This window comes from Sporosarcina saromensis (assembly GCF_054901285.1).
Map to the genome: position 1 here is coordinate 1,783,186 of NZ_CM142738.1, position 115,343 is coordinate 1,898,528.

The 115,343-nt window shown below is 42.0% G+C and carries 107 protein-coding genes, 4 pseudogenes and 2 riboswitches (2 of these 113 only partly in view); of the genes and pseudogenes, 79 read left to right on the plus strand and 32 right to left on the minus strand.

Going from position 1 to position 115,343, the window contains the following annotated elements; translation table 11 throughout:
• A protein-coding gene (locus ACVHUV_RS08835) for a general stress protein (RefSeq protein ID WP_462086781.1) crosses the window boundary here: on the minus strand, window positions 1–19 show its 5' end (the start). It extends 419 nt beyond the left edge of the window; the window shows 19 of its 438 coding nt (coding positions 1–19); the start codon lies at window positions 17–19; its stop codon lies beyond the left edge, outside the window.
• A 283-nt stretch (window positions 20–302) separates the two neighbouring features.
• Here ACVHUV_RS08835 and ACVHUV_RS08840 point away from each other — a divergent pair, with 283 nt between their 5' ends.
• Window positions 303–1,250 carry an AEC family transporter gene (locus ACVHUV_RS08840; protein ID WP_462086782.1) on the plus strand — a complete coding sequence of 316 codons (948 nt, stop codon included), beginning with the start codon at window positions 303–305 and terminating at the stop codon, window positions 1,248–1,250.
• Here ACVHUV_RS08840 and ACVHUV_RS08845 read toward each other — a convergent pair.
• Complete coding sequence (locus ACVHUV_RS08845) at window positions 1,247–1,891, minus strand: hypothetical protein (protein ID WP_462086783.1); 645 nt, start codon at window positions 1,889–1,891, stop codon at window positions 1,247–1,249. The two genes, ACVHUV_RS08840 and ACVHUV_RS08845, sit on opposite strands and share 4 nt — an antisense overlap.
• 216 nt (window positions 1,892–2,107) lie before the next feature.
• Here ACVHUV_RS08845 and ACVHUV_RS08850 point away from each other — a divergent pair, with 216 nt between their 5' ends.
• Window positions 2,108–2,374 carry a hypothetical protein gene (locus tag ACVHUV_RS08850; protein WP_317943842.1) on the plus strand — a complete coding sequence of 89 codons (267 nt, stop codon included), beginning with the start codon at window positions 2,108–2,110 and terminating at the stop codon, window positions 2,372–2,374.
• A gap of 893 nt (window positions 2,375–3,267) precedes the next feature.
• Window positions 3,268–3,792: a CueP family metal-binding protein gene (locus ACVHUV_RS08855; protein ID WP_462086784.1), complete on the plus strand. Its 525-nt coding sequence runs from the start codon at window positions 3,268–3,270 to the stop codon at window positions 3,790–3,792.
• 159 nt (window positions 3,793–3,951) lie between these two features.
• Here ACVHUV_RS08855 and ACVHUV_RS08860 read toward each other — a convergent pair whose 3' ends face one another.
• From ACVHUV_RS08860 to ACVHUV_RS08880, 5 genes are read right to left on the minus strand one after another with little or no spacing between them, the layout of a single operon-like run.
• On the minus strand, window positions 3,952–5,232 hold the full coding sequence (locus tag ACVHUV_RS08860; RefSeq protein ID WP_462086785.1) for an amidohydrolase: 1,281 nt from the start codon (window positions 5,230–5,232) through the stop codon (window positions 3,952–3,954).
• Between the two features lie 43 nt (window positions 5,233–5,275).
• A complete protein-coding gene (locus tag ACVHUV_RS08865) occupies window positions 5,276–6,793 on the minus strand; it encodes an AbgT family transporter (protein ID WP_462086786.1) in 1,518 nt (505 codons plus the stop codon).
• 9 nt (window positions 6,794–6,802) lie between these two features.
• Window positions 6,803–8,248: a M20 family metallopeptidase gene (locus ACVHUV_RS08870; protein WP_462086787.1), complete on the minus strand. Its 1,446-nt coding sequence runs from the start codon at window positions 8,246–8,248 to the stop codon at window positions 6,803–6,805.
• A 20-nt stretch (window positions 8,249–8,268) separates the two neighbouring features.
• A complete protein-coding gene (locus ACVHUV_RS08875; RefSeq protein WP_462086788.1) occupies window positions 8,269–9,531 on the minus strand; it encodes a Zn-dependent hydrolase in 1,263 nt (420 codons plus the stop codon).
• 3 nt (window positions 9,532–9,534) lie between these two features.
• On the minus strand, window positions 9,535–10,860 hold the full coding sequence (locus ACVHUV_RS08880; RefSeq protein WP_462086789.1) for a helix-turn-helix domain-containing protein: 1,326 nt from the start codon (window positions 10,858–10,860) through the stop codon (window positions 9,535–9,537).
• A 300-nt stretch (window positions 10,861–11,160) separates the two neighbouring features.
• Between ACVHUV_RS08880 and ACVHUV_RS08885 the strand changes: the two genes are divergently transcribed.
• The 4 genes from ACVHUV_RS08885 (at window position 11,161) to ACVHUV_RS08900 (ending at window position 14,860) form a co-directional block, all read left to right on the plus strand.
• Entirely contained in the window at window positions 11,161–12,633 is a 1,473-nt protein-coding gene (locus ACVHUV_RS08885) for a BCCT family transporter (protein ID WP_462086790.1), read from the plus strand.
• Window positions 12,634–12,671: 38 nt separating this feature from the next.
• Complete coding sequence (locus tag ACVHUV_RS08890; protein WP_317943856.1) at window positions 12,672–13,331, plus strand: hypothetical protein; 660 nt, start codon at window positions 12,672–12,674, stop codon at window positions 13,329–13,331.
• Between the two features lie 221 nt (window positions 13,332–13,552).
• Entirely contained in the window at window positions 13,553–14,140 is a 588-nt protein-coding gene (locus ACVHUV_RS08895) for a hypothetical protein (protein ID WP_462086791.1), read from the plus strand.
• 150 nt (window positions 14,141–14,290) lie between these two features.
• The gene (locus ACVHUV_RS08900; RefSeq protein WP_462086792.1) at window positions 14,291–14,860 is read left to right on the plus strand and encodes a cupin domain-containing protein; all 570 of its coding nucleotides are present in this window, start codon (window positions 14,291–14,293) and stop codon (window positions 14,858–14,860) included.
• 117 nt (window positions 14,861–14,977) lie between these two features.
• On the opposite strand, the gene ACVHUV_RS08905 is transcribed toward ACVHUV_RS08900, so the two are convergent.
• The gene (locus tag ACVHUV_RS08905) at window positions 14,978–16,492 is read right to left on the minus strand and encodes a Na+/H+ antiporter NhaC family protein (protein ID WP_462086793.1); all 1,515 of its coding nucleotides are present in this window, start codon (window positions 16,490–16,492) and stop codon (window positions 14,978–14,980) included.
• 664 nt (window positions 16,493–17,156) lie between these two features.
• Between ACVHUV_RS08905 and ACVHUV_RS08910 the strand changes: the two genes are divergently transcribed.
• The 6 genes and pseudogenes from ACVHUV_RS08910 (at window position 17,157) to ACVHUV_RS08935 (ending at window position 23,865) form a co-directional block, all read left to right on the plus strand.
• On the plus strand, window positions 17,157–18,347 hold the full coding sequence (locus ACVHUV_RS08910) for a M20 family metallopeptidase (protein WP_462086794.1): 1,191 nt from the start codon (window positions 17,157–17,159) through the stop codon (window positions 18,345–18,347).
• Window positions 18,348–18,360: 13 nt separating this feature from the next.
• Window positions 18,361–19,914: an ABC transporter substrate-binding protein gene (locus ACVHUV_RS08915; RefSeq protein WP_462086795.1), complete on the plus strand. Its 1,554-nt coding sequence runs from the start codon at window positions 18,361–18,363 to the stop codon at window positions 19,912–19,914.
• Window positions 19,915–19,984: 70 nt separating this feature from the next.
• Window positions 19,985–20,902, plus strand: coding sequence for an ABC transporter permease (locus ACVHUV_RS08920; RefSeq protein ID WP_317943865.1), 918 nt, complete (start codon window positions 19,985–19,987; stop codon window positions 20,900–20,902).
• Window positions 20,903–20,918: 16 nt separating this feature from the next.
• The gene (locus ACVHUV_RS08925; RefSeq protein ID WP_462086796.1) at window positions 20,919–21,854 is read left to right on the plus strand and encodes an ABC transporter permease; all 936 of its coding nucleotides are present in this window, start codon (window positions 20,919–20,921) and stop codon (window positions 21,852–21,854) included.
• A gap of 17 nt (window positions 21,855–21,871) precedes the next feature.
• A complete protein-coding gene (locus ACVHUV_RS08930; RefSeq protein WP_462086797.1) occupies window positions 21,872–22,852 on the plus strand; it encodes an ABC transporter ATP-binding protein in 981 nt (326 codons plus the stop codon).
• A 6-nt stretch (window positions 22,853–22,858) separates the two neighbouring features.
• Window positions 22,859–23,865: pseudogene (locus tag ACVHUV_RS08935) on the plus strand (ABC transporter ATP-binding protein).
• Here the strand turns inward: ACVHUV_RS08935 and ACVHUV_RS08940 are convergent.
• Window positions 23,856–24,758 (minus strand): LysR family transcriptional regulator, encoded by a 903-nt coding sequence (locus ACVHUV_RS08940; RefSeq protein ID WP_462086798.1) that lies wholly within the window; start codon window positions 24,756–24,758, stop codon window positions 23,856–23,858. The pseudogene ACVHUV_RS08935 and the gene ACVHUV_RS08940 overlap by 10 nt on opposite strands.
• 347 nt (window positions 24,759–25,105) lie before the next feature.
• On the opposite strand from ACVHUV_RS08940, the gene ACVHUV_RS08945 reads away from it, so the two are divergent.
• The gene (locus ACVHUV_RS08945) at window positions 25,106–25,942 is read left to right on the plus strand and encodes an FAD-dependent oxidoreductase (RefSeq protein WP_462086799.1); all 837 of its coding nucleotides are present in this window, start codon (window positions 25,106–25,108) and stop codon (window positions 25,940–25,942) included.
• 485 nt (window positions 25,943–26,427) lie between these two features.
• Here the strand turns inward: ACVHUV_RS08945 and ACVHUV_RS08950 are convergent, their stop codons facing one another.
• The gene (locus tag ACVHUV_RS08950; RefSeq protein ID WP_462086800.1) at window positions 26,428–27,405 is read right to left on the minus strand and encodes a tRNA dihydrouridine synthase; all 978 of its coding nucleotides are present in this window, start codon (window positions 27,403–27,405) and stop codon (window positions 26,428–26,430) included.
• Between the two features lie 987 nt (window positions 27,406–28,392).
• On the opposite strand from ACVHUV_RS08950, the gene ACVHUV_RS08955 reads away from it, so the two are divergent.
• The 4 genes from ACVHUV_RS08955 to ACVHUV_RS08970 all read left to right on the plus strand — a co-directional run bounded on the left by ACVHUV_RS08955 (window position 28,393) and on the right by ACVHUV_RS08970 (window position 30,938).
• Window positions 28,393–28,584, plus strand: coding sequence for a DUF4177 domain-containing protein (locus ACVHUV_RS08955; RefSeq protein ID WP_462086801.1), 192 nt, complete (start codon window positions 28,393–28,395; stop codon window positions 28,582–28,584).
• A gap of 16 nt (window positions 28,585–28,600) precedes the next feature.
• The gene (locus tag ACVHUV_RS08960) at window positions 28,601–29,107 is read left to right on the plus strand and encodes a DUF2165 family protein (protein WP_317943881.1); all 507 of its coding nucleotides are present in this window, start codon (window positions 28,601–28,603) and stop codon (window positions 29,105–29,107) included.
• Window positions 29,108–29,294: 187 nt separating this feature from the next.
• Window positions 29,295–30,008, plus strand: a complete 714-nt coding sequence (locus ACVHUV_RS08965) for a ZIP family metal transporter (RefSeq protein ID WP_462086886.1) — start codon at window positions 29,295–29,297, stop codon at window positions 30,006–30,008.
• Window positions 30,009–30,122: 114 nt separating this feature from the next.
• A complete protein-coding gene (locus ACVHUV_RS08970; RefSeq protein ID WP_462086802.1) occupies window positions 30,123–30,938 on the plus strand; it encodes a ZIP family metal transporter in 816 nt (271 codons plus the stop codon).
• 378 nt (window positions 30,939–31,316) lie between these two features.
• Here the strand turns inward: ACVHUV_RS08970 and ACVHUV_RS08975 are convergent, their stop codons facing one another.
• On the minus strand, window positions 31,317–32,156 hold the full coding sequence (locus ACVHUV_RS08975; protein WP_371390275.1) for a TetR/AcrR family transcriptional regulator: 840 nt from the start codon (window positions 32,154–32,156) through the stop codon (window positions 31,317–31,319).
• A gap of 90 nt (window positions 32,157–32,246) precedes the next feature.
• Between ACVHUV_RS08975 and ACVHUV_RS08980 the strand changes: the two genes are divergently transcribed.
• Window positions 32,247–35,330 (plus strand): efflux RND transporter permease subunit, encoded by a 3,084-nt coding sequence (locus tag ACVHUV_RS08980; RefSeq protein ID WP_462086803.1) that lies wholly within the window; start codon window positions 32,247–32,249, stop codon window positions 35,328–35,330.
• A gap of 818 nt (window positions 35,331–36,148) precedes the next feature.
• Here ACVHUV_RS08980 and ACVHUV_RS08985 read toward each other — a convergent pair.
• The gene (locus tag ACVHUV_RS08985; protein ID WP_462085818.1) at window positions 36,149–37,327 is read right to left on the minus strand and encodes an IS256 family transposase; all 1,179 of its coding nucleotides are present in this window, start codon (window positions 37,325–37,327) and stop codon (window positions 36,149–36,151) included.
• A 388-nt stretch (window positions 37,328–37,715) separates the two neighbouring features.
• Window positions 37,716–38,246 carry a hypothetical protein gene (locus ACVHUV_RS08990; protein WP_462086804.1) on the minus strand — a complete coding sequence of 177 codons (531 nt, stop codon included), beginning with the start codon at window positions 38,244–38,246 and terminating at the stop codon, window positions 37,716–37,718.
• A gap of 126 nt (window positions 38,247–38,372) precedes the next feature.
• Between ACVHUV_RS08990 and ACVHUV_RS08995 the strand changes: the two genes are divergently transcribed.
• The 3 genes from ACVHUV_RS08995 to hutH all read left to right on the plus strand — a co-directional run bounded on the left by ACVHUV_RS08995 (window position 38,373) and on the right by hutH (window position 41,869).
• Window positions 38,373–38,903: a sigma-70 family RNA polymerase sigma factor gene (locus ACVHUV_RS08995; RefSeq protein WP_371390289.1), complete on the plus strand. Its 531-nt coding sequence runs from the start codon at window positions 38,373–38,375 to the stop codon at window positions 38,901–38,903.
• Entirely contained in the window at window positions 38,896–40,221 is a 1,326-nt protein-coding gene (locus ACVHUV_RS09000) for a DUF4179 domain-containing protein (protein WP_462086805.1), read from the plus strand. The genes ACVHUV_RS08995 and ACVHUV_RS09000 overlap by 8 nt, the downstream gene beginning before the upstream one ends.
• Before the next feature lie 169 nt (window positions 40,222–40,390).
• Complete coding sequence (gene hutH / locus ACVHUV_RS09005) at window positions 40,391–41,869, plus strand: histidine ammonia-lyase (protein WP_462086806.1); 1,479 nt, start codon at window positions 40,391–40,393, stop codon at window positions 41,867–41,869.
• 144 nt (window positions 41,870–42,013) lie between these two features.
• On the opposite strand, the gene ACVHUV_RS09010 is transcribed toward hutH, so the two are convergent.
• Entirely contained in the window at window positions 42,014–43,249 is a 1,236-nt protein-coding gene (locus tag ACVHUV_RS09010) for an NAD(P)/FAD-dependent oxidoreductase (RefSeq protein ID WP_462086807.1), read from the minus strand.
• Window positions 43,250–43,335: 86 nt separating this feature from the next.
• Between ACVHUV_RS09010 and ACVHUV_RS09015 the strand changes: the two genes are divergently transcribed.
• Window positions 43,336–44,238, plus strand: coding sequence for a 5'-3' exonuclease (locus ACVHUV_RS09015; RefSeq protein WP_317943894.1), 903 nt, complete (start codon window positions 43,336–43,338; stop codon window positions 44,236–44,238).
• A 4-nt stretch (window positions 44,239–44,242) separates the two neighbouring features.
• Here ACVHUV_RS09015 and ACVHUV_RS09020 read toward each other — a convergent pair whose 3' ends face one another.
• From ACVHUV_RS09020 to ACVHUV_RS09030, 3 genes are all read right to left on the minus strand, one after another.
• The gene (locus tag ACVHUV_RS09020; RefSeq protein WP_371390294.1) at window positions 44,243–44,749 is read right to left on the minus strand and encodes a hypothetical protein; all 507 of its coding nucleotides are present in this window, start codon (window positions 44,747–44,749) and stop codon (window positions 44,243–44,245) included.
• Between the two features lie 92 nt (window positions 44,750–44,841).
• Entirely contained in the window at window positions 44,842–45,303 is a 462-nt protein-coding gene (locus ACVHUV_RS09025; RefSeq protein ID WP_371390295.1) for an STAS domain-containing protein, read from the minus strand.
• Window positions 45,304–45,531: 228 nt separating this feature from the next.
• Window positions 45,532–45,861 carry a thioredoxin family protein gene (locus ACVHUV_RS09030; RefSeq protein ID WP_317943899.1) on the minus strand — a complete coding sequence of 110 codons (330 nt, stop codon included), beginning with the start codon at window positions 45,859–45,861 and terminating at the stop codon, window positions 45,532–45,534.
• A gap of 277 nt (window positions 45,862–46,138) precedes the next feature.
• Between ACVHUV_RS09030 and ACVHUV_RS09035 the strand changes: the two genes are divergently transcribed.
• The 37 genes and pseudogenes from ACVHUV_RS09035 (at window position 46,139) to ACVHUV_RS09215 (ending at window position 83,834) form a co-directional block, all read left to right on the plus strand.
• Window positions 46,139–48,523 (plus strand): 3-hydroxyacyl-CoA dehydrogenase/enoyl-CoA hydratase family protein, encoded by a 2,385-nt coding sequence (locus tag ACVHUV_RS09035; RefSeq protein ID WP_462086808.1) that lies wholly within the window; start codon window positions 46,139–46,141, stop codon window positions 48,521–48,523.
• Window positions 48,524–48,551: 28 nt separating this feature from the next.
• Window positions 48,552–49,727 (plus strand): acetyl-CoA C-acetyltransferase, encoded by a 1,176-nt coding sequence (locus tag ACVHUV_RS09040; RefSeq protein ID WP_462086809.1) that lies wholly within the window; start codon window positions 48,552–48,554, stop codon window positions 49,725–49,727.
• A 165-nt stretch (window positions 49,728–49,892) separates the two neighbouring features.
• Window positions 49,893–51,680: an acyl-CoA dehydrogenase FadE gene (locus ACVHUV_RS09045; protein WP_462086810.1), complete on the plus strand. Its 1,788-nt coding sequence runs from the start codon at window positions 49,893–49,895 to the stop codon at window positions 51,678–51,680.
• Window positions 51,681–51,754: 74 nt separating this feature from the next.
• A complete protein-coding gene (locus ACVHUV_RS09050; protein ID WP_462086811.1) occupies window positions 51,755–52,114 on the plus strand; it encodes an arsenate reductase family protein in 360 nt (119 codons plus the stop codon).
• 80 nt (window positions 52,115–52,194) lie between these two features.
• A complete protein-coding gene (gcvH, locus tag ACVHUV_RS09055) occupies window positions 52,195–52,578 on the plus strand; it encodes a glycine cleavage system protein GcvH (RefSeq protein WP_317943908.1) in 384 nt (127 codons plus the stop codon).
• A gap of 60 nt (window positions 52,579–52,638) precedes the next feature.
• Window positions 52,639–52,980: a toprim domain-containing protein gene (locus tag ACVHUV_RS09060; protein WP_462086812.1), complete on the plus strand. Its 342-nt coding sequence runs from the start codon at window positions 52,639–52,641 to the stop codon at window positions 52,978–52,980.
• A gap of 2 nt (window positions 52,981–52,982) precedes the next feature.
• Window positions 52,983–53,306: a thioredoxin family protein gene (locus ACVHUV_RS09065; protein ID WP_462086887.1), complete on the plus strand. Its 324-nt coding sequence runs from the start codon at window positions 52,983–52,985 to the stop codon at window positions 53,304–53,306.
• 57 nt (window positions 53,307–53,363) lie between these two features.
• A riboswitch (SAM riboswitch) is annotated at window positions 53,364–53,468 on the plus strand.
• Window positions 53,469–53,568: 100 nt separating this feature from the next.
• Window positions 53,569–54,594 carry a methionine ABC transporter ATP-binding protein gene (locus ACVHUV_RS09070; RefSeq protein WP_462086813.1) on the plus strand — a complete coding sequence of 342 codons (1,026 nt, stop codon included), beginning with the start codon at window positions 53,569–53,571 and terminating at the stop codon, window positions 54,592–54,594.
• Window positions 54,587–55,255: a methionine ABC transporter permease gene (locus tag ACVHUV_RS09075; RefSeq protein ID WP_371390305.1), complete on the plus strand. Its 669-nt coding sequence runs from the start codon at window positions 54,587–54,589 to the stop codon at window positions 55,253–55,255. The genes ACVHUV_RS09070 and ACVHUV_RS09075 overlap by 8 nt, the downstream gene beginning before the upstream one ends.
• Before the next feature lie 59 nt (window positions 55,256–55,314).
• On the plus strand, window positions 55,315–56,148 hold the full coding sequence (locus ACVHUV_RS09080; protein ID WP_462086814.1) for a MetQ/NlpA family ABC transporter substrate-binding protein: 834 nt from the start codon (window positions 55,315–55,317) through the stop codon (window positions 56,146–56,148).
• A gap of 160 nt (window positions 56,149–56,308) precedes the next feature.
• On the plus strand, window positions 56,309–57,490 hold the full coding sequence (locus tag ACVHUV_RS09085; protein WP_317943920.1) for a dicarboxylate/amino acid:cation symporter: 1,182 nt from the start codon (window positions 56,309–56,311) through the stop codon (window positions 57,488–57,490).
• A gap of 263 nt (window positions 57,491–57,753) precedes the next feature.
• Window positions 57,754–58,533, plus strand: a complete 780-nt coding sequence (sufC, locus tag ACVHUV_RS09090; RefSeq protein WP_462086815.1) for a Fe-S cluster assembly ATPase SufC — start codon at window positions 57,754–57,756, stop codon at window positions 58,531–58,533.
• Window positions 58,534–58,551: 18 nt separating this feature from the next.
• On the plus strand, window positions 58,552–59,856 hold the full coding sequence (sufD, locus tag ACVHUV_RS09095) for a Fe-S cluster assembly protein SufD (RefSeq protein ID WP_462086816.1): 1,305 nt from the start codon (window positions 58,552–58,554) through the stop codon (window positions 59,854–59,856).
• Window positions 59,856–61,076 carry a cysteine desulfurase gene (locus ACVHUV_RS09100; RefSeq protein ID WP_462086817.1) on the plus strand — a complete coding sequence of 407 codons (1,221 nt, stop codon included), beginning with the start codon at window positions 59,856–59,858 and terminating at the stop codon, window positions 61,074–61,076. The genes sufD and ACVHUV_RS09100 overlap by 1 nt, the downstream gene beginning before the upstream one ends.
• Window positions 61,076–61,516, plus strand: a complete 441-nt coding sequence (sufU, locus tag ACVHUV_RS09105) for a Fe-S cluster assembly sulfur transfer protein SufU (protein ID WP_371390308.1) — start codon at window positions 61,076–61,078, stop codon at window positions 61,514–61,516. The genes ACVHUV_RS09100 and sufU overlap by 1 nt, the downstream gene beginning before the upstream one ends.
• Before the next feature lie 94 nt (window positions 61,517–61,610).
• Window positions 61,611–63,008: a Fe-S cluster assembly protein SufB gene (gene sufB / locus ACVHUV_RS09110; protein ID WP_317943929.1), complete on the plus strand. Its 1,398-nt coding sequence runs from the start codon at window positions 61,611–61,613 to the stop codon at window positions 63,006–63,008.
• A gap of 306 nt (window positions 63,009–63,314) precedes the next feature.
• Entirely contained in the window at window positions 63,315–63,857 is a 543-nt protein-coding gene (locus ACVHUV_RS09115; RefSeq protein ID WP_462086818.1) for a 5' nucleotidase, NT5C type, read from the plus strand.
• 118 nt (window positions 63,858–63,975) lie between these two features.
• Entirely contained in the window at window positions 63,976–64,872 is an 897-nt protein-coding gene (locus ACVHUV_RS09120) for a MurR/RpiR family transcriptional regulator (RefSeq protein ID WP_317943932.1), read from the plus strand.
• On the plus strand, window positions 64,869–65,621 hold the full coding sequence (locus ACVHUV_RS09125; RefSeq protein ID WP_462086819.1) for an MBL fold metallo-hydrolase: 753 nt from the start codon (window positions 64,869–64,871) through the stop codon (window positions 65,619–65,621). The genes ACVHUV_RS09120 and ACVHUV_RS09125 overlap by 4 nt, the downstream gene beginning before the upstream one ends.
• Window positions 65,611–67,164 (plus strand): ABC transporter substrate-binding protein, encoded by a 1,554-nt coding sequence (locus ACVHUV_RS09130; protein ID WP_462086820.1) that lies wholly within the window; start codon window positions 65,611–65,613, stop codon window positions 67,162–67,164. The genes ACVHUV_RS09125 and ACVHUV_RS09130 overlap by 11 nt, the downstream gene beginning before the upstream one ends.
• Before the next feature lie 12 nt (window positions 67,165–67,176).
• Complete coding sequence (locus ACVHUV_RS09135) at window positions 67,177–68,121, plus strand: ABC transporter permease (RefSeq protein WP_371391843.1); 945 nt, start codon at window positions 67,177–67,179, stop codon at window positions 68,119–68,121.
• Window positions 68,122–68,928, plus strand: a complete 807-nt coding sequence (locus ACVHUV_RS09140; protein ID WP_462086821.1) for an ABC transporter permease — start codon at window positions 68,122–68,124, stop codon at window positions 68,926–68,928.
• Window positions 68,929–68,941: 13 nt separating this feature from the next.
• On the plus strand, window positions 68,942–69,952 hold the full coding sequence (locus ACVHUV_RS09145) for an ABC transporter ATP-binding protein (RefSeq protein WP_462086822.1): 1,011 nt from the start codon (window positions 68,942–68,944) through the stop codon (window positions 69,950–69,952).
• Window positions 69,912–70,390 (plus strand): annotated as a pseudogene (locus ACVHUV_RS09150) (ATP-binding cassette domain-containing protein); the annotation flags it as partial. The gene ACVHUV_RS09145 and the pseudogene ACVHUV_RS09150, both read left to right, overlap by 41 nt.
• Window positions 70,391–70,588: 198 nt before the next feature.
• Window positions 70,589–70,891 carry an oligopeptide/dipeptide ABC transporter ATP-binding protein gene (locus ACVHUV_RS09155; RefSeq protein WP_462086888.1) on the plus strand — a complete coding sequence of 101 codons (303 nt, stop codon included), beginning with the start codon at window positions 70,589–70,591 and terminating at the stop codon, window positions 70,889–70,891.
• The gene (locus ACVHUV_RS09160) at window positions 70,888–71,727 is read left to right on the plus strand and encodes a putative phosphoesterase (protein WP_462086823.1); all 840 of its coding nucleotides are present in this window, start codon (window positions 70,888–70,890) and stop codon (window positions 71,725–71,727) included. The genes ACVHUV_RS09155 and ACVHUV_RS09160 overlap by 4 nt, the downstream gene beginning before the upstream one ends.
• A 766-nt stretch (window positions 71,728–72,493) precedes the next feature.
• Window positions 72,494–73,354, plus strand: a complete 861-nt coding sequence (locus ACVHUV_RS09165) for a DUF72 domain-containing protein (RefSeq protein WP_462086824.1) — start codon at window positions 72,494–72,496, stop codon at window positions 73,352–73,354.
• A 3-nt stretch (window positions 73,355–73,357) separates the two neighbouring features.
• Window positions 73,358–74,182, plus strand: coding sequence for a sulfite exporter TauE/SafE family protein (locus tag ACVHUV_RS09170; protein ID WP_317943949.1), 825 nt, complete (start codon window positions 73,358–73,360; stop codon window positions 74,180–74,182).
• Window positions 74,183–74,185: 3 nt separating this feature from the next.
• Window positions 74,186–75,589 carry a bifunctional metallophosphatase/5'-nucleotidase gene (locus ACVHUV_RS09175; protein WP_371391838.1) on the plus strand — a complete coding sequence of 468 codons (1,404 nt, stop codon included), beginning with the start codon at window positions 74,186–74,188 and terminating at the stop codon, window positions 75,587–75,589.
• A gap of 57 nt (window positions 75,590–75,646) precedes the next feature.
• Window positions 75,647–76,474 carry a sporulation protein YunB gene (gene yunB / locus ACVHUV_RS09180; protein WP_371391837.1) on the plus strand — a complete coding sequence of 276 codons (828 nt, stop codon included), beginning with the start codon at window positions 75,647–75,649 and terminating at the stop codon, window positions 76,472–76,474.
• 55 nt (window positions 76,475–76,529) lie between these two features.
• Window positions 76,530–76,709, plus strand: a riboswitch (Lysine riboswitch).
• A 145-nt stretch (window positions 76,710–76,854) separates the two neighbouring features.
• Window positions 76,855–78,435: a Na+/H+ antiporter NhaC family protein gene (locus ACVHUV_RS09185; RefSeq protein ID WP_462086825.1), complete on the plus strand. Its 1,581-nt coding sequence runs from the start codon at window positions 76,855–76,857 to the stop codon at window positions 78,433–78,435.
• A 907-nt stretch (window positions 78,436–79,342) separates the two neighbouring features.
• Entirely contained in the window at window positions 79,343–80,884 is a 1,542-nt protein-coding gene (locus ACVHUV_RS09190) for a sodium-dependent transporter (protein WP_462086826.1), read from the plus strand.
• A gap of 12 nt (window positions 80,885–80,896) precedes the next feature.
• Window positions 80,897–81,004, plus strand: a complete 108-nt coding sequence (locus ACVHUV_RS09195; RefSeq protein ID WP_317943959.1) for a methionine/alanine import family NSS transporter small subunit — start codon at window positions 80,897–80,899, stop codon at window positions 81,002–81,004.
• 222 nt (window positions 81,005–81,226) lie between these two features.
• Window positions 81,227–82,186, plus strand: coding sequence for a lipoyl synthase (lipA, locus tag ACVHUV_RS09200; RefSeq protein ID WP_317943960.1), 960 nt, complete (start codon window positions 81,227–81,229; stop codon window positions 82,184–82,186).
• A 1-nt stretch (window position 82,187) separates the two neighbouring features.
• Complete coding sequence (locus ACVHUV_RS09205) at window positions 82,188–82,505, plus strand: YutD family protein (RefSeq protein ID WP_317943961.1); 318 nt, start codon at window positions 82,188–82,190, stop codon at window positions 82,503–82,505.
• Window positions 82,506–82,611: 106 nt separating this feature from the next.
• On the plus strand, window positions 82,612–83,058 hold the full coding sequence (locus tag ACVHUV_RS09210; protein ID WP_317943963.1) for a DUF86 domain-containing protein: 447 nt from the start codon (window positions 82,612–82,614) through the stop codon (window positions 83,056–83,058).
• Between the two features lie 2 nt (window positions 83,059–83,060).
• Entirely contained in the window at window positions 83,061–83,834 is a 774-nt protein-coding gene (locus ACVHUV_RS09215) for a TIGR01457 family HAD-type hydrolase (protein ID WP_462086827.1), read from the plus strand.
• Window positions 83,835–83,910: 76 nt separating this feature from the next.
• Here ACVHUV_RS09215 and ACVHUV_RS09220 read toward each other — a convergent pair whose 3' ends face one another.
• Window positions 83,911–84,147 (minus strand): YuzB family protein, encoded by a 237-nt coding sequence (locus tag ACVHUV_RS09220; protein ID WP_317943966.1) that lies wholly within the window; start codon window positions 84,145–84,147, stop codon window positions 83,911–83,913.
• A gap of 139 nt (window positions 84,148–84,286) precedes the next feature.
• Between ACVHUV_RS09220 and ACVHUV_RS09225 the strand changes: the two genes are divergently transcribed.
• Window positions 84,287–85,351: an NAD(P)/FAD-dependent oxidoreductase gene (locus ACVHUV_RS09225; RefSeq protein WP_317943967.1), complete on the plus strand. Its 1,065-nt coding sequence runs from the start codon at window positions 84,287–84,289 to the stop codon at window positions 85,349–85,351.
• Window positions 85,352–85,427: 76 nt separating this feature from the next.
• Here the strand turns inward: ACVHUV_RS09225 and ACVHUV_RS09230 are convergent, their stop codons facing one another.
• A complete protein-coding gene (locus tag ACVHUV_RS09230) occupies window positions 85,428–85,757 on the minus strand; it encodes a YuzD family protein (RefSeq protein WP_371391830.1) in 330 nt (109 codons plus the stop codon).
• On the opposite strand from ACVHUV_RS09230, the pseudogene ACVHUV_RS09235 reads away from it, so the two are divergent.
• Together ACVHUV_RS09235 and ACVHUV_RS09240 are read left to right on the plus strand one after the other, a co-directional pair.
• Window positions 85,744–86,078, plus strand: a pseudogene (locus ACVHUV_RS09235) (NifU family protein). The gene ACVHUV_RS09230 and the pseudogene ACVHUV_RS09235 sit on opposite strands and share 14 nt — an antisense overlap.
• A gap of 122 nt (window positions 86,079–86,200) precedes the next feature.
• A protein-coding gene (locus ACVHUV_RS09240) for an IS3 family transposase (RefSeq protein ID WP_462086828.1) occupies window positions 86,201–87,366 on the plus strand; the annotation gives its coding sequence in 2 pieces (ribosomal slippage) (window positions 86,201–86,477 and window positions 86,477–87,366; 1,167 coding nt in all).
• 76 nt (window positions 87,367–87,442) lie between these two features.
• On the opposite strand, the gene ACVHUV_RS09245 is transcribed toward ACVHUV_RS09240, so the two are convergent.
• Window positions 87,443–88,132: a DUF2225 domain-containing protein gene (locus ACVHUV_RS09245; protein WP_317943970.1), complete on the minus strand. Its 690-nt coding sequence runs from the start codon at window positions 88,130–88,132 to the stop codon at window positions 87,443–87,445.
• Window positions 88,133–88,254: 122 nt separating this feature from the next.
• Between ACVHUV_RS09245 and ACVHUV_RS09250 the strand changes: the two genes are divergently transcribed.
• The 4 genes from ACVHUV_RS09250 (at window position 88,255) to ACVHUV_RS09265 (ending at window position 91,128) form a co-directional block, all read left to right on the plus strand.
• A complete protein-coding gene (locus ACVHUV_RS09250) occupies window positions 88,255–88,620 on the plus strand; it encodes a HesB/IscA family protein (RefSeq protein ID WP_317944035.1) in 366 nt (121 codons plus the stop codon).
• Window positions 88,621–88,868: 248 nt separating this feature from the next.
• Window positions 88,869–90,086 (plus strand): NAD(P)/FAD-dependent oxidoreductase, encoded by a 1,218-nt coding sequence (locus tag ACVHUV_RS09255; protein WP_371391728.1) that lies wholly within the window; start codon window positions 88,869–88,871, stop codon window positions 90,084–90,086.
• 111 nt (window positions 90,087–90,197) lie between these two features.
• Complete coding sequence (locus ACVHUV_RS09260) at window positions 90,198–90,695, plus strand: NUDIX domain-containing protein (protein WP_317943974.1); 498 nt, start codon at window positions 90,198–90,200, stop codon at window positions 90,693–90,695.
• Window positions 90,696–90,801: 106 nt separating this feature from the next.
• Window positions 90,802–91,128 carry a YuiB family protein gene (locus ACVHUV_RS09265; RefSeq protein ID WP_462086829.1) on the plus strand — a complete coding sequence of 109 codons (327 nt, stop codon included), beginning with the start codon at window positions 90,802–90,804 and terminating at the stop codon, window positions 91,126–91,128.
• Window positions 91,129–91,371: 243 nt separating this feature from the next.
• Here ACVHUV_RS09265 and ACVHUV_RS09270 read toward each other — a convergent pair whose 3' ends face one another.
• Window positions 91,372–91,851, minus strand: coding sequence for a divergent PAP2 family protein (locus ACVHUV_RS09270; protein ID WP_317943978.1), 480 nt, complete (start codon window positions 91,849–91,851; stop codon window positions 91,372–91,374).
• Between the two features lie 154 nt (window positions 91,852–92,005).
• Between ACVHUV_RS09270 and ACVHUV_RS09275 the strand changes: the two genes are divergently transcribed.
• On the plus strand, window positions 92,006–93,511 hold the full coding sequence (locus ACVHUV_RS09275; RefSeq protein WP_462086830.1) for a leucyl aminopeptidase: 1,506 nt from the start codon (window positions 92,006–92,008) through the stop codon (window positions 93,509–93,511).
• A 118-nt stretch (window positions 93,512–93,629) separates the two neighbouring features.
• A complete protein-coding gene (locus ACVHUV_RS09280; RefSeq protein ID WP_317943982.1) occupies window positions 93,630–93,878 on the plus strand; it encodes a hypothetical protein in 249 nt (82 codons plus the stop codon).
• 39 nt (window positions 93,879–93,917) lie between these two features.
• On the opposite strand, the gene mnhG is transcribed toward ACVHUV_RS09280, so the two are convergent.
• The 7 genes and pseudogenes from mnhG to ACVHUV_RS09315 form a co-directional block, all read right to left on the minus strand.
• Entirely contained in the window at window positions 93,918–94,295 is a 378-nt protein-coding gene (mnhG, locus tag ACVHUV_RS09285; RefSeq protein WP_317943984.1) for a monovalent cation/H(+) antiporter subunit G, read from the minus strand.
• A complete protein-coding gene (locus ACVHUV_RS09290; RefSeq protein WP_317943986.1) occupies window positions 94,279–94,560 on the minus strand; it encodes a Na(+)/H(+) antiporter subunit F1 in 282 nt (93 codons plus the stop codon). The genes mnhG and ACVHUV_RS09290 overlap by 17 nt, the downstream gene beginning before the upstream one ends.
• Window positions 94,557–95,036 (minus strand): Na+/H+ antiporter subunit E, encoded by a 480-nt coding sequence (locus ACVHUV_RS09295; protein WP_317943988.1) that lies wholly within the window; start codon window positions 95,034–95,036, stop codon window positions 94,557–94,559. The genes ACVHUV_RS09290 and ACVHUV_RS09295 overlap by 4 nt, the downstream gene beginning before the upstream one ends.
• A gap of 13 nt (window positions 95,037–95,049) precedes the next feature.
• Window positions 95,050–96,533: pseudogene (locus ACVHUV_RS09300) on the minus strand (Na+/H+ antiporter subunit D).
• Complete coding sequence (locus ACVHUV_RS09305) at window positions 96,526–96,867, minus strand: Na(+)/H(+) antiporter subunit C (RefSeq protein ID WP_317943992.1); 342 nt, start codon at window positions 96,865–96,867, stop codon at window positions 96,526–96,528. The pseudogene ACVHUV_RS09300 and the gene ACVHUV_RS09305 overlap by 8 nt, the downstream one beginning before the upstream one ends.
• A complete protein-coding gene (locus ACVHUV_RS09310) occupies window positions 96,867–97,289 on the minus strand; it encodes a Na(+)/H(+) antiporter subunit B (RefSeq protein ID WP_317943993.1) in 423 nt (140 codons plus the stop codon). Before ACVHUV_RS09310 ends, ACVHUV_RS09305 begins: the two co-directional genes overlap by 1 nt.
• Entirely contained in the window at window positions 97,276–99,684 is a 2,409-nt protein-coding gene (locus ACVHUV_RS09315; protein ID WP_462086831.1) for a Na+/H+ antiporter subunit A, read from the minus strand. The genes ACVHUV_RS09310 and ACVHUV_RS09315 overlap by 14 nt, the downstream gene beginning before the upstream one ends.
• A gap of 162 nt (window positions 99,685–99,846) precedes the next feature.
• Here ACVHUV_RS09315 and ACVHUV_RS09320 point away from each other — a divergent pair, with 162 nt between their 5' ends.
• Window positions 99,847–100,407 (plus strand): DUF5366 family protein, encoded by a 561-nt coding sequence (locus tag ACVHUV_RS09320; protein ID WP_462086832.1) that lies wholly within the window; start codon window positions 99,847–99,849, stop codon window positions 100,405–100,407.
• Window positions 100,408–100,461: 54 nt separating this feature from the next.
• Here ACVHUV_RS09320 and ACVHUV_RS09325 read toward each other — a convergent pair whose 3' ends face one another.
• Both ACVHUV_RS09325 and ACVHUV_RS09330 read right to left on the minus strand, forming a co-directional pair.
• Window positions 100,462–102,324, minus strand: a complete 1,863-nt coding sequence (locus tag ACVHUV_RS09325; RefSeq protein ID WP_462086833.1) for a transglycosylase domain-containing protein — start codon at window positions 102,322–102,324, stop codon at window positions 100,462–100,464.
• 59 nt (window positions 102,325–102,383) lie between these two features.
• A complete protein-coding gene (locus tag ACVHUV_RS09330; RefSeq protein ID WP_462086834.1) occupies window positions 102,384–103,616 on the minus strand; it encodes an MFS transporter in 1,233 nt (410 codons plus the stop codon).
• Window positions 103,617–103,815: 199 nt separating this feature from the next.
• Here ACVHUV_RS09330 and ACVHUV_RS09335 point away from each other — a divergent pair, with 199 nt between their 5' ends.
• Together ACVHUV_RS09335 and ACVHUV_RS09340 are read left to right on the plus strand one after the other, a co-directional pair.
• Complete coding sequence (locus ACVHUV_RS09335) at window positions 103,816–104,559, plus strand: peptidylprolyl isomerase (protein WP_317944001.1); 744 nt, start codon at window positions 103,816–103,818, stop codon at window positions 104,557–104,559.
• Between the two features lie 26 nt (window positions 104,560–104,585).
• Window positions 104,586–104,807, plus strand: a complete 222-nt coding sequence (locus ACVHUV_RS09340) for a hypothetical protein (RefSeq protein WP_371391719.1) — start codon at window positions 104,586–104,588, stop codon at window positions 104,805–104,807.
• Between the two features lie 352 nt (window positions 104,808–105,159).
• Here the strand turns inward: ACVHUV_RS09340 and ACVHUV_RS09345 are convergent, their stop codons facing one another.
• Window positions 105,160–106,335 carry a MalY/PatB family protein gene (locus ACVHUV_RS09345; RefSeq protein ID WP_462086835.1) on the minus strand — a complete coding sequence of 392 codons (1,176 nt, stop codon included), beginning with the start codon at window positions 106,333–106,335 and terminating at the stop codon, window positions 105,160–105,162.
• Window positions 106,336–106,428: 93 nt separating this feature from the next.
• Here ACVHUV_RS09345 and ACVHUV_RS09350 point away from each other — a divergent pair, with 93 nt between their 5' ends.
• The 5 genes from ACVHUV_RS09350 to yugI all read left to right on the plus strand — a co-directional run bounded on the left by ACVHUV_RS09350 (window position 106,429) and on the right by yugI (window position 111,854).
• On the plus strand, window positions 106,429–106,680 hold the full coding sequence (locus ACVHUV_RS09350; protein WP_371391751.1) for a DUF1871 family protein: 252 nt from the start codon (window positions 106,429–106,431) through the stop codon (window positions 106,678–106,680).
• A gap of 158 nt (window positions 106,681–106,838) precedes the next feature.
• The gene (locus tag ACVHUV_RS09355) at window positions 106,839–107,393 is read left to right on the plus strand and encodes an RNA polymerase sigma factor (RefSeq protein WP_371391717.1); all 555 of its coding nucleotides are present in this window, start codon (window positions 106,839–106,841) and stop codon (window positions 107,391–107,393) included.
• Window positions 107,383–109,566, plus strand: coding sequence for a hypothetical protein (locus ACVHUV_RS09360; protein WP_462084433.1), 2,184 nt, complete (start codon window positions 107,383–107,385; stop codon window positions 109,564–109,566). The genes ACVHUV_RS09355 and ACVHUV_RS09360 overlap by 11 nt, the downstream gene beginning before the upstream one ends.
• 88 nt (window positions 109,567–109,654) lie before the next feature.
• Complete coding sequence (locus tag ACVHUV_RS09365; RefSeq protein WP_462084434.1) at window positions 109,655–111,370, plus strand: sigma factor-like helix-turn-helix DNA-binding protein; 1,716 nt, start codon at window positions 109,655–109,657, stop codon at window positions 111,368–111,370.
• 109 nt (window positions 111,371–111,479) lie between these two features.
• Window positions 111,480–111,854: a S1 domain-containing post-transcriptional regulator GSP13 gene (yugI, locus tag ACVHUV_RS09370; protein WP_317944014.1), complete on the plus strand. Its 375-nt coding sequence runs from the start codon at window positions 111,480–111,482 to the stop codon at window positions 111,852–111,854.
• A gap of 15 nt (window positions 111,855–111,869) precedes the next feature.
• Here the strand turns inward: yugI and ACVHUV_RS09375 are convergent, their stop codons facing one another.
• A complete protein-coding gene (locus ACVHUV_RS09375; protein WP_462084435.1) occupies window positions 111,870–113,189 on the minus strand; it encodes an AAA-type ATPase lid domain-containing protein in 1,320 nt (439 codons plus the stop codon).
• A gap of 142 nt (window positions 113,190–113,331) precedes the next feature.
• Between ACVHUV_RS09375 and pruA the strand changes: the two genes are divergently transcribed.
• A complete protein-coding gene (gene pruA / locus ACVHUV_RS09380; RefSeq protein ID WP_462084436.1) occupies window positions 113,332–114,876 on the plus strand; it encodes an L-glutamate gamma-semialdehyde dehydrogenase in 1,545 nt (514 codons plus the stop codon).
• Window positions 114,877–114,938: 62 nt separating this feature from the next.
• On the plus strand, window positions 114,939–115,343 hold the 5' portion of the coding sequence (locus ACVHUV_RS09385) for an ornithine--oxo-acid transaminase (protein WP_462084437.1). Its footprint extends 789 nt past the window's final position; only the first 405 of its 1,194 coding nucleotides appear in the window; its start codon is at window positions 114,939–114,941; its stop codon lies off the right edge, out of view.

A 115,343-nucleotide genomic window follows, 5' to 3' on the forward strand; every position in this document is an offset into this window, starting at 1 on the left:
CAATTACTTGTTTTGTCATAACAAAATCCCTCCAGTTCACTTCTGCGGTGATGTATCCTCTTTACCCATCCTGAAAGAAATCTATACATCGTTCCTTGAAAATTATTATCGCAATAAAATGAAAAGGACGATAGCACTCATGAAAATTGGCTCTCAAAACAAAAATGCATGAGAGACAGTTTGCCCCCATGCATCTTTCATTTGGATATTAAAAACGAAGTATTTCGTTATGTTGATACCTTCTACGTACCTCTTTGCTAATTCATTCATACGCTACAACAATATGAAAAGGAGGGCTAAAGATGCTATCGATTGCCACGTTCATGCAAGTGTTACTCCCGTTGTATCTGATTGCAAGCGTCGGGTTTATCGCACGAAAAATAAACGTCTTCCATACGCAGACGAATCAAGTGATTACCCTACTACTCCTGAACATTACGTTACCGGCATTAATCATCTATTCATTGAACACGAAGCTTACAAAAGAACTGCTTATCTCTTTTGAATGGTTAGTGGCAATGTCCATTTTCATCCTCGGCAGTTCCGTCATTGTCGCGTTCATTCTACGGAAGAAAGCGCGTTTGCCTGAACAACAAAAAAGTGTCTTTGAAAGCCTCATTATTTTTGGCAATCAAGGATTCATTGGTTATGCAATCATTTTTATTCTTATGGCTGAAGAGGGAATCGTGTATTTAACGATTTTCAATAGTTGTTATTTGCTACTTATTTGGTCGTACGGTATTTATTTATTCACAAAGGGCGCACACAATGTGAACTGGAAAGGTTTGATCGTCAATCCAGGCATTGTATCAACCGTAATCGGGATTGTTATGATGGTCTTGCCTCTTTCTTGGCCAGAACCATTTGTAGCAACCGTTGAAAGCATTGGCAAGATGACGATACCATTATCGATGCTACTCATCGGTAGTCTGCTTGCGGATATCCGATGGCGAACATTCCGCCAATACAGCACAAACAGGTATCTATGGATAGCGGCTACTTTTCGTTTACTCGTGTTGCCAATTTGTTTACTGCTTTTCCTTTACGTCCATGTGCCTTTTCCATTGCTAGTTGTTGCTGTGCTGACATCGGCGATGCCGAGTGCTACAACGACTTCGGTCTATGCCCAGAAGTTTGGGGCGGATGCGTCTTTTGCTTCGTTTGGTGTCCTTTTGACAACGGTGCTATGCCTGTTTACATTGCCGTTATTATATAGCCTTTTGCATTGGTTGTATCCGTATTTTTACTAATTCATCGTAGGGAACGTAATGACCAATTGACCTTCATGATTCATCACTTCAATGAGTGCATCGTCAAAGAGGTAAGGCGTGTCATTCTGATCACGTGGTGTAACCTTTTCATAGCTATTTCTAGCCGTTAGCACAGGGAATGTGATTGGGATGAAACGTCCTTTATGTAAGACCCGCATATTGCCCATCAGGAATAACTCTTTGCTAGATGCGGCAAAGCTTAAGTGGCCGACTTTCTTATTTGTCGTACGGGAGATAAGTTTTACGTCTTGCAATAAAGCGATCATGCACAACATAATATCATTGATCACTTCAGGTGAAAGTTTATCGAATCCTTGTTCTACGAAAAAGGCATTGAGCTGGTTGCGGATTTCCTTAAAGGAGAACAAATTCTCGATTTTCTCTTTTTTTCCTTTGCCGAGGTTTTGAATGATTTCTTGGCAGTGGTCGAAATAGCTTTTAACGTACCCTGTCATCTGTTCACGTTGGACAAGGAATTGTCCGAGTTCGTTTAGTACTTTATTGGCTTGCGCATGTTTTTTGGCAAATAACAGAAATGCTAGCACGTCTTTTTCGTCAAATGACCGTTCAGCGAATTGTTTGTAATAATATGCAAAAAGTTGTTTTTCTTTATTGTCCATTGGTTTTCACTCCTTCACATCAGAATTTCATCATACCACGGATTGTTTTTCGAGATAATCGACACGTCTTATGTTGCACAGATTGAGAGTTGTTTGAATAAACTCAATTCATTTCATTTTTGATTTCACCGGTGAATGCATTTAAAATAGACTTCTGTAGTTCTACTCGGAGTAGATGTACGGAAGTAACGAATAATCGGATTGCTGGAGGTTACTATGAATTATCGAATTATGAACAAGCAAGTATTTGAACAAGCGCAAGTGCGTTCAGTCTCAGATGTAACGTTCACAGAGGAGGAACTTCAACACGGCATGAAAATTGCGGTGTCAAAAGTGGACAAGACACTCGAATTGTATTTAGTCGATGTAGATGGACAGAAGAAGTTTGAAGTCCGGTGGGATGACTCCACGGAAATTTTCACAGGCTGGAATTCCGCTTGGGAAAACTTCACTTGGTGTCTAAATATCGTTGGAAACGAATAATAGGGCCAGCCGCCCTTGAATAAAAGCATGTTTTGATTTTCATTTCAAAACATGCTTTTATTTTTTTGTTGATTGCTGGAAATTAATAAGATGATAAAGTTCAGAATTCATATGAAACTTTCTGCCGTAAGTGATCGTATTAACTAGTAGATACACGCCTACATTAAGTAAAATTGATAAATGATCATAACTTGTTGAGAGTTAACAGACGTATGGGAGAGAGAAAAATAACCATTGAAGGTGATGTTTTGAAGAATACAATATTAAGGGTTATTTGGATTGTGCCCAATGTATTCTGCTACATTATGCTGATTGGCTGCCTAATTTTTGTGGCTATTCATAAGAACGACATTGCTGAAATCGGTATGTTATCGTTATGGATTTTAATGCTCATAGCACTATTTATGGTAGCCCTATTTGGAAATTTACGTAGTAGATATTGGATAAAAACAGGGGAAATATAGTGGTAGTTTGTTCATCAACACAAAGCGCGGAAAGGGGATCGCACACTTGGATTTTGCTAGAAAGTCTATCTATTACCTGTTCAACATTGCATTTGCCATACTTTATTTTTACATCCTCAGTTTACTTTATAACTATTCGCCACTACATGTGGGGCATTCTCTATATCTTGGTCTTTTGAGTTTACTTGTAATTGTTTTTTCAATCCTCTTATCCGTTTTAACGGTCAATAAAATACGAAAAATATACATTGCTAAACTTTCGTGATCGAGTCAGTGATGTTTTTACATAATGTCATTGTCTACTGCGTTCATCATCCGACAGTGAAATCCTAAAATTGCCTGTGCTAGAATAGAGACACTAGCTGTTCACTTGAATGTGAACTTGATCACCTTCGATGAAACATATAACGAACAGGAGTGAAATGCATTATGAAAAAAAGATTGATTTTAGCAATCGGTTTACTAGTAAGTCTTCTCTTGGTTGCTTGTAGTAAGGAAGATTCGGGGAATAAAAGCGAAGTCGAAGATATTAAAGAAAAGGTACATGAATATAGCGTAGGAAATTTCCCAGACGATGTAACAGCGTCTATTACTTCACATGAACTCATTGTCACGGACAAAGGTCAAAAAACGACATTCGACTTGCCGAGTGATGAATTCTTTGTTTCAATTGCTCCCTTTGTTGAAACGACTCATTCTTGTGCAATCCACAGCTTAACTGGGTGCCAAGGGGAATTAGTTGGAGAGGAATTTGGCGTGCTCATTAAAGATGAAGAGGGCAATGTAGTAGTAGATGAAACGATGACATCACTAGAAAATGGATTTATTGACTTGTGGTTGCCACGCGATAAGAATTTGTCAGTGAAAATTACACAAGGTGATAAAACGGTTGAATCTACTATTTCAACATTTGAAGGCGATAATACTTGTATTACGACAATGCAACTGACTTAATGCTGTTACAGAGTTGCATTTGTAACAGATTTGATATGCCAAACAATTGTTGAGTATAGCGATAAGTTTTTAAAAACTACTCATTAAGACCCGTGTTTGGACATAAAAAAGGATGTTCCTGAAATCAATTTTCTGGAACATCCTTTTTAATTAAATAACTCACTCCGTACGGCTTAATTCCTTTGCAGCGGCAAATAAAATTTCAGCAGCGGGGAGTAGGGCGTCTTCGTTAATGTCGAAGCATTCGTGATGATGGCCAGCAGCAAGCTCTGTGCCGAAGATACAATACGTCGCTTGGCCGCCACGTTGTTGGACCGCTTCCAAAAAGTACGTTGCGTCTTCTGATCCTGCGTTCGCTTCACTCGTGACATCCACTTGATGGATGAACGCATGTTGCTTGGCAATGTTGGCTAAGCGTTTTGCCAAGTCGTCTGAGCATTTGCAGCTCACCGCTTCGCCAGCCGTTTCAATCGAATAGTCAATGCCGTACATTTGGGCTGCGCCTTTCACGATGTTTTCGACTTGTTCTTTCATGTAGTTGTTCACGTCACTCGTTTCACCACGTGTTTCGGCGACAAGTGTGGCATGGTTCGGGATGATGTTTCGTCCCGATCCAGCATGCAATTCACCTACGTTAATGCGCGAGTCACCGCCTGAATGTCGGCAGATGGCGTGCATATTCAATGCAGCACTAGCAGCGGCAAGCAAGGCGTTTTTTCCGGCTTCCGGTTCTCCGCCCGCGTGTGCAGCTTTCCCTGTAAACGAAATGTTGAGCTTCGTTGTCGCTAAAAAGCCATTGTTTGCAGCGACAAAATGGTGTTGCGGCACACCCGTACCGATATGAGAGGCGATGAAGTAATCTGTGTCGTCTACAACTCCGGCACGAGCCATTGCTTTTGCGCCTCGCGTTCCTTCTTCTGCTGGTTGGAAAATGAGCTTAATGACACCGTTCAGCTCTTCTTGCTTTTCTGCAAGTAGCGTAGCGAGTCCAAGACCTATTGACGTGTGTGCATCGTGCCCGCATGCATGCATCGATCCGTCAGCAGTTGACCGGAAACCGAATGAAGCAGGCGTATGATCCGCTGTATCTGCCTCTAAAATCGGCAGTGCATCCATGTCTACCCGGAACGTAACGGTCGGACCAGGGCGCTTTGTATCGAGCGTTGCAACGATGCCTGTGTACCCTTCCTCAAAATAAGGAAGGAAGCGTTCAACGGCACCGTTTTCAATTGCCCAAGCGACATGTGCTTTTGTTTTTGCTGCATCAGGTTTCCCCATGCATTCGTCTTCTTTCATCACTTCTTTACCGAGCTGTAATTCAAACCCTAACGGTTCTAAAATGCTTGCTACGATGGATGCCGTACGGATTTCTAGAAAACCTTGCTCGGGAAATCGGTGAAAATCACGTCTCCAGTCAATCATTTGTTCTTCTAGTTGCATACTAATGCCTCCTGAAATGACGAATTGTTGTTTGTATTATTGATTACATACGTGCTGGAATACCAGGTCCGAACGGAATGCCTGCATAGAAGAATACAAGAATTAAAATCATCCATGTAATTAAGAATACAAGGCTATATGGAATCATTAAGGACATATACGTTCCGATACTAGCTTTCTTATCATAGCGCTGCATGAACGCCAAAATAATGACCATGTAAGGGAACAACGGCGTAACGATATTTGTAGATGAATCCGCAATACGATAAGCAACTTGCGTGAATGCCGGATGATACCCAAGCTCCATAAACATCGGTACGAAAATTGGTGCTTCAATAGCCCATTTTGCTGAACCAGATGTAATGAGGAAGTTCATAAGTGATGTGAAAATAATATACCCGATGATAAGTGGCATTCCTGTAAAGTTGACGCTTTCTAGGAATTCCGCACCGTTGACAGCTACCCATGTTCCTAAGTTCGACCAGTTGAAGTACGCAGTGAATTGCGCGATTGCGAATACGAGTACGATATAGCTAGACAAGTCTTTGACGGATTCAGACATGTAGTGGCTAATATCTTTACTAGACTTAATTTTGCCGACAACCATACCGTAAGTTACCCCGATAATAATGAAGAAGAACAAGATAATCGGAATGATACCGCTTAAGAACGGAGATTTCGGAAGTAATTCGCCGTTTTCATTTGTTAATGGGCTGTTTGGTAAGTAAATCGTTACGACAATTAGAATGACATATAAAAGACCTGCAAGAACTGCTGATATGAACGCCTTCTTCGCCTTCGGGTGTTCTTCCGTCTCTTCGTCTACAACAGCATCTCCTTTGTAGACACCAAGACGTGGCTCAATGAATTTCGTTGTCAGCAAGCCCCCGACAATTGTTAAAACGATAACGGACGCGACATTGAAAAACCAGTTATCTACGGGTGACACGATGAATGTTTCATCCATGATCCGTGCAGCTTCTGTCGTAATACCCGCAAGCAATGCATCTGTTCCAGCAATGAACAAGTTTGCCGTGAAACCTGCACCTGCTCCTGCAAATCCTGCAGCTAGACCCGCTAAAGGATGACGGCCGACTTTATAGAAGACAAGTGCTGCAAGTGGTGGAATTAATACGACTGCAGCATCTGACGCCAAGTTCCCCATGATCCCAACGAATACAACTGTGTATGTCAGTAGGAAAGGGGGGGATTTCAAAATTGTTTTACGTACAGCATAGTCTAACATCCCAACTTTTTCAGCTAATCCAACACCAAGCATCATGACGACAACAAGGCCAAGCGGCGCAAAGCCCGTAAAGTTATCGAGCATCGATGTGAGGATGAACTGCAAACCTTCTGCAGAGATCAAGCTTTTAATCGGTAGGACTTCACCTTTACCTGGATGGACAACAGAAGCGTTAAACAAACTGAAAATCCAAGAAACAATAATCATTAATACTGCTAAACCGACAAATAGTGCGAATGGATCGGGTAATTTATTCCCTATCTTCTCAACAATGTCCAAAAACTTTTGGAAAAAACCTTTCTTCTCTTTCATCATTTCACCTCTTTAGTAGATTCTTTTTCCGCCAAGCGTAGATGGACTGACATCTTTCGGAATCGGCGGATTGTATGGGTTTTGGTGCTCAAATTGAGCATGTTCTTCTCTCACTTGTGCAAGTTTTTCACTTGAAGTGAGTAGATCAATACCAGTCAAAGCCATTGCAGAAGCAGCGCGGATCATGCCGCGATGCGCAAAATCTGAAAGCCCTTGGGCCGTCATTTGCCATGTATGAAGTGCCGTGCCAAGCGTACTTGTTGCAGCCGTAAGTTGGGCAGTAGGGAGCACCCAGCTGACATCCGCTACGTCTGTCGAGCCATAGAAAATTTCCTCAGATGGGACATAATCAGAAATTTGATCATTCAAATACTTGCCTTTGAATTCACTACCGTCTCCGATATAGCCGAATCCACTCATAACATCTAAGTAAAATTCTTGCTCATCAGATGAGAATGTCTCCCAAATCTGTTTTGCGTATGCCTCTTCTTCGGCGGACACTTCACCAGCTCCGACTTCTTTTAAGTTTTTGTGAAGGATTTGTTCCAAACTTCGATTTGGCACATAGTTGGAGCACGCTTTAATGAATTCAATCTCCACGTTCGTTTCAGTCATAAGTGCTGCGCCTTCAGCAATCTTGCAAATCCGTTTATAGATGCCCTCGACTTGATTGTTTTTCGGTGCACGGATCAAGTACAGCACTTCCGCTTGGGGTTGCACGACTGCAGGGGATAGACCGCCTGTATCGGTAACGGCATAGTGAACACGAGCATCTTGAATGATATGCTCACGTAAGTAATTGACACCGACGTTCATTAATTCGACCGCATCCAACGCACTTCGGCCAAGGTGAGGGGAGTTTGCTGCGTGTGCAGATATCCCTTTGAAACGGAAAGCGACTTGGTAGTTTGCTAGCGTCGGTCGGCTCATAATGGAATTACCCGGTGACGGATGCCATGTCAATGCGGCGTCAACGCCTTCAAACGCACCGTCTCGCACCATGAACGTTTTTCCCGATCCACCTTCTTCACCTGGGCAGCCGTAAAAGACGACCGTACCTGGCAAGTTGTTCGCTTCCAAATAGGCTTTCGTTGCACAAGCTGCAGCAAATGCGCCTGTACCGAGTAAATTATGTCCGCATCCATGTCCGAAATGAGGGGTTTCTTCAACAAGCTCCTTTTTAGCTGTTCCTGGCGTTTGGCTCAATTCGGGCAAAGCGTCATACTCACCTAAGAAAGCAATGACCGGCTTCCCTGAACCGTATGTTGCTTTAAACGCAGTAGGGATATTGGCAAGGTTACGATCGACCGTAAAACCTTGTTTTTCACATTGCTCTGCTAGAAACTTTGCAGATTCAAATTCTTCAAACCTTGTTTCTGGATGCTGGAAAATATAAGCGGATACCTCATTGAAGTAGTCTGCATTGTTATCCATATAGTCTTTGATGAATGTATACATGTAAAAATTCCTCCTAGTTTTCAGTCTAATGATGGGTCTTCATTGCTTGCTGCTCGTTTTAAATATTCGGCAAGCACTTTCGTTCCTTTCAATAGATCGTCACTATCGGCAAGTTCTGACGGATGATGGCTCACTCCGTTACGGCAAGGGATGAAAAGTAACCCGCACGGCCAGCGTTTTGCTAGATTCATCACGTCATGTCCCGCACCACTATTTAATTCCATCGATGACAATCCGATGTCGTTGCATAGTTGGGTAAGCGTTGCATGTATCGATGGGTCCAACTCAATCGGGTCATCGTCAACGAGTGTTTTGATCGAGACCGTCACCGCTCGTTTTGCTTCGATGGTCCTAACGAAATGATTAATCTTTTGGACCAGTTCGTTTTTTGCGGCAGCACTTGTACTTCGAATATCGACGCCTAACACGACTTCCCCCGGGATCATGCTCATCGCATTTGGGCTATTTTGGATTGTGCTCACCGTCGCGACAAGTGGAATATTTCGTCGATTTACCGCAAGCGTTTCCTGTTCGATGAAGCTGATAAGCGGTGCGATTGCAACGAGCGCATCTTGCCGTTCGTCCATCGGAGTGGAACCTGTATGATTTGTTTTGCCAATGGTAGTAATCCGAAGTCTCGTCGGTTGGGCAATCGCTCGGACAATCCCGATGTCTGTCCCTGTCTTTTCAAGTTGCGTCGCTTGTTCAATATGCAATTCGATAAATTGCTCAAGCTGTTCATCTTCTAGTCGAGCCTCATGAACGGTGTCCCAATCCAATCCACAATCTGTAAGCGCTTTCTTTAACGTGATGCCACTTGAGTCCTCAAACAAAGCAAGTTTGTCCTTATCTAACAATCCGGCAATCGCTTTACTACCGATCGTTGATACATTGAACCGCGCAGACTCTTCACAGGCAAAGGCAATCACTGCAATGTTCTTTGTCGGTTTAAAACAAGCATCTTTTAGTAGTTTGACCGCGGCAAGACTAGCGACGACTCCTGTTACACCATCGTATCCGCCGCCGTTGTAAACCGTATCGAGATGTGAGCCTGTAGCAATAAAACGCGCTGATTCGTCAACTTGCCATACCGCCCATTGGTTGCCTGCTGCATCTTGGAACGTTTGCAAGCCGAGCTCTTTCGCGATGGACCGGAATTGTTCCTGAGAGGCTTGTTCTTCTTTCGAATAACCGAGACGGGAAAACCCTTCAGGCTGGTCCATCGTTTTAACGAGGTTGACTTGTCGCAACTTCTCTTCAATCCAACTAGTGAGTTGTTCCATCACTTACTCCTCCTTCCCGAAGAGGAGTTCCTTGTCCGAAAAGCGGTACACATTGCTCGGTCGTCCTCTTTGTGTCGTTTGCGTTCGTTCATGAATTTCAATGACCCCGGCTTGTTGTAATTCCAATAAGATACGCCGCGCATTCCGTTTCGTTTGCGAAAACCATTGCGCCACATCGTCCGCGGTAAATGCTTGTCGGTTATAGCGTTGGCAATGAAAAGCTAATCGCAAAACGTCACGGGCGTTGCTGTCCGTCAACTGGAACCGGACTTGTAACGTGGCACGCATTTCAGTCGTGTTCAATTGATTGGCGTAATCGCTATGGATTTTTTGCGTAATGTCTTTCTTTGTTTTGACAATTAAAATGTACGGTTCTTCATCGGCTTGCAATTGATTGAGCCCATGTCGCACATGTTGTTCAGCTTCAAGAACGGTTTGTCCGTAACCAATCGTAAAACCGACATCCAATTGCTGATTCAATTTGAATGTTTCAATCATGTTCAGTAATGAAGCTTCAATGTCTTCGTCAATCTCACCTTTCGTCGTATAGATGGAATAAAGACCATCAGCATTCTCAACAAACGATCCGTTCAAATTTTGCGTTAATGTGAGCAAATCTTTTTTTACGAGCAAATCTTGGTGCTTCCATTCAAAAATGGATTGTTCGATGTTTTCATGTGCGTTCAACACTTGGCAGCCGAGAACAGCCATTTGCAAGTTTTCATAGTGTTTTGACTGAGCTTTTTCAATAAGTAGCTCAAGTGCTAACTTGATCGCAATGTACGAAGGAGTGAGCCGGTACACAGGGATGTTGACGGCTTGAAGGCGATCGAATACATCTTTTAACGCCGTAATGGCTACTTGCGTTTTCCCTTCTTTATACATTTTCTCATGCAAACTAGCGATCTGCTTACTGTCCCCGTTAAAAGAAGAAGGGATTGTACTAAAACGGAGATGGTCAAAATTATAAAAGGAGACGACTTTCTCCATTTCTTCATCCGTAATGTAATCAATGCTCACAGAGTGAATCATTCTTCCTTCTTTCTCTTGAATTTCAAGTAGTTTGACAAAAAAGCTGGAACCGTGTAAATAAGGGTAATTCGACTGTTCTTCCGATACCAGTTCATGTTGCAGTGCGTACATATGATTCATCATCCCGGAAAACAGCCACTGATCGACAATTGAACGACCTTGCTCAATAAGGGCAGGTAGTTCACTCACTTTTTCATAAATGAATGGAATGCACTTTGCATGTGGAAACTCTTCTGCAACGTATTGAATCTTTTCAACCGATTCAGCAGGTCCAATAACGCCAATGGTAACGAGCAATATGTAACCTCCTCTCCAGATAGTAAGTGTGATTTAAGGACAAATTCCTTTAAGTTTCCTTATACGTTACTATAAAGCGCTTTCACTGTCTATATGTTTTTCTTTGGAAATATTAGATTGTTCTTAAGAAACGTTGATATGGTAAAGTTTTTAGCTATGTAAACGAAAAAATAGAGTGAAAAAAGTTTAGTCTTGTTTTCAATGGGGAATACTTAAACGCTAACTAGATAACTTGTCGTGCTTTAATTAGTAGATGAAGACGTTGCATTTAAGAAGAATAAGTCGAAAGGAGAAGTTTTTTTGCATATTACTAGAGTATTTTGGTATGCAGTCGTTATTTGTATAGCGATTGTTTTATGGGGTTCACTTGCTCCCGCTCAATTAAACGATTCAACAAAGATAATAACAGCATTTATTTATGATCACTTTGGATGGTTTTATATTTTTGTTATTGTCGCCATGATCAGTTTCTGTTTTTACATGATGTTCTCGCGATTTGGTAAGGTGAAGTTAGGGAAAGAAAATGATGAACCGGATTTTAGCTTACTTGCATGGTTTGCAATGCTTTTCAGTGCAGGTATGGGGATTGGCCTTATGTTTTTTACGACAGCGGAAACGATCTCCCATGCATTTATCAGTTCACCAAATGCAACACCGGGATCCGACCAAGCAATTATTGAATCCCTTCAGTATGTCATGTTTCACTGGGGGCTTCACGGTTGGGGACTATATAGTATTGTGGCGCTCGTGTTAGCGTACTTCAAATTCAGAGTAGGTGCGCCAGGATTAATTAGTGCTACATTGGAACCGTTATTCGGCAAAAAAATAATGAGAGGCTCTGTCGGTCATATAGTGGATACACTTGCCATTTTCGCAACGGTTGTCGGAGTAGCTTCTACACTTGGATTTGGTTCAGCGCAAATAAACAGCGGATTGACTTATTTATTTGATGCACCGAAAACCTTTTGGTTCCAACTCATCATTCTTTTAGTAGCAACGGTTTTGTTTATACTCTCAGCATGGTCTGGAATTGGCAGAGGCATCAAATACTTAAGTACAGTCAATATTGTTGTCGCGTTCATCCTGCTCATTTTGTTATTCATCGTTGGACCGTCGATGTACATATTAAATCTGTTTACGACATCGATCGGGAAGTATGCGAGTAATTTTATTGAAATGAGTTTTGAGCTCCAACCGTTAAATGGCGACAAACGTCAATGGATTAACGATTGGACGATTTTCTACTGGGCTTGGTGGATCTCCTGGGCGCCATTTGTTGGAATGTTCATCGCGCGTGTGTCTAAAGGGCGTACAATTAAAGAGTTTGTTGCAGGTGTTTTGCTTGCTCCAACACTTGTAACCTTCATCTTCTTTGCAGTATTCGGTGGATCGGCATTATACTTGGAGCAAAATGGGATTGCCCAGCTGTCCTCATTAATCACAGAAACAGTGACATTCGGTATGTACGAACATTATCCGCTCGGTACGGTCTTGTCTTTCATCACTGTATTCGTGATTGCAATCTTTTTTATCACATCAGCCGATTCGGCAACGTTTGTTCTTGGTATGTTCAGTACAGGTGGTCAATTGAATCCGTCCAACGTCGTCAAAATCGTTTGGGGTCTCACGCTAGCTGCAATGGCGGCGATTGTCATGTACTCCGGTGGGATTAAAGGCTTCCAGAATATGCTTATCATTTCCGCATTGCCGCTTTCCCTTATCGTTATTTTAATGGTTGTTTCTTTTTACAAAATCATTCAGCAAAAAGAATAAGCCTTTAGCTACAAAAATTCTCAAGAGGTGTGATTTTAGTGAATTTATTAAACGTTCGAAAAGGACAATTTGTCTATTACAACAATAAGTTGCACAAAGTGTATTCCGTCAAACCGTTCTTTAAAAAGTCTGTGCACCTTATTCGCCTTGAAGACTTGGAACAGGAAATCGTTACTGCAAAAGAAATTACATTGTACAAACCAAAGCATTTGGATAGTTTCCTATTTAATTATGAACGCTATACGTTGCATAAAGAAGCAAAGGCGAGTGTGGGAGATTATATTTTAATCATTAATCCCAAACCAGACTCCTTGGATCATCACCATCTTCATGCAATTGAAATCGTTTCTTCTATTGAAGCAAATGGTGTTATCAGTAATAAATCCAACGGCATTAAACATAGTGAGTACTGGGTCATGGTACCGAGGCTGGAAGAAGGGGCGACGATCATTGACTTGGCACAACCCGATAGCCATGAATCGGCCGAACAGGCAAAGAGACAAGAACAGCATATACGTCAGACGTATACGCCTAAAATTGGCGATGTCTATCAGAAAAACAATACTGACCCTGTTTTACAAGCGATGGTCGTTGCCATTAAAGGTGACACAGCCTATTTAGGCGGTGATATCGAAGTACCCATTGAAAAGTTAATAAACAGCAAGACGTGGAGTTTACTTGCCCGGGTACCATTGTAAGGAATGCATACGTAAAAGCGAGTCAATCAGACAAGTTCTGGTTGGCTTTTTTCATCCGCCTTCCCCTCATCGTTCGTGTATTGAAATTTCTGATTTGTTTCTACGTGGGTGGATTGACTTTCAACTGGAAGGTGTTTACAGTTAAAGTGCTAGCGCGTGTTTCTTTAAATACATGGTGAATAATCGATCGATACTGAAAATCGGAGAGGGGGAAGCATTTCATGTACATTACAGTTATTACGGGTTTATGGGTATCCATACTTCTTTTCTTAACTATTCGATTCATTCGTATTCTTTTTAAGATGACACAGACGGTTGTTTTTCCATTGACAGAAGTTGAGTGGAATTCCATTCGAGTTCATCCGAATAAAACGGTTGGCAAGCCGGACCTCTCTCACCAAAAGATGGCTGTATGGGGAAATGGCCTAGTCATTTTTTTCATCACTGCGTGGATTGTAGTGGAAACATTGCTCTTAAAACGTCATTTTCCTGCCGCTATCGTGTTCGCTCCAATATTGTGGAACTTGCCTAAACTATGGAATCTATTCGCTTTTCTAAAACAAGGAATTGTTTGTGGTAACCGTTTTGTCCCGTGGAATCGGTTGCAGTCCTACCAGTCCATACCAATCGATAACCATCATCGCTATTATGGCTATTCACCTGAACTGAATGAAGGCTATGAGTTACTAATTCATACGAAATTTTCAGAAGTGAGCTGCCTTGTGACAACGGAATCGGTCAAGCAAAAGCTCATACTTCTATTGGAGGAGCAACTAAAAATCCATCAAACAAGACCGATAGGCATGTAGAACGAACAACACCGATCGATAGGGGATTTCTTTTAGGTGTACGGATGAAAGGTAATACAGCAGAAACGTAACGATAAATCCATAACTAAAGGACGTTTCAAAGACATTCGCATATGCTAGAAGAAAAGTTTGAAAGGAAGAGCGAGTCCTATGTATTATCCACCGTACGGCTATCCGGACCAACCGCGCAATTATTGGAATGGTTCAATGCAGCATTCAGCAGGTAATCCAACCTATCAACCTTGTCCTAATGGAGCGATGCAGGCCTATCCCTCTCAACACAATTATTTTCCGTATCAAACGGCTCCTACAGATTATGGACCGCAACCATTTGTCTTGAACATTGATGAGGCGACGAAACAAAACAATACTTTCCGTACTGCCATATGGACAGGAACTTATTTACAAGCGACATTAATGAGCCTTCAACCGGGAGAAAGTATCGGACTTGAAATACATCCTGATGTGGACCAGTTCATACGCATTGAACAAGGAGAAGGAATTACACAAATGGGGAAGCAAAAAGACCGGCTAGACTTTCAAGCTGCTGTAGCGGAAGACTCGGCAATCTTTATTCCTGCTGGTGCATGGCACAACCTCACGAATACAGGACGTATTCCGTTAAAGCTGTACTCGATTTATGCACCTCCTAATCACCCGTTTGGTACTATTCACCCGACAAAAGCAGCAGCAATGGCAGCGGAATATGGATCCGAGTAAGTGTCTCCATTCCAAATTTGCGTTGTAGAAAGCTTAAATAGTAAAAATGCCTGAAGGATCACTCCAATCAGGCATTTTTCTCTGTTCACTCAATTTGTCCACCTTGTAATCTTGTAGCTATGCTGAAATAACCTGTGTTTGTTTCCGTCGCGATAAGACGAGAGTCGTTACGACAAGTAGAAGTATTGCCAAGAGTAGTGTATAGGCACTTCCTGTCAAACCAGCAACAATGAACCCAACAAGCGCAATAGAGGCATTCAACAATGCATAAGGGAATTGCGTTTTCACATGATCCAGATGATCCGCGCCTGCTCCAGTTGAAGAAAGAATGGTCGTATCAGAGATTGGTGAGCAATGATCTCCAAAAATTCCTCCGGATAAAACTGCACCGATACAGACGAGTATATGCGCGTCCAACGAAATCGCCATCGGAATTGCAATCGGCAACATAATTGCAAATGTACCCCAAGACGTACCAGAAGCAAGCGCCATAACTGCACCGACAATGAAGAGAATGGCCGGGATAATAAATGCAGGTACATTCCCTTTCATGATTTCCACAATGAAAGCAGCAGTCCCCATCTCACCAATGACTTTACCAAGTGACCACGCAAGAACAAGTGTCGTCGCCACATACACCATCTTTTGCATGCCGCCTGTATAAATATCAAAGATCTCATTGAATTTCTTCACTTTATACACAATCATTAAAACAACAATTGTAATCGCCGCAAACAAGTAAGCCGTACTTAACGCCACACGGAATTCGCTTCCTGGAACAGGCGTTACCGGAAAACCTTTCGACACGAGCAATCCAAACAACGTTGCAAATAAAACGAGAAGCGGAAGCCATATGAGAATTGTACGGCTTCCCGTCGTATAGTCCTTCATTTCTTCGGCTTTTCGCAACGGTTTGGACTCTGGCCAATACAACTGGCCAGTTTGACGTACACGTTTTTCCGCTTTAGCCATCGGACCAAAATCCAATTTCGTAATGGCAATTAACGGCACAAGCAAAACTGTTAAAATCGCATAAAATTGAAAAGGGATAACTTGGATAAGTGTACTGAATTCTGAATCAGCAATATTCAACTTATCAAACTCCGCGCGAATTAATCCCATAATATAGACGCCCCACCCGATAAACGGTATTAGAACAGCTACTGGTGAGGCTGTGGAATCAATAATCCAAGCAAGTTTCTCCCTCGAAATTTTCACCTTATCAAAGATTTTTTCAAATACAGGTCCAACAATAAGCGGCGTACCTAAGTCAGAGAAGAATATGAGTATGCCACCGAACCAAGCTGCTAATTGCGCATTTGCTCGTGTTTTAATAAATTTCATGGATGCTGCAGCAAGGGCCGCTCCGCCCCCAGATTTCTCCATCAAAGCAACAAAGCCTCCGATGAAGAACAGCAATACAAGTACCGCTGCATTATAACTATCCGTCAGTTGGGGAAATAAGTATTCTCCAATGACGCCAGTCGTAGCTGACAGCGGATTCCCGCCAACAAGAATAAGCACACCGGCAAACACGCCGGAAAATAACGAAATCAGTACATTTTTCGTAACGATCGCTAAAATGACCGCAATAATTGGGGGAATTAACGATAACAGTCCCATATGTTCCATACAGTCCATTCCTTTCTAAGGTGATTTATTGCATAACTATACAATAATATCATTTTATATACAATATAAAAAAGAGAATTCGAATTTACATGCGTTGTTGAATTATCAATAATGCATAATGTTTAACACTATATTGTGAATTTTTCCTTGAGTTAAAAAGAAACTATACATAAATAATAGTACGCGTTTCTATTGTCAAGATGGCTATCATATTAAAAAGATTCAGTCCTATGTATGTTCCCTACTATTCATAACAAATGTAGAAATATTTCGTATTCTTATCAAAGTCCTGTCCAAGATGTAGATAGCTATAAGGGATGTAACTAAAGTATTTGTGGTTGAACTCTTCTTCTATTTCAGAAATATTCCAATAGCTTTTTTATGTTATTCTTGTTCATGTAATAGCTCAATTTACAAATCGGCTTTAAAGGATAGATTTAACTACTTCAATATAAATTGCTTTTTTAGATATTAGTTGCCGAGCAAAGAAACGAGCAAACTACATAATAAAAAAACTTTTATCATGAGCTATAAAACTTTTTTATTGGTTGTTTAAATTTTTTCAATTTCCTTTATCCGAATGACTCTTGTACGATTTGTTTACAGAGTATTCGCTCCTCGCATGTGAAAGCGATTACAACAGAGAAGGGCAGGAGAGCGATCTATGATGAGTAAGGAAGCATTGTTTACAAGAGTGAAGGATTTGGAACAAGAGTTGGTAGAGTTAAGTACATTCTTGCATGCAAATCCTGAATTGGGCAATGAAGAGTTTCAGGCAGTAAAGAGGATTACACACATTTTAGAAAGTAACGGATTTGTAGTTGAACGTAGTTTGGCTGGTTTGGATACTGCATTCCGCGCAAGCTATACGGTTGGTTCAGGGGGACCTGTGATCGGGCTGTTATGTGAGTATGATGCGCTAAAGGATTTAGGGCATGGTTGTGGGCATAATTTACAGTCTCCATCTGTAGTAGGTGCGGCGATTGCTTTGTCGCGTTTGGAAGATTTACCGCCTTGTACGATTGAAGTAATTGGAACACCAGCTGAAGAAACGACAAGTGGAAAGATTCCTATGGCGCAGCAAGGGTGCTTCGATCACTTAGACATCGCGCTCATGATGCATGGGGGTGACAGGACGACAGTGGATGGCCGCTCACTTGCCGTTGATAACTTCGAATTCGTGTTTGAAGGCAAGGCTTCTCATGCTGCGGTTGCTCCAGAAAAAGGCGTTAGTGCTTTAGATGGCGTCTTAATGACTTTTAATGGGATGGAGTATTTGAGGGAACATGTTCGTTCAGACGTTCGAATCCACGGGATCATAACAGACGGAGGAATCGCAGCCAATATTGTACCAGAAAGAGCTGCGGCGATGTTTTCCATACGAGCGATTAACCGTCCTTACTTGGATACAGTTGTCGAACGTGCATTAAATGTCGCAAGAGGAGCCGCTTTAGCTACCGGTACAAAAGTGCATATCCATCCTAAAAAATCGTTAGAAAGTAAGTTAAACGTGCAAGCGCTCAATGATGTTCTTTTGGAGAATGCAAAGTTAGTTGGAGCGAAAAACGTTACACCTCCACGTGAGAAAACGGGTTCTACAGATTTTAGTATTGTCACACACCGCGTGCCAGGTGCGTGCATTAGAGTTGCATTTGTTCCACAAGGCACACCGAATCATACAAAAGAGTGGGTAGAGGCTTCTAATAGCAAGGAAGGTAACGAGGCTATTATTACTGCAGCAAAGACATTGGGTGCTACGTGTATAGATGTACTTTCGTCTGCAACGTTATTAGATGCGATTAAAATGCAATTTAAGGAAGAAAAAGAGCTACAAGAAAACTTGGTTTTACAATAAAGGGGGAAAAATAATGAATAAGAAGTTTTTGTGTTTAATGTTGGCAACATTACTCGTCATGTTATCTGCATGTACGACGACAAGTAAGCCATCTAATGAAAGTGGTGGATCAGCAACAGGGGAGAAAGGAAGCAGTACGTTAACAATTTCATTAGGTTCTGATATGCTCACTTGGGACATACATAACCATACAACGACTGCTACGGAAGCTATTCATGTGAACGTTTTTGACTACTTGTTAATGAGAGACACGAAAGGTGACATCCAACCACACCTTGCAAAAGAATGGGAAATGGTGGACGACACAACGTATGAATTAAAATTAAATGAAGGTGTCAAGTTCCATAATGGTGACGAGCTCACAGCTGAAGATGTGAAATTCACATTGGAACGAGTGGCAAATGATGAGAAACTAAAAAGTCATGGTGACTTTAATACGATTAAAGAAGTGAAAGTGTTAGATCCTTATACGTTCCAAATCATTACAAAAGAGCCAGATCCGATGTTGATAAGCCGTATATCAAGGCAAGCGTCAGGAATCCTTCCAAAAGCGTATATCGAAGAAAAAGGAATGGATGAATTCTTGAATTCACCAATTGGCTCAGGCCCTTATAAGTTTAAAGAGTGGAAAAAGGATAACCAAGTTACATTAGTGAAGAACGACGATTATTTCGGCAAAAAAGGCGAGTGGGATCAAGTCGTATTTCGTGCAATTCCGGAAGATTCGACCCGTGTAGCTGAGCTATTGACGGACAGTGTAAATATTATTGCAAACGTTCCACCAAGTGATTGGAAACGTATCAATGAATCGGATAATAGTGAGATTGTAAACGGACCTTCTAATCGGACGTACATGTTATTCCTGCGAACACAAGAAGGTTGGCCAACAACAGACGTGAAAGTACGTCAAGCAATTGATTATGCAATCGATGACAAAGCACTCGTTGACAGTTTACTAGATGGGGGAGGAACTCCAACATTGACAAGGGTCAATCCTGGAAATGTTGGTTTTGAGGAAAGTCTCTTCGATCAATACAATTATGATGTCGATAAAGCAAAACAATTATTGGAAGAGGCGGGGTATAAGAATGGCTTGACGATTGAGCTAGCTGGTCCTACTGGAAGATACATTAAAGATCGTGAAGTGATGCAATTGATTGCAGGGATGCTAGAAGAAGTGGGCATTCATACAGAAATGAATTTGCTCAAATGGGGGAGCTTTGCTGAGCTCCGAGACCAGGAGAAACACAAAGATGGCTATTTAATTGCTCTTGGATCATCTTTCTTCGATGCAGGACAAGCATTGGATTACTACGGAACTGAACGTTCTGCTTCTATAAACGGCTATAGCAACAAGGAAATTGATGAGTTGTTACAGGAAGCGAATACATCGTTAGATCCATCTGTGAGAACGACAAAATACCAAGAAGTTCAAAAGATTGCTAGTGTGGAAATGCCGATCATTCCTTTATTCCAAATTGACCAGTTCTTTGGCGTAACGGATGGCATTGAATACACTCCACGTTTAGACGAATTGATTTACATTCCAGACGTTCATAAAAAATAAGGAAATGAAGGAAACGGCAGCGGACTGTTAAGCAACAGACCCTGCCGCCCTTCTTTCAAGGAGGATCAATATGTGGAGATACTTTCTTAGTAGATTTTTGCAAATACCAATCGTGCTTTTTATCATTTCTCTAATGATCTTCGTACTTGTTTATGTAGCAGGAGATCCGGTGGCGATGATGTTACCTGCAGAAGCAACACAGCAAGAAGTGCAGCAATTACGAGCCGCCTTAGGATTTGATCAACCTTTTTACATACAGTTTTGGACGTACATGGTGGATTTAGTGCAAGGCGATTTTGGTGAATCGTATAAATACGGCATATCTGCTCTAGGCCTTGTTTTGGAAAGACTGCCTGCGACATTGGAATTAGCTACGGCATCTATGATTATGGCTATTATTATAGCGGTGCCTCTAGGGATTATTTCGGCTATTAGACCAAATGGAATAATTGACTTATTTACAACGGGGTTGTCGGTTCTTGGGAAAGCGATTCCAAACTTTTGGTTAGGGATCATGTTAATTTTAGTCTTTGCGGTTAATTTAAAGATCATGCCTGTTTCTGGAACAGGGAGTTGGAAACATCTTATTTTACCTGCAATTACACTCGGTACAGCTGTATCAGCTGAAATTACTAGACTCGTCCGCTCCAATATGTTGGAAATCCTTCAGCAAGATTACATTCGAACAGCAAGGAGTAAAGGGCAGAAGAAAAGCGTTATTATTTTCCGTCATGCATTCCGAAATTCATTAGTCCCAGTCCTTACAATTACAATCCTACAAATGGCAAGTTTAGTAGGAGGCTCTTTGATAACGGAAATGATCTTTGCGTGGCCGGGAATCGGTCAATTGATCATCCAAGCGGTTTACGATAAGGACTTACCAATTATTCAAGCGGCTGTTTTTGTAACCGCAGTTCTTATTCTATTTATGAATCTGTTGACGGATGTTCTCTATCGTTTCTTAGATCCGCGCATCAAATATAGCTAAGAAAGGATTTGACAATATGAAATCAACGAGTCAAGTTGAACTTGCTTCTCCTCCTATAGATAAGAATGATAGGAGTATAAAATCGAAAAACAAATTTACAATCTTTTTTACAAAACTTTTAAGAAGTAAGACAGGAACAGTTGGACTAATAATTGTTCTAGCGTTATGTATGATGGCGATCTTTGCTCCATGGATTGCACCGTTCAATCCTGGGAAAATTGATACAACAAAAATGTTAGTCCCTCCATTTTGGGCGGAGGGCGGAAGTATGACTCATATTTTAGGTACTGACAATTTAGGGCGCGATATTTTGAGTCGCATTATTTACGGATCGCGTATTTCTTTAATTGTTGGAATATTATCTGTTTTGGTTGCGGGAGCAATAGGGGTTGTGTTTGGACTGATTTCGGGATATTACGGTGGACTGGTTGATAACGTAATTATGCGACTCGTGGATGCGTTTTTATCTGTTCCAACGATTCTCTTCTGTCTTGTATTTTTGACAGTACTGGATCCTGGTATCCCTACCTTAATCATTGTTATTGGTGTGACGAGCTGGGTCCTGTATGCGAGGATGATCCGAAGCGAAACGTTAAGCTTGCGAGAACGAGAGTATGTAAAGGCTGCAAGAACGATGGGGGTGTCCGATTTTCAAATTATGAAACGGCATATCCTTCCAAATGTCACATCTTCAATAATTGTCATCTCAACACTGAGTGTAGCGGGCACGATTATAACTGAATCTTCCCTTAGCTTTTTAGGGTTAGGAATTCAGCCACCTACTGTTTCGTGGGGAATTATGTTAAGTGAAGGAAAAGAATATGTGGCCACTAGCTGGTGGTTAGCAACGTTCCCAGGATTAGCTATTACACTGACTGTGTTAGGCATCATCTTCTTAGGAGAATGGTTGCGTGATTTGCTTGACCCGCGTTCACAAGGTACTAATTCGTAAAGAGAGGAGGCTTCTGTATGTCGACTTTGTTAGAAGTGAAAGATTTAAAGACTTATTTTTATACGACGAATGGCATCGTTCCATCTGTTGATGGTGTCTCATTCGCTCTAGAAGCTGGGCAAACGACTGCATTAGTAGGAGAGTCTGGGTGCGGGAAAAGTGTTACCTCTTTTTCAATAATGCAGCTAGTGAGCGCTCCAGGGAAAATCGTTGGTGGAGAAATCCTTTTTAAAGGCAAGGACTTAACCAGTTTAAGTGATCGGGAAATGCGTAAAATTAGAGGCAATGAAATTTCTATGATTTTTCAGGAGCCTCTTACATCTTTAAACCCAATCTTAAAGATTGGCGCTCAATTAGATGAAATTCTACTATTGCATCAAACGATAAGTAAAAAAGAAGCAAAGGTAAAAAGCATTGAGATGTTGAAAAAAGTAGGGATTCCACGTGCTGAACAAGTGTATGACATGCATCCCCATGAGTTAAGTGGAGGGATGCGACAACGTGTCATGATTGCTATGGCATTATCGTGTAACCCAAGTTTACTCATTGCGGATGAACCAACTACAGCATTGGACGTTACGATTCAAGCTCAAATTTTGCGGTTAATGAAAAACTTGAAGAACGAAATTGAGACATCCATCTTATTAATTACCCATGACTTAGGGGTTGTTGCGGAACTAGCTGACAAAGTCATTGTGATGTACGCGGGACAGGTTGTTGAAGAGGCGGATGTCATCTCTTTATATGCGGATCCTAAACACCCCTATACAATGGGGTTAATCCAAAGTACACCTAAAATTGACGCAGAAGTAGATACATTAAATTCAATTCAAGGGAATGTTCCGACGCCTAGCAATAAACCGTCTGGTTGTTACTTTCATCCGAGATGTCCGTTCGCAATGGAAAGATGTAAAAGTCAAATGCCCCAGTTGGAAACGAACGAACAGAACGGAAATAAAGTACGATGCTGGCTTCATGCAGAACAGAAGGAAGGGTGAGGAGTAATGGGTAATCTTACATCTGTTCAAACGGAAGAAATTCTTGTCGTAAAGAACTTGAAAAAACACTTTCTTGTAAATCAACAGCTCTTTAAAAAGGAAAAGGAATATTTAAAAGCAGTTGATGGTGTCGATTTGACGGTATACAAAGGAGAAACACTTGGGATCGTTGGAGAGTCAGGGTGTGGAAAGTCTACATTAGGGAATGTAATCATGGGATTATTGCAGCCAACTAAAGGTGAAATTTACTTTAATGGTGTCGATATATCGAAAATGAAAGAACGGGATTTGAAAAAATATCGCGTAGACTACCAAATGATTTTTCAAGACCCCTTCTCTTCATTAAACCCAAGAATGCGCGTTTTTGACTTAATCGCTGAGCCGTTAATTACACACCGTAAGTTCTCTAAAAAGGAATTAGAAGAGGAAGTTCATCGTTTGATGATAGATGTCGGTCTCGATCCTCTTATACTCATCGGTACCCACATGAGTTCAGTGGCGGGCAAAGGCAGCGTATAGGGATTGCACGCGCGCTTTCGTTAAAACCGAAGCTTATTATATGTGATGAGCCGGTTTCAGCATTAGACGTATCTATTCAAGCACAAATACTGAACTTGCTCGATGAACTCCAAAAGAAATATGATTTAACGTTCATCTTCATCTCTCATGGTTTGCCGGCTCTTCGTCACATCAGTGATCGGATCGGCGTCATGTATCTAGGGAACTTAGTCGAACTAGCAACAAAAGATGCACTTTTTAAAAAGCCAATGCATCCGTATACAAATGGATTACTAGCATCACTACCAATTTCTGACCCGCGATTGCGAAGAGCAGAAAAAGATGAGGTGCTATTGGAAGGGGATATGCCAAGCCCTGTACATCCCCCTAGTGGTTGTAAATTCCACACTCGTTGTCCATTTGCACAAGAAACATGTAAATTGGTCGTTCCCGAATTTGAAGAGAAAGAAGAAGGACACTTTGTTGCGTGCCATTTTCCGTTACATCAGGAATGAAATTCGTTTTGTTGCGCTTGGATGAAGTTGATAAATTGGGTCACTGTTAAAAGTTCCATATTCGATTTCCGATAGATGAGCCATGTTTTACGGTTTAAAGGCTTCCCTTTATCATTGATAAGATCATGTGTGTAAAATGAATCTTTGTCCGTCAAACATGATTTTGGAATAATTGAGTAGCCTAGGTTTTTGTTAACCATTTCTTTACACGTCTCTACTTTATCGAGTTCCATTCGTACTAATGGAGGGGCTGAAAAACGGTCTTGCCACCAATTTTCAATCATTTGCGCAAGAGGATTCGTTGCTTTTTCTCCAGGCCCCTTCTTTTTATTAGGCTGATAGGAAATAAGCGGGAGGAAAGGGATTTCCTCTAGATTGATTGGGGTTTTAGAGATGATGGTTAATGGATCTTCGGCTAGCAGAATTTTTTCGTCGAACCAATTGTAATTGCCAGTGATTATACCAATTTGAATTTCATTTTTGTTTAGCAACTGAATAATTTCTGAACTCCATCCGGTCGTTACATTCACCTGGATGGAGTGATAATTGTCTACAAATTGCTTAATGAGAGTGGGTAACTTATATAGGGCAAAGTTACTTGAGACGCCAATCCGAATTGTACCGGTAGCGTCTTTTTTTAATGTCTTTAAGTTTTCTTCTAATTTGTTTAAATCCAGAAGCATTTTTTTACAAAAGTCTACTAAATACTCACCTTCTGGAGTGAAAAATAACTTATTCCCTTCTCTTGTGTATAGTCTAATTTGATATTCTTCTTCTAGCTTTTGAAGACGATACGTTATAGCCGGTTGAGAGGTAAATAACTTTTCGGCGGCTTTCGTAAGGTTTTTTTCTTCGTAAACTGAAATAAGCATTAAGCAATCTTGCTTTTGCATCATACCCCTCCTTATTGTAAATGTATGTTAAAAATTTGTATTACGAGCATTCTTTTTGGTCATCTATTTGTAAAGATAGGGAAATAGCGGAATATACTAGCTTCTTATCTTGTTCAATACATCAGTTGTGGCGAAGAAGATAAATGAATGTCCTAATTATACTGTAATTTGTCGGTCAAACTATGTCAAAGAATGCTTGTGAGAAATTATTGGTTTTACAAAATATAGAAAATTTGACGCTACAGAAGTAATAGGAAAAGTCTTGTAAGTGAACAACTAACCTATGTTTGCTTTAGCTTCAAATAACTTAAAAGTGATAAACTACCATAAAATAAGGAGTGGTTATTGTGAAGAACGCACTTAGGAATGAGCGGGACGTATCTGCAGTCATTGTTGGCGCTTCACTTTCAGGTCTTATGACGGGTATTGCACTTGCACAAGAAGGTATACATATAACGATTATAGACAAGGTAAGGGAGATTCGGCATGGGGGATCAGGACTACGCGTAAACGGCGAGACCTTTGGTGAATCAAAGACTAAAAGGTTGCTTAAACAACTCGTTTCACGTGGGAAGAGCTCTGTTCAGCTTTGGTCTACGATTGAGTCCCGTTTACGTACTCAAGCTAAAAAAGAATCCCGAATTAACTTGCTCTATGATACGCGTGTATTATCGGTAGGACAAGATGAAGACACTGCTTGGGTAGTGACAGAATCGGGAGAGGAGATTTGCGGTGACCAATTAATAGGCGTGGATGGGCACAATAGCCGCGTGCGAAAGCATGTGGCTCCTCATAAGCCGAATGCTGTATACGCAGGTTATATAGGCTGGATTGCTTCCATGAGTGAGGATTACTTGCCAGACAACCTTCGTATTCGTCATTACGATGAGGGGCCAGCTGTCGAGATGTTTGATCATGACGATTGCTTTAAATTCGGTTCAATTATTGAAAGAGAAGAGGGCTCTGAAGTCGGGAGCAGAAGAATTGGCTGTACATGGTATGACAATAAACGAAGTGAGTTGCTGCGTCATCTGGATTGTGTTGAGGGAATGGTTGTCCGTCATTCATTGAATGGGCAGGATATACCAACATCTACGTTAGCGGAGCTGGCGCATCAGGCTCCAATTGGCCAGAACCATGGCGTTCTACAGCCCTTCATGCCATTGAAACACGCACACTCATAGGCATTCCCATCAAATAATATGTCCCGGATAATTTAGTGAGGGGAGGCATTGCACTCGTCGGTGATGCAGCACATGTACCAGTACCTATTCCAGCTAGTGGGTTCAATGAATCCCTCTAAGATGCGGTAACTTTAGTAAGATGTGCCTCAAAAGGCATACAAGGACAATTGGCAATCCAAGCTTTTACAAAATATGAATCTCTCCGTTTGAACATCGTCCCTCAAATGGTCCAATCCGGACAATTTTATAGCCAGTCGTTTGGTCGTCCGTAAAGAAGACTAGAAATAGCAACTTAAACTTACATATGTGATTGATCTGCATGAAGCGGAAGGTGAAGTTTTGGGAGTAGCAGTCATCATAACTTTGTGAGTATGTAGGAATTCACATAAAAAAGAGTGAAAGAAGGTTGTTAGCTTCTTAGCACTCTTTTCGTTTATTAAGCAAATGAAATGCTAGACGTTTTGAAATTGATTGGATTTTACTCCTCACTCCAACTCTTTATCCAACAAAGGAAGGATTAAAGCTCTTACCTCATCAGTTGATTTAGTATTCATCAACTCATTCCGTAATTCGCCCGCACCTCTAAATCCACGGATATAAATTTTGAAGAAACGGAGAAGCGGTTTGAACGAACGAGGTTCAGCTTCTGTTGAATACTGATCGTGCAAATCCAATTGCAAAAGCAATAAATTCAAATACTCTTTCACACTATGTTCTTTAGGTTCCTTTTCGAAGGCAAATGGATTTGTAAATACACCGCGACCAATCATGACGCCATCTACACCATATTGTTCCACTAATTTCATACCTGTTGCACGATCAGGAATATCTCCATTTATCGTTAACAACGTGTTTGGCGCAATCTCATCCCGTAATTTTTTGATTTCAGGAATCAGTTCCCAATGTGCATCGACTTTACTCATTTCTTTTTTAGTGCGGAGGTGAATGGAAAGGTTCGCAATATCTTGCTTCAACACATGTCCTAACCATTCGCGCCATTCATCGACTTCAACATAGCCTAAACGTGTTTTTACACTAACTGGCAATCCGCCTGCTTTCGCTGCTTGGATAAGCTCTGCAGCCACATCGGGTCTTCTAATCAACCCTGATCCTTTTCCTTTGGCAGCGACATTCGGTACAGGGCATCCCATGTTCAAGTCGATTCCGCGAAAACCAAGTTTCTTCATATCGATGCTCATTTGTTTAAAATACTCCGGTTTATCGCCCCAAATATGTGCCACGATCGGTTGCTCGTCTTTCGTAAACGTCAATCGTCCACGCACACTATCTCTACCATTTGGGTGACAATAGCTTTCCGTATTTGTAAACTCCGTAAAAAATACATCAGGTCGGCCTGCTTCTGCAATGACATGACGGAATACAACATCTGTAACATCTTCCATTGGTGCTAATATAAAAAACGGCTTCGGTAAATCGAGCCAGAAATTATCTTCATTACTCATTTCATATCCTCCTGAAGCAATCAATAAAACCAACTTTATTCATTGCGAATTCCTAATCCATTTTAGAGTTTATCATTTTTTGTAAAGGATGCACAGAGACAACTAAATCATTCCCATGAACTTTAACCTTGTTAGTAACAGAAAAACTGCCGAATTATGTAAACATCTACAAAATCTCTGTTCGTTATCAAGTTAAAACGCTGATTTCACATAAAACCGTTTCAAAAACTTCTCAAACGCGGCAAACATCTCTCAAACACCGCATAAACTCCTCAAACGCGGCAAACATCACTCAAATACCGCATAAACTCCTAAAACGCGGCAAACATCACTCAAACGCCGCATAAACTTCTCAAACGCCGCAAACATCACTCAAACGCCGCATAAACTCCTAAAACGCAGCAAACATTTCTCAAACGTCGCATAAACTTCTCAAACGCGGCAAACATCACTCAAACGCCGCATAAACTCCTCAAACACCGCAAACATCTCACAAACGCCGCATAAACTCCTCAAACGCCGCATACTCCTACAAAACAATCCACTCATCAAACAACCCCGTTAGCATGTCAAACCAATTAGGCGCGACGTGAGACATTTAGATACAAGCCATTTCTCGCGCTCGAAAATCTAGAAGTCGCTTAGGTTTTGTGTAAAAGCTCTTATTTTCTACAATTCTTCCATTATGCCAATGAAAAACTTCATATTTCCATAGACTCCAACAAACCCTTCACAAACCGACTGAAAACGGTATTTGGCAAGTAGCTTTCATGCTAATACAATGATTATTGCTGTCAACAGGGCATAAGGTCGTCATTCATCCTTACCTTCGCAGCACAAAACTATTTATGTAATTAATTCCATTTTATAGTTCTTTATATACATTTTACAAAATAGATGACACGCAACTTTAATCTTGACAAGGTGAATCGTTGAGGGTTTAATGGAATAGGATTAATGACCTGGATGAATAAGGAGGTATCTACGATGTACGAGTATACCGTGAAACGAATTGCTTTACTTCATGGTCGTGAGGGGATGTCCTTAGCTGAAGACTATGAGCAACACATTGCCGCGTATGCAAAACAAGGATGGCGGTTTGTACAACTTGTCGTTTTTTCTGAATTGGCACCTAACGAACGTCGCATCGATCTCCTATTTGAAAGGAAAATAGAATAGGAAAGGAGTGACTCTCATGAATACAGTTGCATTGCGTTTGTTGAAAATTGTTACGCTATTGCTTGCCGGCCTTTTCGGTTTCTTTGTATTTGCTGGGAATTTGTTGGACTATAACTCAAATTATCAATTCGTTCAACATGTTTTATCGATGGACACTACGTTTGAAGGGAATTCATTAATGTGGAGAGCAATTGAAAGCTCTACAGCGCACACAATTGCTTATTGGGCATTAATTATTGCAGAAGGAACGTTTAGTTTCTTAGCATTCATCGGTGTGTACAAAATGTTGAAAAATTTACGTGGGACAGGACGCCAATTTAACAAAGCGAAGTCATTTGGTTTTTATGCATTCATTTTAGGATTCGCGATTTGGTTCTTTGGTTTTATTGTCATCGGTAGCGAATGGTTTGCAATGTGGCAGTCGCAAATTTGGAACGGAAAAGAAACAGCGATGGATATTACATCTGTTTGGATCGGTTTCGCAATATTATTAGCATTAAAAGATGAAGATTTAGAGGCCTAATATTTTTATTTATTTTTATATTCCTTAAACGAAGCTTTACAAGAGATCGATTCTTGTAAAGTTTTTTTATTGGAAGTCACTACTTTGTTAATAGCTATACATTGCATGAATTTGACTGCGCATAATACTTGCTCTTTTTCCATATAACAGTAGAAACAATTAGCTAAAGGATGGTTCATTGGCACATATGTGGATTGTGGGTTTCGCTACAACATTCATTGGACTTGTAATTGGCGGTGGTTTGGCGGCAATTGTTAACCAAACTACACGAAGTATCGCGACAATCTTTGCACTTTGTGCGGGCCTTTTACTCGGATTGCTTAGTTTAGAAATTACACCTGAGGCAATCCATTTAGGGGGATGGCTGGTGTTTGGCGTAGGTTTTTTCGGAGGGGTTCTACTTTTTGTGATAACTCATAAGTGGCTGCATCGCTATCCGATTATTCGCAAAGATGCTCAGAAGACACAATGGATTCGCTCGGGCATTTTGTTGGCGGTTATCATTTTACTGCATAATTTGCCTATGGGCGTTGTTTTAGGAGCGAGTCATCATACAACGCTCAATCTCTCTTTATTACAAGCGCTTGCACTTCATACGATTCCTGAAGGGATGATTCTATTTACGCCACTACTCCTTGCTCGCGTTCGTGTAACGGTAATATTTCTATTGGCGATTATTGTGTCCATTCCTGTTGGCATAGGTGCATATATTGGCAATGAAATGGGGCAACAATTTGACATGCTATTGGGTCTGCTCATTAGTGTAACGGTAGGAACAATCTACATGATTACAATAAAGGAAATTCTGCCTGAAGCCATAAAACGATCTTCCAATCTCTCTAGTTTGTTCATAGTTTGTATCGGTTTCGGTGTGATGTGGGTGTACATGTTTATTGTTTGAAATAAATGACGACGGCGAGAATCAAAGAAGTATGGGAATAAGTATGAATAGCAGTGTGGTCTTACCGGGTAAGTCTGTCGCATATAAATAGCTTAAAAACTGAGGAGTAAATAGATGATTGAATTTTTTACAGCGCGAAGTCTAATAGAACAAGCAGTGCTTGCAACGCTTTTCACTTGGGGGATGACAGCTGTCGGCGCATCCTTCGTATTCACAACGAAAAAAGTGAACCAGAAATTCATGGATGGTATGTTAGGATTTGCGGGCGGTGTCATGGTAGCAGCTAGCTTTTGGTCGCTGCTTGCACCAGCAATTGCCATGGCTGAAAACGGTCCTTATCCATCTTGGTTTCCAGCTGCTGTTGGCTTTTTAGCAGGTGGGCTCTTTTTGTGGATTGCAGATAAAATCATTCCACATTTACATCCCGGCATGTCGCTGAAGCATGCGGAAGGAATCCGACCAACAAGGAAAAGAAGGAGTACGCTGCTTGTCCTGGCAATAACATTACATAATATCCCCGAAGGTCTTGCAATTGGCGTGGCGTTTGGCGCAGTGGCTGCTGGCTTACCATCAGCGACAATCGCGTCTGCTGTCGCGCTTGCAATAGGCATCGGTTTACAAAACCTACCTGAAGGAACAGCTGTTTCCTTGCCCCTTCGCAGAGAAGGATTATCCCGCAGAAAAAGCTTTTTCTATGGGCAATTCTCTGGTATGGTAGAACCTATTTCAGCAATAATCGGGGTACTTGCAGTCGTAGCATTACAACCCATTCTTCCTTTCGCGCTCAGTTTCGCTGCAGGCGCGATGCTGTTTGTCGTAGTGGAAGAAGTCATTCCAGGTTCACAAGAAAACGGCAATACCGATCTAGCGACGATGTGTTACTTAATTGGCTTCACAGTTATGATGATACTGGACGTCGCTTTTGGATGAATGCCCCGAATCATTCGTGTAGAAAGAACGCACATCTGATCGGAAGCAACCCATTAGTTTGTCAAAACCATTTAGCGCGATTTTGATTAACACACATCTTGAATCCTACCGCGCGCTCACCAACACGGCAAAACTCGCTAGAACGCCGCATAATCTTGATGAACGCGGCATACCCTCTCAGAACGCCGCAAACTTCTCTCAAACTCAGCAAACTCTCTCAGAACGCCGCAAACTTCTCTAAAACGCGGCATACTCTCTCAGAACGCCGCAAACTTCTCTCAAACTCAGCAAACTCTCTCAGAACGCCGCATACTTCTCAAAAACGCGGCAAACTTTCTCGTAACGCCGCAAACTGCTCGAACGCGGCATATCCCTCTATTAAAATCCAAAATGCTTCCTCAATAAATAAGCGACCCATTTACAATGTGGATGCAATTGAATATTCTCGAGTAAACCTTTAACAAGCGGACGGCTTAACGTCGGCTCTAGTAATTCCTGCTTCAGTAATTCCAACGAATCTTTCTCAATAGACGCATCAATGTCATGCAAGGTCCGTTCGATAACGTCAAGTAACTGATCTACTGACACTTCTTTGCAAATGCCGTGCTGAAACTGCTGAACAAGCTCATTTGTTATGAACGGAGTAATGATATGTTTAGCGAGTATCTCCGTCTTTTCCACGAGTGATCGAGCGAGTACGTCTACATCTAATGGCGTGTTATAGAAAATGAACAACTCCGAATACATTTTCATAAAACCTTTAATGCTGTATACAAGATCGTGTTTCGTGCGATCAACAGCATCGCCAAATAATCGTTCCACCATCAATAATATTGTCTGTTCCATCATTTGATCGTATGACCGCATCTTTAACATGAAGTCTTCGTTAAACGATTGCATTTGTTCTTTAATTAATATCTTAGCAAAGTCTGAATGTCTCTCAAACGAATCAAAAACAAAATAATAGAATTTATAAAGGAGTTCATCGTCATCTTTTGTAGTATTGACCAAGTAGTCAATATTTGACGTGAATTGCGTAGTGAAATGATCGATTAATGCTAAAATCAATTCATCTTTGGATTTGAAAGCTAAGTAGAATGCACCTTTCGATATTCCGCAGCGATCAGTAATTTGTTGTACAGAAGTTGCTTCAAAACCTTGTTCTGCAAAGAGTTCCAAAGCGTTTTCCATAATTAGTTGTTTCTTTGTCATGTGCATATTATCACTCCTCGTTTGTTGACAAGTGACCGAGTAGTCATTAGTATAAATAAATGAGTTCTCAAAGTCAATGTAGGGGAAGGTGTCATTGTGAAAGGCTTGGTCAATTTTGTATTAAAAAATAAACTAGCAGTATGGCTACTAACAATTATTATAGTTGTAACAGGTATTTATTCAGGGACACGGATGAAAACAGAAACGTTGCCTGATATTTCAATTCCATTTTTAATGGTTATGGACATCTATCCAGGAGCAACTCCTGAACAAGTCATGAAAGATGTTTCCGTTCCGTTAGAAAAAGCGATTGAAAACCTTGAAGATGTTAAAGGAGTTTATTCCAACTCGTATTCTAACATGTCCAGTATTCAAGTGGAATATGAATACGGAATAGATATGTATGAAGCGAAGCGTGCTTTAGTATCCGCTTTAGATGCGGCAACTTTACCGGAAGGTGCAGAGGCGCCGACAATAACAGCGATTAGTATGAACATGATGCCAGTCGTTGCGTTAAGTATAAGCAGTGAAACAGAAGACATTGTTGAGTTAACATCTACTGTAGAAGATATGCTCCTTCCAAAAATCGAGAAGATCGAAGGTGTTGCTTCAGCTACGATTACAGGGCAGCATATAGAAGAAGTAGAGTTAACATACAACGCTGAGAAAATGGCTGAACTGGGCATTGCGCCTGAAGACGTGAAACAGATGATTCAAGCTAGTGATCTAGCTGTCTCATTGGGGCTTTATGAGTTTGAAGAAGGGGAACAAGCAGTTTCAGTAGATGGGAAATTCATGACGGTGGATGAACTGAAGGGAATGCTGATTCCTGTCACACCATCTGAAGCGAACCCATCACCATTTGTGAAGCTTGGTGATATCGCGACAATTGAAATCGTCGGGAAAGTACAATCGGTATCCCGCACAAATGGTGAAGAAGCCATTGCCATTCAAGTTGTTAAAGGGCAACAAGCAAATACCGTTGAAGTTGTAAATGCGGTGAAGAAGCTCGTTAAGGAAGAAGAAAAAGCTGTAGAAGGTCTTGTAGTCGATATTTCACTTGACCAAGGCGCACCAATTGAAGAATCTGTTGCCACAATGATTGAAAAAGCATTGTTTGGTGGATTAATCGCTGTGCTCATCATTTTGTTGTTCCTTCGCGATGTAAAATCAACGATTATTTCCATCGTTTCCATTCCAGTATCGATCTTCATGGCTTTGTTGCTACTGAACTGGATGGATATCACGTTAAACATTATGACGCTTGGAGCAATTACCGTTGCCATCGGTCGTGTCATCGATGACTCTATTGTCGTTGTAGAGAACATCTATCGACGCTTGCATTTAAAAACAGAGAAATTGTCCGGTAGAGCACTTGTACGGGAAGCGACAATTGAAATGTTTAAGCCGATTATGTCTTCAACATTAGTAACCGTTGCAGTCTTCGCACCACTCATCTTCGTAGATGGTATGGTCGGCGAATTGTTCATGCCGTTCGCATTGACGATGACTTTTGCACTCGGAGCTTCCTTACTTGTTGCAATAACAATCGTTCCTGCTCTATCACACTTCTTATTTAAGAAAAAGTTATATAGTGAGAAAACTGATAGCCGCCACAAAGAGATTGGTAAGATGGCGACAAGCTACAAAGGGATTCTTCGTTGGACGTTGAATCACAAGTGGATTACCTCTATTGTTTCAATTGTTTTATTAGCAGGAAGTATCGCACTCACGCCACTGATTGGTTTTAGTTTCTTAGGTAGTGAAGAAGAAAAAGTCATGTATTTAACATACACGCCAGAAACGGGCGAGTTAATGGAAGATACGTTAGCGAATATTGAAGTTGTGGAACAAGAACTAATGAAACGTGATGATATTGATATTGTCCAGTTGTCTGTTACGGACGCGGGGGATCCGATGTCTGCGATGATGGGCGGCGGGTCAAATGGTGCGTTAATGTATCTCATTTTCGATCCAGATATGAAGGACTTCCCTGCGGCTCGTACGGAAGTTGAAGAGTATGTCTTCAATATTGGCCAGTCAGGTGAATGGAAGAGCCAAAACTTCGGAATGGCTATGCCGACAAATGAGATTAGCTACACATTCTATAGTGAAAATCTTGATCGATTAAATGAAGCAGTAAAAATGGTCGAAGGTGTTATGAATGAGAACGACCGACTGGAAGACGTATCATCAAGTGCGAAGGATGCATACGTCGAGTACAAATTCAAAGTTGAACAAGATGAATTGCTTCAGTACGGTCTAACGACAGGTCAAATCGTTATGATGCTGAACCCTTCGCGGACACATGATGTGCTAACGACGATTGAAAAAGACAGCAATACGTTGGAAGTAGTTGTTCAGCAAGAAGAGGCAATACAGCCAAAGTCGATTGATGAATTGCTAGCGACTGAGGTACAAACAGCACTTGGAACGACGATGAAATTGTCAGATCTAGTAACGCTTGAAAAAGGAACGACGCTAAATGAGCTTTCAAGAAGTAAGGGCGAATACTATGCAACCGTTTCAGGAACGATTAAAGATGAAGATATTTCAAAAGCGACAACAGAAGTTGATGAAGCTATCGATAAGTTAGAGTTACCTAAAGGCGTAACCATTGATGTGGCTGGGGTTGCTGCAGATATGACAGAAACATTTACTCAACTAATTGTTGCCATGTTAGCGGCAATTGCTATTGTCTACTTCATTCTAGTTGTTACATTCCGAGAAGGTGTCGCACCTTTTGCGATTTTGTTCTCGTTACCATTTACTGTTATTGGTTCATTTGTCGGTCTGTTGATTGCAGGTGAAACGATTTCTGTTTCGGTCATGATGGGACTGTTGATGTTAATTGGGATTGTCGTCACAAATGCCATTGTATTAGTGGATCGAATCGTTCGTATGGAACGTAGCGGGTTAAAAATGCGAGAAGCTGTACTTGAAGCTGGAGTCACTCGTTTGCGCCCGATCTTAATGACCGCAATTGCAACAATCGGTGCACTTGTTCCGTTAGCGCTCGGCACGGGCGGCGGTGGCGGATTAATTTCCAAAGGCCTTGCCATCACAGTTATTGGTGGGTTGATCAGTTCAACAGCATTGACATTGATTGTGGTACCGATTGTGTACGAGATTTTATCCAAGATGTTTAAGAAAAATCGTGTAGATTTAGAGGAAGAATAACATTCAATCTTCACAGCTACCTTATAAATGCATGGAGACTCATTCGTCTTCATGCGTTTTTAATAAATAGTATTTAATAAATCCTAGAAAAATTTATAGTAGGTTCAGTAGGTGAAGCAATCGCCAAACTCCGTATAATCCTCTCGAACAACGGCAAACTCCCGCCAATCGCCGCATAATCCTCTCAAACGCGGCAAACTCCCTTCAATCACCGCATAATCCTTTCGAACGGCGCAAACTGCCACCTAAACGCCGCATTTTCCAATGTACAACCCCTCTAGTTTGTCAAAACCCAATTGGCGCGAATAATAAAAACTGCAACTCAATCGAATCCGCGAATCCAACATTCACCAAACGACAGATCAGAGAAAAATAAACTCCTAAAAAATCACGATAACATCTCGACACGGCTTACCCCTCTCTTAACAACTCAAATTATCCTAAAACGGCACATAAAACGCCGAAACACGGCAAACTTCCGCCAAACTCCGCATAATCCTCTCGAACGCGGCAAACTCCCGCCAAACTCCGCATAATCCTCTCAAACGAGTCAAGTCCTAAATCTTGTGTAAATTCCTTACTAATGTTTTCAACATGTCTACTAAAGAAATCTAATTGAACAAATTTGTTAATCCTGTTGAGAAGGATACTTAGCACAACTGGAACAAGGCATACGATTATCTCTCTCACAACTTTACTTGGAGAGGCGGGCATGATAGGCTTGTCGGAAAAGCCAGCATCTACATAAGCTGGCTTTCCTGGCTTAAGAGTCATGCCCGTAGAGGCTCCTAGTCAAGTTGTTAACGGCTTTTTAAGTCTTACGACTTCTTTGTGGTAAATAGTTTTCTGTTCCAGTTTTCATTTGCATCTACATAGCTAATTAATACTGCACCAATTAATCTAAAAGCTGATTGTGTATTCGGGAATATGTTGATGACTCTTTCGCGCCTACGGACTTCTAGGTTTAAGCGTTCTAAACTATTGGTGCTTCGTATGGACTTTCGATGTGAAATAGGATAGTTCATGTATTGAATTGCATCATCAAAACCTTCATCTAGGATCTTTAGTGCCTTTTGGTATTTCAAATCATTCTCATACTTCTCAAAGAATAAATCTTTTAATTTCCTTACTGTCTCTAGCTCTTCAGCCGCAAAGATACTCTTCAGTAAACTGGTTGCTTCTTGACGATCTTTCTTAGGAAGAACCTCTACAATATTGCGTTTAAAATGGACGGTGCAGCGTTGCCAAGAAGTTCCGATGAATTCTTGCCGAATCGCCTTTTTTAAACCTTCGTGTGCATCCGAAATGACCAATTTAGGTGATTGAAGTCCTCTTGAAATAAGGTGCTTGAAGAATCCAGACCAGCTAGTATAGCTTTCATTATGATCCACGCTCATACCAAGTATTTCTCTACGTCCCTCTTCATTAATTCCCATGGCAATGTAAACAGCTTTGGAGACCACTTTACTGTGTTCTCTAACTTTAATGTACATGGCATCGACGAAAAGATACGGATAATAAGCCGTGTTTAGTGGTCGATTTGCCCACTCGTTTACAATTGGATCGAGTTTAGAAGTTAACGAAGAAACAAACGATTTCGATACACTACTCCCACATAACTGTTCAACCACTTTGGTTACTTTCCGCGTAGAAACGCCGTTAACTACCATCTCAAGCATAGAGAGGATAAGTGCTTGTTCACATCTTGCATAACGTTCAAACACAGATGGAGCAAAATCACCTTGTCGAGTACGAGGTACCTTCAACTTGATCTTGCCTAGACTAACAGTGTAGTCGCGTTCGTAATAGCCGTTACGGTAATCCCTACGGCTGTCAGTCCGCTCATAAGCAGATGCCTGTAAATGTTCGTCACGCTCTTTCTCCATGAATTCATTCAGTACAAGCACAATTGTAGATTTTACAACCGCATCAATATTCGAATTCATCACAGAGTCTTTCAAAATATCCATATTTAAGTTAAAATTAAGTTGAGCCATTTTCTATTCCTCCTAAATGTTTATCGTGGTTGAAAACATTTTAACATAAGGAATAGAAATGGCTTTTCCTTTTTACACAATTATATGGACATGGCCCTCAAACGCGGCAAACTCCCGCCAAACTCCTCATAATCCTCTCGAACGCGGCAAACTCTCACCAAACTCCGCATAATCCACTCAAACTCCGCATAACTCAACCCCAATCACCGCATAACCAACAAAAAAAGGAATCCTATCATCTAGGATTCCCCTCCCAACTCAATAGCACGTAAACTGATCGATTCGGTCTAAATCCATCCCGAAGTATTCCCAACGACGACGATTCGGTCTCCAGCGATAGCCCGCAATCGACGTGCGCCCGACAAAAGTTGGATAGAACCAGAACCCTCTATTTCGAGACGTCCAAATGTACGTATAGCGGTACAAGCAACCTCTTATGCCGCCTGGATCGACGCGGTACAATTGAGCGCTCGGATAACTCGGTGTATAACTCGGTGGCGCAGCAGTAGGCGCTTGTGATCCGCCTTGGCCTGGCCCGCCGGAACCCCCTTGCCCCGGTCGATCCTGGAAAACCGCCACCCGGAAATCCTGGGAATCCGCCCCCTGGGAAACCACCTGGTCCGCCTTGCCCTGGTGGAAATCCAGGCATTCCTCCTGGTCCACCTTGCCCTGGTGGAAAACCTGGTGGTCCAAATGGAGGAAACTGTCCGCCTGGCCCCCAATGATTCATCTCATAATTTTGCATGCCCATCCCCGACATCCAATCGTCCATTCCATAATTCGGCATGCCGCTTCCTGGCATCCATCCGCCCATTCCGTTATTATTCATTCTCTCTGCCTCCCCAGTATATCCTTCAGGTAATTTCGGGTACCATTGCTCCTGTCCTTGACCTTGATTCGTAGAATTTACGTCATTCATTGGTTCTCTCCTCTCAAGCGCTTCTCTTCATTCTATGTAACAATAAAAGAATTGGGTTGGACTCTTGGGGAAGAAAAAACTTTTTTCGTACATGACAGTCTAATAGATAGAAGGTGCTCACAGGGGGTGGGGAAATTGACAGAAATAGAGCTAGCACGGAAAGCGATCCGTGGAGACGACGATGCCTTTTTACAACTGATGTTTATCCATAAAGAGGCTCTTTATCGAACCGCTCTTGCTTATTTGAAAAATGAACAAGACGCACTCGAAGCCTTGCAAGAAGTAACAGTACGTGCCTATGAGAAAATGAAATCATTACGGAATCCTCAATATGTAAAAACGTGGCTAATCCGTATTATGATGAACCATTGTCACGACTTACTGAGAAATCAAAAACGTGTTGTGCTTAATGAAGAACTCATTATTACAAATAAAGTGAGTGATGATTTTACGTACCTTGAAGTCGAAGAAGCGCTCAGCCATCTTGCTGAAGAAGATCGAGACTTAGTCCACTTAAAATATTTACATGATCTCAAAATTAAGGACATCGCCGCAATGACAGCAACACCAGAAGGAACTGTGAAAACGAGGTTGTATAAAGCGATCAAATCATTACGCGCATTTTTTGAAGAGAAAGGAGAAATTCGCCGTGTTTGATGAAGAAAAGGACTTGAAGAAATGGAAAGAGGAAATTGAGAAGAAAGAAGTCCAGGACGTTCAACTAGAAACCGCCATTTTAGAAGGCTTTCGACAGGCAAAAGAGAAAAAAGTGAAGAAACAACGTCGGTTTATGAAAAGAAGCATATGGACGACAGTCGCTGCTGCCATTTTGCTCCTCACATTCATCACATCAATCCGCGTGTCTCCCGCTTTTGCCAATGCCGTAGCTTCCATTCCGGGAATGGCTCGTTTTGTCGAAACGATTCAAAGCGACAAAGGACTACAGCTAGCCATTGAAAATGAACACTTTCAACAGATTGGCGTATCAAAAGAAACGGAAAATATGAAAGTGACGCTTGAAGGATTCATTACCGATGAAACAACGATGGTTGCATTTCTTACCATTGATGAGAAGAGGTTTTCTCCTGAGTCCCGTCCGGAATTTCGTATACTCAATCTTGAAGGTGACGTAGTTAGTAAATCAAGATCTATCGGAGCAAGTTTCGAATATACAGATAGACAAAGAATCGCAACAACTGAAGTCGAGTTTGAATTTGTTGAAACGGTACCGAGCGGTGAATTGATATTGGAATACGAAGTTCAAGAAGCAGGGGATGGAGAAACGATTGAAATCATCCAAATCCCGTTCGAAAATACTTTACAACCCATTAAGAAAGAACAATTCATCATCAATGAAACAGCAGTGGTCGAAGGACAGAAAATCCATATCCGTTCCGTCACAATCGGTTCATTAAAAACAGCAGTGGAAGTAGAATTTGATGAAGAGAATACAAAGAAGATTTTTGGTTTTGAAGATTTAACACTCATTGACGATACCGGTGAAGTCTGGAGCTCCATCAACAACGGCGTTATAGCAAGAGAAACGGATAATCCGAATGTTATGTTTTATTACTTACAAAGTAACTATTTTAAAGAGACTAATCATCTTACATTAACGTTTAGTAAATTGATGGCAATGGATAAAGACGAAGCTTTTGTTGTCATTGACACAGATAAGAAGCGAATTATTCGTCAACCCCCTCTTAACCTGTTCAGCAACTTGACTGTAAACGGCTCGTTTATTGAAATTGAAATGAAGAGTGAAAAAGGTGTTCATCGTGATCCTTTCACAATCCTATTGGATGCAGACGGTAATGAGGTGGAAAGTAATTTCCAAGGGTCCATTAACTTTTTCGAAAAAGATATGACAATTCATTTCCAAATATCTGGTGAACACTATAAAAACCCATTAACCCTGCCATTATCGTTTTATCCATCCTACATCAACGGAAACGTCTCCATCACAATCAAATAACAAATGCCCACGTAGCTTCTCAAGCCCGTGGGCATTTTCATCACATCACCATACTAAATCACCATCACATTACCATAGAACAAACTTTCGTAATTATCAACAAATAACGTTCGTTTTCGTGTACGATAAGGAAAAATACCATCTACATATGAACGAAAGGATGAACAATGTGATAAAGCTTTCTGGGGATTCATTAACACTTAATCAGATGGAGCAAATCCTCTATAAAAATGTCCCAATCGCTTTGGACGAAGAAGCCCTACAACGTGTCCGGAAAAGTAGGGAAGCGGTCGAGCGAATTGTGCAACAAGACAAAACGGTTTACGGCATTAATACAGGTTTTGGGAAATTTAGCGATGTAAAGATAGATGAAAGAGACACGAAAGATTTACAGCGGAATCTTATCCGATCGCACGCATGTGGGGTAGGTGAACCGTTTCCTGAAGTGGTTTCAAGAGCAATGGTAGTATTGCGGTTAAACGCACTGTTGAAAGGTTTTTCAGGCATTCGTGCGGAAGTGTTGGAACGATTCGCCTATATGGTTAACAACGGCATCCATCCGGTCATTCCGCAACAAGGTTCGCTAGGCGCATCAGGGGATTTGGCGCCACTGTCCCATTTAGCCCTTGTCCTCTTAGGAGAAGGTTTTGTTTGGCAAAACGGAAAGCATGTCCCGGCGTCCGCGGTTTGGAATGAACATAAAATAGAGCCGGTTGTTCTTGAAGCAAAGGAAGGGCTAGCGCTCATCAACGGTACACAAGCCATGACGGCTCAAGGGGTCGTCAACTATTTGGAAGCTGAAAAACTTGCATACAGTAGTGAATGGATCGCCGCGATGACAATGGAAGCGCTGCATGGCATTACGGATGCGTTTCATCCAGCGATCCACGAAGCGCGTGGGTACAAGGAGCAAGTCGACGTGGCGGCAAGAATGTTGGACTGGTTGGAAGGAAGTCAACTGACAACCATTCAAGGTGAAAAGCGCGTTCAAGATGCGTATTCCATCCGTTGTATCCCCCAAGTGCACGGTGCAAGTTGGCAAGTGCTCGCATATGTAAAAGAGAAATTGGAAATTGAAATGAATGCTGCAACTGACAATCCATTGATATTTGACGAAGGGGAAACCGTCGTATCGGGAGGGAATTTCCATGGTCAACCGATCGCATTTGCAATGGATTTTCTTAAAATCGCGGTAGCGGAACTTGCGAACATTTCCGAAAGACGAATTGAACGTCTCGTCAATCCGCAATTGAATGAAGGCTTACCGCCATTTCTTAGTGCGCAACCAGGTCTTCAATCCGGGGCGATGATTTTACAATATTCCGCTGCCAGTCTTGTATCGGAAAATAAAACGCTGGCACATCCTGCTTCCGTCGACTCTATCCCGTCTTCAGGGAACCAAGAAGATCATGTTTCGATGGGGACGATTGGTTCAAGACACGCACAACAAATCATCAAAAATTCACGAAATGTCTTGGCAATTGAAGCGCTTTGTGCGATGACAGGTTGTAATGCTCGAGGCATTGAACAGATGGCTCCAAAAACGAAGCAACAGTTAAACGCACTTCTAAAAATCGTTCAACCGATTGACTGTGATCGAATTTTTGCGCCAGACATAGAAGACATCGCGACGTTTTTAGCGATGTAACAATAAACCAAGCATGCATGCCACCGCTGGAACGCAGTGCATGCATGCTTGGTTTTCATTTGACTACATAACTTTCGAATTTTACTAGAAAATTGACGAAGCAGTATGACCCATACCATTTCAACACAGAAAAATACAATCAGTTCATTGCACAACCGTCCGACTATCACATTCCGGGTCAACTGCCCGGTTCAATTGGACAATGTGAGCGGAAGGATGCTCATTCCCAGTCAGCGCATCAGCAAGCATTTTGGCGCCCATCATACTGTAAACCGTCCCGTTGCCGCCGTAGCCAAGCAAGTAATAATGGTTTCGTTTGTGTGGATGCTCGCCGATGAAAGGGAGATTATCAAGAGACTCTCCAAAAGTGGCACAATACGAATAGGCGATTTCAATCGGCAAGTGTGGGAATAGCGCTTTAACCTGCATTTTTAATTGTTCACCACACTCCGTAATCCGTTCATCGGTCGTTGGCATTTCAGCAACTTCTTCATCCAAACCGCCGATGACGAGACGCCGTTCCGCAGATGACCGGATGTATAAATAAGGACGTTTTGATTCCCAAATAAGCGCTTCCTCATACCAAGGTGGCATTTGGTCGAGCGGTTCCGTGACGATGACATACGATCGATTAATGTCTGCACCGATTCGTTTGCCAACAGGAACTGTTTCATAACCCGTTGTGAACACAACTTGTTTGGCGTGCAAATCTCCCGCAGACGTTTTAATTCGAAGCCTATCATTTTCTTCTTTGACGTCTTCCACTTCTGTAAATTCAAAAATATGGCCACCATGCTCCTCGAAATCATCGAATAAGCAATTGACGAATTTGTAAGGATTCACTTCTGCATCTCCATACGTAACAATGGCACCGGGTTTATCAAACCCCATTTTCTCTTTTAGTGTTTCCTGATCCCAATAATCACACGGGAATCCATGCTTTTTCAATGTTTTATATTCGGTATAAATCCGTTCTTCATCTGCTTCATCACTCGCGTAATAAATGCTCGGACGGCTATAAAACTCCGGGTTACCCGGTAACTGTTTCGCAACAGTTTGCAAATCTTCCATTGCTTCCAAACATAACCGATAGAATTCCACAGCATTCTTTTCTCCAATCTGTTCAATCAACTCATGAAGCATGATATCATTAGAGTATTGAAGTAAACCGGTATTTGCAGACGAACTGCCAGCAGCGACTTGTCTTTTATCGAAAACGGCTACAGACAAGCCTTTTCGAATGAAAGTATAGGCACATAACGCACCTGACATCCCACCACCGACGATGATAACATCATATGTATCTTCTCTTTTCGGTACGCGTCGTGGTGAAACTTGAAGTGTAGTTGGCCAGTAAAGTGAACCACTATGAATTTGCATAAGGCAATCCCCCTTTTTTCTTCAATATACCCGTTTAAGAATAAACAATATCTAACTTGCTGAAAAAATTTTTGGAGGTCTACCCAATGGAATCAAAACCACATCTTTTACTTATAGATGGCATGGCTGTGCTATTCCGCTCATTCTTTGCCACGTCAGCAATGGGCCACTTTTTCCCGAATTCGAATGGCATCCCGACGAATGCCGTCCAAGGATTTGCTCGACACACATTGACGGCTACTTCAATTTTTAAACCAACCCATATGGCGGTTTGTTGGGACATGGCTGCACACACATTCCGGAACGATTTATTTGATGGCTATAAAGCAAACCGCCCTGAACCGGCACCAGAACTGCTACCGCAATTTGATATGGCGAGAGCACTGTCCGAAGAAATTGGTTGGAAAAACTACGGAATTCCAGGAATGGAAGCTGACGATCTAATCGGCTCACTTGTCTGTGCTTGGGAAGGGAAGGCAGACATTACAATCGTGACGGGTGATAAAGACCTGTTGCAATTACTCCGTCCGGGTGTGTCCATTGCATTTATGAAAAAAGGGTACAATATCTATGATATCTATACAGAAGAACGTTTCGTAGAAGAGTACGACATTCCACCGCATCGTTTTGTAGAAGTCAAAGCATTCACAGGGGATACAAGTGACGGCTATCCGGGTGTAAAAGGGATTGGACCGAAGACCGCGTTGAAATTAGTGAAAGAACATGGAACGGTGGAAGCGGTCATTGAGAAAATTGACCAACTGGCACCTGCCATGAAGAAAAAAATCGAAGCGGATATGGATATGTTGCGCCTCTCTAAAAAGTTAGCGCAAATCCATTGTGAAATTGAATTCAAAGAAACAATTGATGACTTACTGCTTCCTGAATTTTGTTCAGGATTGAGGGACCACTTGCGAGCGAACGAATATTCAATGGTCGTCCGGCAATTGGATTCATTGTTTCCTGCAATCGAAAAAACCACTGTCTGATCGGCTAATCAGCAGTGGTTTTTTCAACTTTAACGAAAGATAGAATGGCACGGTTTTTCTCGTACGGAATCTCACGAATGTGGCTCGCACGATGGCGGCCACCGTTGTCATGAACAAGCAACAACAAACCTGATTGAGTCTCTTTGTACCCGATAACAGGCACCCAGTGGTAATCAAAGCTATACGTGCCGAACCAGTGAAAAGAGAACCATTTATCGAATTTAGCAGCAACCGCTCGTCCATTCGCAAGTTCGACTTTTACAGCATCAATTGTGCAGGCTTCCACGATCCAACCATTACCGAGCAACTTCCGCAAATTGCGTATGAATCGCCATTTGAATAATCCGATAGGCGTGCCACCCAACTTTCGGTAAAGCTCATTAATGTGGTAGTCTAACGACTGATGGCGTAGCAATAAGAAAGCTGTTACGGGACCGCAAGCAGATTGACGATACCGCTCAGCAATATCATCGTCAAATTGTGATTTTCCTTTGAAGTTTCGAATGTACATCACGTCGAATCCCTCGCTTAATCGGTGCGACTTTTAATAGTCTAATTGCTTTAGTAGGACTACATAGAAGCTAGTAGTAAAGGCATTGTGTATTATAGCTGAATGACCGATTCATTTTCCTTTAATAGTACCTTTAACGCCATACGGAAGTTAATGTACGATTCAAAGTCCATATGAACCCCTGCACTTACAATTCTGCGAACAATACTTGGATTAAAGCCAACGGAAATCGGGCGAATATCCATCAGTTTAAGTGTATTGTTAAGCACTTCTAGTTCAAATGCAATGGTATTATAATCATGCTCATCACTTTCATTTAAATCAGAGCCTGTAAAATCAAAGATGGCACAATTGACTGTAGGATTTTCTCCTATGTATTCCAACACCTGATTACGTATCAATTCAAACCGTTCGGCCCCCGTATAGCCGACAATCGGCACGAGAATTGTGTGATCGACAATTGAAGAAATAATTGGGACGGACGTTTTCTTTATCATTTTTTCCAGCATTTCAATTCTTGCTTTCAAACGCTCTATTTCATGAATGGATTCCATTTTTCCACCTCAAATAACTGTTTTCTGTTGCACCCTTCCATTATACGACATACTCTAACAAAAAAAACAAAACTAATTCAGTAAACAAAATAATTCGCTCCAGTTGAGCATAAAATTGAAGCGTCACACGTACAGAACAATCTACATCCACCTACTAGCCAAAAAAAATAGGCCTTTGCCTTCAAAGTGTTCACTTCGAAGACAAAAGCCTGCACCGTTACATTCAATTTACGAATTTTTTACTTCGACTGATTCCAAGAAATCAATCACTTGATCTGGCGTTTTCGCATTTGCACTGTGTAAATGCGCTTTCTTCTCACCATTTTGGAAAATGAGCAAACTTGGGATGCCCATCACTTCGTATTTCTCTGCAACTTCAGGAAGCACATCGCGATCGACGTCATACCATGTGTACGAATTGTACTCCTCAATGATCGGATCGATGAACATGTCCATACGTGTGCAATCCGGGCACCAGCCTGCTTGGAATTTGATTAATGCTTTCCCGTCACCGTTAATGACTTCGTTAAATTGTTCTACTGTCGTAATTGATTTCATCATACAACACTCCTTTTTCCTTCAGTGTACAATCTTCTACACGATACGGAAACTAAAATGCCCACACTAACGCTTCCACCCGTCATCCATGAGGGAGAGTATGAATAGAATAATAGAAAAGAAAACGCGTATGTTCCAAAAAGTTTGTGAATTGAACCATATAAATATTGCGAAAACGTGTGGAATGTTCTAAACTACTAAATATAGATACCGTTTCTATTTTTTTTACGCATAAAATGAATGAGCGTTCATTCAAGAAAAGGGAGGCTTCGTAAACGTGGCATATGAAATCAAGAAAGCGGCAGTATTAGGATCAGGCGTGATGGGGTCAGGGATTGCAGCCCATTTAGCAAATATCGGGATTCCTGTCCTTTTGCTCGATATTGTCCCAAATAAGCTGACAGAAGAGGAAGAAGCGAAAGGACTGACGTTGGAAGATCGGCGCATTCGTAACAAATTTGCTTCCACTGCTTTAGAAAAACTGGTGAAGCAAAAGCCCGCTCCACTTACGACGAAAAAGAATCTTTCACTCATTGAAGTCGGAAACTTTGAAGATGATTTGGATAAATTAAAAGATGTTGACTGGGTCATCGAAGTAGTTGTGGAAAATTTAGAAATCAAAAAAGCGTTATACGAAAAAATAGATGCGGTACGTAAACCAGGAACAATTATTACATCGAATACTTCAGGGATTAGTATTGAAGCAATGGCTGAAGGACGTTCAGAGGATTTCCAAAAGCATTTCCTTGGTACGCATTTCTTCAACCCACCTCGCTATTTGAAATTACTAGAGGTCATTCCGACGGCAAAGACGGCTCCTGAAGTCCTTTCCTTCATGCTCCAATTCGGGGAAGATCGCTTAGGAAAAGGTGTCGTCATCGCAAAAGACACACCGAACTTCATTGCCAATCGGATTGGGACGTATGGATTGCTCGTTACCCTTCGTGAAATGGAAAAACGTAATTATTCCATTGGAGAAGTGGATTCGGTGACAGGAACGCTTATCGGACGTCCGAAATCGGCGACATTCCGGACATTGGATGTCGTTGGACTCGATACGTTCATGCACGTCGCGAAAAACGCATATGACAAAACGGAAGGCGAAGAACAGCAAGTTTTCGAACTCCCAGCTTTCATGCAAAAGATGATCGACAACGGCTGGCTCGGCGCAAAAGCGAAGCAAGGCTTCTATTTGAAGAAAGATAGAGAGATTTTGGAACTCGACATCGAGACGTTTGAATATGTCCCAACGAAGAAATTGAAAACGCCTTCAATTGAAATGGCGAAGCAACAAAAAGGTTTGGCGAACAAAGTGAAATCCCTCGTCTACGCAAATGACCGAACAGGGGAAATCCTTTGGAGTATCCTTTCTCCAACGTTGACATACTCTGCGCTACTAACTGGTGAAATCGCGGATGACATCGTCGCCATCGACAATGCCATGAAATGGGGCTTCGGTTGGCAACAAGGACCGTTTGAAATTTGGGATGCAATCGGTGTCGCAAAGTCAGTTGAGCGGATGAAAGCAGATGGACTGACGATCCCTTCATTTGTAGAAGAAATGCTTGCGAAAGGATTCGACACATTCTATAAGGAAGAAGAGGGAGACTTGTTCTTCTATAACGGAGATCGCTATCAGCCTGTTCCAGTAAATGAAAAGGCGATTGACTTAAAGCGCTATAAGAAAAAGAATGGCGTCATCAAGAAGAATTCAGGTGCAAGTTTAGTAGACTTAGGCGATGGCATTGCGTTACTAGAGTTCCACTCTCAGTCGAATGCAATTGGGTTAGACATCATTCAGATGATTAACTTTGCTGTCGATGAAGTTGAAAAGAATTACAAAGGGCTCGTCATTGGCAATCAAGGCAAAAACTTCTGCGTCGGCGCGAACTTAGGCATGATCTTAATGGAAGCGCAAGACGATAATATTTTTGAACTGGATTATACAATCCGTTCCTTCCAAAACGCGATGATGAGACTGAAATATAGCCGGAAACCGGTCGTCGCTGCACCGTTCCAAATGGCGCTCGGTGGTGGGGCAGAAGTGTGCTTGCCAGCAGCACATATCCAAGCATCAATGGAAACGTATATCGGACTTGTTGAAGTAGGTGTCGGGTTAATTCCTGGAGGTGGCGGAAACGTCAACTTGTACACAAAACACTTAAAAGGATTGCCGAACGGCGTCCAAGTGGATATTCAATACGTCGCAAACAAAGTGTTTGAAACGATTGCGATGGCGAAAGTATCGACGTCTGCTGAAGAAGCGAAAGAGAATAACTTCTTGAACTTTGCAGATGGCATAAGCGTCAATCCGGATCACTTGCTCTATGACGCAAAACAAGCGGCGTTGGCCCTTTATGAAGGCGGCTATTTACCACCTAAGAAAGAAAAAGTTCCTGTAACGGGGGATTCAGGGTACGCAACAATGCTACTTGGTGCAGAAGGGATGTATTTATCGGGCTTCATTAGCGAGCATGATTTGAAAATCGCAAAGAAATTGGCATTCGTACTGTCCGGTGGCAAAGTGCCGTTCGGGACACTCGTCGATGAACAATATTTGTTGGACCTTGAACGGGAAGCGTTCCTCAGTCTTGTGGCGGAACCAAAGTCACAGCAACGTATGCAACATATGCTCCTGAAAGGGAAGCCATTACGCAACTGACGGAACAATTAGCAAAGGAGGAAAAGGGATGCGTGAAGCAGTAATTGTAGCCGGTGCACGGACACCGGTCGGAAAAGCAGGCAAAGGCTCGCTTGCAACTGTCCGTCCGGATGACTTAGGTGCATTGGCAATTAAAGAAACATTGAAACGAGCTAATGGATACGATGGACCAATTGATGATTTGATCATAGGATGCGCGATGCCGGAAGCGGAACAAGGCATGAACGTCGCGCGTAATATCGGCGCATTGGCAGGACTGCCCGATACGACACCTGCCATAACCGTCAATCGTTTCTGTTCTTCTGGCCTTCAATCGATCGCCTACGGAGCGGAGCGGATCATGCTTGGACATGCAGAAGCAATCATAGCTGGTGGCGTCGAATCGATGAGTATGGTGCCGATGATGGGGAATACGATCCGACCGAATATTACGCTTGCGGAAACAGCGCCTCAATACTATATGGGGATGGGGCACACAGCTGAGCAGGTCGCAATGAAATATGGAGTCAGCCGGGAAGACCAAGATGCATTCGCGGTACGTTCCCATGAAAAAGCGGCTGCAGCAATTAAAGCAGGGAAATTTGTAGATGAAATCGTTCCTGTTGAAGTTGTAAAACGGTTTGTTAATGAAACAGGAAAATACGAAGAAAAAACCGTCCTGTTTGACATGGATGAAGGCGTCCGTACAGGTACGACAATGGAAGTTCTGGCGAAACTGCGTCCGGCGTTCTCAGTGAAAGGAACTGTCACAGCTGGAAACGCTTCGCAAACTTCAGACGGTGCGGCATCCGTCCTCGTCATGGACCGCGAAGTCGCAGAAGGAAATGGGTTGCGTCCAATTGCAAAATTCCGTTCCTTTGCAGTAGGCGGAGTGCCTCCTGAAGTGATGGGGATTGGGCCGATTGAAGCGGTACCTAAAGCGTTGAAACTTGCGGGTTTATCAATCCAGGACATCGATTTGTGGGAGTTGAACGAAGCGTTTGCTTCCCAATCGTTACAAGTCATCCGTCATTTAGGATTGGATATGGACAAAGTGAACGTTAACGGTGGAGCAATCGCACTTGGCCATCCACTCGGTGCGACTGGTTCCGTCTTAACAGTAAGATTGTTGAACGAATTGAAACGCCAAGGAAAGCAGTTTGGTGTTGTCACGATGTGTATCGGTGGCGGAATGGGTGCTGCAGGCGTATTTGAAATGCTGTAAACCTGCGTGGAGACGATTTTAAGATTACAAACGAAAAACAAAGTGAAGCCGTGCAATCATGCTTAATAAGCAACTATTGTTCAACAACGCATGGCTTCCTTCCGAGATAAGGCGGTCCATAAAAGACTTCCATAATAAGTTAGGTAAATAAAGGAGGAACAAACAATGGCTGAAACAAAAACAAATGAATTCGTTCGTGGTGGGGCTTTTCTCGTTGAGAATCTGGATGCTTCACGCGTATTTACGCCAGAAGATTTTTCTGACGAACAGAAAATGATTGCAAAAACGACTGAGGACTATGTGAAAAACGAAGTGTTGCCAGTAGTAGAAAACTTGGAGAACCACGAGTTTGAACATTCCGTCCGATTATTGAAATCTGCTGGGGATCTTGGTCTATTAGGGGCGGACGTTCCTGAAGAATACGATGGCCTCGGTCTCGATAAAATCTCGTCTGCGTTAATTGCAGAAAAGATGTCCGTCGCAGGTGGCTTTTCGATTACACATGGTGCACACGTCGGGATTGGTACATTGCCGATTGTCCTTTTTGGGAATGAAGACCAGAAGAAGAAGTACTTGCCGAACTCCGTATCAGGCGACAAAATTTCTGCGTATGCGTTAACGGAACCGGGCTCAGGATCTGATGCATTAGGCGCAAAAACGACAGCGAAATTGAATGAAGCAGGAACGCACTACATTTTAAATGGTGAAAAGCAATGGATTACAAATGCTGGTTTTGCGGACGTATTCGTTGTTTATGCGAAAGTGGATGGCGACAAATTTACGGCATTCATCGTCGAAAGGGACTTCCCGGGTGTTTCTGTCGGTGCGGAAGAGAAGAAAATGGGCATCAAGTCTTCCTCCACACGGACGCTCATCCTTGAGGATGCAGAAGTACCAGTTGAAAACCTCTTAGGCGAAATTGGCCGTGGCCATATCATCGCCTTCAATATTTTGAACATTGGTCGGTACAAACTTGGTGTTGGAACAGTTGGAGGGTCGAAGCGGGCACTCGAATTGGCGATCACATATGCGAATCAACGTCAGCAATTCAAAACGCCAATTTCATCGTTTAATTTGACAAAAGAGAAACTGGCGACGATGGCTTCCAAGTTGTACGCGACTGAAAGCTTAATTTACCGTACAGTCGGATATTTTGAAGAGCGCAATAGTGAGATGACGCCTGAGCAACAAAAAGACGGAAAAGCGGTTGCAGCGTCCATCGCGGAATATGCAATCGAATGCTCCATCAACAAAGTTGTCGGTTCCGAAGTACTCGATTATATCGCGGATGAGGCGGTTCAACTTCACGGCGGATACGGCTTCATGCAAGAGTATGAAGTGGAGCGCATTTACCGTGACTCCCGTATTAACCGGATTTTTGAAGGAACAAATGAAATTAACCGGATGATCGTGCCAGGCACATTCTTGAAAAAAGCGATGAAAGGCGAGTTGCCTTTACTCGAAAAAGCACAAGGCCTGCAAGAAGAGTTGTTAATGATGATGCCGGAAGAAATCGGCGACGAAGCATTGGCACAAGAAAAAGTGCTTGTGAAGAACGCGAAGAAGATCGGTTTGTTGACTGCGGGTATGGCTGCACAACGTTTCGGCACGAAGCTTGAAGCGGAACAGGAAGTCCTTGTCAACATTGCGAACATCGCCAACAACATTTTCGCAATGGAGTCTGCGCTGTTACGAACAGAAAAAGCAGTCGCGAAAAATGGCGAAGCGAAAGAACAACAAAAAATCCTTTACACGGAGATTTTCTGTCAAGAAGCATTCGAAGCAATTGAAAAAGATGCAAAAGAAACATTGCTTGCTTCCGTAGAAGGCGACAACCAACGGATGATGCTATCGGCATTGCGGAAATTGACTCGCTCAACGCCATACAACATCATCTCGAAAAAACGTGAAGCGTCAGTGAAATTAATCGACGCTGAAAAATATATTGTTTGATGCATCTGCACCCAGGGCAGTTCACGCCTGGGTGTTTTCTCTGTTATACTAAAGAAAAAGTGGAGGTGCTGCAGATGACGATTACTTATTACGGCTATCCGAAATGTGGAACGTGTAAAAAAGCGGAAAAGTGGCTAATGAACAATGATGTGAACTTCGAATCTATCAACATTGCTGAAAATCCACCAACGAAAGAAACGCTTCAACAAATGATCAGCAATTCCGGATTAGACATCAAAAAATTCTTCAATGTCAGTGGGATGAAATACAGGGAATTGAACTTGAAAGACAAACTCCCTAACATGTCAGATGACGAGAAAATCGCGTTACTCGCATCGGATGGAATGCTCATTAAACGACCACTTGTAACAGATGGTACGACAGTGACGGTCGGCTTTAATGAAGCCCAATTTGAAGCCGCATGGAACGCATGATTAAGTTTCTTGTCTTTATGCATGAAATATGTAAGAATTGAATGGAAATCAATAAATGTAAACGTATGGAGGGTTATGGGATGAGCACACCTAAAGACTTGCGTTATTCAGAAGAACATGAATGGGTTAAAGACGAAAACGGTAATTACCGCATTGGTATTACACACTTCGCTCAATCTGAACTTGGCGATATCGTATTCGTGGAACTTCCACAAGTTGGAGACGAAGTGAAAGCGGACGAGCCATTTGGTAGCGTAGAATCTGTTAAAACGGTTTCTGAGCTATATGCGCCAATTAGCGGAAAAGTACTTGAAGTGAACGAAGAATTGGAAGATAGCCCTGAATTGGTGAACGAATCTCCATATGAAGGCGCTTGGATGATCGTCGTTGAAGCATCTGACAAAGCGGAACTTGATGCATTAATGTCTGCTGAAGACTATGACAAAATGACAATCGGTGAGTAAGCACAACTAGAGCGCTGGAGCTTTCCGGCGCTTTTTCTAATGGCCTAAGGAGGCAGGGAAATGGAGTTTCGTAGAGTCGTTGTCGTAGAAGGTGGAGCGGACCGGAAGCGATTGAAAAAAGTGTTGGCAGAGCCAGTCGAGATTATTTGTACGAATGGAACAGTGAGCCCTTACCGCATTGAAGAGTTGCTGGCACCGTATGAAGATGACCAGATTTATGTTTTTGTCGATGCAGATGACTCAGGCGAAAGCATACGAACTTTATTCAAAAGGGATTTTCCTGAAGCCCTCCATTTATACACGGAACGCGTCTACAGGCAAGTCGAGACGACCCCTTATCGCACGCTTGCAGCAATTTTGCTTGCAGAAGGTTTTCATGTGCATCCTGAATTTTTACTTTGAAGGTGATAGAACTGAACACGATCCAAACATGGACACGTGAACAATGGGAACAAAGCAAAAAAGATTCCCCGCTAAGCGTGTTTTATTTATATACACCGATGTGTGGCACTTGCGCGGTTGCGTCTAAAATGATGGAGGTCATTTCTGTGATGAAACCAGAGTTGCCAATTGGAAAGGCAAACTTGAATTATATCGAAGATCTCGCCGTCGATTATGAAATCGAAAGTGTTCCTTGCCTGCTCATTCAGAAGGAAGGATATGTACGAGAAAAAATCTATGCTTTTCAATCTATCCCGCATCTTTTAGAAAAAATGGGTTTGACATGATTGAAAGTTCTATGGTATAAGTATATCTAATAAATTTAACGCAAATTGAATATGTCGCTCTTATAAAGAGAGGTGGAGGGAAGTGCCCTATGAAGCCCGGCAACCGTCACGAAAGTGAAATGGTGCCAAATCACGCAAAGCGCATGCTTTGAGAGATGAGAGATCGGACGAACGTTGAGATAAACGATAACGTATTGGCCTTTCTGCTTGTCTGCAGAAAGGCTATTCTTTTTGGACAAGATTGTATTGAGGTGAATTGAACATGATCGAGTTGAAAAGTGTAAATAAGATATTTGGTTCGGGAAACAATAGTATAACGGCTGTTGATAACGTCAATCTAGACATCCATGCTGGTGAAATTTTCGGGATTATTGGGTATAGCGGTGCAGGGAAAAGTACACTAATCCGATTATTGAATGGTTTAGAACAACCTACCTCGGGATCTGTAAATGTCGCAGGGTATGAAATGGCAACCATTAGTGGAAAAGCGTTACGGGAAGCGAGACAAAAAATTAGTATGGTGTTCCAGCATTTCAATTTGCTTTGGTCGCGGACTGTAAAAGAGAATATCGCTTTTCCATTGGAGATTGCAGGCCTCAAAAAGGATGAAAGAGATCGTCGCGTCCAAGAATTAATTGATTTAGTTGGCTTGAACGGCCGGGAAAATGCGTACCCATCCCAATTGTCAGGCGGACAAAAACAACGGGTCGGCATTGCCCGGGCGTTAGCAAATGATCCGCAAGTATTGCTATGTGATGAAGCCACTTCAGCACTCGATCCGGAAACGACGGATGCCATCCTCGATCTTTTAACGAGCATTAACGAGCGACTTGGTTTGACCATTGTTTTAATCACACATGAAATGCATGTCATCCGTAAAATCTGTCATCGCGTGGCGGTCATGGAAGCGGGGCGAGTTGTGGAAATCGGGAACGTTCTCGATGTGTTCCAATCACCAAAAGCGCCAATTACGAAGCGTTTTGTCTCTCAAGTGACAGAACCGACCGGCACAGAACAAGCGTTAGAACATTTAAAATCCGATCATGCAGCTGGAACGCTCGTAAAATTAGTATTCGTCGGTGAACGAACAGAGCAACCGGTGTTAGCAAACTTAATTCGTACATTTGGAATCGACGTCAACATCGTGCAAGGGAACATTTCGCACACAAAAGGTGGAGCATATGGGACATTGCTGTTGCAATTGATTGGCGATGCAACAATCGTCAACGAAGCGATTGACTTCCTTCATTCCGAAGGCGTACAGACGGAGGTGATCGACCATGATTGAAACACTTTTACCTAATGTTAAATGGGATAAGATGTGGGAAGCGACGATCGAAACACTCTATATGACAGCTGTTTCAACCGTTTTCACGTTCGTGATCGGTATCGCGCTCGGTATTGTGCTCTTCCTTTCAAGTCCTGGCCAATTATGGGCGAACAAACTGACTTATGCCATCACCGGAGCGGTCGTCAACATATTCCGTTCAATTCCATTCATTATTTTAATCATCTTGTTAGTGCCGGTAACAATTTTCCTAGTCGGCACGATGCGTGGTCCGAACGCCGCACTGCCTGCACTCATTATCGGCGCAGCACCTTTTTACGCACGTATGGTGCTCATCGGTTTACAAGAAATTGATAAAGGTGTGTTGGAAGCTGCACGGTCAATGGGGGCAAAGACGAGTACGATTATTTTCAAAGTACTATTGCCTGAATCAAAACCCGCATTGTTCTCCGGTATAACCGTTACAGCCATTGCACTAGTCGGCTATACAGCGATGGCGGGTATTATTGGTGCTGGCGGGTTAGGGAATCTTGCGTATTTCCAAGGATTCCAACGAAGTCAGAATGATGTCATTCTCGTTGCAACGATTTTAATATTAGTCATCGTTTTCATCTTTCAATTCATTGGTGATGCCATCGTCCGCAAGTTGGACAAACGGTAAGTGAATGTCAGGTCAAACCTGTTCATTATAAAAAACAACTAAGAAATGGGGAGTCAATTATGAAGAAGTATTTGGCGGGGATTTTATTAGCAGTACTTGTACTTGCATTAGCAGCTTGTGGGACAAGCGATAAAAACAATGCAAGTGGCGGAAAAGAAGAGTCTACGAAATTAGTTGTTGGTGCGACAAACGTGCCACATGCACTTATTTTAGAACAAGCGAAGCCGTTGCTTGAAGAAAAAGGTTTTGAGTTAGAAATTGAAGAATACCAAGATTACGTATTGCCGAATAAAGACTTGGATGCAGGGACGCTAGACGCAAACTTCTTCCAGCACATTCCATACTTTGAAGGACAAATTGCAGACTTTGGCTATGAGTTTGCAAACGCTGGCGCAATTCATATCGAGCCAATCGGCGTTTATTCTAAAAAATACAAAGCACTTGATGAACTACCTGACGGTGCGACAGTCCTCATTAGTAACTCTGTAGCTGATCACGGTCGTGTTCTTTCTATGTTGGAAAAAGAAGGTTTAATTACTCTAGCAGACGGTGTTGAGAAAGTAAAAGCTGAGCTTGACGATATCGTTGATAATCCGAAAAACTTACAGTTTGAAGCAGAATACGAAGCAGCACTTATGCCGGAGTTGTACAAACAAAACGAAGGTGACTTGTTGTTAATTAACTCAAACTATGCACTTGACGCAGGCTTAAATCCATTGGAAGATGCGATTGCACTTGAAGAATCAGATTCTCCATACGTTAACATCATTGCTGTTCGTGCTGGAGATGAAGATCGTAAAGCAATTAAAGCACTTGTTGAAGTACTAACATCTGAAGAAATCCAAGACTACATCTTAAAAGAGTGGGGCGGCTCGGTTGTCCCAGTAAAATAAGTAAATAAAATGAGGCTGTCTATCATACCGATAATGGTGTGGTTGGCAGTCTTTTTTGATAACTACAAATATTTAACGTAGCGTTCCTATTTCTTCTTTACTATGTTAAAGTAAATGTACAAACAAATAGACAAATGTGCATTTGGGGAGGACATAGAGAATGAAAAAGATCGGACTAATTTGGCGAATACTTATCGCCATCGCACTTGCAGTAGGGTTAGGGATGTTACTTCCAAAAATACATGAAGGATTCAGTGAATGGTTTGTCAGCTTATTTGCGACATTCAATATGATTTTTGGAGGCTTCTTGAACTTCGTCGTGCCGCTAATCATCATCGCTTTTATTGCACCGGGAATCGCTAAACTCGGAAAAGGTTCTGGAAAGCTATTAGGTATGGCAACCGTATTTGCATACGCATCAACAATCGTAGCCGGTATCATCGCTTTCTTTGCAGCCACGACTTTTTTACCGAATTTCATTCATGCCGTAGGGTCAGGTTCAGTAGAGAATGCTGGAAGACCTGCAGCAGAAGCGTTTTTTGAAATTGAAATGACACCAGTAATGGGCGTCATGTCTGCATTATTGCTAGCATTCATCCTCGGAATTGGAATGGCATCCATTAGCAGCAAAACGATGCTTTCGTTCTTTGATGAATTGAATACTCTCATTGAAAAAGTAATTTCGTACATCATTATTCCGCTATTACCGGTTCATATCTTCGGGATTTTCTTGAACATGACGTTCAGCGGGGAAGTGGCAAAAGTATTATCCGTCTTCTCCATCGTGTTTGTTATGATCATTATTTTGCATCTACTCATGCTGACTATCCAATATACGATTGCAGGAAGTGTTTCAAAACGAAACCCATTTGTGTTAATGAAAACAATGGCACCTGCTTACATGACCGCAATTGGGACACAATCTTCAGCAGCGACAATCCCTGTTACACTAAGACAAGCAAAAAAAGCAGGAGCATCCGAACGAGTAGCTGACTTTACGGTTCCGTTGTTCGCAACAATCCATTTATCCGGTAGTACGATAACATTAGTCTCTTGTTCCATTGGTGTATTGTTAATGAATGACATGCCGGTATCATTCGTAAGCTATTTGCCATTCATCTTCATGCTTGGCGTGACGATGATTGCAGCACCAGGGGTACCAGGTGGTGCTGTGATGGCGGCAGTTGGACTGCTCGCAACAATGCTCGGCTTTGACGAATCGATGGTTGCTTTGATGATTGCGTTGTATATGGCGCAAGACAGTTTCGGCACAGCGACAAACGTAACCGGCGACGGTGCATTGTCGATTATCGTCGATCGGTTTACGAAGAAAGAAGCATAACTACAAACGAATACATCCGACGAACTGTGGATACCCTTGAGAAATCGGGCATCCACAGTTTTTCATTCTCAATGAACTGTGAATAAATGAAAATGTAGGCTCCTATTTTCATAAAGAAGATTGAGAAATGACGAGCTTTGAGCTAAATAAATTATAATAATTCTTAATGATTTGCAAGGGCGTCCGTAATAAGCTAAAATTAGAATGATACTAAACAGAGAATGGAATTAACCGTTCATAACGATCATATTGGAGGTATTGGAATGGCAACTTTGGTAATTAAAGACCTTCACGTTGAGATTGAAGGAAAAGAAATATTGAAAGGCGTCAATTTGACAATCAATACAAACGAGATCCACGCAATCATGGGTCCGAACGGTACTGGTAAATCGACACTTGCGTCTGCAATTATGGGGCATCCAAAATATGAAGTAACTTCAGGTTCAGTCATATTAGACGGTGAAGATGTACTTGAAATGGAAGTTGATGAGCGCGCTCAAGCGGGTCTTTTCCTTGCTATGCAATATCCAAGTGAAATTACAGGCGTAACGAATGCAGATTTTATGCGTTCTGCAATTAACTCACGTCGTGAAGAAGGCGACGAAATTTCCCTTATGAAATTCATCCGTGAATTGGACAGCAAGATGGATCTCCTTGAAATGGATCAAGATATGGCAACACGTTACTTGAACGAAGGTTTCTCTGGTGGAGAGAAAAAACGTAACGAAATTCTTCAACTCATGATGTTGAAGCCGAAATTTGCGGTGTTGGATGAAATCGACTCCGGTCTTGACATTGACGCTTTGAAAATTGTTTCTAAAGGGATCAATGAAATGCGTGGACAAGATTTCGGATGCTTGATGATCACACACTACCAACGTCTATTGAATTACATTACGCCTGATCACGTTCATGTCATGATGCAAGGCCGCGTTGTGAAGTCAGGTGGTCCTGAGCTTGCGAAGCAACTTGAAGAAAACGGTTATGACTGGATTAAAGAAGAATTAGGAATTGAAGACGAAACAGTTGGACAAGAAGCATAAGAAAGGGGACGATTCAAAATGACGGTTGAAACAAAAATGGCATTGACCGAACAGGACGTCCGCTCTTTTTCCGCACACATGAATGAAGCCGCTTGGATGGCAGATTTCCGCGCAGATGCGTTAGCGAAAGTGGAACAGCTTCCGATGCCAAAACCAGATAAAACGAAAATTGATAAATGGAACTTCATGGACTTCCCATCTCACACAGTAGAAAGCGCAACATTTGCTTCACTTGCTGAGCTACCGGCAGAAGCTAAGGAATTGGTTGGGGAAGACCAACGAAACATTTATGTACAACATAATAATACACCTGCATTCATCTCACTTTCAGAAGATTTGAAAGCGAAAGGTGTCATCTTAACAGATATTTTCACAGCATCTCGCGAGCATGGAGATCTTTTGAAAAAATACTACATGACAGATGGCGTGAAAGTGGACGAGCATCGCTTGACGGCACTTCATGCAGCGTTAGTGAACGGTGGCGTATTTGTCTACGTACCGAAAAATGTAGTCGTTGAAGAGCCTTTGCAAGTGTTATTCTTGCACAATGATCCGCAAGCATCCCTATTCAACCATGTGATCGTCGTAGCAGATGCGAATAGCTCTGTCACGTATGTTGAAAACTATCTTTCAACTGTTGAAGAGGCTGCTGGACAAGCGAATATCATCTCAGAAGTGTTCACTGCCGACAACGCAAAAGTGATTTACGGTGCAGTGGATGTCCTTGCGAAAGGCTTTACGACTTACGTCAACCGCCGTGGCGTCACTGGCCCTCATAGCCGTATCGAGTGGGCATTAGGATTAATGAATGACAGCGACACAATTTCAGAAAATATCACGCACTTAGTAGGAAACGGTTCTTCTAGCGACTTGAAAACAGTTGTCGTTGGCCGTGGCACTCAAAAACAGAACTTTACATCAGAAATTGTTCACTGGGGCCAAGATACAGATGCGTTCATCTTAAAACACGGTGTCATGAAAGAAGGCGCTTCTTCCATCTTTAACGGTATCGGTCGAATTGCGAAAGGCGCAACACGCTCTAATGCAGTTCAAGAATCACGTATTCTCATGTTAAGCGAAAAAGCACGTGGGGATGCAAACCCAATTCTCTTAATTGATGAAGACGATGTAACAGCAGGTCACGCTGCATCTGTCGGTCGCGTAGATCCATTACAATTGTTCTACTTAATGAGCCGAGGAATTTCAAAACAAGAAGCAGAACGCCTCGTCATCCACGGCTTCCTTGCACCAGTCGTCAGCAAATTACCAATCGAAGGTGTTAAGAAGCAATTGACGGAGGTCATCGAAAGGAAAGTGCGCTAATGCTCAGCAAAGAGATCCGCAAACATTTCCCGATTCTTGACCAGGAGATTAACGGGCATCCGCTCGTTTACTTAGATAGTGCTGCGACTTCCCAAAAGCCGCAGCAAGTTATTGACGCACTAACGAATTACTACAAGCTCGACAATTCAAACGTCCATCGCGGTGTTCACTCGTTAGGGAACCGAGCGACGGAAGGGTATGAAGGAGCTCGAGAAAAAGTTCGTAAGTTCATCAATGCAAAATCAACACAAGAAGTCATTTTTATGCGCGGCGCAACAACTGCCTTGAATACTGTTGCACAAGGCTTTGGACGGCAAAACGTTGGAGAAGGTGATGAAATCGTCATTACTCCAATGGAACACCACTCCAATATTATTCCTTGGCAACAACTTGCGAAGGAAAAAGGCGCAGTCCTAAAGTATATTGACCTCGAAGAAGACGGTACGCTGTCGCTCGAAAAAGTCCGTGAAACGGTTACAGAGCGTACGAAAATTGTCTCTGTCATGTATGTATCTAACGTGCTAGGTACAATGAATCCGATTCAAGAGATTGCTGAGATTGCCCATGCACATGGTGCAGTCATGGTAGTGGACGGAGCACAAGCGGCACCACATTTGAAAATCGACGTGCAAAAACTGGACTGTGATTTCCTTGCTTTCTCAGGTCATAAAATGTGCGGTCCGACAGGCATAGGCGTCCTTTATGGAAAGAAAAGCTTGTTGAATGCAATGGAACCGGTTGAATTTGGCGGTGAAATGATTGACTTCGTAGGCCTCTATGAATCTACATGGAAAGAACTGCCGTGGAAATTCGAGGGAGGTACGCCGATTATTGCAGGTGCTATCGGTTTAGGCGCAGCGATCGACTTCTTGGAAGCAATCGGATTGGACGAAATCGAACGGCACGAACACGAGCTTGCTGCGTATGCGATGGACAAAATGTCAGCAATTGAAGGGCTTGAAATATACGGTCCGAAAGATCCAGGCAAGCGTGCTGGCCTCGTAACGTTCAATTTGGATAACGTCCATCCACATGACGTAGCAACTGTATTAGATATGAACGGAATCGCAGTGCGGGCAGGTCACCATTGTGCCCAACCGCTTATGAAATGGTTGAAAGTTTCAGCGACGGCACGTGCAAGCTTCTACGTGTATAACACGGAAGAAGATGTCGACCGCCTCGTCGAAGGACTCCGTATTGCAAAGGAGTATTTCCAATAATGTCATTAAACAATTTAGACCAACTATACCGCTCAGTCATCATGGATCATTATAAGAATCCAAGAAACAAAGGTGTACTAGCAGACAACAACATCACGGTTGACATGAACAACCCGACATGTGGAGACGTCATTCACTTAACAATGCAAGTTGAAGACGGTATCGTTAAGGATGCGAAATTTGAAGGAGAAGGGTGTTCCATTTCCATGGCATCCGCCTCGATGATGACGCAGATTATAAAAAACAAAGACGTCGATGCTGCTGTTCAGTACGCTCATGTGTTTTCGGACATGATGCTTGGCAAAGAAGTCGATGATTCCATTGACCTCGGTGATATCGAAGCCCTTTCAGGCGTCGCAAAATTCCCAGCACGCATTAAATGTGCGACATTGAGCTGGAAAGCGATGGAGAAAGGGATCGGTAAGGATTCTGACGAATAGACCCGGTGCCGACTTCTTCGTCTAGAAGTCAACAAACTGTCAAACTGCTTGTCTTGACAGGCAGTTTGGCAAATGAAAGAACGGAGGAATAATGATGGCTAAAAAAATGCCTGAAATTGGCGATTACAAATATGGTTTTAGTGATAAAGACGTATCTGTTTTCCGTTCGGAACGTGGTTTGACACGTGAAATCGTTGAAGAGATCTCAAAAATGAAAGAAGAGCCTCAGTGGATGTTGGACTACCGTCTTAAATCCCTTGAACTTTTCTACAACATGCCAATGCCTCAATGGGGCGGAGATTTGAAATCGCTCAACTTCGACGAAATTACGTATTATGTAAAACCTTCCGAAGCGACAGAACGTTCATGGGATGAGGTTCCTGAAGAAATCAAGCGTACGTTTGACAAATTAGGGATTCCTGAAGCAGAACAAAAATACCTTGCGGGTGTTTCTGCACAATATGAATCTGAAGTTGTCTATCACAACATGAAAGAAGAACTTGAAGACATGGGTATCGTCTTCAAAGATACAGATTCTGCCCTTCGTGAAAACGAAGAACTGTTCAAGCAATATTGGGGTACGGTCATTCCGAACTCTGACAACAAATTTGCGGCATTGAACTCAGCTGTTTGGTCTGGTGGATCATTCATCTACGTACCACCAGGCATTAAAGTGGATACGCCGCTTCAAGCATACTTCCGTATCAACTCGGAAAACATGGGACAATTCGAGCGTACACTCATCGTCGTAGACGAAGGCGCAAGCGTCCATTACGTTGAAGGATGTACAGCACCTGTGTACACAACGAACTCTCTTCACAGTGCGGTCGTTGAAATCATCATTAAAAAAGATGCTTACTGCCGTTATACGACAATCCAAAACTGGGCAAACAACGTCTATAACCTTGTAACAAAACGTGCTGTATGTGAAGCAAACGCAACAATGGAATGGATTGATGGCAACATCGGATCGAAACTAACGATGAAGTACCCTGCATGTATCTTAAAAGGCGAAGGCGCACGTGGAATGACTCTTTCCATCGCGCTAGCTGGTAAAGGCCAACACCAGGACGCAGGTGCAAAAATGATGCACTTAGCACCAAATACTTCATCAACAATCGTTTCTAAATCCATTTCCCAACACGGCGGGAAAGTAACATATCGTGGTATCGTTCACTTCGGTCGCCGTGCTGATGGCGCGCGTTCCAACATCGAATGTGACACGCTCATCATGGATGACCTATCGACATCAGATACAATTCCATACAATGAAATCCTAAACGACAACATTTCACTTGAGCACGAAGCGAAAGTTTCCAAAGTTTCCGAAGAACAGCTCTTCTACTTAATGAGCCGTGGTATCGGTGAACTAGAAGCAACAGAAATGATCGTCATGGGCTTCATCGAGCCATTCACAAAAGAATTACCAATGGAATACGCAGTAGAAATGAACCGCCTCATTAAGTTCGAGATGGAAGGTTCGATTGGATAAATGTATTAAAACCTTGTCACATCAATATTTGTGGCAAGGTTTTTTTGTGTGAATTAATAGTAAAAACGTAAAGCTTTAATGGCAAGTTTTATTAAGTCGGTAGGTATTCAATCTCTTATGAAATCATAAGTAACATGAAATAATGTTGGTCAATAGCATACTGCCTACCACATTGTGGGCTGTATACAGATAAATTAACTCACTTTGTGAGAATGATAAGGTTACGTAAAGATTGTGTAAAAAGTGAGGGAATCTGAAAATAGTAGAGTATACTCGGGAGGATAAAAGAAGAAAGAGGGGATTGTTATGAGAAGAATTGCTGTAGATATGGATGAGGTACTTGCGGATTTTACGCAGCAAGTACTCGATGTATTAAATAATAAAACAAATCAACGCTATACACGTGCTCATTTAAACGAATACTCGATTGAAGAATTATACCCGAATGAATTGGACTACCTAGTAGAACAAATCCATACGGATCATTTCTTTCGTACTATGCAAGTAATTGAAGGGAGCCAAGTCGTATTAGAGCGACTCAGTAAACATTATGAAATTGTCATTGCGACAGCAGCGATGGAAGTGCCGAATTCATTCGCTGCCAAGTTTGATTGGTTGCGTGAACACTTCCCATTTTTAAATCCGAATTTGTTTATCTTCTGTGGCAATAAAAAAGTCGTCCAAGCCGATTATTTAATCGATGATAATATCCAACAGTTGACTCGCTTTGAAGGGCGAGGCGTAATGTATACAGCAATGCAAAACATTGAACTTGCTTATGATGTCCGTGTGGATAATTGGCATGAAGTTGAAATGTTTTTCATGGAAGAGTTAAGTGTAAAAGCGTAAATAACCTAACAACAGAGCTCAGGTTCTGTTGTTAGGTTATTTTTTTGAAATGGTGGATTCCCTTCAAAAATACCTAAAAGGTGGATTTTCTTCATGAGATTTTTACAAAGATACCGTAATGGATTTACATTCATGTCTTACAGTAGAGATGAAAGGAGGGAGTCGTATTTCCTCATTAATTGAGAAATTAGAACACCCGGATGTGGAATGGAGTAGGTCGCAAAAAAATATCGCAACATTTATCTTGCAACATTTACAAGAATGTAGTTTTTTAACTGCTCAACAAATCGCTAATCGAACAAAAGTTAGCGAAACGACGGTGCATCGGTTTGCAAAGCAACTCGGGTTTGACAGTTTTTTATTGATGAAGCAAGAACTACAATTTTTAAATCAACACAATCGAAAAGTGATTACAAAACTGATGAAGATGACAGAAGTCCCTGTTGAATCTTGGTTGTTTAAACATTTCATGACAGAAGTTGATAATGTGATGACGACTGGACAACAGATGAAAGAACCTGATGTTCAACAAGCTGCTAGTGATTTGTTGGGAGCGAGTCATATCTATGTCGCTGGTTGGCGAATGGGGCAAGCAGTAACGAGTTATATGAGTTATCTGTTGCGCTATACACTCGGCCGAACGACTTTCATCCCAATTGGGGACATTCCTGAATATGTAGATGTCTTTCAAGCGGAGGACGTGTTGTTCGTCAGTTTTTATCCGAGATATTGCCCGCACACTTTATATGTCATACGGGAAGCGAAACAGAAAGGGATGACAGTTATCGTTTTGACGGATCAACTCGCGTCTCCTGCAGCACCTTATGCTGATATACAGTTTACGTCACGCCAAGAATCAACATACTTTTTAGATTCTTATACGGGGGCACTTTCGATTTGCCACGCAATTATGCATGCGATTGCGCAACAAGACTCCTCCCGATTAGTCAAAAAGATTGAATCGATGGAACACCAATTTCAAAGGTATTACGAGGTAGATGGGGGAATATCATGAAAGTCACGATCATCGGAAGATGGGGAGCTTACCCAGCAAAAGGAGAAGCAACCGCTTGCTATTTAGTAGAGTGTGACGATTTAAAGATTCTGATTGATGTGGGAAGTGGAAGTTTGTCTCAACTCGGAAAATTGATTGATCTAGCAACAATTGATGTAGTATTCGTCAGTCATATCCACGCGGATCACATTGCAGATTTGATGACGCTCCAATACGCTGCACTTGTGGATACCCAATTAAAGCGAAGAAAGAAGAAACTACAAGTATTTCTCTATGATCCAGAGGCAAGTGTATCATTTGAATTTCCCGATGTGATTGAAAGACATCCATTACAACCCTCGTCAAAAGTAGTGTTGAAGGAATTAAACTGTACATTTTTTGAAACGAATCATAACGTGCCTACACTTGCCATGCGATTACAATGGAAAGGTCAAGTGTTCGTTTACACGGCAGATACCGCTTATTGTGAAAAATTAGCGCAGTTTGCGAAAGGGGCAGACATTTATCTGACAGAGTGTAGTTTTTATGCCGCTCAGCAGTCGATTGCATCTACACATTGTACGTCAAGTGATGTGGCGAAAATGATGAACATTGTCAAAGCGAAACAAACAATACTTACACACTTGCCACATTATGGGGAACAAAAATTATTAATAGAAGAAGTGAAGCAGCTTACAAATTACGCAGCACAATTAGCAAAACCATTTATGACAATGACGATTAAAGGAGAAGTGAATCATGCGCTTTAACCAAACATTCGTATTTATTATTCTTTCAGCTTTACTAATTCTTACAGCTTGCGGGTCAAAAGATGTGGGCAATAATGATTCATCAAAAACAAACAAAGAACAAACTTCTGCACTAGGTGAACGACAAGTATTGCGTATTTCAATGGCTACTGAAGTAGATAATTTAGATCCTTATCAAGCAGCAGCAACGGATACAGGTTCAATGATGGACAATGTATTTGATGGATTATTTGATACAAATGAAGCGGGCGAATTAGAGCCGCGTTTAGCGACAGACGTAGTCGTCTCTGAAGATGGACTCACGTATACATTCACGTTAAGAGAAGGAGTCACATTCCATAACGGTGCAACATTTACTGCTAAAGATGTCGTGTATTCTTATGATCGTTTAGCTGGTTTAACTTCAGGTGAACCACTCTCGTCAAAGTTTTCAGTCATATCCTCGATAGAAGCGAAGTCAGACACAGAAGTGGCAGTCGTGTTAAAAGAAGTGGATTCATCATTTTTAGCACGTAACATCGTTGCGATTTTACCAGAAGGTTATGAAGAACATTCGACGAAACCGGTTGGTGCGGGTCCATTTTCGTTCAAACAGTATGATGCGGGTCAACAATTAGTACTAGAGAAAAACGAAAACTATTATTTAACGGACCGTGTGCCGACAGTTGACGAAGTACAGTTTAAAATTATGCCAGATTCAGAAGCTGCATTGCTTGCATTACAAGCTGGAGATATCGATGTAATTCCAGGTATTTCTGAGTTAGGTATTCAACAATTAGGTGATGCGATTGACGTCGTTTCAGGACCGCAAAACATGGTGCAATTAATGGCGATGAATAATTCATTTGAGCCTTTTACAAACGTGAAAGTACGCCAAGCTATCAATCATGCAATTGATAAAGATGTCATCATTCAAACGGTAGCTGAAGGGAAAGGGACGAAATTGGGTTCAAACTTTAGCCCTGCAATGGATTTCTTTTTCCAAGAAGGATTAGAAAATTATTATCCGCATGATATCGAGCAAGCGAAAAAACTCCTTGAAGAAGCTGGCTATCCAGAAGGATTTTCATTTACGTTAACGGTGCCATCAGAATATCAATTCCATGTAGATACAGCTCAAATATTGGCGAGCCAGTTAGCGGAAGTCGGAATTTCTGTAAGTATTGAGTCGATTGAGTTTAGTACATGGTTAGAACGCGTGTATTCAAATGCGCAATATGAAGCGACGGTCATCAGTTTTACAGGGAAATTAGATCCGTTTGAAGTAGTCGGCCGTTTTGTGAGTGATTATACGAAAAACTTCGTGAAGTTTAATGATCCTACGTTTGATCAAGCCATTCAATCAGCTCTTGCGACGACTAATGAGGACGAGCGTGCGGAGTTTTATAAAAAGGCACAGATGATATTGACAGAACAAGCAGCAAGTGTTTTCATCATGGATCCCGATCGTTCAATCGGTATGCGAAAAGGAATTTCAGGTTTTAAAATGTATCCGATTCAAAAATTCAATCTTGAAGATGTGACAATATCAGATAAGAAATAAGGAGTTTAGCCATTGAAACGACTAACTTATAAATTGTTGTCATCTATTCTTACGTTGTTTATCGTCACATTGCTGATTTTCTTCATGTTTCAAGTGTTACCAGGAAATCCAGCACAAATCATTTTAGGGATTGATGCTGATGAAGCGCAAATCAAGCAACTTGAACAAAAACTAGGATTAGATGAACCGCTCACGACCCGTTATATGCAGTGGGTACAAGGAATTTTTACGGGTGATTTGGGCGAGTCGTTGAAGTACCAAATGCCAGTGATGGATGTGTTAAAGCAAAGAGTGCCTGTCACTCTAGCTTTAGCACTGTCATCACTTGTTATAACGGCTTTAATCGCCTTGCCACTCGGTATGTTTATCGCAATGAAACAAGACAAATGGTACGCCTTTGTAGTAAATCTCTTCACTCAATTAGGCATCGCAATTCCATCATTTTGGTTTGGTTTTTTGCTCATTTATTTGTTTGGTGTGAAGTTAGGGTGGTTCCCGACATTTGGATATACAGCATGGAGTGAAAATCCGATGCGAGCAATCCAGTCGTTTATTTTACCAAGTATTGCGATTGCAGTATCGAATATTGCTGTCGTTACCCGTTACTTAAGAAATACCATTCTCGATCAGACGACGATGGATTACGTTCGAACCGCGAAAAGTAAAGGGGTCAAAGATCATCAGGTGATGTCTCGTCACATCGTAAGAAATGCATTCATTCCTGTGTTAACGATTATGGGAATGATTGTGGCGGATACGATTGCAGGAAGTATTATTATCGAAAATGTATTTGCTTTACCAGGTTTAGGGAATTTATTAATTCAGTCGATTACGAGTCGAGATTTTCCGTTAATTCAAGCACTCGTTTCGTATATTGCGATATTTGTAATCGTCATTAATATTGTTATCGATTTGCTTTACCGCATCATCGATCCAAGAATAAAGAAGAAAGGTTGAATGCGTGTGAAGAAAAATCTTTCACTACAAATCGGTTTTGTGCTTGTAGGATCACTCACCTTACTCATGTTGGTCAGTTTGATATATACGCCGTATGATCCTAACCAAATGTTTCCTGGTGAACGGCTTCAACGACCGAGCATGCAACATTTGATGGGCACGGATAACTTCGGGAGAGATATACTGAGTCGTGTCATGGAAGGCGCGCAGACAGCGTTTTTAATAGGATCCATGTCGGTAGCGATAGGCTTATCTTTTGGATTGGTACTCGGATCGATTAGCGGTTATTTTGGTGGGTGGATCGATGAGCTCATTATGCGATTGATTGACGCGATGATGGCGTTACCTGGAATTTTATTTGCGATCGTTCTGGTAGCAGTCTTTAGCCCCAGCTTAACGATTACGATTATAGCAATTGGTCTTATGAGCATTCCTTCATTTACCCGAATCATTCGGTCAAGTTTCGTGCAAGCGAAGGAATTTGACTATGTGAAAGCGAGTAAAGCGAAAGGGGCATCGCATGTCCGTCTCATGTATCACCATATTTTGCCGAATAGTTTATCGCCAATTATTGTGGCGATTACATTAAGTTTTTCGAGTTCAGTTTTAGCGGAATCCGGCTTAAGTTATCTTGGGTTAGGTGTACAGCCCCCTTTCGCGAGTTGGGGCAGAATGTTAAAAGAAGCTCAACCATTCATTGCAGCTACACCTAGTTATATCATCATTGTAGGCGGAGTCATTACATGTATGGTACTCGGTTTTAATTTATTGAGCGATGGAATTCGTGACGCAAATGCTAGAAAATGAAAGGAGTTTATCGATGACCCAACCGTTATTTGAGATGATCGATGTAGATGTAGCTTTTCACTTGAAAGACGGCTCGTATAAGGCGTTAGATGGAATTTCATTTGAAATCGAACCGAATGAAATTGTTGGAATTGTAGGTGAGTCTGGTTGTGGAAAGAGTTTAACTTCATTGACGATGATGAATTTACTCCATCGGACCTCAGAACGTACTGCAGGTACAATGCGATTGAAGGGTAAAGTGTTAGACGAGCAAACAGATTGGCATCAAATTCGTGGAAATGAAATGGCAATGATTTTTCAAGAACCGATGACCGCCCTCAATCCTCTGATGACGATTGGTAAGCAAATGACTGAAAGCTTAAAACAACATACGAATCTTTCTAAAATTGAACGACAAGAGAAGGCGTATGCAGTGATGCGTGAAGTCGGTTTATCTCGAGTGGAAACGTTGTATCGTTCCTACCCACACGAATTATCTGGAGGCATGCGTCAACGGGTAGTCATTGCGATGGCTTTAATTAATGAACCTGATTTAATCATTGCGGATGAACCGACAACTGCTCTCGATGTAACGATTCAAGCACAAATTTTACATGTGTTTAAATCCGTGATGACAAAACGCCAGTCTTCACTTGTATTTATTTCTCATGATCTAGGTGTCATTAAAGAAATTTGTGACCGTGTCATCGTTATGTATGCAGGAAGAATTATTGAAACAGGGACTGTAGAAGATGTCTTCAGTCAACCCAAACATCCGTATACAAAAGGATTATTACAAGCGATTCCTACTTACAGTAAAAGGGGGACTCCTTTATATACAATCCCTGGCACAGTCCCACCTCTCCAAGATAGAAAGAATGGCTGTCTTTTCGTTGACCGTTGTGGAGAGCGTATGCCTCAATGTATCGTCGATCGCCCATTCACTACTGGAGAACATGGTCATTATGCTAGTTGTCATCTTATGTATGAGGAGGATGGTGTAAATGCCGTTGATTCAACTCGAAAATGTCCACAAAACATTTGATGTTCCTCAGCAGTCCTTTTTTGAGAAAAAGAAAGTTGTACATGCAGTAAATGGCATTCATTTAACGTTAGTTGAAGGTGAATCCTTTGGTGTAGTCGGGGAATCGGGGTGTGGAAAGTCAACGACAGGTCAACTAATCGTGCGTTTACTAAAACCGACCGAGGATCTATTACGTATAAAGGAAGAGATATAGCGACCATGAATCGGCAGGAAATGAAGCAGTGGCGCAAGGAAGTACAAATCGTCTTTCAAGACCCATACTCATCTCTGAACCCTCGTAAAACAGTATTTTCAATTGTAGAAGAACCTTTACGTATTCATCGTCTAGGAAATGCAGAACAACGCCGCGCGAAAGTAAGCCGCGTGTTACAAGATGTAGGCATTGACGAAAGCTTTTTTCAACGTTTTCCTCATCAGCTATCCGGTGGACAAAGACAGAGGGTAGCGATAGCGAGTGCACTTGTTTTGGATCCGTCATTTATTGTCATTGACGAAGGCGTATCTGCACTGGATGTTTCCGTTCAAGCACAAATATTAAACGTTCTGAAAAAAATTCAAAAGCAATATCAATTGACGTACTTATTTATTTCTCATGATTTGAATGTCATCCAATATTTTTGTGATCGTATAGCTGTAATGTATTTAGGCGAAATTGTAGAGATTATAGAGCGAGATAACGTTGGAAAAACACCAGTTCATCCTTATGCAAAAGCATTGTTTTCTGCTATTCCACAAGTGGATCAAAAAGGAGCATTAACATTGCTTGAAGGTGAAATCCCAAGTCCTATCGATTTACCGTTAGGTTGCAAATTTAGTACACGTTGCCCATACATGCAGGAAACTTGTTTACAGAAATCGCCAACGCTTGACCGGTTAGCTAACGGGAATGCTGTTCGTTGTCATTTTGCTTCCTCGATTCAGAAAGGAGACATACAATGAGAATAGGTGTAATCTCAGATTTACATATTGACCAACGTGAAAATTCGGACCTGTTATACGCTAGCTATCTAGCACAGCTCGTTAAACTTGCCGGACAACAGCAGCTAGATTGCTTAGTAATCGCAGGAGATATTAGCAATGATAGTCAACTTACTTTAAAATTTATCAGTGATTTAGATAGTCGCTTGCGCTGTCCAATTCGTTTTGTTGCGGGAAATCATGATCTCTGGACACTCGCTGACAAAGAGAAAAATACTGAACAAATTGCTGCCCGACTTCAGGCGGATCCACGTTCCTTACAAAATAGACCTTATGTGTTAAATGACGAATGGGCAATAATCGGGCATAGCGGATGGTACGACTATTCGTTTGGCAATCAATTCACTACGCACGAACAGTTTTCACAAAAACAGTACAATGGTAGAACGTGGAAAGATCATCTTTATATTGACTGGAACATGACAGATGAAGAAGTAGTAGAACAGAGTTTAATTCAACTCCAATCAGATTTTGAACAAATCGGGGATCGACAGGTAATTTTATGTCTTCACATGGTTGCAACAGATGCCTTTATCGTGCCTACGCCGCACCCGGTGTTTGATTATTTTAATGCATTTTTAGGAAGTAAACGTTATGCTGAATGGATTGTATCACGTCCTTCGATTCGTTATATACTTAATGGCCATGTGCATTATAGAAAAAGATTCACGAAACATGAACAGACCTACATCTGTGCTTGTTTAGGAAATGAATCAGAATGGCAGTCGTCTAGTTTAGAAAAGGAACTACAATCCGCTTTTCAAGTGATCGATTTAGTTGACGGTTTAGTGTTGTAGTCATGGTTGAGCAATAGATAGGTGTTATGTAAAATCAATAGATACTTGTATTTGGACGAATCGTCAAAGAAAGAATAGAAAGGTTGAACAACCGCATTTCAAATGGTACGTAAGGTGTAAGTGGTGTGAGAGGTCGGCTAATCAATAATGATTAGCCTCCTACTCGATTTTTGATGAAAAAGCAAGTTCACAAACAGGAGATGAATGGTTATTAGATGGACCAAGGAGCAACACCAAACGGCTGCTAAGATGTTTGAGCAAGTGCTTAATTGGTCAAAAGCGATTTAGCGCGACTGTTTGCACCAAGTCATGAACATACCCGCGAACCTATATCCAACCAGCCACTTACTCGTAGTAAAACACCTTTCTTTGAAAATGCCACATATTTCACGAAAGCCGATAGATTTCATTCAAACGGCACATGCTCATGCCCTAAACTTGCATCTACCCCAAACATGCTTCTTCTCATGAACAACGCGGGATACTTGGGCCAAAACGCGGCATAACTCCGCCGAACACGGCATACTTCTGCCGAACGCCGCATAACTCCGCCGAACACGGCATACTTCTCCGAAACGCCGCATAACTCCGCCGAACGCGGCATACTTCCGCCAAACGCGGCATACTTCTCCGAAACGCCGCATAACTCCGCCAAACGCCGCATAACCCGGCGAATCCCCAGCCCAATGCAAAATAACAGAAGTACCAACTCCTCCTATGATATGATGACACTATTCATTCAAAAAAAACGAAACGGGGGATTGACGTGATTCACATCGGATTGACAGGGTGGGGCGACCATCCGGATGTCTATCATCCTTCTTCCAGCGCAAAAGAAAAATTACAAGATTATAGTGCACACTTTCCAATCGTTGAGCTAGACGCTTCGTTCTATGCAATCCAACCCGAACGCAATATCCGCAAATGGATTTCTGAAACACCTGAAACCTTTCAGTTTGTCGTGAAGGCATACCAAGGGATGACAGGGCATCAACGCGGGGAATTACCTTATGAAACACCTGAAGAAATGTTCGTCCAGTTTAAACGATCTATCGAGCCGTTGCGTGAAGCAGCTAAACTGGCTATGATTCTCGTGCAATTTCCACCATGGTTTGATTGCAAACGCGAAAATGTCGAGCAACTCCGCTTCATCAGGCACCAATTGGAAGGGTATGACGTCGCCATCGAATTTCGCCACCAGTCGTGGTATACAGAAGCCATGCGCGAAAAGACCCTCACCTTTTTACGCGAACATCACTTCATCCATTCAGTGTGCGACGAACCTCAAGATGGAGAAGGGAGCGTCCCTCTCGTAGCTGTTTCAACACGAAAAGATAAAGTGCTCCTTCGCATTCATGGCCGTAACGTAAACGGTTGGCGCAATCGCACAGGTAACAATGAAGCGTGGCGAGAAGTGCGGTATTTATACGATTATTCACATGCAGAACTAATGGAAATCGAGCAAGCAATTCGACAAGTAACAAGCGAAACGGAGCACGTATACGTCATTTTCAATAACAACTCAGGTGGTCATGCAGCTGAAAATGCAAAACGCCTTCAAAAAATGATGGGCATCGACTTCCAAGCGCTCGCACCTAAGCAGCTCGACATCTTTGAGGAGGAATAAGAAGTGGCATATATATTATTAGCATTGATTGGGGCGATTTCCGGCATTATGGGTTCGATTGTCGGCCTTGGTGGTGGAACGATTCTTGTCCCATTAACATTATTAATCGGTATTGATTTAGGACTCATTCCAGGAATCACCCCTCAAAGCGTCGTCGGCATTTCCGTCATCATGATGATCTTCAATGGTCTATCTTCAACGCTCTCACACGTAAAAGTGAAAACAATCGATTATCGGACAGGCTGGATCTTTTTTGCAGGCTCTATTCCCGGGACAATGATCGGCGCTTTTGTGAATAAAGGACTGGATTTACCATCCTTTAATTTGTATTTTGGAATTCTACTACTCGTCCTATCTATTTTATTGCTAGCAAGGAAATACTTAAAACCCATCCACTGGTTTGTCGATCGAGGCAAGCAAATGACATTCGTTGACCAACACGGGGAGTCACATGTGTATGGTTATCCGATATGGTTTGCACTCATTCTCACATTTACAATCGGTTTTACATCTGGATTATTCGGCATTGGTGGCGGCACGATGATTGTCCCAGCACTCATTTTGTTATTCTTATTTCCTCCACATGTTGCTGTCGGTACATCGATGTTCATCGTATTCCTATCTGCTATCGTCAATTCAATCACTCATATTTCCCTCGGTCATGTACCATGGTTGTATGCGTTAGCAGTCATACCAGGTGCCTATATTGGCGGAACAATCGGTACGATGTTGAATAAAAAAATGGATTCGGATACATTGGTGCTCGTGCTACGCATCATGTTATTGTTGTTCGGATTGCGATCAATCTATGAGGGGATTTGGGGATGACCAATGGAACAATTTGTCGAAAAAATCCACATATATCATACAAATGATCTTCATAGTCATTTCGAAAGCTGGCCACAGATTAGCCGCTATCTTCTTACACAACAAGCAATTCATGCAAACGCTTCGGAAACGAGTTTCCGTTTTGATATCGGCGATCACGTCGATCGTTCCCATCCATTTACAGAAGGAACGGCCGGAAAAGGCAATGTGGCGTTGCTGAACAGCGCAGGGTATGACGCGGTGACAATTGGCAATAACGAAGGCATTACGCTATCTAAAAATGCATTGAATACACTTTATGAAGGTGCGGATTTTGACGTCATACTTTGTAATCTAGTCGAAACTGACGGGTCCATTCCAAAATGGATGAAGCTGTATAAAATTTATAGCACCGTCGAGGGGACTCGCGTTGGCGTTATCGGAGCGACAGCGATGTATACGGATTTTTATTCAAAACTAGGCTGGCACATTCATGAACCACATGCCGCTCTGAAAGCAGTCGTCGAAAAAATTCGTCACGAAGTGGATATCCTCATTTGCTTATCTCATTTAGGTGTGAATGAAGATCGATTACTTGCCGAAATGTGCCCTGAAATTGACGTCATCCTCGGAGCGCATACGCATCATTTATTCCCTGATGGCGAACTTGTCCATCATTCGCTATTAGCAGCGACCGGGAAATTTGGACAATACGTCGGGCGTGTGACGCTAGAAGTGGATACAAAAAGCAACCGATTGCTGAATAAGCAAGCGACTGTTATCCCAGTAGGAGATTTGGCTTCTGGAAAAGATGATGTGCGCGAAGTGAACGGGTTACTAAACGCTGGTCAAATCGCATTGGATGAAAAAGTATTCTTCATTGAAACACCTTTGAAACAGCAGTTGTTTGCGAATAGTTCGTTAGCTACTTTTTTTGGTCAAGCGCTCCTTGCCTATACACATGCGGATTGTGCGATGTTTAATGCGGGCATATTTTTAAGAAGCCTTGAACAAGGGTGGGTAACAAAGCGTCATCTACACGAGTTACTCCCCCATCCGATCAACGTTTGCGTAGTAACATTGCGCGGTGAAGAGTTGCTGCGTGTTTACCACACTGCACAAAACGAGCAATGGCCGCAGTTGGAAATTAAAGGACTCGGTTTCCGCGGAACACTTATGGGCAACATGATCTTTGAACAATTAGCCATGAACGGGGATGGACACTTGCTGGTCGGCAGTGAAATCGTTCAAACAGACCATATATACCGATTGGCCACACTCGATATGTTCACATTTGGTTACTTCTTTCCGATGCTGAAAGATGTTGAAAAAGAGTATGTAATGCCTGAATTAATTCGCGATATTATGGCTTGGTATGGCAAACGTGAAATGATGGAATCACTTGGATTGCTTGAAGAAAATGAATAATAGTCTTTTAGAATGAACCACTCTTATCCTGCATAAGATTATGTAGGAGGAGTGGTTTTGAGATTTCATGGGCAATCACCCCGAAAATTTCATAGGCGGTCAAGGCGTCTTCAACGACAATATCCCCGCCACTATAACCGTGAACCAAGGCGCAAGCGTCGTTGGTTTCCGATTCTTTTTCCTGCATTACTCCTAACAATCGGCATGTTTTTGTACATCGTCAATTCAAAACTAACCCCCATCTACATTCAGTATGCAGAAGTCCAAACCGAGAAAATTGCCGCTTATGTCATCACACAAGCGATTAAGTCCCGCTCGACAGATATGTATGATGTGAATGAAATTATTGAAAATGTACCGACAGACTCACCTGGAATGGTGACAAATACATTTAACACTGAAATCATTAGCAAGACGATGGCAGAGATACAAACTCTTGTTGAAGCGCATTTAGAGCTTGCTGAAAGAGGCGACTTGGAAATGTTGCCGCTAAGTGAGGATATCGAATACGATCCTGAAGAAATGGAATCATATGGAGGCGTCGTATTTTTCGTACCGATGGGGCAGGCGACAAATATCCCCCTTATTGGTAACTTGGGACCTAAAATCCCGATTCGTTTTCACGTCATTGGCGATGTTCAAACGACGATAAAACATGAAATTGAAGAATTTGGAATTAATAATGCCATGGTGACTGTGAATGTCGTCGTAACGGTAAATGTTCAAATTATCGTCCCTTTAGCGACAACGAAAAGCACGGTGCAACAACAGATTCCAGTTGCTATCGGTTTAATTCAGAGCCCAATCCCTCAAATCTATAGCAAAGGGGATGTCAGTGCTCCGCAAGTCGAAGTACCCTATCCGGGAGTAAATGGAAAAGAGTAAGAGCTACTTGTAATCTGACGTGTAACCTGTTATTGTTGTAGAACAAGAGGAACACCGATTAGGTAGAGGCTGCATGACTTAAGAGTAATAGGCGCAAGATTGGCATCTAAGACCGTCTATGAAAGGAAGTTTTGCCGAAATATGAATGAGGATTGCCGATCCGTTCATATTGGGGTCATTTCGAACAGGGATGACACTGTCATGTATATTTACTACATGATGAGCTACAGATCGTACGTTAGATAAAGTCACCGAAGATTATCCAACAAACGACATGTAGAAAAGCCGATGCCTAGCACACAAACGTGTAAGGGCATCGGCTTTTTATTTCCCCCTACTTGTTCTTCAATGATAAATAAGAAATTGAGGAGGAAAATAGTATGATAGGTACATGGGTTTCAATCTTACCACCACTGATTGCGATTGTGATGGTATTAGTAACAAAAAGGGTTTTATTATCGCTAGGATCGGGCATTTTAACTGCCGCATTATTGGTAGCATCCTTCGGTCCAGTAGACACATTGAAAAACATTTGGTCCGCTCTAACAGTATCTTTTTGGGACGGTGGAGCACTTAATACGTACAATATTTTCATCATGGTCTTCATCTTATTCCTAGGCATTATTACAGCGTTTGTCAGCTTGTCAGGTGGCAGTAGAGCGTTTGCTGAATGGGCAGTCCGACGAATTAAAACAAGAAGAGGCGCAAAACTGTTGACCATTATTCTTGGTATCCTCATTTTTGTGGACGACTATTTCAACGCATTAGCTGTTGGCCAAATTGCTCGTCCGATCACAGACAAGCACAAAATATCAAGAGCGAAATTAGCATACTTCATCGATTCAACTTCAGCACCGATTTGTGTCGTGTCACCAATATCTAGCTGGGGAGCATTTCTGATCGGCCAATTAGCGCTGATATTGGGCACTACGGCTGCTGTAAATTATTCACCACTTTCAGCTTTTCTTATGATGGCACCGATGAATTTCTATGTTATCGCTACATTAGCGATGGTCTTCTTCTTTGCTTGGACGAATATTGACTTCTTTGAAATGAAGAAACACGAAGAACGTGCACAGAAAACGGGCGAATTATTCGACCCGGAAAAAGAAATTCCGGGGCAATTAAAAGAAGATTTTCCTGAGCATGGATACGGCCATGTGAGAGATTTAATCGCTCCAATTGTGACATTAATTGTCGCAACGCTCGGTATGATGGTATGGACTGGCTACCGTGCAAGTGACTCTCTAAGCATTTGGGCAATTTTCGAAAACACCGATGTACCTTTATCATTAGTAACAGGTGGAACAATTGGAACAATATTAGCCGCAATTCTTTACATTGCACAAATGGGACGGAATGAGACGGCGTCTTATACATTGGTCGGCAAAGCATTTACGACAGGAATCAAAGCGATGATGCCAGCAATCCTAATTTTAGTGTTAGCATGGGGCTTGACACACTTAATCGGCATTTTAGAAACAGGTCCATTCTTATCGAGTGTTGTTGAGCAATCGAACATTCCGGTAAACTTCTTGCCAGTTATCATGTTCGTCCTAGCAGGTCTCATGGCGTTTTCAACAGGAACATCATGGGGATCATTTGGGATTCTATTACCAATCGCCGGGACAATTATGACAAACGCAGCACCAGAGTTATTGCTTCCAGCATTATCTGCTGTTCTTGCAGGCGCTGTATTTGGTGATCACTGTTCACCTATTTCTGATACGACGATTCTTTCTTCGACGGGAGCCGGATCCAATCATATTGATCATGTTGCAACGCAGCTACCATACGCACTCATGGCAGCAACCGTCGCAACAATCGGCTACCTCATCTTAGGCGTGACGGGCTCCGTATGGATTGGCCTCGTCGTCGTCATCTTACTCATTATCGCTTTGTTCGCATTCTGGACATCGCGCAATAAAAGAGTAGTAGAACAACCAACAGTCGTTGAATAAACACATAACAATAGTAGCTAAAATGGAACTGACTTTGTTCAGTTCCATTTTTGTTGAATTCTAATGGAACTTCTATCTATATCTGGTTCCATGTTCCGGGGGAAAGTGGGACTACTGAGACATCCAATCCATTTCAAAGCCTCACCGAATGGAAATTTGTCTCTCTGGCGTAATGAGCAATGGTTTAAAGACACGTTAGCAGGAAATTTTAAAGCTCCGGTGTCATAAAACGAACTATATTGACTCGCTATTAGAAAGTCACACAGGTCTCTCGTCATTAAACACGGTTTAAAGACACGGCCAGCCGTAGAATCCCCGGATCCGGCGTCGATAAACGGATATATCGACACGTTAGCAAGAGAATCCCCGGATCCGGCGTCGATAAACGGATATATCGACACGTTAGCAGAAGAATCCCCAGCTCCGGCGTCGATAAACGGATATATCGACACGCCAGCAAGAGAATCCCCAGCTCCGACGTCGATAAACGGAAATATTGACACGCTAGTAAGAAAATCCCCGCTACAAATCAGTAAGACACAGACTATAAAAATGTCTCAGCCAACTCATCAACCTCAATTTAATAGGATCAGCATTTCCGGTGATAAGCAAAACAATTTCCTTCAATCGTTGAACTGAATGAATATTCAAGGAAAAGCACACATAAATTCTATTATGATGAAAAAGTTCGAAGCCTTGAAATAGTATAGAAGAATAGTGAAACTTTCGAAAACGCGACAAAGTAACGATTGAGTAGTGAGTGAAAGGTACCATTTCGGGTGTCGAAGTTATTTAATAAAAAATATTTTGACAACGTTAACTAAGACGTATATACTATGTTTATGATTATATAATAATCAGAAAATACCAAAGTATTACAAGACTCTATTAGAAAGGGGAGCTTTAAATGGCACAGCGTTCGCAATGGGGTACACGAGCTGGTTTTATTATGGCAGCTGTCGGATCTGCTGTCGGGCTAGGAAACATCTGGCGTTTTCCATACGTTGCGTATGAAAACGGTGGAGGGGCATTTTTCATACCATATTTATTTGCATTATTAACCGCAGGTATCCCGATTTTAATCATGGAATTCACGATTGGGCATAAGTATCGTGGATCTGCACCATTATCTTTCTTCCGTATGAAAGGGAAAGGGGCAGAGTGGATTGGTTGGTGGGGCATCTTTGTTTCATTTGTCATTTCGACATATTATGCTGTAATTATTGCCTGGGCAATGAAATACTCTATTTACTCCTTTAATTTAACATGGGGAGATGATACTGGAGGTTTCCTTTTCGGGGATGTCCTCAACTTAGCGGATAATCCAGGTGATGTCGGTGGCCTTGTACCAGGGGTGTTTCTACCATTACTCCTTGTGTGGGCTATTGCATTTATTATTCTATTAGCGGGTGTTAAACGGGGAATTGAATTAGCAAACAGAATTTTTATTCCAACATTGGTTGTCGTGTTCCTCTTGGTCGTTATCCGAGCTGTTACATTGGATGGTGCAGCATTAGGACTGGATGCTTTCTTTAAACCGGATCTGAGTAAACTAGCTGATTCAACCGTTTGGGTAGCAGCTTACGGTCATATATTCTTTAGTCTTTCCATTGCATTTGCTATTATGATAACGTACTCAAGTTATTTACCTAAAAAATCAGATATTACAAACAATGCGTTCATTACGGGATTTGCGAATTCAGGTTTTGAATTATTAGCGGGTATTGGAATCTTTGCAGCACTAGGATTCATGGCAACTCAAGCAGGAGAACCGGTCTCAGAAGTGGCTTCAGCTGGTGTTGGATTGGCATTTGTTGTGTTCCCGAAAATCATTAATGAAATGCCGGGCATGAATGGAATCTTTGGATTCTTATTCTTCTTCTCATTAGTGTTAGCAGGTCTTACTTCACTCATCTCCATTTGTGAGACATACATTGCGGGATTATCTGAGAAGTTCAATATTTCACGACGAAAAGCTGTTCTTTTCGGTGCAGGATCTGCTTCCATCATTTCAATCTTGTTTGCTACACGCGGAGGACTATACTTCTTAGATGCTGCAGATTACTTCATTAACCAATTCGGTGTTGCGGCAATTGGTCTCGTGGAAGTGTTCTTGATCGCTTGGGTATTCAGAAAGCTCAAAGTGTTCGAGAATCACGCAAACGAAATTTCGGATATTAAAGTCGGTTTGCTTTGGAGAATCTGTTTAACATTTGTGACACCAATCGTCCTTGGTTACATGATGTTTGATTTACTACGTATTAATCTGATGAAATTGCATAAAGACAGCGAAGGCAATATTATCGGCAACTACGAAGGCTATCCAGATGCATTCATTTTCCAAAGTGGTTGGATGGTAGCGTTGTTTGCAATCGTCATGGCCATCATCTTTACAATGATGAAATGGAATAGAAATACGATCGATTCCACAGACTACGATAATCGATAAGGAGGATTCAATATGAGTGGTTCAGCAATTTTCATGATGATACTAGGAATCCTCGTTATTTGGGGAGGCCTTGCAGGTAGCATTTTCTATGCAATCTCAAAGTCGAGAAGCAGAGCTTAATGTAGAAGAACAATGTTTAACGACCAAGATGCCAGTTCAAGTTTAATCGATTCATAAAAAGTGTAAAGCCGATATGCAATTCGTCGGTTTTACACTTTTTTAGCGGAATTAATTACCATCAATATAAGCATGTTTCAAGTGTATTGTGAGGGAGTTGTAGTTGTTAGAAGTCAGAAAATATGATACATTGACAGAAGTGGTTTATGCCAAACAAGCAAAGGAATGGAGTCGGTTATTGTGTCCTGCAGACCAGAAATAGGGAAAAAAGAAGAGCATATTCGTAAACCGGATTGGTTGAAAATTAAACTGAATACGAATGACAATTATACGGACTTGAAGAAACTGATGCGTGAGAAAAATTTACATACTGTTTGTGAAGAAGCACGGTGCCCGAACATTCATGAATGTTGGGGAGAGCGTAGAACAGCGACGTTCATGATTTTAGGGGCAGTTTGCACAAGAGCATGCCGTTTTTGTGCGGTAAAAACAGGATTACCAAACGAATTAGACCTTGCAGAACCAGAACGTGTAGCAGATTCCGTTTCACTTATGAACTTGAAACATGTCGTTGTCACTGCGGTAGCGAGAGATGATTTAAAAGATGGTGGTTCTGAAGTGTTTGCAGAAACCATTCGTGCCATCAGACGAAAAAATCCGTTTACGACAATTGAAGTGCTTCCATCCGATATGGGTGGAGTGGAAGAGAACTTGCAACGGTTAATGGATGCAAAACCGGATATTTTGAATCATAATATTGAAACCGTCCGGCGTTTGACGCCAAGAGTCCGGGCACGCGCAACGTATGATCGCTCGTTGGAACTGTTACTTCGTGCAAAAAATATGTATCCGGATATTCCAACAAAATCTTCCCTCATGCTTGGTTTAGGGGAATCGATGGAAGAAATTATTGAAACGATGGATGACTTGCGTGCACACAACGTGGACATTATGACAATTGGACAATACTTACAGCCTACCAAAAAACATTTAAAAGTCCAAAAATATTATTCTCCACAAGAATTCGGTGAGTTGCGCAAAATTGCCATGTCAAAAGGCTTCTCCCATTGTGAAGCAGGGCCGCTTGTCCGTTCAAGCTACCATGCTGATGAACAGGTTAATGCAGCTGCAAAGGAAAAACAGCGTATTGGGGATGAGCTGTTACAATCTACAGTGAAAAGCTGAAATGGCGGTGAGAAGATTGGTAACCCTCAACAATTTTGAATATGAAATTATTAAGAATTACAGAGAGGGCTTTAATGAAGAAGCATTAAACGCCCGTTTCAGTGATGTACTATCGAAGTATGATTACATCTTAGGCGACTGGGGCTACGGGCAACTGCGCCTAAAAGGTTTTTTTGACGACCGCAATGCAAAAGCGACATACGAGTCGAAAATCAGTACATTACAAGACTATCTCTACGAGTACTGCAATTTTGGTTGCGCTTATTTCGTCTTGCAAAAAGTCGGAAAGGTGAAACCTGCTACAACTGAACAAGACTAACGTGCTGAACCGCTTCGTGTGCAAATCCTTGCATGCCGAGCGGTTCATTATTTTGTCCAATATGATATGATGAAAAGGAATCATCCATACACAGGAGGGAATCATCGTGTACTTTATCGATCGAGCCAAAATTAACGAAACATTAGCTTATATGGAAAGCCTGTTGGCCTTATTTGAAGGGCACCAACAGTGGAATAAAGATAAAATCCATGCACTCGCCCTTGAACGCATCGCACATACAATTGTTGAATCGATCATCGACGTTGGCAACTCGATGATTGACGGTTTCATCATGCGTGATCCAGGAAGTTATGATGATATTATCGACATTATGGAAGATGAAAAAGTCATTACTAAAGAAATGGCAGATCCGCTGAAAAAAGTGCTTAGCCTGCGCAAAATGATTGTCCGCGAATTTGTCGCTGTCGATAATAAAGAGATTGAACATGTCCTTTATGAAAACAAAAATGAAATCCAAGCATTTGCTCATAATGTCCGTTATTACTTAGAAAACGAACTCGGCCCGGTCTCAGCCTTTAGTCCGGAGCAATAACAATGATCGACAAATACAAAGCAATTTGTTTGGATTTGGACGGAACGGTCTATCGGGGCAATGAAGTGATTCCCGAGTCATTGTCGTTCATTCAACAGCTGTTGGAACGTGGCATTGCACCTTATTATGTAACAAATAATTCGTCACTGACCGCTGAGCAATTTAAGCAGAAGCTAGGCAAAATGGGCATTGAGACGACGGCAGATCATATTCTGACATCGGCAATTGCTGCAGCAAAATATTGCAAAGAGCATTTTCCGAATGCAACGGTCAAAATGATTGGAGAAGAAGGGCTTCATGAGGCGCTTTCGGATGAAGGCATTCAACTGACAACGGATGCACCTGATGTCGTAGTTGTAGGCATCGACCGCAACATCACCTATGAAAAACTTGCGGAAGCCAGTTTGGCCATTCAAAATGGCGCACATTTTATTGCGACAAATGGGGATAAAGCGCTCCCGACTGAACGTGGTTTAGTCCCTGGCAACGGCTCATTCGTAAAACTGTTAGAGACAGCAACGGGCATTGAAGCGATTTATGTAGGCAAGCCAGAACCATACTTGTTGCAGTATATCCACGAAAAAGGCTATCGGAAAGAGGAGATGGTCATGATCGGGGACAATTATGACACAGATATTTTAGCAGGTATCCGCTTCGGTATCGATACGATTCATGTGGAAGGCGGCGTAACGTCTGCTGCACGCGTATTGGAACAAGTGGAACAACCGACGCACCTCTTTACGCATTTATTAGACGCAATAACTAAAAAAGTGTAGACAAAGTCGAAACGGACCTTGTCTACACCTAGAGTAGAAAGGGAGTACGAAAACATTCCTTTCTACTTTTTATTTGTTAAAATAACGGATTGTCTTCAATGAACTGATAGATTTTTTCTGTCAGCTCGTCAGGCGTGTCCGCTTGTACAACTTCTCCATTAACAAGTGCGTAAAGCGATTCAGCACATCGTGTACAGTAGCTGAGACAACCGTATTCAAGTACATCGATATTTGGGTCTCTTTCGAGTGCCTCCAATGTTTTTTGTGCGCCGTTCGCTAGATTGCTTATACAAAATTCAACGATCGGATTCAAGTCGATCACCTCACCTAGTAGAATGCTACTATGGATTCCTTTCTACGTCAATTGGGATGGCTTATTGTGAAATATCTCACAAACTGCTATAATCATTTGTGGGAACAATACGGAAAAACGATTGAAAAAGGAGATAGCTATGAGAAAACTTGTATTACTAGGTGCAGGATACGGGAATATGCGCATATTGCTTCGCCTGCTCAACAAAGAATTGCCAGCTGATCTCGAGATTACGTTAATTGACAGAACACCTTTTCACAGTTTGAAAACGGAATTCTACGCACTAGCAGCAGGGACATCACCTGATTCGGACGTGCGTGTTCCACTGCCAACACATGAACGCTTACACGTTGTTGAAGGTGAAATTGAAGAAATTCAACTGGAGGAGAAGTGCGTTTACCTCGCGAATGGAGAGGCAATTCGTTACGACGAGCTCGTCATCGGTCTTGGTTGCGAAGATAACTATCACGATGTACCAGGAGCTGAGGAATTTACGCACAGTATCCAGACGATTGGCAAATCCCGTGAGACATACAAGAAACTACAAGGACTTGGCGGGGGAGCAACGGTAGGAATTGTTGGTGCGGGTTTAAGTGGCATCGAATTGGCGAGTGAGTTGCGTGAAAGTCGTCCTGATTTGAAGATTAAGCTGTTCGACAGAGGACCGCGAATTTTGAAAGACTTTCCTGAGAGACTCAGTAACTTTGTAAAAGATTGGTTTGATAAGCATGAAGTTGAAGTCATTTCCAATAGCAATATTACGAAGGTCGAAGAGAACGTTCTTTACAATCATGAAGACAAAATTCCAGTAGATGCAGTCGTGTGGACAGCAGGCATTCAACCTGTCAGAAATGTTCGTGCGATGGATGTTGAAAAAGAACGAGGTCGGATCGTGCTTAATCAATACCACCAAATCCCTCAATACGAAAACGTCTATGTAGTTGGAGACATTGCAGCACTGCCGTTTGCACCAAGTGCCCAGTTAGCCGAGGAACAAGCGGAACAAATCGTCCGTGTGCTTCGTCTCGTCTGGAACAATGAGCCGCTTCCAAAAGAAATGCCAGAAATCAAACTAAAAGGGTTCATGGGTTCATTAGGAAAAAAGCAAGGCTTTGCCTACTTGGCAGACCGCACCGTAACAGGGCGTATTGCCAGATTATTGAAATCCGGTGTATTGTGGATGTATAAATGGCATAATGGGTAAGAAAACAGCCTTCACTCAACGCAAAGGAGTGAAGGCTGTTTGTTCTCATTTACAAGCATTCATTATCAATAAACCATTAAACTTGTGACACATATCCATGTTTTTCAAGCGCATTAAAAACTGGCTTCAACTGAATATAACCTTCGCCGATCACTTCATCATCAATTATGACAAGCGGGTAGAAATATTCGTCATTCAACACTTGCTCTGCAATTTCCTGTTGCTTCACATCCTGAATGTCTGCTTCAATATCGATGTAATCAATTTCAAACGGTTGGTCAGGGAACTTGCGCGTAATGGCAGCTTGCAACCACTCGTAGGTGTCTTTTGATGAAGGGGCATTCACACAGCTTGCGCAGACAATATCTGCACCATAAATTTCGATTTTCACTCTGTTTTTCGTCAATGAAAAAACTCCTTCCGTTTCTCTATTGGATTTTTTCTGCAATCCAGTTTATAATAAGTATAAGGAAAGGAGAGAAATAACACAATGACTGATACTGCAATGATGGAACCTGTACAAGAAGTATTAAATAAATTACGCCCATTCTTACTACGTGATGGCGGAGACTGTGAACTGGTCGATATTGAGGACGGTATTGTTAAGCTTCGCCTTTTAGGTGCTTGCGGCACGTGCCCAAGCTCGACGATCACATTGAAAGCTGGTATTGAACGCGCATTACTTGAAGAAGTCCCTGGCGTAGTGGAAGTAGAACAAGTATTTTAATTCAAATTAAAAACCGCATGTAGACCAATCTCGGGTTGGGCTAACCTAAATTATTGAGACAATATAAAACACCTTCGAAGTGATACACTTGTAAAAAGTACTTACATCGGAGGTGTTTTTGCGTGGGCAAAAACGTATATTCAAGCGAAGTGAAATGGTCAGTTGTAAAGGACAAACTTAGTGGTGAACTGACAACGAAAGAAATCATGGAGAAGCATGGAATCAAAAATAAATCACAGATTGAAACCTGGATGAGATGGTATCGGTCGAATGAAATTTATCGATTTGATCAGCCAATTGGAAAACAATATACCTTTGGTCATGGTCCAGAATTCGCCAGTGAAGACGATAAACGTGAACGACAGGTATCTCACTTGAAGATGGAGAACGAAATTTTAAAAAAGTACATGGAGTTAGAAATGGAGTTGAAAAAGAAATAGTCCTACAGATTGTAGAGAGGTTTAGAGGCAAATACACGGTTACAGCCATCCTAGGTGCGTTAGGCGTACCACGGGCAAACTTTTATAGATGGTGCGCTAAGGGATTCGTGGCGCAACTTACAGAGATAGAAGAAGCTATCATTAAATTATGTAAAAGCACAAAATATCGCAATGGACATAGAAAAATACGAGCTTTGTTAAAGGAAGAATGTAAAATTAAATTAAACCGAAATACAGTTCAAGCCATTATGCAAAAGCACAATTTACAATGCCGTATCAAGCCTAAACGGAAATGGAAATCCCAAGGAGAATGCATCATAATTGCTCCTGATCTTCTTAAGCGCAACTTTAACGCAAGTGCCCCAAACGAGAAGTGGGTAACAGATATAACTTATATTCAGTACGGAAGTACAACAAAATATCTTTCGACAATTATGGATCTATTTAATAACGAAATCGTCGCTTATAAATTATATGACCACCAACAGACGCCGCTTGTAATTGATACATTAAAGGCAGCGCTAGCTAAGCGGAATAACCCTAAGGGCGTGATTATACACTCGGATCAAGGAAGTGTTTACACGTCGTATGCATATCAAGGTTATGTTAAGGAGCACAATCTTGTAAGTAGTATGTCTCGTAGAGGAAACTGTTGGGATAATGCGGTGATTGAATCGTTTCATTCGAATTTGAAGTCTGAGGAATTTCAATATGTTAAATTCAACTCATTGGGTAATGAAGAGGTCAGCAAACGCATTATAGACTATTTAAATTATTATAATCAAGAACGTATCCAAGAAAAATTAGGCTACCTTACACCCTTAAAATACGGTGTAATGGCAGCCTAATCATGGTGTTTTATATGTGTCTCATCAGTCTAGGTCCATGCGGTTTTATCATTTAAAAAGCAGTTTGACGCTCCGTTTAGCCACTTTGTTTTTTGACCTCACGAATTTCATGCCATCTCTCTTTTGCCATCTCCACGATTTTCGGTTCAATTGATGTCCGTTGATTTTCAATGACACGGGAAAAATTCCGAGTGGCCGCGTCCCGATCCCCAATTGCATGGGAAAGCTCGGCCATTAAATACAAAACTCTTGTTTCAGACATTTGTGTCCCGACGTAATCCCCTTCAGTATAAGCTTCCGTATACAAATCACGTGCAATGGAACGAAAACGTTTTTCCATTGTCACATCTTGCCGCTCCTTATAGAGCCACGCGATTCGAAGGATAATCCCCGCCATCGTCAACGCCTTTTCTTTTTTAATGCTTGCACTCAAATAGGCAAGTTTGTAGGTTTCAATTGCTTCGTCAATCGTCCGTTCTTCGCCGAAAGACCTACCGCTCCATAACGAAGTAATGGTCTTCGTAATCTCATTTTTCACACCAGGAGCAAAGTACGTCGAAAAATCTTCGGTAAAAGAAAATCCACAATGTGGACAAACGGCAACATGATAAAATAATGGGTTATTTGAAGGATCCGCATAAATGGGTTTAAAATCTTGTTCGTGTTCGACAACTCGGACGAACCGAGACCGAATCTTTGTTGTAGTAAATTTATCCTTGCAATTTAAGCATTCCATTTTCTTTATATATACAGGACTTATTTCCATGCGTCATCATCCTTTCGCACTATAAATTCATTATACATCATTTCCGTCTAGATGGAGTAATTTTGATTGCGAAACTTACAGAATCATTGTTATGATAAAGAAAAGCGGGAAGGTGAATGGATATGAAACAATACGTTGAAGTTACAGAAGCTGCTGCTTATCACGTAAAACAGATGATGGTACACAACGAAGAAGAAGGATCGTTTCTGCGTGTTGCTGTGAATGGTGGAGGATGCAGTGGTTTAACATACGGATTAGGCTTCGAACAAGAACAAACAGAGGATGATTTCCTTTTAGAACAACATGGGATTCAAATTGTCGTGTCAAAAGAGGATGCAGCCATTCTCGATGGTACAAAAGTCGATTATAAAGAATCTCTTATGGGTGGCGGTTTTACGATCGAAAACCCGAATGCCATCGCATCATGTGGTTGCGGAACTTCATTCAGAACAGCTAAAAAAGAAGGCACACCCCAATCGTGTGATTAATCAATAACGCCCTCTTTCGCAGAGATAAATCCATTGTAATGGCTCTCTAGCGAAAGGGGGTCTTTCATCGTAAGTTCAATTTCGCGAAATTTTAACTTTAAAGTGTTGAAAAAAACCACCAAAAGGGCTACTATTGTAAGGTAGAAGTTTGTCGAATATAGACAAATGCCAGGACTGAGCAAATCGTCGCATGAACCGATTGTCAACGGACCCGGCACATAATAAATTTAAAGGTGGTTTCGATTTTCGTGAAAAGACCGACAATCTTAGTATTAGGTGCGGGTTACGGCGGTTTATCCACAGTCGTCAACTTGCAGAAATCTATTGGTACTGACGAGGCGGACATAGTACTTATTAACAAGAATGACTATCACTATGAGTCAACTTGGTTGCACGAAGCTGCAGCAGGAACAATGACTCCTGAGCAAGTTCGTTATGATGTGAAAGATGTCATTAACGAAGGCAAAGTGAAATTCATTAAAGCAGAAGTACAAGGTATTGATATCCCAGGAAAAGTGGTAACAACAAATGTTGGAACACACACGTACGATTATTTAGTCATCGCTCTTGGATTCGAAGGGGAAACGTTTGGTATTAAAGGATTGGATAAATACGCTTTGTCCATCGCCAACGTGAAAGCTGCCCGTCAAATCCGTGAACATATTGAATACCAATTTGCAACATGGTCACTTGAAGAGGAAAAAGACGATAGCCGTTTAACGATCGTTGTCGGTGGTGCAGGTTTCACAGGAATTGAATTCCTAGGTGAGCTTGGTAACCGAGTTCCTGAACTTTGCAAGGAATTCGACGTTCCTGCAGAGAAGGTCCGTGTCATTTGTGTGGAAGCAGCTCCAATGGTATTGCCTGGATTTGATCCGGAGCTAGTGGATTACGCAGTAAGACAATTGAAAGCGAAAGGCATCGAATTCTCGATTGGTACGCCGGTTGTAGAAGCGACTCCTGAAGGCGTTAACATCAAAAAAGGTGAAGACGAGTTTGAATTCATCAAAGCTGGAACTGTCGTATGGGCAGCAGGTGTCCGAGGCAACCGTTTGATCGAAGAGACAGGCATTGAAAACATGCGTGCACGTGTCAAAGTCGAAAAAGACCTTCGTGCGCCAGGACATGACGATGTATTTATCGTTGGTGACTGTGCATTGATGATCAATGAAGAAACAAACCGTCCATACCCACCAACTGCCCAAATCGCGATGCAACAAGGCGATATGTGTGCGAACAACTTGATCGCATTGATCAAAGGCCAACCGACTGCAGAATTTGTTCCTGATCTAAAAGGTAGTATCGCATCTCTAGGCGATGACGATGCAATCGGTGTTGCATTCGGTAAGAAATTGTTCGGTAAGAAAGCATCATTCATGAAGAAGATGGTTGACAACCGTGCATTGTTCTTGATCGGTGGAGTTGGTTTGACTATCAAAAAAGGTAAGTTCAACGTACTGAAATAATTGTAAGCTAATTATCTATTTGCACCTGCCTATCCATTGGGCAGGTGTATTTTTTCATTCATAGATTGGCGTGTGAATTGCGTAGATTTGTATGTAGAGGAGGGGATGTAAGTGTCACGTACGAAAAGGGGGAGCGTTTGGCTTGGGGCAGCAGGCATTGTCATGAACGGAAATGGTGAGTGGCTTGTCGTAAAAAAGAAGTATGGCGGCTTAAAAGGGATCTGGTCCTTTCCAGCAGGCTTTGTCGATCATACTGAAACAGCTGATCAGGCAGCAATTCGTGAAGTGAAAGAAGAAACTGGGCTCGATTGTCAATTGGAAGGCATGGTCGGCTTCCGCACGGGTGTACTAACAGGGGGCATTAGCGATAACTTAGTGATGTTCTTATTACGGCCAATAGATGAAACCCAGCTATTGGTTCCACAAGAAAGAGAAATTGAAGAAGTCGCATGGAAAACACCCTTTGCGTTAAAAGAAGAACCACATGCTTCTGCGATGATAAAAGAAATTGCAGAACGAGCCATTGAATCCGGTTTGTTGGAAATGGAAGAAATGGATCCAGGCACATGGTTCGGCTATACATCTTATAAACTATTTTTCAAAAAATAAGCGTCTTTTGCAAGACACTCTTGACAAATCTATGAACTGATCGTGTTTCATTGAAAGCCTTTGCTCATTGCTGTAAAATGGGGAGAGGAAAGCGGAGGTAGAAAAATTGGGAACTATTTCATTGACGCATGTCGTCTTGTCTATAATCATTTTCATGGTAATGTTTTTCGGAATCGGATTTTTATTAAATATGTTACTCCGTATGACGTGGTTAATGGCTATTATTTATCCAATTGTTGTCATTTTAATTATTGACGAAGTAAAAGTGTACGAGTATTTTACAAATCCTGGCGGATCGTTTGGCATGCTTGGCGATAAAATACTGTCGTTACATACTGCAGATATTATCATTTTGACAAGCGGATTCGTGGGCGCAATTATCTCTGGATTTGTGATGAAGCTCCTACGTAAGCAAGGCTACCAAATGTTCTAATGCTTATGATGAGGTGTCTCTTTTTTAGAGGCATCTTTTTTATTTTGTTAAAGCACGGCCAAAATCTCTAAAAGCGTAATGTCTTGCTCAAAGCAGTCTGTCCCGGTCATAGCGCGACATGTGCTCCGCGCCACCCAAAAGCGAGCTCCCGGCAGGCTTACCAAATAAAAAACAGGATTGTCCCAGAGGAGTCGGTAATCCCGTCTCCCCGTTCAATCCTGTTAGCGCTTGTAAAGCGAGCTGTCATCCTACAAAAAATGAGTATGTGAGTACGGAAATGAGGATTCCTGTCATAGCTCCTGCAAATACCTCGCTAGGTTTGTGCCCCAGTAATGTTTTCAGCTCCATAATTTTCTGTTGGCCGTCTTTTTGTGGCCAGCCTTTTACTTCTTGGACGAATGTTTGAAAATCTAATCGCATTTGATTGATAATGAGCGCTTGTTGTCCGGCTTGGTAGCGGATACCGGTTGCGTCGAACATGACGATCACTGCAAAAATGGCCGATACGGCGAATAACGGAGAATCGAGTCCGACTTCATAAGCGATTGCGGTCGTTAATGCAGTGACAGCAGCGGAATGAGAACTTGGCATCCCACCTGTGGACGTCATTAATTTCCAGTCTAACTTGCGTGTTAATAAAAAGTGAATCGGGATTTTGACGAACTGGGCGAAAAATATCGCGAATAATGCCGCAAGGAGCGGTGTGTTTTGCAAGAGGGCCATTAAAACCACTCCTTTTCTAAAAAATGAAAATTATATACTTAGTATACCATATTGTGCCGTTTGTTCATGATAGTCCGACTTCCGAATTAATCTTTTTTGTTCGGTCTTCCGATGGTATATAATAGAATATGTATGAAAACGGGGAGGTAGTCAAATGAAAGCATCATTTATTGGGAAAGAATTTAATGCGGTAAAAGCTGGAACACTGATCATCGGGGTGCCTGAACATCCGGAAAACACGGAAGGCTGGGATGTATTCGCTCACTCATTTAGTCCGCTTCTTATGGAATGGGTCAAATCCGGAGATGTGTCGACTGAATTTAAGAAGGTTGTAAAGATGCCGGCATTGTCAGCGGGACAATATGAGCGTGTTTTATTCGTTGGAGTAGGCCCGTCCAAACAATTGACTGTGGACCGTTTGCGTCAATTGTTTGCGACAGTCGGAAGAGATTTAAAGAGCGCTAAAGCTTCTACTGTTGCCGTTTGGACAGCGCCATTCACAAATGACGAGCTGACATGTGAAGATGTCGTTTTCGCAGCGGCAGAAGGCATTGGAATGGGTAGTTACCAATTCAATGGCTACCGGACAGATTCCAATGAGAAGGACGTAACGCTTGAGGAGATTGCGTTTTTGACGGACGCAGAGGAAGAGGATTTAAAAGCTGCATTTGAAGTCGGTCAAGCCTATGCTACAGCTGTCAACGAAGCACGGACGTTAGTCAATATGCCACCAAACATGTTAACAGCAACAAAAATGGCGGACTACGCAAAAGAACTTGCAGCTACGTATGATTTTGAAATCGACGTGTTAGGCAAGCAAGAGATGGAAGAGCTCGGCATGGGTGCGATTTTAGCAGTTAATAAAGGTTCTGTTGAGGAACCTCGACTCATTGTTATGAAATATGCCGGTACGGAGCAATGGGAAGACGTTGTCGGTCTTGTCGGAAAAGGGGTCACATACGATACAGGCGGTTATTCATTGAAACCTCGTGACGGTATGGTGGGCATGAAAGGCGACATGGGTGGTGCAGCAGCTGTTTTAGGAGCGATGCGCATTATTGGTGAATTGCGTCCTGCAAAAAATGTCATTGCAGTCATTGGCGCGACGGATAACATGATTTCAGGTGAAGCGTTGAAGCCGGACGATGTAATTACTTCGCTCAGTGGCAAAACGATTGAAGTGCTCAATACGGACGCTGAAGGAAGACTCGTGCTTGCAGATGCTGTGACGTACGCATTGCAATCAGGTGCTAATTACATCATTGACGTTGCAACACTTACAGGTGGCGTAATTGTTGCGCTTGGGAATGATAAAACAGGTGCATTGACAAATAATGAAGCGTTCTTTGAGGAATTCATGCAAGCATCTCTTGAGACAGGTGAATTCGTCTGGCGCTTACCGCTTACTGAAAATGATAAAAAGCGGATTCGTAAAAGTGATGTTGCAGACTTGAACAACTCTCCAGGAAGAGATGGACATATGATATTCGGTGGTGGATTTGTCGGTGAGTTTGCAGGAGATACCCCTTGGATCCATCTAGACATCGCAGGCACGTCGGATGCGTCAGCGGCACATGACCTTGGTCCAAAAGGTGGAACGGGCGTAATGGTACGTACCCTTGCGACAATTGTTGAACGGATGGCGGATGAAGAAGCGTAATTGTTAAGTTGGCACATGCCCATTCATATAGTTTTCTAGGAATGCACACAGATGATAGGCGTTCATCCCTCTACACTTCGCCCGCTTTGAATAGGATAAGTGAGAAAGGGGGATGGCGATGTCACGGAATTCTAGAAGACATGGTGGTTTTGGAGGATTTGGTGGAGGCTTTGGTAATCAAGGATTCGGCTTTGGTTTTGGCGGACCGTTTTTAGGTGGATTATTCGGGAGCTTTTTAGGAAGTGCATTATACCCTAATTATTATGGCGGACAAAATTATTACCCATATTACCCGTATTATCCATACCCATACTATCCATACGGATACCCACAGTATTACAATAGACCACCATATGGTTACTATTAAAAAACACACCCGGCTAACAGTTTATGCCGGGTGTGTTTTTTAATCTTTCCGTTGCTGCGCGTATTTCTTCTTTCCTTCTGCTACTGCTTTTTCTAAATCATCACCAACCGTCATATCAGTCGGTTTAATGCCTGACATGTACGCAGCGCGTCCCATTAAATGGCCTCCGATTGGAGAAGTGATGAAGAGGAAGGCGATACCAAGTAGAAGCTGGATACTGAAATGCCCTTCATTCAACCAAAAATGAAAGAATACGCCTAACAGAATGCTTAACACACCAAGCGTGGCACTTTTGGACGCTGCGTGTGCACGTGTATAGACATCGGGCAATCGTAAAATCCCAACCATTGTGACAATCGTAAAAATGGTCCCAACGATGATCGGTACGACAATGAGAATGTTAACGATTACGTTCACGTTCGATAATCTCTCCTCTCTCGATGAACTTGGAGAATGATACCGTTCCGATAAACGACATGATTGCAATGAGCAAGATGACGTCTATGAAGAAGGGGGTGTCAAACAAGATAGAGAGAAGCGCTATCGTGGAAATGAGCATGACACCGATGCTATCCAAGGATATGAGTCGGTCAGGAACTGAAGGGCCACGAAAGACACGATACAGGACGCCGACCATTGATAGTACGATGAGGATCAAGCAAACCCAAATAAAGACCATCATCCGCGACTCACCTCCAAAATTGCTTTCTCAAACGAATTTTTAATCGAATCAATCGCTTCATCCACATCTTCAACGTCAATTGCATGGATGTACAGAGTCCGTTGATCATTTGACACGTGAAGGACAAGTGTACCAGGCGTCAGTGTGATCAAACTTGCAAGTAATGTAATTTCCCAATCATGTTCCAATTCCGTCGGTAACGCAAAAATGGATGGTTGGATATTTAATTTCGGCCGAATGACGAGCATAAGAACCGAAATATTTGATAGTGTTAGTTCTTTGAAAAACAGTAGAACGAGTTTGATTGCTGCCCATAGACGCCAAATATACAATCTAGACGTAAAGAAACGCCTTGTGACGAACAGTAGCCCTAACCCGATTAGAAATCCAATGATAAATGTTGTTGCTGTCAGTGAGGAGCTCATGAACATCCAAACGACAGCGATGAAAACGTTCAATAGTATTTGAAATGCCATCGACATTCACTCCTCACTTTAGCACCGCATCAATATAGATGGATGGTTGTAGTAATACGTCTGTAGCGTCTGTCATGAACGGCATGAGCCATTCTGTGCCGACACCATAGAAGATAGACAGCACAACTAAGATGACTGCTGGGAGCATAAGACGCTTGTATGTTTGATTGCTCGTCTTCGGATACGATGTAGCAGGATCTCCCCCCAGAACGCATAGATGAAAATGCGGATGACCGATAACAGGACGACGAGACTGGATGCCAATATGATGATTGCACCCCACACATTTCCTGCTTCAAACGCACCTTGTACGATTAATAGCTTCCCTACAAATCCACTTAATGGTGGAATACCTGCTAAACCGAACGCTGCAACCAAGTACACCCATCCGAGTGGGGCATGCGTTTTCATAAGTCCACCCATCTTACGTAAATTGGAAGTACCTGTCACGTAAATGATGATGCCGATCAGGAGGAAAAGAGCCGCCTTGATCAACATATCGTGTATCAAATAAAACACAGCACCCGAAACACCTGGTTCGTTCATTTGCGCTGCGCCATATAAAATGACGCCGACTGCAATGACAATGTTGTAAATAATAATTTGTTTTAAGTCAAAATACGCTAATGCTCCGATACAGCCAATTAAAACAGTCAAGATCGCGAGCACCATTAAAATCTCGTGCGTAACGCCAGTGTCATGAACGAAAAACAATGTGTACGTTCGCATAATGGCATAGACACCGACTTTCGTCAGTAACGCACCAAAGAGGGCAAGCACGGGAATTGGCGGTGCTGCATAGGCGTTCGGAAGCCAGAAGTGCAACGGGAAAATAGATCCTTTTATCCCGAAAACAATGAGCATCAGTACAGCGATGACTGTTACAATGCCAGGCTGTTGGATGTCTGCGATCTTTACGGAAATGTCAGCCATATTCAATGTTCCAACGACGGAATACAAATAGGCAACTGTAATAACGAAAAATGCAGAAGACACGACATTTATCAATATGTACTTGATTGATTCACGTAATTGCTTCTTCTCTCCACCAAGGCCGATCAATACGTACGAAGCAATGAGTAACACTTCAAAGAAGACAAACAAGTTGAAAATATCGCCTGTTGTAAATGCGCCATTCACGCCTGTTACCATGAACAGCATTGCGGGGTAGTAAAAGAAACGTTCCCTTTCTTTGCCGATGGATGAAAAGCTGTAAATGACAACAAACAGTGTTAATAAGAGTGTTGTCGTGACGAGTAAGGCAGAAAACATATCCGACACCATGGAAATACCAAATGGAGCCGGCCAACTACCGAGCGTCACGGATTGTACCCCTTCTGTATGAACTGTTTTTACAAGCCACAAGGAAGCGCCTAAGCTAACAATGACACCAATAAGGGTGAGTACCCGCTGTACTTTCACTTGCTCTTTAAAGAACAACAAGGCAATCGCGAAAAAGAAAGGGAGAATGATCGGGAATAATAATAGATTAATCATGTTCGTCATTTCCTTTCAATTGATTCATATTATCGGTCTTATGCACTGCATACGCCCGATACGCAACGACTAAAATGAACGCCGTCACACCGAAGCTAATAACAATTGCCGTTAAGATAAGCGCTTGCGGCAACGGATCTGCATAATCTGTAACGCCTTCAGCCAAAACCGGAGGAGAGACACCGCCAAGTCCGCCCATTGTCAAGATGAGAAGATGAGCGCCGTGGCTTAACAGACCCGTTCCGATAATGATTTTCAAAATACTTCTCGACAAGATTAAGTAGACAGCAGCCATAAACAATATCCCGATGAGAATCGCCATTAATAACTCCATTACGAATCCCCTCCAATTGACTGGATAATGGTAATTGCAGAGCCTACAACAACGAGAAAGACACCCGCATCAAACAACATGGCTGTATGCAATGAAGTTTTCCCAAATAGCGGCAACGTGTAGTAATCAAAAGCATGCGTAAAGAACGGCACGTTAAAAAAGATGGCACCAGCTGCAGTGCCGAGAGCTAATACTAATCCGACAGCTGTCATGATGATGAAGTTAAACGGCAACGCTTTTTGGACTGTTTCCAAGTCGAATGCCAGTAATAGCAATACGATTGCGCCTGTCGTCAGCAATCCACCGACAAATCCTCCACCTGGCGTATAGTGGCCTGCAAAGAAGATGTGGATCGAGAAAAGGAAAATGATGAAAGTGATTACTTTAGTTGTCGTTTGTAAGATGACATCATTTGTTTTCATCAGTATTCTCCTTTCTTGCAAGTCGAAGTTTTATCATGCTGAATATCCCAAACCCTGCGATCGCCAAGACGGCAATTTCAAACAATGTATCAAATCCACGGTAATCCACTAAGATGACGTTAACGATATTCCCGCCGCCTGCTTCCGTCTTCACGGTATCTTTGTAGTACTGCGAAATCGAATCGACAAGCTTCGTCGAATGTGCAGATAATGCAACTAATGTAACGGTTACGCCGACACCGAGCGCGATGATTGCATTCAACAATTTGTTCGGCTTCGTTTCACCGTGATCGGAAAGCTTTGGCAAATGCTGAAATGCCAACAGGAACAGTGCAACAGAAATCGTCTCGATAACAAGCTGTGTAAGGGCTAAGTCAGGTGCTTTGAAGATGACAAAGAACAACGCCACTGAGTAACCGACAGCTCCAAGTGAAATAATCGCACTCAGTCTCGTCTTAGATAGCAACACAAATGCGACTGCCAACAAAAGGATAATGGCATTGATGACGCCATACGTACTAATGTCCGAGAAGCTGTCCATATCGACGACAAATGCATCTTTCATGAAAAGCACTACAATCGTCAGAATCGACAAGAACGCAAACGTGTAAATTAAATACGAACGAATGAGTCCCGTCATATACAAGCGGGAAATTCGATTCATTCCTTTTTCACTGAACAACATCGTCGAATCGTATAAAGCATTCAACGTTAAATAGTTCGGTTGGACAGCATAGAATTTCTGCCATTTCGCTAATGATAAGTAGAGCAGTGCTCCTATTAAAATTACAGCGATAGTCATCCAAAGCTCTGGGGCATCAAACCCATGCCATGCTGACACATGAATGGCCACTTCAGACGGATGGCTATATTGGTAAGGCTGAATCGCTGTGACAGCTGGTTTTACAAGCCATTTACCAACTAGATTTGGAATGAAGAAAATCGTAACAACAAGTGAAGCCAAAATCATTGGAGATACGAGCATACCAATAGGTGCTTCATGCGGTTGAACCGGTAACGGCTCGTCCTTGCGCTTGCCTGCAAACGTTCTAAATACAAAGTAGCAGCTATAAATGAACGTGAACACACTCGCAATCCATGCAACAATCGGGAATAAAATGCCCCACGTATCAAAATTGAACAATTCGAAGTTTCCGATCGCCAACATCGCCGTTAAAAACATCTCTTTACTGAGGAATCCATTGAATGGTGGGACACCGGCCATAGACATAGAGCCAATGAACGCGACCGTAAAGCTAATTGGCATAATGCTCATTAACCCACCTAGCTTGCGAATATCCCGTGTACCCGTTTCATGGTCAACGATTCCTGCAATCATAAACAAGCTACCTTTAAATGTTGCATGGTTAATTAAATGGAAAATCGCTGCGAACATGGCGAAGGTAAACATCTCTTCATTCGAATGAAATGTAATCGCACCTGCTCCAAGTAACGACATAATTAAACCGAGCTGACTCACAGTAGAGAAAGCCAAAATTGCTTTCAAATCTGTCTGTTTCACAGCGAAGAAGGAGCCCCAGAATAATGTGAGCAATCCAATTCCGGTAACAAGCCAAATCCACACTTCGGAAGCAGCGAAAATCGGGGTAAATCTAGCAACTACATACAATCCTGCTTTTACCATCGTAGCAGAGTGCAAGTATGCACTTACAGGTGTAGGCGCTTCCATCGCATCGGGCAACCAAATGTAGAAAGGGAACTGTGCGGATTTTGTAAAAGCACCGAGCAAGATGAGTACTAACGCTAACGTAAAGAACTCATGTCCGACAAACGTCGAGGATTGAGCAATCAGCTCACGAATGGAAAAGCTTCCACCCATAATGCCAAGGAGGATAAAACCACCGAGCATCATCAATCCACCAAAAACTGTGATCATCATCGATTTTAATGCACCGAAACGTGAACGATCACGTGTGAACCAATAACCGATTAACAGGAATGAGGAAATTGACGTCAGTTCCCAGAACAAATAAAGAGAAATGACATTGTCGGATTGAACGACACCGAGCATTGCGCTCATAAAAATAAGAAGGTAGACGTAAAAATTGCCTAACTTCTCACGTGTCTTATCCAGGTAAAAGATGGAGTACAAAACGACTAACGCACCAATTCCAGTAATAAGGAGAGAGAACAAAAGACTAAGCCCATCTAAATAGGACACAATTGAAATTCCTAGAGATGGAATCCATTGCAATTCAGATACGGCATGTCCACCATCCATAGTTGTTCCTATAAACGTTGTATAATAAAGGAATAACAGAACAGGGATGAATAGTACAAACCAACCAGTATGTATGCCTTTTACACTCCGATACAAAGAAGGAATGAACAAGGCGGCCGCAATCGGCAGGAATATCAGCAATACAAATTCCAAGAAAATCCTCCTTCCAATGAATGAATCATTATTCGTACATTGTTTAAAAGTATAACGTAAAATGAACGCTTTTGCATCGGTAACACGCCGACTTTATTGCGCGATTCGCTTCTCTTCCTATATTATAGGGAGGGTAAAATATTTGTTTTTTTGAGGTGCTTCATGAAAAATCCCTATCTTTTCGGCTATTTGCCTTTTTTGACAATTACGCTATTTAGTTTAACATTCGGTGTGTATATGGTTGGCATTTCCATGGAGTTCTTTAGCCAAGTGGGCTTATATACCGGAATGCGTGAATTCATGACAGACACACAGCTACGGCTATTCCTCCTGCTCATCTATTCACTCATTTTTTTCATGATTTTATCCGCTATGAAACTCATTGATGAAACGATTCATGAAACCGCGATGCTTTTCTTTTCAAAGGATGCCGCAGGGGAGTCCTATTACGAAGCAAAAAGCGGGAATGTCATCTATTTTTTTGGTGCGCTCGCTTCTGTAGCAGGAATCCAATCTTTAAAAATCTTACTGGCAATCTTCCTTCTTACAACATTCATCTACTTTGTGTACCGTGTGTTTAGGCTCAGCAAATTTTTAACCGTTATACATACGATCAGCTTATTGTTTTTCGAAATCCTCGTTTGGGCAGTCTTCCTGTCCGTAATCGTCTATGTCATTCTAAAGCTATACAACGGTATGCTAGCAAGCCTTCCAGTTTCATAGAAGAAAAGAACATGATGAAAAACCGCAAGAATCCTCCTGCGGTTTTTCTAGGCGTTACGGATGACTTTCTGAACTCAATGCATTAAAAGCTTGTAAATGAATTTTTACTTTGCTGTATTTCTCAATTGATGCGGGTTTGTCAAATCCGATCCAAACCGCGGTCGTGTACGCATCATTCAACCCGGCAACCCATAAATCCTTATACCGATCCGTAGTTCCCGTTTTTGCACCTGTATACGTCGTTCGATACGTAATGCCTTTTCCAGTCCCGTTTACAACTACATCTTCAAGCAATGTGCGGATAGTTGCCGTAGTGGACGGAGACCAGACTTCTACAGGTTGCTCTTCCCACCGATAGAGAATGTCACCAGATCGGCTTTTAACCGTCCGTATTGCGTGAGGCTCCACGTACGTTCCGTCAACGAAACTGGAATAGGCGGATGCCAGTTCCAAGGGCGTAACACCGACTTGGAAACCACCGAGTGCTGCAGGATATGTGTAATCGGCTTTCGTAATATGCTCGAACTGAAACGGTTGCAAGTAGCCAAATGCCTTTTCGATGCCAACTTTTCGAAGCAATCGGACAGCTGCTGTATTATGGCTATGCCGGAACGCTTCCTTCAACGTCGTCGTTCCATATGTGTATCCGCCAATGTTTTGAGGACAGTAAGCACCGATACAAATAGCGCTACTATCGATGGGCGTTCGCTCGTTATACGGTCCGCTTTCAAGATAAGGAGCATAGACGAGCAAAGGCTTCATTGCTGACCCAGGTTGCCGTATAGCTCGATAAGCTCGATTAAAATCACCTTTTTGAAAGTCCTTCCCACCATACAGACTAACAATTTCCTTCGTCACATTGTCAATAACGACCGCTCCTGCTTGTAAATTCTTAGGCGTTACCAAAGCAGACATCCGTGCTTCATCGCTTCGTTGCTTTTTTGAATGAAGTGCCGTCTCAATTTGAATGCCACTCGTCATCACTTCTGCGGTTCTGCGTTTTAACGCATCTTTATGTAGCTGCTTTTCATCGTCCGTTTTTGCTTGCCGAATTTTATGCTCAAACCCTTCCACTCTACCAATCAATTTCTCTAATTCAGCTAATACGTAAGAGCTGTACATCGCATGTTCATTAGCTTTTCGTTTCACATGAAGTTGAATCGGCTCTTGTTGTAAGGCTGTCGCTTCTTCCGCTGAAATGATATCATTGTTCGCGAGTACCGATAAAAGCAGTTCCTGCCTCTTTTTTGTCTTGTCAAAATGCTTCAATGGATCATAGCGGGAAGGATTATTTGGAATCGCAGCAAGAAAAGCTATTTCCGCATGCGTCAACTCGCTAATCGGTCGACTGAAATAAAACGTTGCAGCTGCATCAATTCCATAAACTTGATTGCCAAAAAACATTTCGTTCATATACATTTCAAGGATTTCCTCTTTTGAAGCGTGTTTCTCCAATTCAGCTGCATAAAGGAGCTCCTTGAATTTACGTTCATACGTCTTTTCGTTCGTTAAAAATCGCATGCGTACAACTTGTTGCGTAATTGTCGAACCCCCTTGTTGCAGATCATCATTCGCAGCATTCACCGCAAAAGCTCTGAAGATCGCTGCAATGTCATATCCACGGTGTTCAAAAAATCCTTTATCTTCACTCGTTAGGAATAAATCTCTCGCGAAGAGGGGGATTTCATCGAGCGTAAGCGGTTGTCTCCATTCCACATATTCTTCCGCGAAGACCCGGCCATCCCGATCAGTCATCGATATAGGAATGGGTACAAAAGGCTCTGTTAACGTAATCGTATCATGCATGCTGTCCTGTAACTGTTTGCTATCGTTCCATTCTTTCACAATCCCTTGTTGGATCACATATAAGAGAGGGAACAGGAGTAGGATGAGGAGTAAACCTGTTACTTGTCTCACGTAGAACCCCCTTTCTATAAAAAATATAGCACATTTCCATAACAGAAATGTGCTGAAATTTACGTATGTGCTTTCTGATCTTCATCTGCCAAAAAGTCTTCGAAATCCTGTACGGGTTTTCTTTTTGCATAATAAAGAAATGCAAATCCCACCATAAACAAGAGTCCGGTTAAGATGAACACTGACGAGATACCGACAAATCCACTGATAATCCCACCAAACATTGGACCGATAATGTTGCCGAGGAATCGGAAACTCGTATTGTAACCCATTACTTCACCTTGAATGTCAACAGGTGCTTCACGTCTGACAAGCGCTGTTGTAATCGGAGTCATCCCACCAATCGCAATTCCGAATAACAGACGCCAAATCATGAGATGCCAAATCGAAGATACAAACGCTTGCGGGACGATAAAGATGAATGACAGAACGAGTAGCGCACCCAACACCTTTTCATACCCAATGTCATCGCCAAGTTTGCCCCATTTGCGTGCGAACAAAAGGTTTCCGACTCCAGCAGCACTGAACGTCAACCCTGCAAGGAAAGCGACATCATTTGAATCTGTTAACTCAGCGACATAGAGCGATAAGAGCGGCTGGATGCTAAAGTTCCCAATTTGAATTAACGCTGTTACAATCATGACATTGAGCATAAGCCTATGATGCAACAATCCTGAAAGAATCGTTTTCCGCGAATAATGAACGGCTTTTTCGTTTTTCACTTTCCGTTGTTCATTAATGCCGAAAAGCACGATCAGTGCAGCGATGACAACAGAAATCGACGTAATGATAAACGTGTATTTGAATCCGAACGCATCTGCCATCAATCCACCTAAAACAGGTCCAAATAACGTCCCAGTCACGCTGCCCATTTGTAGCGTCCCAAGCTTTTTCCCTGCCTCTTCACGAGACGTCTGCGATGAAACGAACGCCAATGAGGTAGGAATGAATCCGGTCACAACACCATTGAAGAGTCGGAGAACAAAAAACGCTTCCACCGAGTGAACGAACCCCATTAAAAAGACGGACGTCGCAATCCCAAAGCCATTTATTAATAGAATTGGTTTAAACCCATATTTGTCGGCAATCCTTCCCCAAATCGGTGACATGATTAACGCGGTGATAAATGTCGCCCCGAAAATTAGCCCGGACCATTTTTGGACATATGCATCCGAATGATCGCCGAATGTCTCAATATACAAAGATAAAAAAGGCATAATCATCGTCATTGTGCCAGCAACTAAAAAGTTCGCAACCCATATGATGATAAAATTCCGTTTTTGAATCGTCATGTTAACCCTGCTTTCATGTACAATGCCGTCTCGTTCGTCGACAAAAGTCATCCCAAAACAGATTTCCCTCTGCCGCAATACGTTAAACGCTCTATTGTACTGGATACAGTATAAATCAATTCGGGAGTCGAAGGAAGTTTCTTGCTTATCCATCGAAAAACGAAAAGGGATATGGTAAACTAAATCAGGGTGAATGAAAATGAAAAAATCGACACTAGCATTGGTTATGGCAATGGTCATGATTTTTGTTGCTGCTTGTGGTCAAAGTAAAGACGAGCAAGTCGATAAACAACCAACAAATAATAATGACTCGACGAACGCATCAGGCGATTCGACAAATGAGGAGGCCGAAAGTATGTATCCACAATTATCAACTGAAGTAGCAGCAAATGAAGCATTGGTCGTTATGAACACAACGATGGGGCCAATCAAAATTAAACTATTCCCGGAGCAAGCGCCAAAGACTGTAGAAAACTTTCTGACGCATGCTGAAAACGGCTATTACGACGGCATCATCTTCCACCGTGTAATTAATAATTTCATGATCCAAGGTGGAGACCCAACAGGTACAGGTATGGGCGGAGAAAGTATATACGGTTCTTCTTTTGAAGACGAATTCACGATGAACCTTTTTAATCTTAGAGGTGCGCTATCAATGGCGAACGCTGGTCCAAACACAAACGGTAGCCAGTTCTTCATCGTTCAAGCATCCAGTGCACCAGGAAGTTCAAATCAATTGAAACAAGGTGGCTGGCCGGAAGAAATCGCTGATGCATACGCTGAAATGGGTGGAACACCACACCTTGACCAAAAACATACAGTATTTGGACAAGTTATCGAAGGTATGGATGTAGTGGACAAAATCGCTGCAGCAGAAACAGATCGTTCCGACAAGCCGACAGAAGAAATCTCAATCGAATCGATTGAAATCTTGCAGAAATAATCCAACCAGTAAGGAAGTGTCCGTAAATGAACGTTATCCTTATGCCGTTCCTTTACTTTCCAGAGGATAAATCCGAATACATCCCGGCATTTTTCTCCTTCGTTTTTTTCATGATTCTTCTCGTCCTCACATTCATGTGGATTAAGAAAAACTCAAAAAAACAAGAAGAAGAAACGCGCGAACTTGAAGAACGCATTCTTCGCGAACGCCGTGAAGCCCGTGAAAAACACCAACAATCCCACGAATAAACGAAAGGACATCCGCCACTAACAAATGGGGCAGGTGTCCTTTTTGCATGTCTTATATTATCTACATTCACATCTTTGTTAAATCGCGAACAAAAAATATGTGCCGATAGCAAAAAAATTAAGCCCGCGTTCAAGAACTGGTCCCGTGCGCTCATGGAAGAGCAATCCGCGCTCAAGAACCAGCCCTGCGTGCTAAAAAACCGCTTCTCCTTCGCAAAAAGAAAGCAATTTCCATTCCAACGACAAATTGACTTAAAGCATGTGGCAAAAATCAATCCATCAGGCTACCTTTGACACACACAGCATACACAATAAAAAAGAAGAATCCAAGAACGGATTCTTCTGAAAAACGTTAAGCTTGCATTGCAGTTATGAAGCGCTTCACGCCGTCTTCCACTACAGAACGAGGCGTTGCGATGTTCATTCGTAGGAAACCTCTGCCTGCTTCACCATACTTCGTGCCTGGCTCAAGCGCAAGTTTTCCGTTGTTTAATAATTTGTCCATCATATCTTCTTCCGATAAACCCGTTCCTCGGTAATCGATCCATAACAAATAGGTTGCCTCAGGTTTTTGAATGGCGATACCCGGTACAGCTTTCGGCAATTCATTGATGACATAATCCATGTTTGTTGAAAGTGTTTCAAGTAGTTCATCTAACCAAGCTTCACACTCCGTGTAAGCTGACTTGAGCGCGGAAGCAGCGAAAGCGTTCAACTCCATTTGTCCGTGTGCCATTGCATTTTTCTGTAAGGCAGTTTTTAACTCTTCGTCGCTTGTAATCATGATGGCAGCTTGTACACCAGCCAAGTTGAAAGTTTTTGTCGGAGCGACACACGTGACAATTTTTCCACCTTCTTCTTCAGCGAGTTTGGCAAGTGGAATATGTGTTGCACCTGGTAACACGAGGTCGGCGTGGATTTCATCTGAAAGCACGAGCACGTCATATTGGTTACAGAGACGTAAAATTTGTCGTAAATCCGCTTCTGACCATACGATACCTGCCGGGTTATGTGGATTACATAATATGAAGATTTTAATATCTTGTTGCAAACATTTTTCGAATGCTTCAAAGTCGATTGAGTACTCCCCATTGTCTTCAAGGAGAGCACATTCTACAATGTTTCGCTCTTGATGACCCGGTACGTTGAAAAACGGAGGATAGACAGGCGTCGTAATGAGAATATTGTCGCCTTTCTTCGAAAATGTTTCTACTACCGTTGCAATAGCAGGCACAACACCATGATGGAAGAGCATCCAATCATTTTGTGTTTCCCATCGGTGACGAGAAGACAACCAAGAACGTACAGCATCCTTGCACGTTTCGCATATGTATGAATAACCGAAAATGCCATGATCTAAGCGCTCTCTCATCGCTTCAATAATTGGCGGTGGAGCAGGGAAATCCATATCCGCGATCCACATCGGTAAAATTTCTTCCGCGTTTTCCACCCCGTAAACGGCTTCCATATTACCCCATTTCACGGAACGCGTATTTTTACGGCTAATGACTTGTTCGAACGCATTCATCTTAAAAACCCCTCATTTCCTTTTTTCTTTTACATTACTATGTTATCATAAATGAAAGAAAAGAAAAAAATAAGGTGACTTGACGTGCAAACTATGGACATGAACAAAAAAGCTGTCTTACTACTAGAAGATTGGGATCCTTTCAATATGGGGCGGAAGGCGTATGAGCACGAAATTGCTGATGTCGTCTCAGAACTCCAGTTGCTCGATCATCCGACAGATTTAGCAAAACGGATTAGAGAAATCTATGAACATTCCTATGAACTATGGATTCCGTTAGAAAAGTGCATGCAAATAGCATATAAGTTGTTCGCAATAAAGTACGAAGCGAAATGCATCGTATAACCAAAAGAAAGATTGTTAGGATAAAGAAAAATTATTACCGCCCGAAGCGTTAGGATACCTGCTTCAGGCGGTTTTTTATGTTCTTCATTAAAAGGATGAAACAATCAATTGAAATCCCTCGTATCATGAGCAGAGGGGAAAGAGAGTGAGGGTGACACATGGAAGAAACGGACTTGATCCAGAAAGCGCAGAACGGAGATCGGTCAGCTTTCACAGAATTAATGAATCGTTATTACCGGACTGTTGAAAAATTTGCTTATCAATGTGGTGTCCGTGTTGATGATATTCCGGATGTTACACAGGAGGTCTTCATAAAGCTCTATCGATTCTTACCGCAGTTCAATCAACAGCGATTTACGACATGGTTATACAAAATTACACTGAATGCTGCTCGGGATTATTACCGAAAAGCAGGTCGGGAGACGGACAAAGAAGAACGGGTTAAAAAGGAAATGAGTACGGTCGCACATCAGTCAGCAGAGAAACACGTGCTCCTTTTTGAAGAAGATCAGGAATTGCATAACGCGATATTGCGTTTAGATGAAAAATACCGAATTCCACTCATTTTGTTTTATTTCCAAGACTTGTCGTACCAACAAATTTCGGAAGTGTTAAACGTAACGATGGCTGCTGTGAAAACGAGGATTTTCAGAGCAAAGGATGCATTGAAAAAGGAAATTGAAACGACGGGAGGTGTATCACATGAGCAATGATCATTTTGAGAAACGAATGGAATTCTTGAAAAAGTCCTATGAACGTATTCCTTCGACTTTCGATCCGGAAGAAGTATTCAAGAAAATCGATGCGGAACATCCTCCTGCACCTGTTGAACAGAAACCTGTTAAAAAAGGTGGATTCAGACAGCGTATAACGGTTTTAGCTGTAAGCGTTGCGAGTGTATTCATCATCGGTTTCATTGCCAATGACGTCCTTGATGGAAATAACCAAAATCCGAACGAAGAAAATTTGGAAAGTGGAGAAATTGATGCCTACATCGAAGAACTGAAACAACAATTTGAAGTGGAAAAAGAAAAGCGTAGAGAGATGTTGCAGTTGGATGAAGAGCATTTTAGAATGTATGCCCAATCTAATTCAATCTCAATTTTGGATCATAAGACTTTCATACAGTCTGTTAAACAGGATGGAAATGCAAATGAGCGATTGCAAGAAGTCTACAACCGAGCAATCGAAGAACTAAAAACGCCTGCCGAAATGATTCAAGACGTAAAACGCAATCCGCTTCGGGAGGATGAAGAAGCGAGTATTGCATTCTTGAATAGTTACCGGGAAAAAGTCAAAAGATTGCAAGCCATTTACGATCAAATCGTAGAAGAAAACAAAACAGCAATTGATGCCTATGAAGTGGATCCATCTGCTGATAAAGCCGATGTCATGATGACGAGTAAAAATAGTTTTCCAGAGCCGCTTCAAAATATTATTCATACGATGAAAGAACAATCGATTCAATTGCATTCGGGGAAATATACAGGAGAAATTAAATCCAAATTTTATCTATCGAGGTCAGCTGAAGAACTTTCTTCTAAACTTCATGATTTCACAAATGCATACATTCATATGCTTGCTGATGAACCGTATATGTATGCAGGAGTCCTTGAATATACCGTCCCTGAGACAGTCGAAAAGATCACAGCAATGGAACGAACATTGATGAACGTCCAACAGGATTCATCCTTGTATCCGGTTATGCAAACGTACTTTGTGATGCTATTTAATGAAATTGTCAAAGGGAGCGAACAAACGAAAATCTTTGATGCGGATGGTGTATTGTTACCGGAGTACCAGGAGGCATGGACCAATCTATCGTATAGTGGAAACGCAACACCATTGACCTATCTTATGAGGCCGATTGTTAAAGAGATGAAGGCTTCAGATTGGCGGCAATCAGAGCATTGGGATTCACTCAACTATAATGATCTAGAAGAAGCACTCGTCCTTTATCGTGAAGGGGTGTTAGAAGAATACATGTATGGTGAAATGCCTGTATTCGAAGAGAAGGCGGTTGTCCTGCCAAATGAGGCATTTGATCAGGAAGTTAAAGAACTCTACAGCGCATTCAAAAAGTCGTATGACAAGTCCGTGTTAAAAGGGATTTCACCTGTGCATATTGTAGGGATTTTCAACTATGCAAATGAAGTCGAAGACCCCAAAACGATGTATCGACTATTCAATGAAAATTATGGAGATATGTCGGAAACAGGTTTCTCAGAGGAGCAATATATCGACTTTTACCGAAAAGGTCTCTCCTTATTTAGAAACGCAACGGATATTAAATTTACAAATGAAAACATAAACCGTTACGAACATGCACTTTATGGTTTTGTTACGATTAACAATGGCGCGGAAGTTAAAAATTCAGTACATCTCACATATGGTGAAGATGATGTATGGAAAATTAGAGACATGTATCTTGAAAAACTTCCATCGTACGAACAATCACCCGAAATACCAATTGACGAGATGACACTTAAGCATATGAAAGAGCTCTATGAAACCTTTAAAGAGTCGAAAAATCCAGCTAACTTATACGGAGAAGTAGCGTTGACAATAATGAGCCTCTATTTATACGCAGGATCTTTACAAGATTATGAAACACAATATGCATTGATTTATCAAGAATTCGGTGCGGATTTAATTGAGAAGTCGGCATTTGTCGAAAATGGTGATCGATACAAATTTCCGTATGCTGAAGATATGTATACATCCATGTCCTTCAAAGGGCTTGAAGAAGACCAAGATGGCAATTGGCCTGGTGTCGCCACGTTTACAGTAAATCAAGAAAAGTATCCAAAACTGCCAGCTGCACAACAATTTCATATGCTTTGGACAGATGACGGATGGCGCGTCAATGTTAATCATTTAAAATAAACAAAAAAGACTGCGAATTCTGCGGTCTTTTTCTATATTCTTTGTTATAGTAAAGAAAGGGATGTTTTGGAAAGCAGGGGGAGAGTACATGAATGAAGAGAAGCAACCAACCTTAGAGACGGATAAAGAGTCTTCTTTGGAATGGATACGCCTGATGTTGCCGCATATGGAACGTCTCGCAATCCAATATGGGCTAAGACCGCAACAAGCTGCAAACTTTGTAGAAATTGTGTTTCAAAAATTGTATGAAAACAGAAGTGAAGCATTGCATGAGGATGATACGATTAGAATTTTGCTCAGTCGGTTAGAGGACGTTACCATTCATCCGTCCGATGAAAAACTCTTTGCATTTAAAGAAGACGAGGTTTTGCATAACCGCATTATTGAATTACCAAAAGAAGTTAGGATACCTTTTATCTTGAACCTGTTTCACAACAAATCTCCAGCACAAATTGCGGAGATTCTAAACGTGCCAACAGGAGTAGTGGAAACAAAACTTGCTGAAGCTTTTCAGCAACTGGATGAACCGAACCTAGAAAAAAAGTTGGAGTTTTTACATACGTCTTATGGAAGATTGCAAACTCTTTATGATGAAGACCGGATATTCACACACACTACACATCATTCAATTGAGCCGACAAAATTAAAGGGGAAAAAACCGAAACGAAAGACGTTAGCGATGTGGAGTTTAGGCGTCGCCATGTTATTCACGTTACTTTTTGTATCTGTAACAAATAGTGAAGCCTATCAAAAATCCGCCAGTGAGAAATTCATCGAAAAAACCGAAGAGGAATTTGAGAAAGAAATCGCCAAACGATTCGAACTTGCTGGATTGACGAAACGAACAGCGATTACTATGAATCATTATAATATGTATGGTGAAGACACAAGGTTAAATTTTAAAGATTGGTTACGAGCATTAACAAGAGAGTTAGAAGAAAATGGGAAGATTGATAGAAAGAAGGCGAAAGAAGACTACGCAGCTCTCATTAATGAGCTGAAGTTGCCGTCAGAGTGGATGGCAGAATTAAAGAATAAACCTTTAGTCAACGATCGGACAGCGAGTATAGCGTTTATCGGGAATTTGTTTGGTAGTTCCACCATGCTTATTCAATCTTATTTAGCTATCCTTCAGGAACACGAAGATATCATACCTACTTATGAATGGAATGACAATGGCGAGGTGATCGTCCAAACGTTAGCTGAAAACGAAGTAGGTTACCCCAAACAGCTCCAAGATGCATTAAAAGGAATGAAGACACAAAATTTTTCTGTAGTAGTGTCTGACAATATGTTCTACTATCCACAGTTTGGGGATGAACAGCTCATCGAAGATATTCAAAACAAATTACATCCGAGTGTACGTGAGTATGTGAATCTGTTAATGGGTGGTATGGAAGAGATCGTTAAAAAACCGCTCGACGAACAAGTTAATCTACTTTTTTTCGTTGAAGACGATTTAATGGGCGATGAATTAACGGGGATATTCTCTAACGAATACGTTGAACAAGTGATTGTAGGGTCATATATGTGGCTCTTTCATTCCATACTTGGCCTTGAAAGTGAAGCGGTGGATTCTAGTTATGACCTTACTGGTGCCATTAAACCGGAATATCAAAAAGTGTGGAAGCAAATTGCGGACCGTGAACAACCATCGCCAGCTGCTACAGTCATGACAACCGTCATTGAAAATATGGAGGAGGAAGGTTGGTCGCGGTATACTCTGGATAATCAAAATAGCTATATGGAAATTTATAATCTTATTTGGCCAATTATCCACGAAAAGAAAGAAAAAAATAAGTGAAATTTTCCGACTGCTTTGCCAAATTTTTGTTGTGAAAGGGCTTTCTATGGTATAATTATTGATGGCCGCATAGGCAAATTCGATAGATGTAGATTGGGAGCTGTTTCGCATGGGCAGAACATACGAAGTGGGGGAAGAGCTGACTGGTAAGGTAACGGGCATCCAGCCATATGGCGCATTCGTGGCATTGGATGAAGAGACACAAGGACTCGTCCATATTTCGGAAATCACGTACGGTTTCGTCAGAGATATTAATGAGTATCTTGCTGTAGGCGACGTTGTAAAAGTGAAAGTACTGGAAGTGGATGAAGACGCAGGTAAAATCAGTTTGTCCATTCGGGCATTGCAAGAAGCGCCACCCGCCACACAAAAACCGAGCCGTCCCCGAAAATCATTGCAAGACAAAGTAAAAGAGCATGACGCAGAAGGATTTAACTCGTTAAAAGACAAACTAAAAGACTGGATTACACGGTCTGGTTATTAAAAAATGGGAGTAGGCTTAATCGCCTCTCCCATTTTTTACCTTTCGTAAACGATATTGAAGATTTTGCCTACTCATTCCAAGTGCTTGCGCCGTTTTGGTAATATTATCTTCATGCAACTTCATCGCTTTTTGTAAGTAATATGCTTCCGCATCTTTTAAATATTGATCGAGCGGCAATAAATCTTTCTGGTGTTGGACAACAAAATCCGTGTCTTGTAAAGGTGTGTCGTTCAACCCATTGCTTTTCATCCGAAAATGCAAAGGCAACATATCGTATGTAATGACCGACTCTGTACTTGCAAGCGACGTAATTTCGTCTAAAAGAAACTCAAGTTCTCGCATATTGCCTGGCCATTCATATCGTAAAAACAATTCCTCGACTTCTGTAGTTATTCCTTCTAGGGAAGAACCAAACCGCTCTCTTCTCTTCGCTAAATACGAAGTAATGAAAGCAAGTATGTCCTCTTTTCGTTTCCGCAAAGGGGAAATGCGAATTGCAAAAGAAGCAAAAAAGTAATACAGATCTTTCAATAAAGCTCCTTTAGCGATCAGTTCAACAGGGTCATCGCCGATACTTGCGATGAATTGATTGCCAGGTTGTACCGCCTTTTTTAGAAAAGAAAACAGTTTCTGTTGAAGTGGTATGGATAATAAATCAATCCGATCACAAAATAACGTGAATGCATCATGTTCAGTTAAGTCTTCATCCAATCGATCGATGAGCGACTCGTCTGAACGATGACAAAAAAGTGTATAGAAAGGACCGTTTACAGGAGAAAATTCATTATGAATACTCTCCGCCAGTAAATCTTTTCCTGTACCAGATTCACCAATCAGCAACACGGGTAGTTTTGCTTGAGAGGCTTTTAGTGCAGTAGAAACAACCGCTTGCATTTCTTCCGATGCTGCAATAATTTGATTGAACGTTACAGGGTCACTATTTTTTCGGAGGGGATGAAGAATAAATTTCTCAAGAGCTGTTACATCTCGTGCAATTTCCACAGCACCGATTAGTTCCCCATTGCTAAAGACGGGATACGTATCGTTAATGGTCGTAATTTCGTTTCCTTTGCGGTTCCAATATGTCTGTTTCACATTCAACTGCTCAATACCGCTTTGCAACACTTTTAACAATGTACTTTCTTCTTGATTAAAATTAAATAGCTCAATTATTGATCGATCTGCAACTTCTTCCAGCTCTAATCCTTCAATGGCTTTCATTTTATGATTGTATATGACCGTACGGCCGTTTTTATCAATTGCATGGATTCCTACACCGGCACGATTCACTGCAAATTCATATAAAGGAAAGAGGGCTTTTTCGATTTTATCCATCATCAAAAACACCTTCCGTGTACTTTTTTTCGTGATTTAAATAAAAACACTTGAAATGTGCAACAATCTCTTGCATTATTATAAATGTAATCAAAGATTAAATGCAAATTTTTTTTGCGTATCATAACGGAGGAGGAGTAACATGATTCCATACAAACACGAACCATTTACAGATTTTACACAAGAAGAAAACAAAAAAGCCTTTTTAGACGCTCTACAAACAGTTGAAGGCTATCTTGGGCAAGATTACCCTCTAATCATCGGCGGCGAACGCATTATGACCGAAGACAAACTTGTATCGACAAACCCTGCGAACAAAGAAGAAGTCGTCGGCCGCGTTTCAAAAGCGAGCAGAGACCTTGCTGAAAAAGCGATGCAAACTGCTGATGCAACATTCAACACTTGGAAAAAAGTAAAACCTGAATTCCGTGCAGACGTTCTTTTCAAAGCTGCTGCAATCGTACGTCGTCGCAAACATGAATTTTCAGCGCTTTTAACAAAAGAAGCAGGTAAGCCATGGAACGAAGCGGATGCAGATACTGCAGAAGCAATCGACTTCTTAGAGTACTATGGCCGTCAAATGTTGAAACTAAAAGACGGTATGCCAGTTGAAAGCCGTCCAGGTGAGTTCAACCGTTTCGACTACATTCCTTTAGGTGTAGGTGTTGTCATCTCTCCATGGAACTTCGCATTCGCGATTATGGCAGGTACAACAGTAGCTGCACTCGTAACGGGTAACACAGTTCTATTGAAACCAGCATCTACAACACCAGTTGTTGCATATAAATTTATCGAAGTATTAGAAGAAGCAGGTATGCCTGCAGGCGTAGTGAACTACATTCCAGGTTCAGGCGCTGAAGTTGGGGACTACCTTGTAGATCACCCAAGAACTCGTTTCATTTCTTTCACAGGATCACGCGAAGTCGGTTCCCGTATTTACGAACGTGCTGGAAAAGTGAACGAAGGCCAAATTTGGTTGAAGCGTGTTATCGCTGAAATGGGTGGTAAAGACACAATCGTTGTTGACAACGAAGCGGATCTTGAATTGGCAGCACAATCCATCGTGAAATCAGCATTCGGATTCAGCGGACAAAAATGTTCTGCTTGTTCACGTGCAGTCATTCACGAAGATGTGTATGACCAAGTCGTTTCTAGAGTGGAAGAGTTAACAAAAGCATTGACTTACGGTGATCCAACAGACCAATCCAACTTCGCAGGTCCGGTTATCGACCAAGCTTCATTCGACAAAATCATGAGCTATATCGAAATCGGAAAAGAAGAAGGCCGTCTAATCGCTGGTGGAGAAGGCGACAGCTCAAAAGGTTATTTCATTGCACCTACAGTATTTGCTGACCTCGCTCCAGATGCACGCATCATGCAAGAAGAAATCTTCGGACCAGTTGTTGGTTTGACAAAAGCGAAAAGCTTTGACGAAGCAATTGAAATTGCAAACAACACAGACTACGGCTTAACAGGTGCTGTTATTACAAACAATCGCGCACATATCGAACAAGCGCGCGAAGATTTCCACGTAGGAAACTTATACTTCAACCGTGGATGCACAGGTGCAATCGTTGGTTACCAACCATTCGGTGGTTTCAACATGTCAGGTACAGACTCAAAAGCGGGCGGTCCTGATTACTTGCAACTTCACATGCAAGGTAAAACGACTTCAGAAACACTTTAATAACTAATTGGAGGCAGTTCTAGGACTGCTTCCATATTTACATATCTTAAGGAGGGAATTAGATGTCAATTTCAGAAAAGTTGATTAACCAAACGAATAAATTTGGTGCAAATAACTACAATCCACTTCCGATTGTCATTTCAGAAGCGGAAGGTGTTTGGGTAAAGGATCCAGAAGGTAATAAATATATGGATATGCTTTCAGCGTATTCTGCGGTTAACCAAGGTCATCGTCACCCTAAAATCATTCAAGCGCTAAAAGATCAAGCGGACAAAGTAACCTTGACGTCACGCGCGTTCCACAACGATCAACTCGGCCCATGGTACGAAATGATCTGCAAACTATCTGGTAAAGATATGACATTGCCAATGAACACAGGTGCTGAAGCGGTAGAAACAGCTATTAAAGCAGCTCGTCGTTGGTCTTATGATGTGAAAGGTATCGCTGAAGACAAAGCTGAAATCATC

What these genes read in the sequence shown, in the direction of transcription:
- ACVHUV_RS09310 (WP_317943993.1), bottom strand. Translation starts at nt 97,289, where the DNA reads ATGAAAACAAATGATGTCATCTTACAAACGACAACTAAAGTAATCACT.
- ACVHUV_RS09045 (WP_462086810.1), top strand. Translation starts at nt 49,893, where the DNA reads ATGGCTGAAACAAAAACAAATGAATTCGTTCGTGGTGGGGCTTTTCTC.
- ACVHUV_RS09155 (WP_462086888.1), top strand. Translation starts at nt 70,589, where the DNA reads ATGTATTTAGGCGAAATTGTAGAGATTATAGAGCGAGATAACGTTGGA.
- ACVHUV_RS09175 (WP_371391838.1), top strand. Translation starts at nt 74,186, where the DNA reads ATGGAACAATTTGTCGAAAAAATCCACATATATCATACAAATGATCTT.
- ACVHUV_RS09030 (WP_317943899.1), bottom strand. Translation starts at nt 45,861, where the DNA reads ATGAAATCAATTACGACAGTAGAACAATTTAACGAAGTCATTAACGGT.
- ACVHUV_RS08895 (WP_462086791.1), top strand. Translation starts at nt 13,553, where the DNA reads ATGTACATTACAGTTATTACGGGTTTATGGGTATCCATACTTCTTTTC.
- ACVHUV_RS09365 (WP_462084434.1), top strand. Translation starts at nt 109,655, where the DNA reads ATGAATGAAGAGAAGCAACCAACCTTAGAGACGGATAAAGAGTCTTCT.
- sufC (WP_462086815.1), top strand. Translation starts at nt 57,754, where the DNA reads ATGGCAACTTTGGTAATTAAAGACCTTCACGTTGAGATTGAAGGAAAA.
- ACVHUV_RS09340 (WP_371391719.1), top strand. Translation starts at nt 104,586, where the DNA reads ATGAACGTTATCCTTATGCCGTTCCTTTACTTTCCAGAGGATAAATCC.
- ACVHUV_RS09205 (WP_317943961.1), top strand. Translation starts at nt 82,188, where the DNA reads ATGGCGGTGAGAAGATTGGTAACCCTCAACAATTTTGAATATGAAATT.
- ACVHUV_RS08960 (WP_317943881.1), top strand. Translation starts at nt 28,601, where the DNA reads ATGAATACAGTTGCATTGCGTTTGTTGAAAATTGTTACGCTATTGCTT.
- ACVHUV_RS08855 (WP_462086784.1), top strand. Translation starts at nt 3,268, where the DNA reads ATGAAAAAAAGATTGATTTTAGCAATCGGTTTACTAGTAAGTCTTCTC.
- ACVHUV_RS09360 (WP_462084433.1), top strand. Translation starts at nt 107,383, where the DNA reads ATGAGCAATGATCATTTTGAGAAACGAATGGAATTCTTGAAAAAGTCC.
- ACVHUV_RS09070 (WP_462086813.1), top strand. Translation starts at nt 53,569, where the DNA reads ATGATCGAGTTGAAAAGTGTAAATAAGATATTTGGTTCGGGAAACAAT.
- ACVHUV_RS09225 (WP_317943967.1), top strand. Translation starts at nt 84,287, where the DNA reads ATGAGAAAACTTGTATTACTAGGTGCAGGATACGGGAATATGCGCATA.
- ACVHUV_RS08955 (WP_462086801.1), top strand. Translation starts at nt 28,393, where the DNA reads ATGTACGAGTATACCGTGAAACGAATTGCTTTACTTCATGGTCGTGAG.
- ACVHUV_RS09345 (WP_462086835.1), bottom strand. Translation starts at nt 106,335, where the DNA reads ATGAATGCGTTCGAACAAGTCATTAGCCGTAAAAATACGCGTTCCGTG.
- ACVHUV_RS09060 (WP_462086812.1), top strand. Translation starts at nt 52,639, where the DNA reads ATGGAGTTTCGTAGAGTCGTTGTCGTAGAAGGTGGAGCGGACCGGAAG.
- ACVHUV_RS08875 (WP_462086788.1), bottom strand. Translation starts at nt 9,531, where the DNA reads ATGGAACAACTCACTAGTTGGATTGAAGAGAAGTTGCGACAAGTCAAC.
- ACVHUV_RS08940 (WP_462086798.1), bottom strand. Translation starts at nt 24,758, where the DNA reads ATGCAAAAGCAAGATTGCTTAATGCTTATTTCAGTTTACGAAGAAAAA.
- ACVHUV_RS09250 (WP_317944035.1), top strand. Translation starts at nt 88,255, where the DNA reads ATGAAACAATACGTTGAAGTTACAGAAGCTGCTGCTTATCACGTAAAA.
- ACVHUV_RS09160 (WP_462086823.1), top strand. Translation starts at nt 70,888, where the DNA reads ATGAGAATAGGTGTAATCTCAGATTTACATATTGACCAACGTGAAAAT.
- ACVHUV_RS09355 (WP_371391717.1), top strand. Translation starts at nt 106,839, where the DNA reads ATGGAAGAAACGGACTTGATCCAGAAAGCGCAGAACGGAGATCGGTCA.
- ACVHUV_RS08905 (WP_462086793.1), bottom strand. Translation starts at nt 16,492, where the DNA reads ATGGAACATATGGGACTGTTATCGTTAATTCCCCCAATTATTGCGGTC.
- sufB (WP_317943929.1), top strand. Translation starts at nt 61,611, where the DNA reads ATGGCTAAAAAAATGCCTGAAATTGGCGATTACAAATATGGTTTTAGT.
- ACVHUV_RS08990 (WP_462086804.1), bottom strand. Translation starts at nt 38,246, where the DNA reads ATGAATGACGTAAATTCTACGAATCAAGGTCAAGGACAGGAGCAATGG.
- ACVHUV_RS09025 (WP_371390295.1), bottom strand. Translation starts at nt 45,303, where the DNA reads ATGGAATCCATTCATGAAATAGAGCGTTTGAAAGCAAGAATTGAAATG.
- ACVHUV_RS09375 (WP_462084435.1), bottom strand. Translation starts at nt 113,189, where the DNA reads ATGGATAAAATCGAAAAAGCCCTCTTTCCTTTATATGAATTTGCAGTG.
- ACVHUV_RS09130 (WP_462086820.1), top strand. Translation starts at nt 65,611, where the DNA reads ATGCGCTTTAACCAAACATTCGTATTTATTATTCTTTCAGCTTTACTA.
- ACVHUV_RS09010 (WP_462086807.1), bottom strand. Translation starts at nt 43,249, where the DNA reads ATGCAAATTCATAGTGGTTCACTTTACTGGCCAACTACACTTCAAGTT.
- ACVHUV_RS08915 (WP_462086795.1), top strand. Translation starts at nt 18,361, where the DNA reads ATGAATAAGAAGTTTTTGTGTTTAATGTTGGCAACATTACTCGTCATG.
- ACVHUV_RS08840 (WP_462086782.1), top strand. Translation starts at nt 303, where the DNA reads ATGCTATCGATTGCCACGTTCATGCAAGTGTTACTCCCGTTGTATCTG.
- ACVHUV_RS09080 (WP_462086814.1), top strand. Translation starts at nt 55,315, where the DNA reads ATGAAGAAGTATTTGGCGGGGATTTTATTAGCAGTACTTGTACTTGCA.
- ACVHUV_RS09040 (WP_462086809.1), top strand. Translation starts at nt 48,552, where the DNA reads ATGCGTGAAGCAGTAATTGTAGCCGGTGCACGGACACCGGTCGGAAAA.
- ACVHUV_RS09350 (WP_371391751.1), top strand. Translation starts at nt 106,429, where the DNA reads ATGGACATGAACAAAAAAGCTGTCTTACTACTAGAAGATTGGGATCCT.
- ACVHUV_RS08870 (WP_462086787.1), bottom strand. Translation starts at nt 8,248, where the DNA reads ATGTATACATTCATCAAAGACTATATGGATAACAATGCAGACTACTTC.
- ACVHUV_RS09295 (WP_317943988.1), bottom strand. Translation starts at nt 95,036, where the DNA reads ATGGCATTTCAAATACTATTGAACGTTTTCATCGCTGTCGTTTGGATG.
- ACVHUV_RS08985 (WP_462085818.1), bottom strand. Translation starts at nt 37,327, where the DNA reads ATGGCTCAACTTAATTTTAACTTAAATATGGATATTTTGAAAGACTCT.
- ACVHUV_RS08865 (WP_462086786.1), bottom strand. Translation starts at nt 6,793, where the DNA reads ATGATGAAAGAGAAGAAAGGTTTTTTCCAAAAGTTTTTGGACATTGTT.
- ACVHUV_RS09100 (WP_462086817.1), top strand. Translation starts at nt 59,856, where the DNA reads ATGCTCAGCAAAGAGATCCGCAAACATTTCCCGATTCTTGACCAGGAG.
- ACVHUV_RS08910 (WP_462086794.1), top strand. Translation starts at nt 17,157, where the DNA reads ATGATGAGTAAGGAAGCATTGTTTACAAGAGTGAAGGATTTGGAACAA.
- ACVHUV_RS09320 (WP_462086832.1), top strand. Translation starts at nt 99,847, where the DNA reads ATGAAAAATCCCTATCTTTTCGGCTATTTGCCTTTTTTGACAATTACG.
- ACVHUV_RS08860 (WP_462086785.1), bottom strand. Translation starts at nt 5,232, where the DNA reads ATGCAACTAGAAGAACAAATGATTGACTGGAGACGTGATTTTCACCGA.
- ACVHUV_RS09275 (WP_462086830.1), top strand. Translation starts at nt 92,006, where the DNA reads ATGAAAGCATCATTTATTGGGAAAGAATTTAATGCGGTAAAAGCTGGA.
- ACVHUV_RS09190 (WP_462086826.1), top strand. Translation starts at nt 79,343, where the DNA reads ATGGCACAGCGTTCGCAATGGGGTACACGAGCTGGTTTTATTATGGCA.
- ACVHUV_RS09015 (WP_317943894.1), top strand. Translation starts at nt 43,336, where the DNA reads ATGGAATCAAAACCACATCTTTTACTTATAGATGGCATGGCTGTGCTA.
- ACVHUV_RS09185 (WP_462086825.1), top strand. Translation starts at nt 76,855, where the DNA reads ATGATAGGTACATGGGTTTCAATCTTACCACCACTGATTGCGATTGTG.
- sufD (WP_462086816.1), top strand. Translation starts at nt 58,552, where the DNA reads ATGACGGTTGAAACAAAAATGGCATTGACCGAACAGGACGTCCGCTCT.
- ACVHUV_RS09280 (WP_317943982.1), top strand. Translation starts at nt 93,630, where the DNA reads ATGTCACGGAATTCTAGAAGACATGGTGGTTTTGGAGGATTTGGTGGA.
- ACVHUV_RS09125 (WP_462086819.1), top strand. Translation starts at nt 64,869, where the DNA reads ATGAAAGTCACGATCATCGGAAGATGGGGAGCTTACCCAGCAAAAGGA.
- ACVHUV_RS08970 (WP_462086802.1), top strand. Translation starts at nt 30,123, where the DNA reads ATGATTGAATTTTTTACAGCGCGAAGTCTAATAGAACAAGCAGTGCTT.
- ACVHUV_RS09145 (WP_462086822.1), top strand. Translation starts at nt 68,942, where the DNA reads ATGACCCAACCGTTATTTGAGATGATCGATGTAGATGTAGCTTTTCAC.
- ACVHUV_RS08850 (WP_317943842.1), top strand. Translation starts at nt 2,108, where the DNA reads ATGAATTATCGAATTATGAACAAGCAAGTATTTGAACAAGCGCAAGTG.
- ACVHUV_RS08930 (WP_462086797.1), top strand. Translation starts at nt 21,872, where the DNA reads ATGTCGACTTTGTTAGAAGTGAAAGATTTAAAGACTTATTTTTATACG.
- ACVHUV_RS08920 (WP_317943865.1), top strand. Translation starts at nt 19,985, where the DNA reads ATGTGGAGATACTTTCTTAGTAGATTTTTGCAAATACCAATCGTGCTT.
- ACVHUV_RS08900 (WP_462086792.1), top strand. Translation starts at nt 14,291, where the DNA reads ATGTATTATCCACCGTACGGCTATCCGGACCAACCGCGCAATTATTGG.
- ACVHUV_RS09195 (WP_317943959.1), top strand. Translation starts at nt 80,897, where the DNA reads ATGAGTGGTTCAGCAATTTTCATGATGATACTAGGAATCCTCGTTATT.
- gcvH (WP_317943908.1), top strand. Translation starts at nt 52,195, where the DNA reads ATGAGCACACCTAAAGACTTGCGTTATTCAGAAGAACATGAATGGGTT.
- ACVHUV_RS08845 (WP_462086783.1), bottom strand. Translation starts at nt 1,891, where the DNA reads ATGGACAATAAAGAAAAACAACTTTTTGCATATTATTACAAACAATTC.
- ACVHUV_RS09120 (WP_317943932.1), top strand. Translation starts at nt 63,976, where the DNA reads ATGGATTTACATTCATGTCTTACAGTAGAGATGAAAGGAGGGAGTCGT.
- ACVHUV_RS09075 (WP_371390305.1), top strand. Translation starts at nt 54,587, where the DNA reads ATGATTGAAACACTTTTACCTAATGTTAAATGGGATAAGATGTGGGAA.
- sufU (WP_371390308.1), top strand. Translation starts at nt 61,076, where the DNA reads ATGTCATTAAACAATTTAGACCAACTATACCGCTCAGTCATCATGGAT.
- ACVHUV_RS08925 (WP_462086796.1), top strand. Translation starts at nt 20,919, where the DNA reads ATGAAATCAACGAGTCAAGTTGAACTTGCTTCTCCTCCTATAGATAAG.
- ACVHUV_RS09245 (WP_317943970.1), bottom strand. Translation starts at nt 88,132, where the DNA reads ATGGAAATAAGTCCTGTATATATAAAGAAAATGGAATGCTTAAATTGC.
- ACVHUV_RS09020 (WP_371390294.1), bottom strand. Translation starts at nt 44,749, where the DNA reads ATGTACATTCGAAACTTCAAAGGAAAATCACAATTTGACGATGATATT.
- ACVHUV_RS09335 (WP_317944001.1), top strand. Translation starts at nt 103,816, where the DNA reads ATGAAAAAATCGACACTAGCATTGGTTATGGCAATGGTCATGATTTTT.
- ACVHUV_RS09215 (WP_462086827.1), top strand. Translation starts at nt 83,061, where the DNA reads ATGATCGACAAATACAAAGCAATTTGTTTGGATTTGGACGGAACGGTC.
- ACVHUV_RS09270 (WP_317943978.1), bottom strand. Translation starts at nt 91,851, where the DNA reads ATGGCCCTCTTGCAAAACACACCGCTCCTTGCGGCATTATTCGCGATA.
- ACVHUV_RS08950 (WP_462086800.1), bottom strand. Translation starts at nt 27,405, where the DNA reads ATGAGTAATGAAGATAATTTCTGGCTCGATTTACCGAAGCCGTTTTTT.
- ACVHUV_RS08965 (WP_462086886.1), top strand. Translation starts at nt 29,295, where the DNA reads ATGTGGATTGTGGGTTTCGCTACAACATTCATTGGACTTGTAATTGGC.
- ACVHUV_RS09305 (WP_317943992.1), bottom strand. Translation starts at nt 96,867, where the DNA reads ATGGAGTTATTAATGGCGATTCTCATCGGGATATTGTTTATGGCTGCT.
- pruA (WP_462084436.1), top strand. Translation starts at nt 113,332, where the DNA reads ATGATTCCATACAAACACGAACCATTTACAGATTTTACACAAGAAGAA.
- ACVHUV_RS09050 (WP_462086811.1), top strand. Translation starts at nt 51,755, where the DNA reads ATGACGATTACTTATTACGGCTATCCGAAATGTGGAACGTGTAAAAAA.
- yugI (WP_317944014.1), top strand. Translation starts at nt 111,480, where the DNA reads ATGGGCAGAACATACGAAGTGGGGGAAGAGCTGACTGGTAAGGTAACG.
- ACVHUV_RS09085 (WP_317943920.1), top strand. Translation starts at nt 56,309, where the DNA reads ATGAAAAAGATCGGACTAATTTGGCGAATACTTATCGCCATCGCACTT.
- ACVHUV_RS09290 (WP_317943986.1), bottom strand. Translation starts at nt 94,560, where the DNA reads ATGATGGTCTTTATTTGGGTTTGCTTGATCCTCATCGTACTATCAATG.
- ACVHUV_RS09140 (WP_462086821.1), top strand. Translation starts at nt 68,122, where the DNA reads ATGCGTGTGAAGAAAAATCTTTCACTACAAATCGGTTTTGTGCTTGTA.
- ACVHUV_RS09330 (WP_462086834.1), bottom strand. Translation starts at nt 103,616, where the DNA reads ATGACGATTCAAAAACGGAATTTTATCATCATATGGGTTGCGAACTTT.
- lipA (WP_317943960.1), top strand. Translation starts at nt 81,227, where the DNA reads ATGGAGTCGGTTATTGTGTCCTGCAGACCAGAAATAGGGAAAAAAGAA.
- ACVHUV_RS09115 (WP_462086818.1), top strand. Translation starts at nt 63,315, where the DNA reads ATGAGAAGAATTGCTGTAGATATGGATGAGGTACTTGCGGATTTTACG.
- ACVHUV_RS08975 (WP_371390275.1), bottom strand. Translation starts at nt 32,156, where the DNA reads ATGCACATGACAAAGAAACAACTAATTATGGAAAACGCTTTGGAACTC.